The sequence below is a fragment of the Acinetobacter sp. G18 genome (assembly GCF_052660225.1).
Genome location: NZ_CP109658.1, coordinates 3,690,978 through 3,806,320, shown reverse-complemented (window position 1 = coordinate 3,806,320; position 115,343 = coordinate 3,690,978). Strand labels below are relative to the sequence as shown.

Here is a 115,343-nt window from a genome sequence, read left to right as displayed (position 1 = left end):
ATAATTTGCAAAAAAGAATACAAGAAAAGTCATATGATGTTGTTATAACTATGATGTCAGCTCACAATTTTTTACCATTATATGTCGGTTACTTACTTAAAGAAAGCAACATTAAGTGGGTGAACTATTGTGTTGATGCAGTTCCTGTGCCTAATGGATGGGGGGTATCGCAGTATTATTCTAATGGTTTGATTAGAATGATACGTAAATATATGGCTAAGGCCGATAAAATATATTTTTCTAATGAAGTTATGCTGAAATATCAACTTGATATATTAAATGGCTATTTTAAAGGCAATTCTGGTGTTTTATATACGTTACCAGATATTGAGTCATTAAATTTGCCAACTACTAAAAAAGATGAATTTACTTTACTGTACACTGGGGGGATTTATCAAGCTCGCAAAGTTGATCAACTCCTTATTGCAGTTGAAAAACTTATTTTATCTGGCCTGAATATAAAATTAAATTTTGTTGGGACTAATCCAAATTCAGTTGATTTAAATGTGGTCTCGCCAGAGACTAGATTACATATTAAATTTTTTGGTTACACGCGTGATTTAATTCCTTTTTATGAGGAGGCAGATTTATTGATAGATATTGATGCTGATATTGAAAATGACGTTTTTATTTCGAGTAAATTTTTTAATTACCTCATGATTAATCGTAAAATTCTTTGTATTACAGGGAAGAATAGTCCTGTGACTAAATTTGTTCGCGATATGAATATCTCTGATATATCAATTGTTTCTCATGAAAATGATGATATTTATATTAATATTAATAGAATTATTTTAAATGAAAGAAACATAATCAATAGAAATGTTAACTTTCTTTACTCAGGTAATATAAGTGTTTAAGGATGAATATTTTACCTGGTTACTAATTTTATTATATTTTTATACATTATGTGTAGTTCGGGGGGATTTGTTTTTATTGTCGATGATGATTTAGCAGAAAATTTTTTCTTCATGCGAGTGGATTATTTTTAGGTAAAGTTTGGTGGCGATTCTTGGTCTAACGTTTTTTTAAAATTTTGCATCATTATTTGAGTAGATATAAATTTGTGTATTCAATATCTGTAAATAGAAGGGAGTTGGGATAGTGATATTATATAGAAAGTATAGTCAGACTATTGAGAAAAGTGATCCTTTTTCTAGAGTCATTCGCCTATTTATTAAGTTCCTTTTGAATTTTTTAATTCCTATTGCTTATAAATATAAAGATCGTCCAGAAAATACAAAATCTGAATTAATTGTTTCAGTTACTACTTTTCCAAAGCGTATTGATAAAATATGGATTGTAGTTGAATCTATTTTGCGACAGACTTTACAGCCTAAGTTAGTCGTTTTAACCTTATCAAAATTGCAATTTTCTTCTAAAGAATTATTGCCAGCTAATTTATTAAGATTGGAAAAAGAGGGGGTGTTGGAAATTATTTGGACAGACGATGATCTTCGATCACATAAAAAATATTATTATGTAATGAAGAAATATCCCAATGATATTATTGTGACAGTTGATGATGATATTATTTATGATGATAATTTATTGAAGTACTTGTGGGAGTTTCATGTTCAATATCCTAAAAGTATTATAGCAAATAATGCATGTTTGAAAAAAACTAGAAATTATAACAACTGGGAAAATTTGAAATATGAGTTTCATTCTCCTTCTTATAATATCATGCCTATAGGATGTGGGGGAGTTTTATATCCTCCAAAATCTCTACCAATGACTGTTTTTGATAAAGTGGCTATAAAGGAATATTGCCCTCTAGCAGATGATATTTGGCTGAATGTTATGTCTGTATTAAATAAAACATTAGTAGTTAAAACTAATTATCCTATGCATTATATTCCTATTATGTATAAGGATAATGATGATTTGTATAAATTAAACGTTTATCAAAATAAAAATAATGATCAAATAAAGGCGTTAGAGTGCAAATATGGATCACTTTTCTTTGAAAAAAAAGATTCACGCAGTCAAAAACTGGATGATAATTGAAGTATGAAACTAAATAAAAGTGATTTATTACCTATAGTTGTACTGGGTGGTGTTAATTTTTTAACATTAATATTATACCTTGTTTCTCCTTTTAATTATGTCTACGGTAATTTTGCTTTATCATTTATTTATGTTTTTATAAATATTTTCTTTTTGTTTTTTGGTTATATCTTAGCTTTATTTATTTTTCAATCTAATTCTTATAAAAGAAGCTATTTATATGATTTTGGTGATGAGATAAAAATATTTAAAATATTGTTATTTATTTTTTCGTCTACATTTCTAATTCGCTATGCTTATTTATTGCATTATCAATTTTATGATATTTCAGGCATGTTAGAAGAGGTTACTATTGGTGTTTTAGATCCCAAAGCAGGTTATCTCTCAACTGTTAATAATACCCGACCATTTACTATTCCTTGGTCAATCTATGCTTTTATTACTATTTTTCATTCACTGTTTTTTGTTACAGGTGCTATAGTTTGGAAGCGGATTAATTTATTTTATAAGTCAGCTTTTTTATTTTTTGTAATTCTTGAAATAATATTTTGGTATAGTCGAGGTACCAACTTTGGTATCATTTCTTTAATTATATTATTCTTTCTTGCTTATTTATTAAGAGTAAAAAAAATCAACTTTAGATTTGTCTTAAATATTTCTATGGTTTTATTTTTTGTCTTATTTATTTTTTCACTTATTATGAGTGTGCGTATGGATGGCGTAGTTGATTTGTCATCTTATGAAATATATTTAACTACTGTGAATTATGATAGTTTTGTTTTAAATCTTTTTCCAGATTACTTAAAACCATCTGTACTGTCGATTTTCTCTTATCTTACTCAAGGATATTATTTTCTATCCTTTGGTTTTGATCAAAGTTTTAATTTTACTTATTTTTTTGGTTCAAATGCTTCATTGATTAATATTGCAAATTTGATTGGTGTAGATGTTGAAAGAAGCACATATGTTTTTAGATTATCTGAATATGGTATTGATCCTACAGTTCAATGGCACTCTGCCTATTTGTGGTTAGCAAGTGATTTAACTTTTTATTTTGTGCCCTTTTATATTTTTGGGTTAGGTTTTGGATTGAGCTTTTCATGGATAATGGCTACTCGTTCAGATGATTATCTATGTAAGGTTTTATTTATTATTCTTGGTGGTTACGTTTTATTTTTATTTGCTAATACGAATTTTATAGCTTCTTATTTTTATATATTTGTATTTGTAATTGTTTTGATATTATTGAAACTTTTTTTAGTTTCTTTAAATAAATAGGAGTTTTTACTGTGTTTAAAGATAAGACTTTATTAATCACAGGTGGTACAGGATCTTTTGGTAATGCTGTTTTAAAGCGTTTTTTAGAAACAGATATTAAAGAAATCCGTATTTTTAGTCGCGATGAGAAAAAACAAGATGATATGCGTAAGAAATATCATTCATCAAAATTAAAATTTTATATTGGTGATGTACGTGACTATAACAGTATTTTAAATGCGACCCGTGGCGTTGATTATATTTATCATGCAGCTGCTTTAAAGCAAGTACCCTCTTGTGAATTCCACCCAATGGAAGCTGTCAAAACGAACGTAATGGGTACTGAAAATGTACTTGAAGCTGCAATTCAGAACCATGTTAAGCGTGTCGTGTGTTTAAGCACAGATAAAGCTGTTTATCCAATCAATGCCATGGGTATTTCTAAGGCTATGATGGAAAAAGTTATGGTTGCAAAATCACGTAACTTAGAAGGTCTAGATACAGTTATCTGTGGTACTCGTTATGGTAACGTAATGGCATCACGTGGTTCGGTAATTCCTTTATTTGTTGATCAAATTCGTCAGGGCAAACCTCTTACGATTACTGATCCTAATATGACTCGTTTCATGATGACTTTGGAAGATGCAGTAGATTTGGTTCTATACGCTTTTGAACACGGTGAAAATGGAGATATTTTTGTACAGAAAGCCCCAGCTGCAACAATCGCAGTCTTAGCTGAAGCTTTAAAAGAATTATTAAATGTTAAAGATCATCCGATTGCTATTATGGGAACTCGTCATGGCGAGAAGGCTTTCGAAGCATTATTAAGCCGAGAAGAAATGGTACATGCTTTTGATCAAGGCGACTATTTCCGTGTTCCAGCCGATCAACGTGATTTGAACTATGAAAAATATGTTGAAGATGGTGATTTAAAAATTACTGAGTTTGAAGATTACAACTCACATAATACTACTCGTTTGGATGTAGAGGGCATGAAACAATTATTGCTTAAACTTGATTTTGTTCGCGCGCTAACTAGAGGCGAATATATTTCACCAGAGGCTTAAGCATGAAAGTTTTAGTTACCGGTTCTAATGGTTTTATCGCAAAAAACCTTATTCAGTTTTTATTAGAAAAACCTGAAGTCGAGATTTTAAAAACTCATCGTGAAACAACAGATCAGGAGCTTGAGCAAGCAGTTCTCGCTTCGGATTGGATAGTGCATTTAGCGGGCGTGAATCGTCCTTTAAATGAAGAAGAGTTTGCTGAAGGTAATACCAGCTTAACTGAAAAAATCTGCCAGATTTTGCAGCAAGCAAATAAGAAAACTCCTGTTATTTTATCGTCTTCTATTCAGGTTGAACGTGATAATCCTTATGGTAAAAGTAAACTAGGTGGAGAGCAGGCTCTGGTAGCTCTCAATCAATCACAAGGTAATCCTGTTCATATTTGCCGTTTAGCTAATGTTTTTGGTAAGTGGTCACGTCCTAACTATAATTCAGCTGTTGCAACTTTTTGCTATAACGTTGCAAATGACTTACCGCTACAAATTCATGACGAAAATGCTGTGATTCGTCTGGTGTATGTCGACGATGTAGTTGAAACATTCTGGAATATTATAAATGGTCAGCAGGTTGAGCAAGTTTTCCAAGTTGAACCTGAATACCAAATTACAGTAGGTGATTTGGCTAACGTTTTAAATGGTTTTAAGGCATCTCGCGATACGCTTATCACAGATCGTGTAGGGACAGGTTTAACTCGCGCACTCTATTCAACATATTTAAGCTTTTTTAAGCCAGAGCAATTTGACTACAGTGTTCCAAAATATGGCGATGCTCGTGGCATATTTGTTGAAATGCTAAAAACACCAGATGCAGGCCAATTTTCTTACTTTACTGCTCATCCGGGTATTACTCGTGGTGGACACTATCACCATACGAAAACTGAAAAGTTTCTTGTTATTAAAGGTAAGGCACTATTTAAGTTTAAGCATGTTGTGACAGGTGAGTTTTATGAGCTTGAAACACATGGTGATGAACCACGAATTGTAGAAACAGTGCCAGGCTGGACACATGATATTACTAACATTGGTGATGAAGAGATGGTAGTAATGCTATGGGCAAATGAAATCTTTGATCGTAATAAGCCAGATACTTATGCGATGCCAATAACAAATTAAGAGTAAAGAGTAGTGAAAAAGTTAAAATTAATGACAGTGGTGGGTACACGTCCAGAAATTATCCGCTTATCTCGTGTAATGGCTGCGTGTGATGAATATTTTGATCACGTTATTGTTCATACTGGTCAAAACTATGACTATGAATTGAATGAAATTTTCTTTACTGATTTGGGCATCCGTAAACCTGACCATTTCTTAAATGCGGCTGGTGCGACAGGTGCAGAAACGATTGGTAATGTCATTATTGCAGTTGATAAGATTCTAGATGAAGTACAACCTGAAGCTTTACTTGTTTTAGGGGATACGAATAGCTGTATGGCAGTATTACCTGCAAAACGCCGCAAGATTCCAACTTTTCACATGGAAGCTGGAAATCGTTGTTTTGATATGCGCGTTCCTGAAGAAATTAATCGTCGAATCGTTGACCATACTGCTGATATTAACTTAACGTACAGTACGATTGCACGTGACTATTTGTTGGCTGAGGGATTACCTGCTGATTTAGTAATTAAAACAGGTAGCCCAATGTTTGAAGTACTTCATCACTACAAAGCAAAAATTGAAGCTTCTGATGTACTTGAACGCTTGAACTTAAAAGAGCATGAATATTTTATTGTGAGTGCTCATCGTGAAGAAAACATCAATTCAGATCAGAACTTCCTAGATTTGGTAGAAATGTTAAATGCAGTTGCGGAGAAGTATAAATATCCGGTAATTGTTTCTACACACCCTCGCACCCGTAAGCGTATCGAACAATTAAATGTTGAATTTCATCCTTTAATTCAACTATTAAAGCCACTTGGCTTTAGTGATTACAATAAGTTACAGCTTTCTGCAAAGGCTGCATTGTCTGATAGCGGAACGATTAATGAAGAATCATCAATTCTAAACTTCCCTGCACTTAACTTACGTCAAGCACATGAGCGTCCAGAAGGAATGGAAGAAGCTGCTGTAATGATGGTGGGCTTAAAAGCGGAACGTATTTTACAAGGTTTGGCAATTCTAGAAGGTCAGACTAGAGGTGAAGATCGTCTTTTACGTCTAGTTGAAGACTATAGTATGCCAAACGTAAGTGAAAAAGTTGTGCGTATCATTATGAGCTACACAGATTATGTAAATCGAGTAATCTGGAAACAATTTTAAGGTTATAAACTGTGAAAAAAGTGTTGGTTGTTTCAGAGTTTATTGATCCTGCTCAAAATTCTACAGGATATTTTTGGTATAAGATTATACAGAAACTTGCTCAATCCGATGGGGTTGAGCAGTTATCTGTTATAGCGCCTTATTCAGAAGATCGTGAAGAACTGCAGAAAAAATTCTGTAGTAATATCGACTTTTTATTATTTTTGCATGCTTCTTATGATAAAAATAATTTATTAAAGCGATTACTAGGACAATTACAGCAAACTTTTGGTTTTTTCAAAATTTTATTGAAAAACCTAGCTAAAGATAAAGTTGTTGTGTCTGGAACTAACCCACTTTTTTTATTGGTTTTATTAGCTTTTCTCAGAGTATTTATTCCATTTAAATGGTATTTACTGGTTCATGATGTTTTTCCAGAAAATTTGGTACCTGCAGGAATTTTAAAGAAAAATTCTTTCTTATTTAAAATAATGAATTTCGTTTTTAATCGTGTCTATTCTAGGGCTGATCATCTTATTGTGATTGGACGTGATATGAAAAATTTAATGAAACAAAAAACAAATAGCGACAATATTACAGTGATTCCGAACTGGGTAGATTTTATTGAAATAGAGGTTAGATCAAAGCAGCAATCCTCAATTATCGGTTCACTTGGCTGGAACGAAAATATAGTTTTTCAATTCTTTGGAAATATGGGGCGTGTTCAAGGTATCTCTAATTTATTAGCTGCAATTAATTTAAGTAATGACCCATCCGCCAGATTTTTATTTATCGGTGGTGGAAATGATGCTGGGTTAGTAAAAGAGTTTGCTGAAGAAGAGAACAATAAAAATAAAGTTGCTTATATTGGAGAGTTAGCTGCTCAACAGCGAAGTTTAGGTTTGAGCTCATGTGATATAGCGATTGTTACTTTAGCAGAAGGCATGCTTGGCCTCGGTGTTCCTAGTAAGGCCTATTTTACGATGGCTGCTGATAGGCCAATTTTAGCTATTATGGAAGAAGATGCAGAAGTAGCTAATATGGTTAAAGAGCATAATATTGGCTGGGTCTGTGAGCCAAATGATCCAGTTAAATTAGCATCATTAATTGATGAAATTTGCAAAACTAAGCTAAACGCGTTGTCTAATTCACCACGTCAAATTTTACAAGATCATTATCATCAGGATAAGTTACTGCAAAATTTTGCTGACATTGTGGAATCGTAATATGAAAAATATTTTAGTTACAGGTTCATCTGGTTTTGTCGGTAAGTCTTTGATCCGCTCACTCATTCTGAGTAATAAATACCAAAAGATATATGCTTTAAATAGACAATATTCGCATACTCTGCCTGAGACAGTAGAGCAGTTGGTCGCAACTTCTGAATCTGTTTTTTCGACTACTATCCCTTCTGATATTGATGTAATCATACATTTAGCAGGAAGAGCACATATATTAAATGATAATGTGCAAAATCCTTTAGAACAGTTTAGAGCGGTAAATGTTGAGGGTACACTACAACTCGCTCGACAAGCCTTAGAAAATAATGTTCAGCGGTTTATTTTTATTAGTTCAATTGGTGTAAATGGTGCCGTAACAAATAAAAAAGCTTTTGATGAGCTAGATCCACCGCAACCTCATGCCGATTATGCAATTTCTAAGCTGGAAGCGGAGCAAGCATTAAAAGAATTATTTCAGAATACAAATACTGAGCTTGTCATAATTAGACCGCCATTAGTATATGCTGCCGATGCTCCTGGCAACTTTGCTCGATTACTTAAACTTGCTTCAACGAATCTACCTTTACCTTTTGCGTCTCTTAATAATAAACGCTCTTTTGTTGCATTAGAAAATCTTGTTTCATTTATTGAAACTTGTATTGAGCACCCTCAAGCAAAAAATGAATTATTTTTAATTTCAGATAATGAGGTTCTTTCAACTCAGCAACTTGTGACTTTGTTAAGAAAAGGGATGGGGCGAAATAAAAACCTAATCTATATTCCTCAAATTTTTATGAAGATAGGGGCTATTTGTATAGGTAAAAGTAAATTGTACGAGCAATTATTTTTATCTTTAGAGGTCGATGCTTCGAAAGCGCGTAATTTATTAAATTGGGTTCCTCCAGTTAATGGAAATGATGCTCTAGAAAAAACAGGAAAAATATATCTTGAGAAAAGTGAGTGACTTATGCTGATGATTTGGGTCGTATTAGCGAGTTTTTTATTTTCATTCTTGCTGACAGGCTACATGCGCCATTATGCATTAAAGAAAAATATTATTGATAATCCAAATGAAAGAAGTTCACATACAATTCCGACTCCTCGTGGTGGGGGAGTGTCGATTGTTATTACTTTCTTAATGGTTTTAGTGGCATTAATAGTTAGTCATCAAATAGAACCAAATACGGGCTTAATTCTAGTTGGTGCTGGTCTAGGGGTTGCGGTTTTAGGTTTTCTCGATGATCATGGCCATATCAATTCAATGCTTCGACTGGCTATTCATTTTGTTATTGCAATAAGTGCCGTTTTTTTTCTAGGTGGTTTCTCTGACGTTAAATTATTTAATGGCAGCTTAGAGTTAGGTTGGTCTGCGAATATTATTGCAGTGCTTTTCCTTGTATGGTTACTCAATTTATATAATTTCATGGATGGAATTAACGGAATTGCCAGTGTTGAAGCAATTACTACGGTGCTCAGTCTGGCTTTGATTTATTTGTTACTAGATACACATTTATCTAGCGAATTATTATTTATTTTAGCAGCAAGTGTATTTGGCTTTGTGCTATGGAATTTCCCTAAGGCTCGTATATTTATGGGAGATGCAGGGAGTGGTTTTCTAGGATTAATTTTAGGTATTTTGGCTTTAATTTCTTTAAAAGCAGACCCTGCTTTGTTTTGTGCATGGATTATATGTTTAGGTATATTTGTCGTAGATGCCACTTTTACCTTAATTCGTCGTGTTATTAATGGTCATAAGATGTATGATGCGCATCGAACTCATGCCTATCAATATGCCTCACGTAAATATAATAGCCATACGACAGTAACTTTGGGTGTTCTGTTGATTAATATATTTTGGCTTTTACCGATTGCTTATCTTGCATCGCAAAAAGTACTTATGCCTGAGCTATTATTATTGGTTGCTTATATTCCACTGATTTTACTTGCATTATTTTTTGGCGCCGGAAAAACTGAAAATGCTTAAGAAGAAGGTCTTACTCGTTTTAGGTGCCGGTGGGCATGGTAAATCTGTTGCCGAAGCCGCACTTTTATCGGGCAAATGGGAAAAAGTAGTATTTGCAGATGATAGCTGGCCCCAAAAAACAGATATTGCTGGTTTTTCAATTATTACTAACATAGATAAAATTCATCATGTGTTATCTGATATTTCTGCGGCAATTCCTGCTGTAGGAAATAATCAGCTCAGACAAAAGTGGTTTCATCTATTAGAAAATTTATCGATTCCGATAGCTACAGTTGTACATCCATCTGCAATTGTCAGCTCAAGTGCGGAAATAGGTGATGGAGTAACGATTATGGCTGGTTGTGTAGTGGGATTTGATGTGAAAATAAAAGATGGCGCAATCATAAATATGGCTTCATCAATTGATCATGATACATATATTGGTGAATTTGCTCATCTTAGTGTGGGAGTTAAAGTTGTAGGTGATAAGAAGATAGATTCTTTATCATTTCTACCTGCCGGAAGCGTTATTACTCATTTAATGTGATGATAAAGTTTTGTTTAGACTAAAAAAGATGTAGAAGAGTATAACTTTATAATTCCCCTGATTGATAAGGTTTTCTAAGGGGAGTATTGTGCTACAGATTAGTAATCATGGTTTAATATACATTATGTAACCAATGCGTAAAACTTGTTTCTAGTTATATAAGAAATGAGTATATATATCGCACGGTTACTAGAACGATTAGAAGAGTATTGTGAAAAAGATTATCTATCAATTCGCATCAGCCCCAAGACTTGCGAAACAATGTTTTTTGGTTCTTATAGACCTTTTTGCTGTCCCTGTTATTTTATGGTTATGTTATGCCATCCGTTTATTTGACTTAGGCGCAGAAGTAATTCCTGGTATCAATTATGGTGTAGCAATCGTTACAGTGATTGCTATTTTTAGCTTAATGATAACAGGGGTTTACCGATTTATTGTCCGTACTTTTAATGAAGCATTTATTGCAAAGCTAGCTATTGCTGTTGCAATCATGGTCGTATTTTTATACGGTATGAATGTTTTTTCACCAGCATTTATTCCGACCTCAATACCACTCATGTTTGGCTTTTTAATGTTTGGATGGGTTTGGTGTGGTCGTGCATTTATCCGTTTTATTGTTAAGGCTGCCTTACAAACAAGTGAAGAGCGTAAGCGAGTTGCAATTTATGGCGCAGGTGACGCTGGCCAACAAATTGCGGCAGTTCTGTATCGTTCTGGTGATCATTTACCTATTTTTTTTATTGATGATAATTCTTCTTTACAAGATCACATGGTAGGTGGTTTAAAAGTATTATCTTTAGAAAAAGCTTTACAACGTTTTAAAAAGTACAGAATAGATGAAATTTTATTGGCATTACCTTCAGTAGGTCGTGTACGTAAAAGTGAAATCATTCAGCAATTAGAACCTGCTCATCTTAAAATTACTGAGCTTCCAGGCCTAACTCAATTGGTTGATGGTGAGCTTAAAGTTGCAGACATTCGTGAAGTTGACATTATTGATTTATTAGGGCGTGATCCTGTACCCCCTGTAGATCATTTACTTGCAAAAAATATTCAGAATAAAGTTGTCATGGCAACGGGAGCTGGTGGTTCTATTGGTTCAGAGCTATGTCGCCAGATTATTAAAAATCAACCTAAAATGTTGATTATTTATGAAATTACTGAATTTGCTCTTTATAGTATAGAAAAAGAATTACGTCTAACAGCGCAATGTGAAATAGTTCCAATCTTAGGTACAGTTCAAGATCAACAGAAATTAGAACGTATTATTGAGCAATATAAAGTTCAGACTGTATATCATGCAGCGGCATATAAACATGTGCCTTTAGTTGAGTGTAATCCAATTGCAGGGTTAAAAAATAATGCGATTGGTACAGCAAATAGTCTAAATGCTGCTGTTAAGAAAGGAGTTGAGACATTCGTTTTAATTTCAACAGATAAAGCAGTACGTCCTACCAATGTCATGGGTGCTTCAAAACGTATGGCTGAGTTGTATTGTCAAGCAATGGCTGAAGCTCAACAACAAACTCAGATTAGTATTGTGCGTTTTGGTAATGTATTAGGTTCATCAGGTTCGGTTGTACCGTTATTTAAGCAACAAATTGCAAAAGGTGGCCCAATTACTGTGACTCATCCAGATGTAACACGTTACTTCATGACTATACCTGAAGCATCTCAGCTAGTTATTCAAGCTGGTGCGTTAGGTAAAGGGGGAGATGTGTTTTTACTTGATATGGGTGAACCTGTTCGTATCCAAGATTTGGCTCGACAAATGATTTCGTTAAGTGGGTTAACTGTGCGTGAACCCGGTGCAATGCAAGGGGATATCGAAATTCAGTATAGTGGATTACGCCCGGGCGAGAAGCTCTATGAAGAATTATTAATTGATCAAGAAAATACTGAATATACTGAGCATAGTAGAATTCTCCGATCATTTGAAAAATTTTATCCTCTTACGGAAATTCAAGAAGTCTTTAATCGAGTGAATAGTATGACAGCTGTCCCACAAGATATTGATTGGGCGTTATGCCAACTTGAACACTATGTTGATGGTTATAAACGTAGTAAAGATATTATGGTTAATTAGAGAGTAATTGTGTGATTAAAAAGGCAGTTTTACCTGTAGCTGGACTAGGTACACGTTTTTTACCGGCAAGTAAGTCAATTCCTAAAGAAATGGTAACAGTCGTTGATCGTCCTGCGATTGAATATGTAGTGCGTGAAGCTGTAGAGGCTGGAATTGAGCAAATTATTTTAGTAACCCATTCATCTAAAGCATCGATTGAAAACTATTTTGATAGAAACTTTGAACTTGAAACGACGTTAGAGCAAAAGAAAAAGTTTGATTTGCTTGATGAAATTACTCAGATCATCCCATCTCATGTGAGTGTAGTAAGTGTAAGACAGCCCCAACCTTTGGGCTTAGGGCATGCTGTTTTATGCGCAAAAAGTATTATAGGCCAAGATGACTTTGCCGTGTTATTACCAGATGTATTGGTTAAAGATGGTTCAGGAAAAAATGATCTATCGCGTATGATTTCTCGTTATGAGGTGAGTGCTGCTGCTCAAATCATGGTTGAAGCAGTGCCAGATCATTTAGTAGATCAATATGGAATTGTTGACGTTCAGCAGAGTCCAAATGAAGGTGAAAGTATTGTCATGCAAGGTATTGTCGAAAAGCCTGCTGTCGGCTTTGCACCTTCTAATTTATCTGTAGTCGGACGTTATATTTTACCAGCTAAAATTATGCAGCTTTTAGAAAATACACCGAAAGGTGCTGGTAATGAAATTCAATTAACTGATGCTATTGCGATGCTTCAAGATACGGATACAGTTGAAGCCTATCGTATGCAAGGTCAAACATTTGACTGTGGCAGTAAACTTGGCTATTTGAAAGCTGTATTACACTATGGTGTTAAACACCCTAAATTAGGGGATGACTTTAAACAGTTAATTCAGGAACTTAAACTATAAAGTTTTGTAGCTCTGCTTAAGTATTTGTAAAAATTACTTAATACGATAGCAGAGCAGTATATTCTCTTCTGGTAAAAGGAAGAGAAATCTATAAAATCAGGTGTGCAATGAAAATCGCAATATTTGGAACAACGTTACATGCCGGTGTTATGGCAGCATTATTAGCTGAATATGGTAACCAAATTTATTGGTGTACCTGTGTAAGTTGTGAAGAAGATATTTCTGTACTTTCGTATCAAGATCAAGAAGTAAATAATTATTTAAATAAACAGAGAAAAGCAGGATTTTTAAAAGAGAGCCGTTTTTCTGAGATTCCTTTAGATATTGAAGTTTATTTATTTTGTTTTAGTCCAACACAAATTGAACTTGCTTTAAAGACAGTAGAAAAATTAAGTGAGCGATCAATTGTTCATCCAAAATTAATGATCAATGGTTCTACTTTTGGTTTACATGGAACTGATCACTTAAAACAATATTTACCAAAAGATGAATGGGTTTATTTTCCTGATGTAATTCAAGAAGGAAATGCGATTAATAGTGTGCTGAACGTAAAGCATGTGATTGTGGGCGTTGAGTCCAACAATGCACGAGATACAATGCAAGAGTTGTTGCGCCCATTTTTCCGTTTTAGTTATCAATATTTATTTATGCCTATTTTAGATGCGGAGTTTACCAAACTCAGTATCTCGGGCATGTTGGCTACCCGTATTAGTTATATGAATGACTTGGCTATGGTTGCCGAGAAGTTAGGTATCGATATCGCCAATGTAAAGCATGGTATTGCTGCTGATACGCGTATTGGTGCTGCTTATTTATCGCCAGGTGTGGGATTTGGTGGTGAGAATTTTTCGCACGACATTTTAACACTTTCAAGTACAGTATCTGAAACTGGAACAAAAAGCCGTCTCTTAGAACAGGTTTGGGCGATTAACGAGCAGCAGAAAGAGATTTTATTCCGTAAGTTATGGAATTATTATCACTGTAGTCTAAATGGTAAAACGGTTGCGATTTGGGGAGCTTCTTTTAAAGAGAATACCTCAAATATACATAATTCACCGATTCATATTTTATTAGCTGCGCTATGGGCACAAGGTGTAATAGTACGTTTACATGATCCTCAGGCTTTAGATGAAATAGCTGCAACTTATGGGTCTCGTGAAGATTTAATTTTATGCACTGATCAATATGAAGCAGCGCAAGGTGCTCATGCATTGTGTCTAGTCACGGCATGGAAGCAATATTGGAGTCCTGACTTTAAGCAACTACAACAATTAATGAAACATCCTTTAATTTTAGATGGTCGTAATATTTATGATCCAGCATATGTCAAAGCTAGAGGTTTTGCTTATGAAGGAGTAGGTCGCTTATGAGTAAATCAATTGAACAATTTCCAAAGGAATTAGTCTCGCCTCTAGCTCATCTTCAAACTTTAGCTGAAGAAAACTCAAAATTACATATCAAAGAGTTATTTGCTTTAGAACCAGATCGATTTCAAAATTATTCTGTAAAATTTGATCAGTTATTCTTCGATTATAGTAAGCACCGCGTAACCAAAGATATTCTGGGACACCTAGTAGCTCTTGCGAAGAGTAAAAATTTAACTGGATGGGTTAATCGCCTTTTTTCACAAGATAAAATTAACTGTACTGAACAACGTGAGGCAATGCACTGGGCATTGCGTTTACCAACTGATTATTCAAAGTTTCCAGATTTAACAGAACAAGTTCATAGCCAGTTAGAACGTATGTATGCCTTGGTGGAAAAAATCCATGCTGGACAATATCGTGGTGCTACTGGCGAAGTCATTCAAGATGTTGTCAATATTGGAGTGGGGGGATCTGATTTAGGACCTCAAATGGTGACTCATGCTTTGTCTGATTTTAAGGTAAAAACAGCCAAGCCACTCAATGTTCATTTTGTATCGACTATGGATGGCAGTCAGTTATCAGAATTACTTCATCAACTACGTCCGGAAACGACTTTATTTATTATTTCTTCCAAGTCTTTTGGAACGATTGATACCTTATCTAATGCTCAAACAGTGCGCCAGTGGCTAGAAAAAGCATTAGGGAAACATGGTCGTGTATTAAAAAGTCATTTTATTGGTGTGTCCACAAAAGCTGACAAAATGACTGAATGGGGAATTGCCCCTGAAAATCAATTATTGCTATGGGATTGGGTGGGTGGTCGTTATTCACTTTGGTCTTGTATTGGTTTACCTATTGCTTTGACGGTCGGTATTGATGGATTTCAGCAACTTTTAGCGGGTGCTCATACCGTCGATGAGCATTTTCAACATATGAGTTTTGATCAAAATATTCCAGTTTTGATGGCACTCTTAGGAATTTGGAACAATAATTTCTTAAATATTCAGACCCATGCAGTCTTACCTTATGATGGGCGTTTAAAATATTTTGCAGCCTATTTACAACAGTTAGAAATGGAATCTAACGGTAAATCTATACAACGTGGTGGACAAAAAGTCGAATTAGATACCTGCCCAATTGTATGGGGGGAAGTCGGACCAAATGCCCAGCATGCATTCTATCAATTGCTACATCAAGGCTCCCAAGCAGTCAGCTGTGATTTTATTGCACCGATCCAACGTTATAATGCAGACCATTTTACTTATGCTGAAAATGCTGAAGCGTTAATTGAACAGCACCATCTAGCGCTTTCAAATTGTTTAGCACAGTCACGGTTATTGGCTTTTGGTAATGAAGCATTAGATTCGAAAGAATTAGAGAACTTGCCTATTTATAAGCAATATGAAGGTAATCAACCTAGCTCTACCTTATTATTAAAAGAACTTAATCCTTATAGTTTAGGAATGTTGATTGCGTTATATGAACATAAAGTATTTGTGCAGTCAGTAATTTGGAATATTAATCCATTTGATCAATGGGGTGTTGAAAAAGGTAAGCAGATTGCTGATCAATTACTTCCAATTTTAAATGGTGCTCAAAATGATCTTTCATCACTTGATGCTTCAACGCGTGGTTTGATTAAAGTTTTATTAGGAAAAGTAGATGGCTAAAATTCTAGTTACTGGTGGTGCAGGTTATATTGGTTCACACACGTGTGTAGAACTTTTAAATGCAGGCCATGAAGTCATTGTTTTTGATAATCTTTCGAATAGTTCAGTAGAGTCTTTAAATCGAGTTAAAGAACTCACTCAAAAAAGTTTAACTTTTCTAAGGGGTGATATTCGGAACGCGAATGAATTAGATAGCGTATTCCGAGAATATGCAGTTGATGCAGTTATTCACTTCGCTGGTTTAAAAGCAGTTGGTGAAAGTCAGGAAAAACCGCTTATTTATTTTGATAATAATATTGCGGGTAGTATTCAACTTGTGAAATCAATGGAAAAGGCAGGTGTGTATTGCTTGGTCTTTAGCTCGTCTGCGACTGTATACGGTGAGTTTAACCCATCGCCTTATCAGGAAGATATGCCTCTTACTATGCCCAATAATAATTATGGCTATACTAAATTAGTGATTGAGCAGATGTTGCAGAAATTGGCAGAGGCTAATCCGCGCTGGTCTATTGCGCTACTACGTTATTTTAATCCAGTAGGTGCACATAAAAGCGGGCGTATTGGTGAAGACCCTCAAGGAATTCCAAATAATTTAATGCCTTATGTAACACAGGTCGCTGTAGGACGTCGTGATAAGCTTTCTATTTTTGGTAAAGATTATCCAACTCAAGATGGTACCTGTGAAAGAGACTTCATTCATGTAGTGGATTTAGCTAAAGCACATGAATTAGCTGTGCTGAATCGTCTGAATAATACAGGATGCAGAGCTTGGAATATTGGGACGGGAGAACCGATTTCTGTACTTCAAATTAAAGAAACTTTTGAACAAGTTAACCATGTTGAGATTGTAACAGAGTTTGCAGATCGTAGAGCTGGGGACTTGCCTAGTTTCTATGCTGATGCTTCTCGAGCTAAAGTCGAACTTGGATGGATGCCCTACTATAGTTTGGAAGATATGCTTGCTGATAGCTGGAATTGGCAGAAGCAAAATCCTAATGGTTATAACTAAATAACAAGAAAAAAGGAGCAATTCGCTCCTTTTTCTTTTTTGATTAGCTCTGAATCAACCCAGTCAATTCATCTACATAATGCTGCATTGGCTGAGCTTGGCGGTCTGCACGGCTTTCAATGTTGAGACGTAATAACGGTTCAGTATTTGAAGCACGGACGTTAAAACGCCATGCACCAAAGTCAAGGCTTACACCATCGGTACGGTCAATTTCTGGGTTTTGTTCGGCATAGAAATCAAAAATCTTTTGAATAGTGATTTGTGTATCAGCTACTTTAAAGTTGATTTCACCACTACAAGGAAATTTGGTAATCATATTTTCAACGAGGGTTGAAAGTGATTGTCCTGTTTCAGAAAGTAGCGCAACAGTAAGTAACCACGGAATCATGCCGCTGTCGCAGTAAGCAAAGTCACGGAAATAGTGATGAGCACTCATTTCACCGCCATATACCGCATTGTGTTCACGCATAACGTCTTTAATGAACGCGTGACCAGATTTTGACTGTACAGCAACACCTTTATATTCATCTACGATATCAAATGTGTTCCACACTAAACGTGGGTCATGCACAATTTTCTCACCTGATTGTTTAATCAAGAAAGCTTGAGCCAGTAGACCAACAATATAGTAGCCTTCAATGAATTGACCTTTTTCATCGAACAAGAAACAGCGGTCAAAGTCGCCGTCCCAAGCAATTCCCATATCCGCTTTATGCTCAAGAACAGCATTTCGAGTACTGTCACGGTTTTCAATTAAAATTGGGTTAGGAATACCATTTGGGAAAGTGCCATCTGCTTCATGGTGAATTTTAATAAATTCAACTGGTACGTTAAGCGCCTTAAATTTTTCTTCAATAGCATCAATCACGTGACCAGCTGCACCATTACCCGCGTTTACCACTAACTTTAATGGACGGATTTTTGCAGGTTCAATATAAGTCATTAAGTGATCAACGAACTCAGGCAAAATATTATAACTTTGAGTTGCACCTTTTTGACTAACTTCTTCAAAGTGATTAGTTTCTGCTAAAGCCTGAATTTCTTTTAAACCAGTATCGGCACTAATTGGACGAGCATTTTCTCGAACCAATTTCATACCGTTATAGTCCATTGGGTTATGGCTCGCAGTAACTTCGATACCACCTTGTACATCTAAATGGAAAGCGGCGAAGTAAACTTCTTCAGTACCCGTCATGCCTAAATCAAGAACGTCCACACCCGCATCATTTAACCCGCGAATGGTCGCTTGTTTTAAAGACTCACTGCTTAGACGAATATCACAACCTACAACCACGGTCTTTGGTTTATAGATTTGTCCGTATGCGCGGCCGATTTTATAGGCAATTTCTTCATTCAATTCGGTGCCGAGTTTGCCTCGGATATCATAGGCTTTAAAACAAGTTAAAGTAGTCATTATTCAATTCAATACATGTGGTTTGAGTTGTGTGCACATTATACATTTATCAATGAATGATTATATTTATAGTTTTTATATTCAAATTTTTCACTTCATTTCTGTAGTTCATATCTAAATTTATAACAAAGATTTTTGCGACTTTAGTCTAATAAATAAATTTATAAATTAGAAATAGCTTTATTTTTCTTAGTTGTATTGGTCATACCAATTGTGGTGTTAATTTAATTATTGATCTTGCTAATATCTGTGTTTATGATGTGATCTGTGGTTTAAGGAACAATATTTGCACTTAAATTTTAATTGGTAATACCAATTGTGCTAATGTTTAAACTTTTAAGGTACAAAAAATTTCGCCTCGGCATTTCAAGGAGATGACAATGCTCAATATGTGGCAACAACTTTATGACCCTTTAAATAATATTTGGCTGTCTAGTGCGGTTGCATTAATCCCGATTATTTTCTTCTTTTTGGCATTGGCTGTTTTTCGTTTAAAAGGCAGTATCGCAGGTACAGGCACAGTCATTATTGCACTATTGATTGCGCTCTTTTTCTATCAAATGCCGGGTCAAATGGCCTTTGCGTCAATCATTTACGGTTTCTTCTATGGTCTATGGCCAATTTCATGGATCATTATTGGGGCAGTTTTTCTATACAAAATTTCAGTAAAAACAGGCCAGTTTGAGGTTATTCGCTCAAGCATTTTGTCAATTACCGAAGACCAACGTCTACAAATGTTATTGGTTGGTTTTGCATTTGGTACTTTCCTTGAAGGAGCAGCGGGTTTTGGTGCTCCTGTAGCAATTACCGCTGCACTGCTTGTTGGTTTAGGCTTTAAACCACTCTACGCTGCTGGTTTATGCTTGATTGTAAATACAGCGCCAGTGGCATTTGGTGCGATGGGTATTCCAATTATTGTGGCAGGGCAGGTTTCTGGTGTAGACACCATGGAAATTAGCCAGATGGTAGGTCGTCAGTTGCCGTTTTTAACGCTGATTGTGCTGTTCTGGATTATGGCGATTATGGATGGCTGGCGTGGTGTTAAAGAAACTTGGCCTGCGGTAGTCGTTGGTGGTGGTTCGTTTGCGATAGCCCAATATCTTACATCTAACTTCATTGGTCCTGAGTTACCAGACATTACCGCTGCAATTGCGTCATTAGTGAGCTTGACTGTGTTGTTCCGTTTCTGGAAACCAAAACATATTTTCCGTTTTGAACCTGAAGCTGGTCAAACTTTGACTCAGCAACCTACTACGGTTCAACGTTACAGTATTGGGAAAATTGCTAAGGCGTGGTCTCCATTTGCTATTTTAACGGTCATGGTGACGATCTGGAGCATTAAGCCATTTAAAGCATTATTTGCAAAAGATGGTGCTCTTGAACACTGGATTTTTAAACTTGAAGTGCCGTATTTGCACAAATTGGTCGAAAAAATGCCGCCAATTGTGGCAGAGATGAAGCCATACGAAGCGATTTATAAGTTTGACTGGTTCTCTGCAACAGGTACTGCAATTTTTATTGCTGCAATCATCACTGCTATTTTCTTAAAAATGAAAGCAAGTGAGGCAGTAACAACCTTTGGTGAAACACTTAATGAGTTGAAAACACCGATTTATTCAATTGGTATGGTGTTGGCGTTTGCTTTTATTGCGAACTATTCAGGTTTATCTGCTACTTTGGCTTTAGCTCTATCGCATACGGGTCATGCGTTTACTTTCTTCTCGCCATTTTTGGGCTGGCTTGGTGTGTTCCTTACGGGTTCAGATACCTCTTCAAACGCTTTGTTTTCGGCATTACAGGCGACTACAGCGCAGCAAATTGGTATTCCAGAAGTGTTATTGGTTGCTGCGAATACCAGTGGCGGCGTGACAGGTAAGATGATTTCTCCACAGTCGATTGCGATTGCGTGTGCAGCGGTAGGCTTAGTTGGAAAAGAGTCTGACTTGTTCCGTTTCACGGTAAAACATAGCATCATATTCACTGTCTTTGTTGGCATCATTATTACGGTTCAGGCTTATCTGGTGCCGTGGATGATTCCATAACTCCAGTGAAGGAAACGCGATGAGAATCTCCGATCAAGTGGTCATGAAATTGCAGGCATTAATTGAAGAGCGTCACATGAAAAAAGGTGACCGCTTGCCTGCCGAACGCCAGCTTGCAACTAGCTTAGGAGTTTCTCGTCCGTCTTTGCGTGAAGCAATTCAACAGCTCAATAGTCAAGGGGTGCTCAGTAGCCGCCGTGGCGATGGGACTTATATTCAGCAGTTACCTGAACAGTGGCCACAGCAACTGATTGTGAACCCGATTAGCAACCTGATTGAAGAAGATCCGTTATACCGTTTCGATGTGCAAGAGGCGCGGTTATTACTTGAAGGTGGCACGGCATGGTATGCCGCATTGCGCTCAACGCCTGAAGATCGCGCCAAAATTCATCATTATTTTAATGAAATTAGTCGCCACCAAAATGCAGGTGACTCAGCACAGGCTGCTGTGGCTGATGCTGAATTTCACTTAGCAATTGCTGAAGCATCTCACAATGTGGTGCTGATTCAAATGATGCGTAGCCTGTTTGATTTGTTGCAATACAACGTCTTGCTAGGACGTAAGAAAGTTTATAACGACCCCATAAATGGTGACTTGCTAAGCGAGCAGCATTTTCAGGTGATGGATGCTATTGATCGTAAAGATCCCGAGGCCGCACGCCAAGCTGTCTGCGGTCATATTGAATTTGTGATTAATCATGTGCGTTCTCTGGATGAAGACGAAGCTCGCCAGAAACGTGCAAATCGTTTAAGTAGAGTTGATTCAAAATGATTATTTCTTCTGGCAATGATTACCGTGCTGCTGCACAACGTCGCTTACCTCCATTTTTATTTCATTACATTGATGGTGGAGCGTATTCGGAATATACCTTAAAGCGTAACGTACAAGATTTGTCAGAAATTGCATTGCGTCAACGTGTGTTGAATGACATGTCAGCGTTAAGTTTAGAGACAAAACTGTTTAACGAAACGCTGTCGATGCCGGTTGCATTGGCACCAGTTGGTTTAACGGGGATGTATGCACGCCGTGGTGAGGTGCAAGCCGCGATGGCAGCCGACAAAAAAGGTATTCCATTTACGCTTTCAACGGTTTCGGTATGTCCGATTGAAGAAGTTGCACCTGCAATTAACCGCCCGATGTGGTTCCAGCTTTATGTATTACGCGACCGTGGTTTTATGCGTAATGCTTTAGAACGTGCAAAAGCGGCAGGCTGCTCAACACTGGTATTTACCGTCGATATGCCTGTACCGGGTGCACGTTATCGTGATGCACATTCGGGTATGAGTGGGCCAAATGCCGCAATGCGTCGTTATATGCAGTCGATGTTTCATCCGCACTGGTCATGGAATGTTGGCTTAATGGGCCGTCCGCACGACTTGGGTAATATCTCTAAATATTTAGGCAAACCGACTGGCCTTGAAGACTATATTGGCTGGTTAGGCTCGAACTTCGACCCATCTATTTCATGGAAAGACCTTGAGTGGATTCGTGAGTTTTGGGATGGCCCAATGGTGATTAAGGGTATTTTAGATCCTGAAGATGCCAAAGATGCTGTGCGTTTTGGTGCTGACGGGATTGTGGTGTCGAATCATGGCGGTCGTCAGTTAGATGGCGTGATGTCGTCTGCTCGTGCATTGCCTGCAATTGCTGATGCAGTGAAAGGTGATTTAGCAATTTTGGCTGACTCTGGTATTCGTAATGGTTTAGATGTGGTGCGTATGTTAGCTCTTGGTGCCGATACAGTGTTACTTGGCCGTGCTTTTGTGTATGCCTTGGCAGCAGCAGGTGGACAAGGTGTGTCGAACTTGCTTGATTTGATTGATAAAGAGATGCGTGTTGCGATGACGCTCACGGGTGCTAAGTCGATTTCGGATATTAATGCGGATTGTTTAGTACAGGCAATGAAGCAAGGTTTTTAAGAAATAACTTTTTTAAGTGAAGCAGTAAGCACAGCCTTAAAATTTGGTGATTTGCTAATGTTTTGCGTATAGGCATTTGTCACTTTTGAAAGGTCAAAAGTAACCAAAAACCTTTTGTTGAGCAAACAGTACTTCCTTGTACGGTTGCTCAACAGGCGGCATCCCTGCCGCCAACGCGTAGCCAATTTGAATTAAATCTAACACCTAGAGATTAGCTGCTAGTGTTAAGCGTCACTTACAGCCTGCGTGGTATGAGCAAAGTTTTGTTTTTGCAATGTAAATTGAAAAATGGATACAGCGAATAGGTTCTGTAAGTGACAATGGTTTTGATCTTGCGTAGCTTTAGTCGCTACTCATGCCAAAACAAAAGTAATGGAATTAGCTACTTTAAATATTAGTTCTAAATGGAAAAACTCCCTTGAGCTTTTCTGATTTTTAAAAAACTATGTGGTAGGGATGACCAAAGGGAAACCATCATGCAAACATTTTCTCCTCAAGCAGTGATCGAACGTTTACAAAATATTGTAGGGCGTTCGCATGTGTTGATCGATGATCAAAGCACGCGTCAGTACCGCCAAGGTCGTCGTTTTGGTGAGGGGAAAGTGCTTGCTGTAGTGGTGCCAGGAACCTTGCTAGAGCAATGGCAGGTACTTCAAGCTGCTATTGAGGCAGACTGTATTGTCATTATGCAGGCGGCCAATACAGGGCTTACTGGTGGTTCAACCCCATATGGCGATGATTATGACCGTCCTGTTTTAGTGATGAGTACCCGCCGTTTAAAGGGCATTCAAGTTATTCATGACGGTAAGCAAGTGATTTGTTTACCGGGTGCGACCTTAGATAATTTAGAGCAAATTTTAAAAGGTTATGACCGTGAACCGCATTCAGTAATTGGTTCATCGTGTATTGGAGCATCGGTACTGGGTGGGGTGTGTAATAACTCTGGTGGTGCGTTGGTACGTCGTGGTCCTGCGTATACTGAACTGGCGTTATATGCTCAGGTGAATGCTGCTGGTCAATTAGAACTAGTGAACCATTTAGGGGTGAATTTAGGTTCGACTCCCGAAGAGATTTTGACGCGTTTAGAGAAGCAGCAATATCAAGCCGTAGATATTTTAGATGATAGCGAAAAGCAGGCATCGGACCATCGCTATGCGCACGATGTAACCCAAGTTGATGAAGATACGCCTGCCCGTTTTAATGCAGATCCGTCACGTTTGTTTGAGGCATCGGGTTCGGCAGGTAAAGTCTGTGTGTTTGCTGTACGCCTTGATACTTATGAAAAAGTAGAAAGTAATGTCTTTTATATTGGTACTAATGATGCTGATGATTTAACAGCGATTCGCCGTTATTTACTGACTTCACTGCCAAGTCTACCGATTGCAGGTGAGTATATTCACCGCGATGCTTATTTAATTGGTGAAAAGTACGGGAAAGACACGTTCTTATTTATTGAAAAATTTGGTACAGCCAATGTTCCAAAAGCTTTTGCGATGAAAGACAAAGTCGATGGCTTTTTAGAACGATTTAAAATTAAAGGCTTAACGGATCATATTTTACAGGCCATTACCTTTTTTTTACCGAATCATTTGCCTAAGCGTATGACTGAATATCGAGATCGTTATGAGCACCATTTAGTTTTACGTGTTGAAAATAATTCAAAAGCTCAGACCGAGCAGTTTTTAAAAGAATATTTTGCAGTGCATCCGTCAGGTCACTATTTCGTATGTAGTGAAGAGGAAGGACGAAAGGCGTTCTTACACCGTTTTGCGATTGCAGGAGCTGCAATTCGTTATCGTGATACGCACCGTAGTGAAGTTGAAGATATTGTGGCGCTTGATATTGCCTTACGTCGTAATGATCGTGAATGGGTAGAGCAACTACCTGCTGAAATGGAAAATAAAATTCTCCATAAGCTCTATTATGGGCATTTCTTTTGCCATGTGTTCCATCAGGACTATATTCTTAAAAAGGGCAATGACCCGTTAGAAATGGAACATCAAATGTGGAAGTTGTTAGACGCGCGCCGTGCTGAATATCCAGCAGAGCATAATGTTGGGCATCTTTACATTGCCAAACCTGCATTAGCGAACTTCTATCAAAAACTCGACCCAACCAATAGCTTTAATGTGGGGATTGGGCATACCTCAAAACTGAAATATTGGGGCAAAGCTAAATCTTAATATCGAGACATAAAAAAAGGCGCCGAAGCGCCTTTTTTTATAGATGTCTTATGCAGCTTCTACTGATTTAGCAAGTACTTCAGCCATCGCTTTAGCAACAGTATAAACATTGTTCATGTTTAAGCCTGCTACACAAATACGACCACTACGTACTAAGTAGATTGCATATTCTTCACGCAAGATATCAACTTGTTCAGCAGTTAAACCAGTGTAGCTGAACATACCTTTTTGGTTTACAAGGTAGCTAAAGTCACGGTCTGGTAATGCTTTAGTAAGTTCGTCTTTCAAGATGCTACGCATTTTAATAATACGCTCACGCATCTCTTTCACTTCACCTTGCCATTGTTGGTTAAGTTCAGCGTCATTTAACACTTCATCAACTAACCAAGCGCCTGTAGTAGGAGGGCTAGAGTAAATACGGCGTACAGTCGCTTTTAACTGACCAAATGTGCACTGAGCAGCTTCTGCATCATCACATACGAAAGTTAAGCCGCCAACGCGCTCGCCATATAAAGAGAAGATTTTAGAGAACGAGTTGCTCACAATGAAGTTTAGACCCGCTTGGTCTAAAGCACGGATTGCATACGCATCTTCTTCCATACCGTCACCAAAACCTTGGTAAGCGATGTCTAGGAATGGAATAAGGTTACGGTCTTTTAATACTGCAATCACTTGATCCCACTGTGCTGGGTTTAAGTCAGCACCCGTTGGGTTGTGGCAGCATGGGTGCAACAACACAATGCTTTGCTCAGGCAAAGTTTTAAGTGTAGAAAGCATACCGTCAAAATCTACACCACGTGTTTCGTTATCGAAATATGGGTAGAAATGAGTTTTGATGCCAGCGCCATTGAAAATCGCAACGTGGTTATCCCAAGTTGGTTGGCTTACCCAAACGTCAGAATTTGGGAAATAAGTTTTTAAGAAATCTGCACCAACTTTCAATGCACCTGAACCACCAAGCGTTTGGATGGTTACAGCACGACCAGCTTTAACTGCTGGGCTGTTTGCACCAAATAAAAGTGCTTGAATTGCTTCACGGTAAGGTTTGAAGCCTTCCATTGGCAAATAAAGTTTGGTTTTACCGTTTTTAGGCTCAATACGCTTTTGCGCCTCAATAATGGTCTCTAACTGAGGAACAATACTGTCTTCGTTATAATAAAGACCAATACTCAAGTTTACTTTTTCAGAACGAGTATCAGCATTGAACTGTTCCATTAAAGAGAGAATTGGATCGCCTGCGTATGGGGGGATATGTTGAAACATCAAAAAAGTCCTTTCATTCAACAATATGCATAGTGCTGGTTTTTTCTGTCTCGAAAAATACGCCACAACTATGTCGATGTTCAATAATGTATCAATAAAGCTACCGTGAAGCACCTGATAATTTCACTAATATCGATATTTTCTGGCTGAAAATAATAAAAAGTTTTAAAAGAAATTACGGTAAATAGATACTAATTTATAACTCATGCTTTCATTCAAGCAGATTGTCTACAATCTTGCTGTAATACATTGGTTGTAGACTAAAGTTTGAAACAAAAGTTTATTGACTAAAAAGCAAGCTATAAATAGTCATAAAACTATAGATAAATTGAAGCTAAATTATTGTTTTATAAATATTAAATTGAAGTTGGTGTAATGCTTTAAATATAAGGTGAAATGTCAGCCCTAACGATAAAAATTGACCTGATGCGTTCTATAAAGTGTCAACAATCACCTTGATTTTTTTCATTCATACCGCTATAAAAGCCATAATTGATTAAAAATTGTCGACAATATGCAAGATTTGACCTTCGCACCAGAGCCACTACAAAGTCAGGGAAGAACACTGACCGAGAATGTATTTAAACAAATACAGACGGCTATTGTTTTGGGTCAAATTCCGGCAGGTAGCAAAATTTCTGAACCTGAGCTGGCACGGACTTATGGCATTAGCCGTGGGCCTTTGCGTGAAGCAATTCATCGCCTTGAAGGTCAACGTTTGGTTGAGCGTACTGCACATGTGGGAGCGCGCGTGGTTTCGCTCTCACTGCAACAGTTCAAAGAGCTTTACCAAATTCGAGCTTCTTTAGAGGGGTTGGCTTGCAAACTTGCTGCACAGCATATTGATAAAAAGCAAATTTTGGCGCTACGTGATGTTTTGCGTATGCATGCTGAAGATGAAAACTTTAAAGCAGGTAAAGGATATTACTTGCAAGAAGGGCAGGACGATTTTCACTATTGCATTATCAAAAGTAGTGGCAATAAAACCCTAGAAAAAATGCTATGTGATGAGCTTTATCACCTCATCCGTATGTACCGAATTCAGTTTTCAAACACACCCGATCGACCGAGCAAAGCTTGGGACGAACATATCCGTATTTTAGATGCAATTGCAGAAGGCGATGGTGAACTTGCCGAGCTGCTCATGCATCGACATATCAATGCTTCTTACAAAATTATTGAGCAAACACTGCTACAAGCACAAGGAGAACATAACAATGGCTAAACAATCCGCAGGTCAGCTATTTCGCGATGCAGTAGCCCAAGAAAAGCCATTACAAGTGGTTGGAACCATTAACGCCAATCATGCACTTTTGGCAAAACGTGCAGGTTATAAAGCGATTTACTTATCAGGTGGTGGTGTAGCCGCTGGTTCTTTAGGTTTACCTGATTTGGGAATTAGTAACCTTGATGATGTGTTGACAGACGTACGCCGTATTACTGATGTATGTGATCTTCCATTATTGGTTGATGCAGACACAGGTTTTGGTGCTTCTGCATTTAACATTGCTCGTACTACAAAAGCACTGATCAAGTTTGGTGCCGCTGCAATGCACATTGAAGACCAAGTGGGCGCAAAACGTTGTGGTCACCGTCCGAACAAAGCCATTGTGACTCAAGAAGAAATGGTTGACCGTATTAAAGCAGCAGTCGATGCACGTGGTGATGACAGCTTCGTGATTATGGCGCGTACCGATGCATTGGCTGTAGATGGCTTACAAGCTGCAATTGACCGTGCGGGTGCCTACATTGAAGCGGGTGCAGACATGTTGTTCCCTGAAGCAATTACCGAGCTTGATATGTACAAGCAATTTGCTCAGAAGACTGGCGCACCAATTTTGGCAAACATCACAGAGTTTGGTTCTACACCACTGTTTACTACTGAAGAGTTAGCATCTGCCGATGTAAGCCTTGCGCTTTATCCGCTTTCTGCTTTCCGTGCCATGAACAAAGCAGCCGAAACTGTGTATGAAACCTTGCGTAAAGAAGGTACTCAAAAGAACGTGGTTGATATTATGCAAACGCGTAAAGAGCTATATGAACGCATTAATTACTATGCGTTTGAAGACTACTTAGACAACGCATTTGCTAAAAAGAAGTAATAAATTAAAAAGTTGATTAATTGGAATCTGATACTCGGAGGCGTCATCTGCAACTGTTTGAGGCAGGACTACATTTTTTAAAATTGATTCTGCGATAGATAGGATATTCGATGGTTGTGGACGAGTTTTGCAGATGACAATGGTTTTGCCTACTTTTCCCGAAATGAGAAACATCGTTTCGTAAGGTAGGTCGAACCGAAGGTTAATCCTGAAATAAGAAGTGAAAATGGTACGACTCCGTCGTGCTTAATAAATAAATTCAGATAGATAGGAAAGGACAATCTTATGAGCTCAAATGAAACAACAACAGGCTTCAAACCAAAAAAATCAGTTGCACTTAGTGGACAAGTTGCAGGCAACACAGCACTTTGTACCGTAGGACGTAGCGGTAACGACTTGCACTATCGTGGCTATGACATTCTTGACCTTGCAGCGGGTAGCCAGTTTGAAGAAGTTGCTCACTTGCTCGTACATGGCAAATTACCAAACAAAGCTGAACTCAAAGCGTATAAAGCAAAATTAAAAGCACTTCGTGGTTTACCTGCAGCACTTAAAACAGCACTTGAACAACTTCCTCCATCTGCACACCCTATGGATGTGATGCGTACTGGTGTTTCAGTGCTAGGTTGCTTAACGCCAGAACACGAAGACCATAACGAAGCGGGCGCAAAAGACATTGCTGATAAATTAATGGCAAGCCTAGGCTCAATGCTGCTTTATTGGTACCACTTCAGCAACAACGGTCGCCGTATTGAAACTGAAACAGATGACGACTCAATTGCAGCGCATTTCTTACATTTACTTCATGGCGAAAAACCATCTGAAGAATGGATTCAAGCAATGCATACTTCACTTATTTTGTATGCTGAGCATGAGTTTAACGCATCTACATTTACGTCACGTGTGGTTGCAGGTACAGGTTCTGACATGTACTCGGCAATTACAGGTGGTATTGGTGCACTTCGTGGACCTAAGCACGGTGGTGCAAACGAAGTTGCATTCGTGATTCAACAACGTTATGACAACGCTGATGAAGCAGAAGCTGACATCCGTAAACGTGTTGAAAATAAAGAAGTTGTGATCGGTTTCGGTCACCCTGTATATACAGTTTCTGACCCACGTAACGAAGTTATCAAGAAAGTTGCGCATGACTTAGCAGAAGCACAAGAGAACACCAAAATGTACCTCATCGCTGAACGTTTAGAAGCAGTGATGAAAGAAGTGAAAAACATGTTCCCGAACCTCGACTGGTTCAGTGCGGTGAGCTATCACTTAATGGGTGTTCCAACTGCTATGTTCACACCATTGTTCGTAATTGCACGTACAGCAGGTTGGTCAGCGCACGTGATTGAACAACGCCAAGACGGCAAAATCATTCGTCCAAGCGCGAACTACACAGGCCCTGAAAACCTCAAATTCAAACCATTGGCGGAGCGTGGTTAATGAACACAAAATACCGTAAACCGCTGGCAGGCACCCAGCTTGAATATTACGACGTGCGTCAAGCCGTTGAAGATATTCAGCCAGGCGCATACGAAAAACTGCCTTACACCTCTAAAGTACTCGCAGAGCAATTGGTACGCCGTGCCGATGCCGAGAACTTAACTGCTTATTTAACGCAGTTAATTGAACGCCGTCAGGACTTGGACTTTCCTTGGTATCCTGCGCGCGTGGTGTGTCATGATATCTTGGGTCAAACTGCATTGGTTGACCTTGCAGGTTTGCGTGATGCGATTGCTGACAAAGGCGGTGACCCATCTAAAGTTAACCCAGTTGTGCCGACTCAGCTTATTGTCGACCACTCTTTAGCGGTGGAATATGGTGGTGCTGACCCAGACGCTTTTGCAAAAAACCGTGCTGTTGAAGACCGTCGTAACGAAGACCGTTTCCACTTTATTGAGTGGACCAAAACTGCATTTAAAAATGTCGATGTGATCCCTGCGGGGAACGGCATTATGCACCAGATTAACCTAGAGAAAATGTCTCCGGTCATTCAGGCGCGTGATGGCGTGGCATTCCCAGACACATGTGTAGGTACAGACTCACACACGCCACATACAGATGCTTTGGGCGTAATTTCTGTGGGCGTGGGTGGCTTAGAAGCTGAAAACGTAATGTTAGGCCGTGCATCTTGGATGCGTCTGCCAGACATTATTGGTGTTGAGTTTGTAGGTCAGCGTCAAGCAGGCATTACTGCAACAGATATCGTACTTGCTTTAACAGAGTTCTTGCGTAAAGAGCGCGTAGTGGGTGCTTACCTTGAGTTCTTTGGTGAAGGTGCTGACAGCATGTCTGTAGGCGACCGTGCAACCATTTCGAACATGACACCAGAGTATGGCGCTACTGCTGCGATGTTCTACATCGACCAAAACACAATCGACTACTTACGCCTCACAGGTCGTGAAGATACTCAAGTGGCATTGGTTGAACAGTACGCAAAAGAAATCGGCCTTTGGGCATCTGACATGTCCAAAGCAGAGTACCCACGTGTACTACGTTTTGACCTATCAAAAGTAACACGTAACATTGCTGGTCCATCAAACCCACATGCACGTGTTTCAACTGCGGACTTAAAAGAAAAAGGTATTGCGGGTGTTGTTGAAAACCGTTCTGATGGCTTAATGCCAGATGGCGCAATCATTATTGCTGCAATTACTTCATGTACCAATACGTCTAACCCGCGTAACACTGTGGCGGCAGGTTTGCTGGCACGTAAGGCAAATGAGCTTGGTTTGGTTCGTAAACCTTGGGTGAAATCATCATTTGCACCGGGTTCAAAAGCGGCTGCACTTTACCTTGAAGAAGCAGGCGTTCTAAAAGACTTAGAGCAACTTGGTTTTGGTATTGTGGCTTACGCTTGTACGACATGTAACGGTATGTCTGGTGCGTTAGATCCAGTTATCCAACAAGAAATTATTGACCGTGACCTGTACGCAACAGCAGTACTGTCTGGTAACCGTAACTTCGATGGCCGTATCCATCCATATGCAAAACAAGCATTCTTGGCATCTCCACCGCTTGTTGTGGCGTATGCAATTGCGGGTACCATTCGTTTTGACATCGAAAAAGATGCGTTAGGTCATGACAAAGAAGGTAACCCGATTTACCTCAAAGACATCTGGCCATCTGACGCTGAAATTGATGCATTAGTAAAAGAAGCCGTGAAGCCTGAACAGTTCCGTAAAGTCTACATTCCAATGTTTGACTTGGGCGAAGTTGAACAAGCGAAGAGCCCGCTTTACGACTGGCGTCCACAAAGTACTTACATCCGCCGTCCGCCATATTGGGAAGGGGCGTTGGCTGCACCACGTACTTTGGCGAACATGCGTCCGCTTGCGATTTTGGGTGACAACATCACTACTGACCACTTGTCGCCTTCAAATGCGATTTTGATGGACTCGGCTGCGGGTGAATACCTTCATAAAATGGGCGTACCAGAAGAAGATTTCAACTCATACGCAACGCACCGTGGTGACCATTTGACTGCACAACGTGCAACATTTGCTAACCCGAAACTTTATAACGAAATGGTGGTTCGCTCAGACGGTACCATTAAGCAAGGTTCAAAAGCGCGTGTAGAGCCAGAAGGCGAAGTGATGCGTATGTGGGAAGCGATTGAAACCTACATGAACCGTAAGCAACCGTTAATCATTATCGCGGGTGCTGACTACGGTCAGGGTTCAAGCCGTGACTGGGCTGCGAAAGGTGTACGTCTTGCAGGTGTTGAAGCGATTGTGGCAGAAGGTTTTGAGCGTATTCACCGTACCAACTTGGTGGGTATGGGCGTGTTGCCACTTGAGTTTAAACCGGGTGTAAACCGCAAGACTTTAAAACTAGATGGTACAGAGCTTTATAGCGTGATTGGTAATATCGCGCCGCGTTCAACTTTAACTTTAGTGATTGAACGTGCTACAGCGGATGGTAAAGAAGAGATTCTTGAAGTGCCTGTGACTTGCCGTTTAGATACAGAAGAAGAAGTTTCTGTATATGAAGCGGGTGGTGTATTACAGCGTTTTGCACAAGACTTTTTAGAAGGTCAAGTGGCTTAGCCATTAAAATAACTAAATAAGCCCCATAATAGTGGGGCTTATTTGTTGAAAAAATAAACTTAATATAATATAAATCAAACTTATATTTAGTACTTAATAATTAAGATGAATGAGATTAATAAATTAAAAGGATTAGGTGGTTGGTTAACTTTAGTTGGGATAGCCTTAATTATTTCTCCTATTAGGCTGATTGTAACTGGTTACCAGACTTACTATCCTATGTTTTCAGAAGGGGTGTTTAATTTATTAACTTCAGTTGACTCTCCATACTATCATCCACTTTGGAAATATTATCTTTCTTGGGAAATAGTAGCTAATATACTTTTAGTCTTAATTTCCTTTATTTTGCTATACTTATTCTTTAGAAAACATTCTCTTTTTCCAAAATTATTTATATCATTTTGCGTTTTAATTATAATTCTTATTCTTGTGGATGCATTATTAATAAAATTAATATTACCTAATGAAGAGGTTTTTGATAACGATACTTCAAAGGAGCTTATGAGAAGTATCTTTTATGGAATGATTTGGATTCCATATATGCTGTTTTCTAAAAGAGTAAAAGCAACTTTTGTAGAGAAATAAATATTTTTTAAATCCACTCTAATTGAAATAATTTTATATTTTAATTTGGTTTTAAAATCATAATTGTTTTAAATAAAAAAAGCCCGACATCCTGTCGGGCTTTTTCGTATTTGGTTGCTAGATATGACTCCTGTCGTATCTCACGATCCTGATGCATGAACCTATTATTGTTGTTTTATGTTCCGGAACATCCTGTTCCTGTATGAGTTCATATTAGAAAAAAAGCAGAGGGTAGCCAATCCGCTAAATCCCTAAATCTGTGTAAGATAAATCGTACAAATAACATTTTTTGCATTTATGCCATCATCATCGGGCGAAATGGACAATTGACATTCACTTTAAGTGGGTTATATTCCTGTTTAATATATATACGATTATAGGAATGTAATCATGGTAACAGCTGGCGAAAAACCCGGAACAGGCTTCTATTTCTGTGCTCAGTGCGGTCATAGAGTGTTTTTAGAAATTAATACCGACCCTTTACCACCTTGCACCAAATGCTACTGCACGCAATTTAAACGTTAAGAATGAAATAATATTTGCGTTTGCATTTAACAAAAAGCCCTGTCACCTGATGGGGCTTTTTGTTAATTTAAAAATAAGACTTACATAACAAGACCCGTGATGGGCATGAAAAGGAAACCGTTATGGAAACAATATTGGGTTTATGTATTGGCGTGGGCCTGAGCGCTGCCTGCGGTTTTCGCGTGTTTGTACCGCTATTGGTCATGAGCATCGCCACCATGATGGGATGGTTTGAGCCATCAAAAGGCTTTGAGTGGTTAGCTTTGCCATCGGTGTGTTTGGCTTTAGGCGTGGCAACGGTATGTGAAATTGCAGCCTACTATATTCCGTGGGTCGATAATGCTTTAGACACAGTTGCAACTCCTGCGGCGATGATTGCAGGTACGCTTACCACAATGGCTGTGAGTAGTGGGGAAATGTCTCAGTTTGCTACTTGGGCAGCAGCGATTATTGTGGGCGGTGGTACGGCAGGTGTTGTGCAAATGAGTACCGTCGCTGCACGCGGTGTTTCGACTGCAACCACAGGTGGTTTAGGGAACTTTGTTGTGGCGACAGGGGAGTGGATTGGAGCAATCTTACTTTCGGTTTCAGCAATGTTAGTGCCTGCGCTTGTGGCAATAGTGGTGCTGATTGCGGTTATTTGGGTGGTGCGTTGGATTCGCCATAAAAAGCAAGAACAGGCGCATAGTCCTTTGTAATTAAGGAAATATATTAAATTCAGAGAATATCAGTACATTTGCAAAAGAATAATCAAAATGACTTTAAAAACACATATTGAATTTCGTTCAGATCATTTCCCCCGTGTTCCTAATGAAATTGGTCAAGAAGAACATATTTGGGGATACAGACTAGCTCAGTATTTATCAAATAGATTAATTGATTCTGGCTTTGATGTATCAGATTTTATAAAAGAAGACTGGGGATATTTGATCCCTTTAAAGAATGATGAATTTAAAGATATTTGGATTGGATGTAACCATTACGCGGAGTTTGATAATGGATTTTTAGTGTTTATAAATCCTTTTAATCCTATTGTTCGGAAAGGATTTTTTAAGAAAATAGATATATCCGATAAAATAAACCAAATTAGTCAGGCACTTGAGATGATCTTAATGAATGACCCTTTAATTTATGCTCAGCGTTGGTGGTTAGACGAAGATATGAAACTAATTACCAAATAAATTTTAGACCATAAAAAAAGCCCGACATCCTGTTGGGCTTTTTCGTATTTGGTGATTAGATATGACTCCTGTCGTATCTCACGCTCCTGGTGCTAGAACCTATTATTGTTGTTTTATGTTCCGGAACATCCTGTTCCTGTATGACTTCATATTAGGAAAAAAGAAGGGTGTCGCCAATCCGCAAAATCCCTAAAAGTTTGTAGGTTAAAACTTACATTAGAAATGTGGTGTGGGGTATTTTGTAGTTACAGAGGGGGCTTACTTTTATAACTAACCATTTAGAGTCGAGAGAAGAATAAGAGTTGTTATTGATAACAATATGTTATGTTTAAGTTTGATTGTAAAAAGAACAATTTTTTGGGAGAAATAAATAAATGACCGTTATGTTGGTAAAACCTCATTTAAAGTTTAAAGAAAGTTATAACAACTATATTAATGAATTAGCAGATGAAGATCGCCACCCTTTGACCACAGAGTTTGACCATACAGATTTTGAAAGTTTTTTGAATAAACTGAGAGATTATGAAAAAGGGGAGTCCCTAGAAGAAGGGCATGTTCCTAACATTACATATTGGTTAGTAGAAGATAATGAAGTTATTGGTGCATCTAACTTGCGCCTTAAACTCAATGAACAGATTGAATATTGTGGTGGGCATATTGGTTTAGGTATTCGTCCCTCTAAACGTGGACAGAATTTTGGCTCGAAATTGTTGGAACTTACAATTGAGGAGGCGTGGAGGTTAGGTCTAACAGAGTTACATATACATTGCTATAAATCTAATTTAGCTTCTGCAAAAACCATTCAAGCAAACAATGGCCGCCTTCATTCTGAAATTACTCTTGATCAAGTGGTTCAAAGATATGTGGTGTATAAAACTCTATAAGAATTTTCTTTTAAATTATTTTTAACGTAAATAGAAAAAGCCCGACATCCTGTCGGGCTTTCTTGTATTTGGTGATTAGATATGACTCCTGTCGTATCTCACGCTCCTGGTACTTGAACGTATTATTGTTGTTTTATGTTCCGGAACATCCTGTTCCTGTATGAGTTCATATTAGGAAAAAAGCAGAGTGTCGCCAATCCGCAAAATCCTTAAAAGTTTGTAGGAAAAAACGTACATAGCGAAATGATTTAACTTTTCAAAGTGAATATGAATAATAGCCATCTTGTTGCTTTAAGAAAAAATCGAATGCGTATTAGAAAATCTTCAAGACTATTGGTTATTAATGAAAATCATCAAATCCTATTATTTCAATTCACTCATACAAATGATGCCTTAGCTGGACAATCCCATTGGGCAACCGTAGGTGGAGGACTGGAAGAAGGGGAAACCTTCGAGCAAGCAGCTTGCCGCGAACTTTATGAAGAGTTAGGTGTCGTTAGGCAAAATGTAGGCACTCATGTTGCAACACGCAATTTTAAAATGATGCTACCAAGTGCGGAAGTTGTGACTGCTGATGAAAGACTCTTTATTGTTTTTATTAAGAATGAAGAAGTGAACACATCGAACTGGACTGAACAAGAAAAGCTTGTGATTAATAAAAGTCGGTGGTGGATGCTTGATGAACTAAGACAAACTGACGAAATTGTTTATCCAAACAACATTCCTAGTATTCTTATAGATAGTCGGCCAGAAATTTTTAAACCCTAAATATTCAGATATAAAAAAAGCCCAACATCCTGTTGGGCTTTTTCGTATTTGGGTACTAGATATGACTCCTGTCGTATCTCACGCTCCTGGTGCTTGAACGTATTATTGTTGTTTTATGTTCCGGAACATCCTGTTCCTGTATGACTTCATATTAAGAAAAAAGAGGGGTGTCGCCAATCCGCAAAAACCTTAAAAGTTTGTAGGATAAAACGTACAAGCTACTATTCGTCTTGAGGTAAAGGCCAAAGAATATCTTTGTTTTGCTTGAATTTTTTGTACCAATATTGGCTTATCAGCGCTTTGTCATCTCTATCGAAATGATAAACGAATATATCTAAAGCTTCATTTAGGTCGAAGTCATAGCGAAACTTGGCAGTAGCTAAATGATCTTGTATTTCAAATAACTGATTAAATATAGGTAAAGTTTCTTCATAAGCTAACAATTGAATTTGTTGAAGAAGTTCTTTTATTTGAAGTTCATAAGCATCTAAAACTCTTGCCAGATCAATCCTTACATCTCTATAGGTGATAAGTCTTTGCTCAAATTCATCCCATGTGTGGTTCATTCTAATAAATGTTCAAAAGTTGAATGTAAGCACAGCATAACTGGATTGGTTATAAAGTTGATGTGATTTTTAAAAATGCTCGTTCGGCAAATCAAACAACTTAGGCCTCTGTGTCACAACAGACTTTAATTTTTTGCGCTGATTTAAAGTACAACACCATTGCGACACAGAGATAAAGAGCTAAGCCAATGCTTAGCCCAGACTACTTTTGTCACACCGCTGCATGGTGCTTAAAAAAGTAGGGGCAAAGTCCTGTGGGAGAACAGGACTTTGCAAACTGACATGTTCTAGACCTTGCATCAGCTTGGGGGTGTAGACTTGCTCAAGTCGCTGGTAAATACAGTCACAGCTCGACTCGCTATGCCCACCTGACAGGCAAATTTTTTCAAACTCCTGATGAGTCTTTGGGTCGTAAATCGAAACACCGTAGCTGCCTAGAATGAAACTTAAAGCCAAAAGCGGTTTATAAATTTTCATATTATTCTCATGATTATTTATGCGTATAACTAAAATAAAAATATAATGACTTTGAGATTTAAAATAATTTTATAAATAAAAGTTAATCCTCCTATAAATACAGGAAAATAAAATAATTAAAATTTTAAAATAAAAATAGTTTATAAATTTAAAAAAATAAGGCGTAAAAACCTAAATTTTAAATCAATAAAATAGTTAAAAAACAGAGAAAACGAGATTAAAAAACGTCATGGTCAACTCCTTAAAATTATGGAGTTCTACCACCAAATCACCGCGAATTAATTTGGGTGGTAGAACGGAAAGGGGTTGACAGACTGGCCTCGTAGAACCAGCACGCGCGGGGCGTCCCCCTCCCGTCCTACCGCAAAGAAAGGGGACGCAAGGGTCTAACGATTTATAGATTGTACTATAAACCGCTACGAGGTTACGGTCTGTCAAAACCGTCTGGCAATGTAGGCCAGCAACGAGATAATAATCGGTGATTTTAAATACGTCAATTTAATATTTAAAATATTTTTGATTTAATAATAAAATTAAATAGATTTTAAAATAAAAATATTATTATTAACTTTTTATTTATATTCGATGAGAAAAAATAATAAATATAGAAATATTTTGCCAGTTCCAAAAAAGAACTTGATTGTTAAGATCTATTTTTGTCGTTTTTATAGAGATAAGAATGGAACGAGTTGTCATCACAGGTATGGGAATTAATTCTTGTATTGGAAATACATTAGAGACAGTAACCGAGTCCTTAAAAGCAGGCCGCTCTGGCATTCGCTATAACGATGTCTATGCAAAACTAAACTTTCGAAGTCATGTGAGTGCCAATGCCGAAATGAATTTTGAAAATATTAATCCAGAACTAAAAAAACACATGGGCGTTTGCGCCATGTATGCTTACAACTCGGCACTCGATGCGCTACAACATGCCGATCTTAATGTAAATGACATTGCCAACAACTCAAAATATGGCGTGATTGGAGGCACAGGTGGCAGTTCGACAGCGTCTATCATCGACATGCTGCATAGCTTAAAAGAAAAAGGCGCAAACGAAGTATCACCTTATTTAGCATCACGCTATCTTACAAATACGGTTAGTTCTAACTTAGCAAATGCTTTCAACCTAAAAGGTATATCTCAATCCGTTGCGAGTGCCTGTGCGACTTCAGCCGATGCAATTGGCTATGCATATCACCTTATTGCCGCTGGTAAACAAGACCTCATGCTCGCTGGCGGCGGCGAAGAAGACCATTGGTCGCAAACCGCAATATTCGATGCGATGGGCGCCTTATGCTCTAAATATAACGATGCACCAGAAACGGCTTCACGCCCATATTCAAAAGATAACGATGGCTTTGTGATCGCTGGCGGCGGTGGCATGGTGGTTTTGGAGTCTTTAAGTCATGCCCAAAAACGCGGAGCAAAAATTTTGGCAGAAGTGGTTGGCTATGCTGCCAATAGTGACGGTGTCGATATGGTGGCTCCGAGCGGTGAAGGCGCGACGCGCTGCATTAAACTGGCACTCGCAGAAGCCAAACAAAACGGCTCTGACACCATCGACTATATCAACACGCATGGGACTTCAACGCCGGCAGGTGACATTCCCGAACTATTGGCTATAGAAAGAGCTTTTGGTGGCGAAAAAGTACCGCCACTCAGTTCGACCAAGTCCATGACGGGGCATAGTTTGGGTGCAGCAGGCGTACACGAAGCTATTTATTCTATTTTAATGCTGCAAAATAACTTTATTGCGCCGAGTATTAATATTACCGAACTGCGCGAAGAAGCTAAAAAGTTCGATATTGTTCAAACAAGCCGAGAAACTGAACTCAAAACAGTCATGAGTAATAGCTTTGGTTTTGGTGGGGTAAATACATGTCTGGTTTTTAGAAAATGGGAAGGGTAATTTAAATACGAAATATATATGGGCTTTAGAAAAAGAATAAAAAGTGGCCCCTACAGTTTTATAAGTAATCGAAATTTATGGTTAAATTGGTTTATATTTACTGTCTTTAAATTAAAAATTAATAGAAAGATGAAAAAAATTTTAGTATTAGTCATGGTCATCTTAAGTTCACAAGTTTCTTGTGCTCAAAAAAGTGAGAATAAAACCGAAATGAGTATTAAAAATTCTAATTCTATTGTCATTCAACAATTAGAACAGTTTAAAACACAAGATCATTTTACTGGAGATGGACAGCTATATACGGGTGTTCAAGAGCCTGCATTAGCTATAAGTTTAAATCGCAAAGTTGCTGATACTGCGCAAGCTTTTATTACTCTCTATCAACAAAAGAATGAGCCAACCAAGGCCGAACTTTTACATGTCCTTGCTCATGGAATCAGTCAAATCGATCCTGATACGCTTGATACAGAAGATCGAGAACAAGTGGCAACAACATTTGAAAGTTTTCTCGATATTGTAGGCCTAGAAAGTTCCGAAGGAATTTTAAATAAATGGGTATACGGTGAAGCAATAGGTAAGTTATTAGAGCAGGATCAACATTAAGTTTTGACAACTGTAATTATGCGGACTGAGATACTATTTATAGTTCAGATAAAATGAATTCAGAACAGCTAATACAAGTATTTCAAACTAAAGTTGCTCGTAGTCAAAAATCACGTAAAAAGCTGAAAAAAAGAGTTTTTACATAGATAAAAACTGTATAAATCTAAGTATTTGACCTTATATTCAATCAAATATAAAGAAGCGTATTTTATACGCTTCTCCTATGCCTAATTTGCTTTTCATCAGCTATTAAATTCTTGCTACTAGCCAGATTAAAGTAGTCATTTCTATTCAATCATAAGACATAGTTTAAGCAGCTTGAATGGCTTCACCACACAGAGAAACCGTTTCTTGTTTATGCTGGTGTAAGTACCAGAACTGATCTGCAACTGTTTCTGGATGTACCGCGTAGGTTTTATCCTTCGCTTCAGGTGTTCCATCTACGAAACCGTTTACAATCACTTGGCTCACATAAACATTTGAGTCAGCAAGACTATGAGCAAGTAAGTTGGTGGCCTTGTATTGAGCGGCAGCGGTGGTTGCTAACGATGAATATTCTTTGGCAACCAAGTCGATGCCCACTGCATCGAAAGCAAAAATTCCATTTGTCGATAAAATACTACCGTGGTTCTTTTCTAAATCACGTAAGCAAGCTTGTACCGTCGCAATATAGCTCGAAACACGAATATGAAAACTTTTAGTAAGCTCTAATGGAGGGGTTTTTAAGATATTGCCTTCAATATCATGGAAAGCATTCCAATGAATATTTTTAATCTCTCCTAATTGATCTTTAATACGTTTAATAAGGTTTGGTATATCTTCAAGAACCGCTAAATCACATGTAAAAGCGTAAGCTTCAATACCTTGTGTTTTAAGTTCTAAAATGGCTTTTTCGAGTTTTTCAGCATTACGTGCCACTAAACCGATTTTATAGCCTTCTTTACCAAACTTATGTGCTACGGCTTTGGAAATACCTGTTCCATAACCAAAAATTATAATATTGTTGTTCATTATAAAGTTCCAAAAAACCAATTATTTGGTTAGAAATAGTTTATAATATGTTTTTATAATGTATTCAAGCGAAAAAATTAAATCTAAAAATAATGCAGAAAGAACAAGTCAAAAATATGAAAAACACTCATCAATCAGTTTGGTTTGAATAGTCCGGATGGCATAGCTTTTATTAAATATTTTTAATTTTATAAAAAATATAGAGTCGTCATTTTCAAATTGCAGAAATGTTTACCTATCAAATAATTTTTTAGTTTGACTTCTTTATTAGTCTATTTTAAATTAATTGGAACGATCGTTCCTGTTAAGTGTGTTTATGCGAACCAAAGAATTTGAAACTGATGAAATTGCTGATGCTGCAATGCAGGTTTTTTGGCGTCGTGGTTATGCTGCAACTTCAGTTCAAGACTTGGTTGATGGTACGGGGCTATCTAGAAGTAGCCTTTACAGTACCTTTCAAAACAAACAGGGTCTTTATCAAAAAGCGTTACAGCGTTATGAACTTTTAACCACGCTTAACAATGTGAAGCTGTTGTCTGGTTCAGGTTCACCAAAAGCACTGATTCGGCAATTATTGATAAATGTGGTTGAAGATGAGCTGAATGATTCAGAACACAAAGGCTGTCTTGTAGCAAATGCTTGTTTAGAACTGGCTGGGCATGATGAAGATGTCTCTCAATTCGTTGCAAGTAACCTACAGAAACTTCAACATGCTTTAGAGAGTTTATTAATTAAAGCTCAACAATCTGGTGAAATTACTTCTACCCAAAACCCGCGTGCATTAGCAAGTTTCTTTCTAAACACTATGCAAGGTTTACGTGTTTTAGGGAAAGGCAGTCCAGTTGAACAAAGAAAGCAATGTTTAATGGATGTAGTCGAGGTTGCTTTAAACGTTTTATAAAACTCATTTAAACCTTAACTATGATTGAGCTGAATAGTTAAGGTTTTTATTTAACTTAAATTGGAATGATCATTCCAAAATAATGATTTTAGTTCACATGGAGAACAAATGTCTTCCCAACCTAACCTGATAAAACAAACATATAGCGATGCAGAGCAGAGTAAGTACGCTTTAAAAGAATTTGAGAGAAAAGCTTTATGAATACTAAGAGTAATGAAACATCTCATCAGTTAACTGATGAATTCTCTACTCAATTACCAATTTGGAAACTGTTGGCTTTTACAGTTGCAGGCTTTCTGACCATTATGACAGAAACCATGCCAGCAGGGCTTTTGCCTCAAATCAGTCAAGGCTTACATATTTCAGAAGCTTATGCAGGGCAGCTTATAGCAGTGTATGCTTTAGGTTCTGTTTTAGCGGCAATACCGCTAATTAGCCTTACGCGTAGTTGGAATCGGAGACCCTTATTACTCAGTGCTATTGCAGGGTTACTTGTATTTAACGCGATTACTGCCTTATCAAATGACTATACTCTGACTTTGATTGCTCGTTTTATTGCAGGGATGGCAGCGGGTGTTATTTGGGGGCTTTTAGCGGGTTATGTAAGACGCATGGTCTCTGCATCGTATCAGGGACGAGCTTTAGCAATCGCTGGAGTTGGGCAACCCATTGCTTTATCAATAGGGGTGCCTTTGGGTGCATGGTTGGGAACATTGTTTGAGTGGCGTGGCGTGTTTTGGATCATGTCTTTATTGGCATTGATTTTATTTATCTGGATTCGTTTTAGTATTCCTGATTTTGCAGGGCATTCAGCGCAAAAAAGATTACCCATTTTAAAAGTTCTTTTAATGCCGGGCATTAGAGCTGTTTTAGCAGTCGTCTTCCTTTGGATATTGGCGCATAGCATTCTCTATACTTATATTTCATCATTTCTGGCCTCGACAGGGCAGACATATAACGTTGAGACTATCCTGTTTATATTCGGTATTTCCTCAATTGTCGGGATTCTCATTACAGGCATGTTTATCGATCGTTCATTAAGAAAAATAACGCTTTTAAGCTTATTTATCTTTGCTATCGCAACAGCGCTGTTAGGTGTTTATAGTTCTTCAAGCTTTGTCGTGCTGGTGGGTGTTGTGTTATGGGGAGTTACTTTTGGTGGGGCTCCGACATTATTACAAACAGCCTTGGCAAATACTGCGGGTCACGAAGCAGATGTAGCGCAGTCTATGTTGGTCACTGTATTTAACCTTGCTATCGCATTTGGTGGAATGATTGGCGGAGGATTGCTTGAAAGTTTTGGGGCAGCTTCTTTTCCGTGGTTTATGCTGGCTTTTGCCGTGATCGGGTTATTTACTGTTTACCATGCTCGTAAACATGGTTTTATTTCTTCATAAAAGACTTTTGCCCTTCATGACTAAAAAATGAAGGGTAATTTACTTTTTATAGGCTGGTGCCTAATTGCTCAAAACAGTTAATGCTTTGGTAAAATAAACCGAAAAATACAAATAAAATGGAATTTAAATATAACTAGTTATTAGTAAATGGGAATAAATTCTTTTAAATTTGTCTAATGGCGTAAAAATTCCCAAAAATATTAAAAATTAGCTTTTCTTAGAAAAACAATCCCGCAGGGTGCTGGCTAAACTATATCTCAAGGGTGTGATAGGGATCGAAAAGAGTAGCATGCACCAAAACGTATAACGTTAGTGTGTACTCACCCAAAAGGTCTCGATTCGGCTTAGGACGCTATAGATCAAAAGTTTATAGGCATAAGGTTCTAACTTACAAAGTTATAATTGTTGAAGTAAACCATAGATGTTTTCCCTTGACACCCTAAAAAATTCTCTATAATAAAAACGATACTTTACAAGAATATAATTTATGAATAAGCCTTATCTTTCTGCTTTACCTAGCGACAGTAAAATCTCATCTCAATTGAACAATGCTTACTTCCACGACTCGTGGAGTATTGTGCTGGGTCAGCCCGACCTGAATGTATTTGGGCAGCTTATTAAGCTATTTCAACACACTCCAGCGTGGATAGAGTGGAGCATGAATATGCGTAATAAAATTACTTCAATAATTGGGCTTAAAGACTTAGGAAGTTTTAAGCAAATAGATACGAATAAAAAAGAAAATGAGTATGTCGCAGGTGACCGAATTGGAATTTTCACCTTACGACAACGTACCGAAAATGAATTAGTGATTGGAGACGATGACAAGCACTTAAATGTGACTTTATCTGTTTATAAGAATGAAAAGACTCAAGTACTCACCATAACTACAGTGGTGCATATTAAAAATTGGCTTGGAAGACTCTACATGGTTCCTGTGATTCCTGCACATCGAAAAATAGTGCCAGCAACTTTACAAATATTGGGTTAAAGCATTATTTTTATTTACGATGTTGTCGCCTGAAATCACCTATATAATATCCTTATGATCATAATTGCGAGCTGTATAAAATGGAGAATAAAAACCAGTGTCGCCAATGCGCCGTATGCGGAAAGAATTTCCCGTTAAAAGATCTGGTTTCAGGCGAAGTTATTCGGAATGTGATTAGTGAGGAAATTATTCAAGATCATCCGGATTGGTCTTTCTCAAGCTTTATTTGCCGAGCAGATCTGGCAGATTATCGAATTAAATACGTTCAATCACTATTACGCTCCGAAAAAGGCGAGTTAACTAATTTAGAAAACGAAGTGATTGGCAGCATGCAACGCCATGAGCTGATTAGCCGAGATACCGAATCCGACTTTGATCAAAAATGGACGTTTGGGGAAAAACTGGCAGATAAGATCGCGACATTTGGTGGTAGTTGGGCTTTCCTGATTTGCTTTGCTATCTTTTTAATAGGCTGGATTATTCTAAATACGGTCGTGATGGTGGTACGTCCTGTCGACCCTTATCCATTTATTTTGCTTAATCTGGTTTTGTCTTGTTTAGCGGCAATTCAAGCACCTATTATTATGATGAGTCAGAACCGTCAAGAAGCCAAAGACCGTTTGCGTTCTCAACATGACTATCAAATTAATTTAAAAGCCGAGCTTGAGATTCGCCATTTGCATGAAAAAATGGACCATCTTTTATCGCATCAGTGGGAAAGGCTTGCACATATTCAAGAAATTCAGCTCGATCTTTTAGCTGAAATGAATAAAAAGCGATAAAGATTTTTCGAGTTTCACGTGGAACATGATGAAAGCTTATAGATTGTTTTGCGGTAGGTCTGAAATTTCTTTATGATTTGCCGCCATGCTCCATTGCTGTTTCTACGACCATGCCTTTGAACGACAATTTTGTTTACGCTCCACCACAAGATCCGCTTTCAATTTTATTTGAAGACGACGATTTGATTGTAGTTGATAAACCTGCGGGATTGTTGTCTGTGATGGGTCGCTTACCTGAGCATCATGACAGTGCTTATTTAAGGGTGCTAGAAAAGTTCCCTTTGGCTAAAGTGACGCATCGTTTAGATATGGCGACGTCTGGCTTACTGATGTTTGCCAAGCACCGTGATGCAGAAGTTGCGGTAAGTAAAATGTTTCAGGCCAGAACAGTCAAAAAACATTATATTGCGTTGGTGCAAGGCCAAGTCACAGAAGAGGGCAGTGTTGAAGTTCCTCTCATTACTGACTGGGAAAATCGCCCAAGACAAATTGTACATTTTGAACTAGGCAAACATGCTAAAACGTTGTTTCAGCCTCTCACCTATGATGAAAAAACAGATCAAACGCGAGTGTTACTTGAACCAGTCACAGGCCGTTCGCACCAGCTACGTGTGCACATGATGCACATTGGACATCCGATTATGGGTGACAAGTTGTATCACCCTGAACCTAAACGTTTTCATTTAAGCCGTATGGCTTTACATGCTGCCTATCTGGCTTTTCAGCATCCATTGAAAGGCACAGATGTAGTCATTCAATCCCAAGTGCCTTTTTAAAATTTACATACAATTAAAAATTCAATTTGATGCAATTGGGAACGGAATATATACCCAAACTGCAATAAAAGTCGGGTATTCTAAGTCCGAATAATATTAATACTGCGACAACAACAAGGATCACTTTATGACTCGTGACTACGAACAATTTCCAGATGACGATAACGGCAATGTACTTTGGCAAATGGCTGAAGATGGGGATGATTTAACCGAGCTGCATGAAATTGAATTTTCAATTGCATTTCAAGATCAAAAAAATGCAGAGCAATGTGCACTCTATTTACTTTACCAAGAACAAAAAGTTTCACTTTTCCAAGATGACTCTGTTGAACCAAACGAGTGGGTAATTACCATCTTCGTGAATATGGAACCTGAGTATTCAGACATTGTTGACTTAGAGCAATGGTTTGCCAGCATCGCTGAAAAATTTCAGGGCGAATATGACGGATGGGGCTGTATGGCCTATGTCTTTGAGGAAGAAAGTGAAGAAGACGACCTCTTACAATAAGGTCTAAAAAGAGTAGGAGATACTCATGAACTTATCTCAAAAACAAATTGCGGTACGGTTTTTAGAACTTGCCGCAGCAGGCGAAGTTGATGAAGCCTACAGCAATTACACTGCGCCTAACTTCAAGCATCACAACCCTTATTATGCGGGTGATGCGACTTCGTTGAAGGAAGGAATGCGTGAAAGTGCGGCTGCAAATCCCAACAAAGTCTTTGATGTTCAGCATGTCATTGAAGATGGGACTTTAGTCGCTGTGCATTCGAAACTTGAAATGCAAATGAACGACAAAGCCACCATTTTGGCTGTGGTTCATATTTGTCGTTTTGAAAATGGAAAAATTGCTGAGCTTTGGGATATCGGGCAAATGCAGCCTGAACCGCTTGTGAATGAAAATGGCATGTTCTAATAAAAAGCCCGAAATAATTCGGGCTTTTTATTTTATAGATGAATTAAAACTTCCACTGTGCGGAGATTGAAGCATTCAGTGGCTCACCCGGTTGAACCCACAAATCGCTATAGCTTGAAACATAGTAAGTTTTATCAAATAAATTGTTTACGTTCAGTTGATAGCGTAAGCGGTCAGATGGGGCATAGTAAGCATTTAAGTTCACGAGGGTATAGCTTGGTAAATTAAAGCCATTATCAAGGTTATGTCCGCTACGTTCGCCCACATAAGTAAGGTTGGTACCTACACCTGCTTTTGTTGAGCCTTCTTGTAGAAACTCATAATTGGTACTTACAGCACCTTGGTGTTTTGGCACATTGCTCAGACGGGCACCTTTTGGCAAGTCTTGGTCTTTTTCAATTTGAGCATCGGTATAGCTATAGTTGGCATTGACGAACCAGCGGTCAGTGATTTGGCTATTTAAGTCAAACTCAATTCCTTTACTACTCACTTCGCCTGCTGCAGTTTGAAGGTCTTTGTCGATTGGATCGGTTGTCAGCACATTCTGTTTTTTCATTTTAAACAAAGCGAGACTCAGCACACTTTGGTCATTCACTTTATATTTGGTGCCGACCTCGTAGCTTTCGCCTTTTTCAGGGGCAAAAGTCTGTCCATTTCGATTCATACCACTATTCATGGCAAATGAGCGGCCATAGTTGGTATAAAACGCCCATTGCTCAGAGGCTTTAAAATTTACTCCGAAACGCGGACTATTTTGATGAAGTGTCTGATTGCTTTCAGTCTGCGTCAGATGATTTTTAAAGTCTTGCTCGACCTGATCAAAACGGTTACCAAATAGCACACTCCATTGATCATTAAAGAAGATCTGGTCTTGTACATTCAGTGCAAAATAGCGTTGGCGCTCTTTAGTGTTGGTAAACGGTGCTAGGTTTGGTAAATATTTGCCATATTCAGGTTGGTAAATATCAATAGTATTCACTGTAGTGGCAGAGTTTGAATCATGGTTGCGACGCAGTTGATATTGTTTATAGTCGAGTTGACCAAGCTCGGTTGAAAGCAAAATTTCATGGCGCGCCCACGAAGTATCAACCTTGCCAAGTAACTCTGTCTGAGCCAGAACATCTTGACTTGTATAATCACGATAGCGACGTTGACGCTCTAAAGTACGGCCATCGGCTTGCATACGACGAGGTTCGGTTGCAAAGCCGACCATTTTGGCGTCTTTATAACTGACAGCACTATTTAGTTTCCAGTCAGGGTTAAATTCATGACTCAGACGTAATTGGTAAAAGTAATCTTTTATTTTCAAATCACCATCGTCAGGTTCACCTGTAAAGGTTTTCGGGTCCATCACAAACTGATGATTGACGGTGCTTACACCACGGTCAAAGGTTCCTTTGTGCTCAGTAAATTCACTATCAAAGTCGAGTTGCGTTTGGTCTGAAATTTTCCATGTGAGCTGCGGTGAAAAGAACCAGCGTTCACTACTGACATGATCACGGAAGCTTTGATTATCTTCATGAGCCACGGCTACACGATAGGCCAGTTCATCGTTAATAGGCGCCGTGTGTTCTAGACTAATTCGATATTGTTCTTGGGTATTGGCACGTAGGTTAACTTCACTTTCGCTTTCCCACTGCGGTTTTTTACTGTTGAGGTTAAGCAAACCACCAGTTTCGCCGCGACCATATAAAGCCGCCATTGGCCCTTTTAAAAACTCTAAAGATTCAATATTTACGACATCTTTTGGAGCGCTAATCCCTCGGTTGACACTCAAACCGTTACGGATCATGGAAGCACCTAAATTGGGATCGGTACTAAAACCACGGAAAGAGTAGTTATCCCAAAAGCCGCCACCAAAACTGTTTTGATGAAAAACCCCACTCACTAAGCTTAATGCGTCATCAATCCGTTGAACGTCTTGTTGTTCCATCATTTGTTTAGAAACATAAGCACGGTTAAAAGGGACATCTAAAACATCGTGAGTAAATTTAGTCGCCGAGCTATTTTGGCTCACACCTTCTTGGGTACTTTCAGCCTGAACGCGTATGGTCTCAAGTACTGTTGAGGTTTCATCTCCCCAAGAGAATGTTGATATAAAAGATAACCCTAACGAAGACAACAATCCTAATTTGTGTTGCATAAATAATCAGCCATGAAAGACAAAAGAACTATAATGTAATAGTATAACGTTACATTATTTTATTGATTACTGCTATGTCTTTAGAAAAGAATATTGAACGTTTACAGTCGATTGATGCATTGCGTGGTTTGGTGATCATCATTATGTTGCTCGACCATGTAAGAGAAACTTTCTATTTACATAAACAGGTTACCGATCCAATGGACGTAACAGTAACAGAACCAGCATTATTTGGCAGTCGATTATTGGCACATATTTGTGCTCCGGTTTTTGTACTTTTAACGGGTATTTCTGCATTTTTATTTCAGTCCAAAAAACAGGACTTACAACAAACGCGTGCCTTTCTGTTAAAACGCGGCTTATTTTTAATTGTGTTAGAGCTTACCCTTGTGAATTTTGCATGGACAGCGACTTTTCCACCCGAAGTCATTTACTTACAGGTGATTTGGGCGATCGGTATTAGTATGGTGGTGCTGGCTTGCTGTGTAAGTTTGCCTTTGCCAGTGCTTGCTGGTGTAGCGTTAGTCATTATTTTTGGACACAACTTGCTAGATTCTGTGCACTTCTCACAAGGCATCCTACAGAATATATGGTTCGTTTTACATGAACGTGGCTGGCTTGAGTTTGCGGGTATTAAGCTTCGTACAAGTTACCCTGTTTTACCTTGGATAGGGGTAATTTTATTGGGCTACGTTTTAGGTCAGTTCTTTAGTTCAAAATATACAGCAAAGCAAAGAGGCCGTGCTTTACTCAGTCTTGGTTTAGCAAGTATTGGGCTATTTGTTTTATTGCGTTTTATCAACGTCTATGGTGACCAACCGTGGCAGCATTTTGAGTCATTACAACTGAGCCTTATGAGCTTTTTTAATCTCACCAAGTATCCGCCGTCTTTACTGTTTATTTTGCTGAATGTTGGAATTGGTTTGCTTGTACTGACTGCTTTTGAACGTATGCAGCAATATTCATTTCTAAAACCATTGGTCGTGTTTGGTTCGGTGCCGATGTTCTTTTATTTATTGCACTTATATGTGTTGAAACTCATGTATGTGTTGGCACTCAGTGTGTGGGGAGCTAACTACGGAAACTATTTGTCGGTCAGCCATGTATGGATGCTGTGGCTAATCACGATTGTACTGTCTTTTGCACTCTATCCAGCGGTTAAGTGGTTCTCGAAGTTCAAACATCAAAACAAGCATATTTCGATTTTAAAATATTTCTAATTTCTAAAATGTGAGTAAAGCGAGTTCAAGAATGCTCGCTTTACTTGCTTACATCTAAATACAGAGTTTCTTTCACTTCTTCCATGACCACATAACTGTGTGACGATGCCGATGCAGGGAGTTTCTTTAATAGATCACCCAATAAGCGGCGGTATGCGCTCATTTCTTTTAAACGGGCTTTTACAAGGTAGTCAAATTCGCCTGAAATAAGGTGACATTCAAGCACTTCAGGAATCTCAACGAGGTCTCTGGCCACTTGGTCAAATACATCACCAGATTTGGCAGATAACTTAATTTCTAAAAAAACGAGCAGGTTACGGTCAACGTAGGCTGGGTTTAGCCGCGCGTAATAACCCATGATAATGCCATCGCGTTCTAGGCGTTTTACACGCTCTGAACAAGGGGTGGTAGAGAGGTTGACTCTCGATGCCAATTCACTAATCGCAATTCGTCCTTCACGCTGCAAAATGTCCAGAATCATGCGATCTATACGATCTAAGGGGCGCATAGATATTTCCTCTTTTTTTAAAATTCTCGCGAGAAAAACATAAATTTACCTAGATTATACCCTGAAAAACAGTGAAATAAACTATTGAAGCAGAAATATACTAGTGAAATAAACTGGTGTGCGTGAGGGAATGGAAATGCGCGTAATTGTATTAGGTAGCGGCGTTATTGGAGTGGCAAGTGCCTATTATCTAGCTCAACAAGGAGCTGAGGTCACTGTTCTTGATCGCCAGTCAGGTCCTGCTGAAGAGACAAGTTTTGGTAACGCAGGTCAAATTTCGCCTGGGTATTCAACCCCTTGGGCAGCACCAGGAATCCCTTTTAAAGCTGTGAAATGGATGTTCCAACACCATGCACCGCTTGCGATTAATTTAGATGGCAGCATGTGGCAGTTACAGTGGATGGCGCAAATGCTAAAAAACTGTAATCCACAAAGCTATGCTGTAAACAAAGAACGTATGATGCGCGTGGCTGAATACAGCCGTGACTGCTTACGTGAACTTAGAAAAGACACTGGCATTAATTACGAAAACCGTGCTAAAGGTACGTTGCAGTTATTCCGTAAAGAAGCACAAATGGAAGCGGTTCAACGCGATATTAGCGTGCTACAAGAGTGCGGCGTAAGCTACGAATTATTAAATGGTAACGAACTTGGTCGTGTAGAACCAGCGTTGGCAAATGCACAAGATAAACTTGTTGGTGGTTTACATTTACCAAATGACGAAACAGGTGACTGTTATTTATTTACCAATGCCTTAGCTCAAATTGCTAAAGAGTTGGGTGTTAACTTCCAGTTTAATCAGAACGTAGAAAAATTGATTGTTGAAGGCGATCAAATTAAGGGCGTTCAGGTCAGTGGTAAGGTCTTAACCGCAGATCGTTATGTACTAGCGTTTGGTAGTTATTCACGTGATTTCTTGAAACCACTTGATCTACAGTTGCCTGTATATCCTGTGAAAGGTTACTCGTTGACGATTCCTATTGTTGACCCTGCTTTTGCTCCGCAATCTACAGTGCTTGATGAAACCTACAAAATTGCGATTACCCGTTTTGACCAACGTATTCGCGTAGGTGGAATGGCAGAGTTAAGTGGTTTCAATTTAGGTCTAAACGAAGACCGCCGTGCAACCTTGCAAATGGTGACTCAGGACTTGTTCCCGGGTGGTGATATGGCACAGGCGTCTTTCTGGACGGGCTTACGTCCAATGACTCCAGACAGTACCCCAATTATTGGTGCGACTCGCTTTAAAAATCTGTTCTTGAATACAGGTCACGGTACTTTAGGTTGGACCATGGCATGTGGTTCAGGAAAATTAATCAGTGACATCGTATTGAATCATAAGACTGAAATCAGTACAGATGGTCTTTCAATTCAGCGTTATTCACACGCGCATGCTGCATAACGGACGTTAGGAAAGTAATCATGCCTCGTCCTATTACCGCAGTCATCCACCGTCAGGCCTTACAAAATAACTTGGCGGTGGTACGTAAGGCCATGCCAAACAGTAAGGTCTTTGCCGTTGTAAAAGCCAATGCTTATGGACACGGCATTGAACGTGTTTATGAAGCATTTAAAGCAGCAGATGGCTTTGCCTTACTTGATCTTGATGAGGCAAAACGAATTCGTGCTCTAGGTTGGACAGGTCCAATTTTATTGCTCGAAGGAATTTTTTCTCCTCAAGATTTATTTGATTGTGTGCACTATCAACTCAGTTTCACCATTCATAGTGAAGCGCAAATCGAGTGGGTAGAAAAGCATCCTTATCCTGCTCAGTTTGATGTTTGCCTAAAAATGAACAGTGGTATGAACCGTCTTGGTTTTAAACCACAACACTATGTTCAGGCTTGGGAGCGTTTAAACAACTTGACGAACGTATCCAAGATTACGCACATGATGCATTTTTCAGATGCAGATGGCGATCGTTTCGGCCAGCAGGGTATTGATTATCAAATTACTGCCTTTGAAGAAATTGTAAAAGATTTACCGGGCGAAAGGTCGGTAAGTAATAGTGCGGCAATTTTGCGTTATCAAGATCAGCTCAAATCAGATTATGCCCGTAGCGGCATCATGCTTTATGGCAGCTCACCAGATTACCCGACCCATAGTATTGCGGATTGGGGCTTACAACCGACCATGAGCTTACGCACTGAAATTATTTCTGTTCAGCATTTAGAACCGAATGAAAGCGTCGGTTATGGCTCAAACTTTGTGGCAGAGCAACCCATGACGATTGGGATTGTCGCTTGCGGCTATGCCGATGGTTATCAGCGTATTTCACCAACAGGTACGCCTGTTTTAGTGGATTCTGTCCGCACTCGCACAATTGGCCGTGTCAGCATGGATATGTTGGCAGTTGATTTAACAGGCATTGAGAGCGCCAAAGTCGGCAGTGAAGTTGTACTTTGGGGCCAATCAAGTACAGGCGTCGTTTTACCTATTGATGATGTTGCAGTTTCATCCGGTACGGTGGGTTATGAACTGATGTGTGCTGTTACTGCCCGTGTTCAATTTATTAATCAGGTATAAGGAAATCCGAATGTCTAATTCAGATATACAAAAGATTAACACTAACGAAGTCATGAGCGCCGTGACTGTTTTTAACAAAGTGGTTTATTTGTCAGGTCAGGTACCTAAAAATACCGAGCAAGACGTGGCAGGCCAAACTCGTGAAATTCTTGCCACGATTGATGAACTTTTGGCACTTGCTGATACCGATAAATCTCGTTTGCTTTCTGCGCAGCTCTATTTAAAAAATCTTTCTGACTTTTCAACCGTAAATGCAATTTGGGTTGACTGGTTAAAAGGGTGTGTTGCGCCATCGCGTGCCACAATTCAGGCCGATTTGGTCAATCCAAATTGGTTAATTGAAATTGCCGTGACGGCAGCACAAAAGTAATTCGTTTTTACTCCAAAAATGATGATGTATCTAACAGAAGGAAGATAGATACGGTTTATCCAGTCATTTTTTGGTGAACAGATTCAGTGACCTATGGTATACGGTTCAATTTTAGCCATAGGTTGCTGATCTTAACAAAGGAATTCAAAAAGGAATTTTAATATGACAACGGCTCGTCATTCAGATACGGAAAATTCTCCTGATCATCTGCAACGAAAACTGTCTAACCGTCATTTACAACTGATTGCTATTGGCGGTGCAATTGGAACCGGCCTATTTATGGGTTCGGGCAAAACTATCTCCCTCGCAGGTCCTTCAATCCTTTTGATCTATATGATTATTGGAGGCATGTTCTTTTTCTTAATGCGTGCAATGGGTGAGTTACTCCTTGCAAATCTGCATTACAAATCGTTTGTTGATATGGCTCATGACCTGATTGGTCCTTGGGCGGGTTACTATTTGGGTTGGACTTATTGGTTGGGTTGGGTGCTGGTCGGTATTGCGGATCTTTCAGCAGTCATTAACTATTTGAGCTTCTGGTTGCCCGATGGAGCAAGCTTCTCTCCAACACAACAAGCCATGATCAGTGCAGGCTGCGTATTGTTTGTGATGGGGCTTAACCTCTTAACAGTACGCCTATTTGGTGAAATTGAATTCTGGTTTGCACTCATTAAGATTCTGGCGATTATTGGCCTGATTGGAGTGGGCGGCTACATGATTTTCAGCCATTTCCAAGCTCCTCAAGGTACTGTTGCAAGCATTAGTAATGTCTGGTCACATGGCGGTTTATTCCCGAAAGGCACGGAAGGCTTCTTGGCAGGATTCCAGATTGCTGTATTTGCTTTTGTCGGGGTAGAACTGGTAGGTACAACGGCTGCCGAAACCAAAGATCCACAGAAAAACTTGCCTAAAGCAATTAATGCGATTCCTGTACGTATTATTTTGTTCTATGTGTTGGCACTATTTATTGTGATGTCAGTAACACCTTGGGATCACATTCGTGCAGATAAAAGCCCGTTTGTTGAGTTGTTCTTAAATGCGGGTATTCCTGTTTCAGCCATTATCATGAACTTGGTGGTACTGTCTTCAGTGATGTCTTCAATGAACAGCGGTGTGTTTTCAACCAGCCGTATGCTTTTTGGTCTATCAAAAGACGGTCAGGCACCGGGTGCATTTGGGCGTTTATCAAAACGTGCAGTACCTTCAAATGGTTTGATTTTCTCATGTATTTTCATTATGGGTGGGGCAGTGCTTCAGTACTTTGTTCCAAACACGATGGAAGCATTTACTTTAGCAAGTTCACTGTGTGTGATTCTATTCATTAGTGTGTGGAGTCTCATTATGGTGTGCTATTTACGCTATCGTAAATTACGTCCTGAATTACATGAAAAATCGACTTTCAAAATGCCGGGTGGCGTTTGGATGAGTTATGTGGTTTTGGCATTTATGCTTTTTACTTTGGTTATCTTGGCGCTAGAGCCAGATACTTTAAAAGCTCTGTATGTCAGTCCAGTATGGCTAGTCATTTTAGGTGTTACCTATCATATGTTGTACAAACCACGTATGAAAAAGCTAGGACGTGAACTCATTAACGATCATTAAGTTTTATTAAAAAGCCAATCAATCATGATTGGCTTTTTTTATTTTCATCAGTTTTTTTATCGGAATAATGTTGTTTATTTTTGAATCAATAGCACAGTTTAGAGGGGGGTAGAAAAGCGACATTTTGTATTACCGCATGCTACACTCCGGCTAATCTGGAGAATCCAGATATGTTAATTAAAATTGCCGTGAAGGCAGTACATAAATAATGTGACTTAAAAAAACAGGACAAACGATTTATCAATTAAGGAAAAAATATACTTGAACATCTTGTCCTGAGGTATAGACTCAGCAACCCACGATATACGGTTCGTTTTTCTCCCTATAGGTTGCTGATTTTAAGTTAAGCAAAATATAAAAAGGACTTCTAATATGACAATGGTTCATCATCCCGATGAGGCAAGCTCCCCTGATCATTTACAACGGAAATTAAATAATCGCCACTTACAAATGATTGCAATTGGCGGTGCAATTGGAACCGGCCTATTCATGGGCTCGGGCAAAACCATCTCCCTCGCAGGTCCTTCAATCCTCGTGATTTACATGATAATTGGTGGCATGTTCTTTTTTCTGATGCGTGCATTAGGTGAACTACTGCTTGCCAACTTACATTACAAATCATTTGTCGATATGGCATATGATTTGATTGGGCCATGGGCTGGCTATTATATAGGCTGGACTTATTGGTTAGGCTGGGTACTGGTCGGTATTGCTGACTTGTCTGCGGTCATTAACTATTTAAGTTTCTGGCTGCCTGAAGGCGCCAGTTTCTCACCCATGCAACAAGCAATGATTAGTACAGGCTGTGTACTATTCATTTTAGGGCTTAACCTTCTTACGGTGAAGTTGTTTGGTGAAGTTGAATTTTGGTTCGCACTCATTAAGATTTTGGCCATTATTGGCCTGATTGGAGTCGGTGGCTACATGCTCCTTACTCATTTTCAAGCTCCGCATGGTGAGGTTGTGAGTGTAAGTAATGTGTGGTCGCATGGTGGCATATTTCCAAAAGGTGTAAGCGGATTTTTGGCAGGTTTCCAGATTGCTGTGTTTGCCTTTATTGGTGTTGAACTGATTGGTACAACAGCTGCTGAAACGAAGGATCCAGAGAAAAATCTACCGAAGGCAATTAACGCGATTCCTGTACGTATTATTCTATTCTATGTGTTGGCACTCTTTGTGGTGATGTCAGTAACACCTTGGGATCACATTCGTGCAGATAAAAGTCCATTTGTTGAGTTGTTCTTAAATGCGGGTATTCCTGTTTCAGCCATCATCATGAACTTGGTGGTGCTGTCTTCAGTGATGTCTTCAATGAACAGTGGTGTGTTTTCAACCAGTCGTATGCTGTTCGGTTTATCGAAAGATGGTCAGGCGCCAAGTGCATTGGGACGTTTATCAAAACGTGCCGTACCTTCCAATGGTTTAATCTTCTCATGTATTTTTATTATGGGTGGGGCAGTGCTTCAGTACTTTGTTCCAAACACGATGGAAGCATTTACTTTGGCAAGTTCACTCTGTGTGATTCTATTCATTAGTGTATGGCTTCTGATCATGGCATGCTATTTACGTTACCGTAAGTTGAGTCCTGAGCTTCACGCAGCATCAACCTTTAAAATGCCAGGTGGGGTGTTGATGGCGTATGTTGTCATTGCATTCTTCTTGTTTACTTTAGTGATTTTGGCACTAGAGCCAGATACATTAAAAGCACTCTACGTTAGCCCGGTATGGTTGGTGGTTTTGGGCATTACCTATTATGCATTCTATAAACCGCGTATGAAAAAACTAGGCCGAGAAGTCTTTTAATAATCATTTCTCGATTTACCCAAAAAGCCAATCATGATTGATTGGCTTTTTTATTGAGATGTCTAATCAACCAGTAAGTGCTGATATTTATCGGCTTGTTTACGCAAATAATCCCAGACCAGTTTAATGCGTGGTTCGTGCTGTAAATCAACAAAGGTTAGCATCCAGAAGGTATGCGTGAAACGAACTTGCTGCTCTAACACCTCTTCGAGCTCAGGTTTATCGTCTGCTAGAAACTTGGGCAAAATCGCAAGCCCTGCACCAGCACTCACTGCAATTTGTTGGGCCAAAATGCTGCTACTGCGAAAGTTAGCATTCAGCTTTAATGGGAGCCGTTCTAAACAATACAGCTCTGGGCTATACACCAGATCATCAATATAATTTACAAAGCGATGCTGAGTTAAATCTTCCAAACCGCGAATGGGTGGGTTTTGCGCTAGATAGTTTTGGCTGCCATAAATTTTTAAGCAGTAGTCTGACAAGCGGGTAATGATATAAGGGCCCGAGGTTGGGCGCTCAATTGACACGACAATGTCTGCCTCACGGTGGGAGAGTTTAATCATTTTTGGCACTGGAATCAGATCGATGGTCAGCAGTGGGTATTGAATAGAGAACTCAGCCAGTAAACGTGCTAAAAATGCAGTTCCAAAACCTTCAGGTGTGCCAATTCGCACACGACCTTGCAATGGTTGATGTGGTTTTTCAATTTGTAAGAAGGCTTGTTCCATTTGCTCAACTCGAGGCACAAGTGCCATGCCTTCGAGAGTTAACTCATAGCCTGTTGCTTCACGTTTAAACAACGTTGTACCCAAAGCAAGTTCTAGAGCCTGAATTCGTCTAGCCACCGTACTATGCTCGACACCAATAATACGTGCAGCATTGGTTAAGGTTTTAGTGCGAGCCAAAACCAGAAAAAACTGTAGATGATCCCAATCCACTTTCATTTTTGTTATTGTCCCTGTGCATATTTGCACAACAATCGTGCATGAATTTGCGTTGGTGGTCAAAGCTTTCTTTGTTAGTCTCAAATGAAACCTGAATAAAGAAAATACATAGATCAGTATTTTCTAATAACTGAACACAATAAAAATATGGCCTACGGAGAGGTTATGAACACAATCCAAAAAATCGAATTGGAAACCGCTAAGTTACTCATTAACGGACAGTTTATCGAATCTAAAACACAGGAATGGCAAGATATTATTAACCCTGCCACTCAGGAAGTGATTGGTCGCGTACCATTTGCTACAGTTCAAGAAGTTGACGCTGCTATTCAAGCCGCACAAGATGCTTTTGCTTCTTGGCGTCAAACGCCAATTCAGGCACGTATGCGCATTATGCTTAAGTTACAAGACTTAATTCGTGCCAACATGAAGGAAATTGCACAAGTCTTGACTGCTGAACAAGGCAAAACCTTGGCAGATGCCGAAGGTGATATTCAACGTGGTTTAGAAGTAGTTGAGCATGCTTGTTCGATCGGCACTTTGCAAATGGGTGAATATGTCGAAGGCGTAGCGCGTGGGGTAGACACGTATACCTTGCAACAACCTTTGGGTGTCTGTGCGGGTATTACGCCGTTTAATTTCCCAGCCATGATTCCACTTTGGATGTTCCCAATGGCAATTGTGTGTGGCAATACCTTCGTTTTAAAACCATCAGAACAAGACCCGTTATCAACCATGATGTTGGTTGAACTTGCGATTCAAGCAGGTATTCCAGCAGGGGTACTAAACGTTGTGCATGGCGGCAAAGAAGTGGTTGACCGTTTGTGTACTCATAAAGACATTAAAGCGATTTCATTTGTAGGTTCAACTGCGGTTGGAACACATGTTTATAACCTTGCAGGGCAACATGGCAAACGCGTGCAATCAATGATGGGTGCAAAAAACCATGTGGTTGTCATGCCAGATGCCAATAAAGAACAAACGCTAAATGCCTTGGTGGGTGCAGCATTTGGTGCTGCTGGGCAACGCTGTATGGCATTGTCTGTTGCAGTCATGGTTGGAGATAGCAAACAATGGATTCAAGAGTTAGTCGAAAAGGCGAAAACCTTAAAAGTAAACGCAGGCCATGAGCCAAATACTGACATTGGCCCAGTCATTTCAAAACGTGCTAAAGCGCGTGTGCTTGATTTAATTAATAGCGGTGTTGAGCAAGGGGCAGAACTTCTGCTTGATGGTCGTAATGTTCAAGTTCAAGGCTATGAATCGGGTAATTTTGTTGGTGCGACGATTTTTAGTGGCGTAAAGACCGACATGCGTATTTATAAAGAAGAAATCTTTGGTCCTGTACTTTCGATTATTTGTGTAGATACACTCGATGAAGCGATTGCTCTTATCAATGCTAATCCATTTGGAAACGGTGTAGGTCTATTTACCCAAAGTGGTGCCATTGCACGTACTTTCCAAAACTTAATTGATATTGGTCAAGTCGGTATCAACATTCCAATTCCTGTACCTGTGCCGTTCTTTAGTTTTACAGGTTCAAGAGGCTCAAAACTGGGTGATTTGGGACCATACGGCAAACAGGCTGTCCAGTTCTATACCCAGACCAAAACCATTACCAGCCGTTGGTTTGAAGATAGCCATGAAGTTGGCGGTGTAAACACAACCATTAGTTTACGTTAAGGGGATCACGGATGAATATCGCCTTTATCGGTCTAGGAAATATGGGTGGCAAAATGGCCCATAACCTACTAAAAGCCGGAATCAAAGTTTATGGTTATGACCTCAGTGAAGTTGCTATTCAGCACTTCGCCGAGGCAGGTGGCATAGTCTGCGACAGCCCTCAGGCAGCAGCTAAACAAGCTGATGTAGTCATTACCATGTTGCCTGCAGCAAAGCATGTTAAAGACGTTTACTTGGGTGAAAATGGTGTTTTGGAGGTGCTAAAAGCAGGTAGCTTATGCATTGATAGCAGTACCATTGACCCACAAACCATCAAAGATATTTCGGCTGTTGCGCATAGCAAAAATATTAAAATCTGTGATGCACCAGTCTCTGGTGGAACCATTGGTGCTCAAGCGGGAACTTTAACCTTTATGGTGGGTGCCGATGATCAAACCTTTAACGAAGTAAAACCTGTACTTAGCCACATGGGTAAAAATATTGTTCATTGTGGTGATGTGGGTGCAGGACAAATTGCCAAAATTTGCAATAACCTGATTTTAGGGATTTCAATGGCGGCGGTAGCCGAAGGTATGGCGCTCGGTGTGAAGTTAGGTATCGACCCACAAGCATTGGCAGGCGTCATTAACACTTCAAGTGGCCGTTGTTGGAGTTCGGATGTATGTAACCCATGGCCGCATATTAATGAAAATGCGCCTGCGTCTCGAGGTTACCAAGACGGCTTTGCGACTCAGCTGATGCTAAAAGATTTAGGACTCGCTGTAGAGGCCGCGGGCCAAGTCAAACAGCCCGTTGTATTAGGTGGTATGGTGCAACAGCTTTATCAGCAAATGTGTATGCGTGGTAATGCCAATCTCGATTTTTCGAGCATTATTCAGCAATACCTGCCACAAGAGGCATAACGGTAAAGCCAAAGGATGGCTTTAAACCAATAAATCAAACCCTGTCGTGAATAACAACAAATCCGGACTGAGGGAAAAGATATGATGGATTATCAAAATGCTGTACAGGCTTTCGATTTGGAAAGCACTGCTAAACAGATGTTGTCAGGTTCACTCGATGCACTGAACGCTTGTTATGAATGCTGTGATCGACATGCAGATGGCGACAAAATCGCGCTGTACTGGCAAGGAAAAGACGGACGAAAAGAGCAATATACCTTCCGTGAATTAAAAGAATGGTCGAGTCAATTTGCCAACTTTTTAAAAGCACAAGGTGTGAAAACGGGTGACCGTATTTCAGGTCTATTACCAAGAACACCTGAACTGATCGTGACGATTTTTGCAGCTTGGCGAATTGGTGCAGTCTATCAACCGTTATTTACTGCATTTGGCCCAAAAGCGATTGAGCACCGTATTCAGCTTGCACAAAGTAAGCTAGTAGTGACCGATATGGGTAACCGTAGCAAGCTTGATGAAATTGAAAATTGCCCTGCAATTGTGACGGTGGCCGACGCACAAGGTACTCCGCTTAAAGCAGGCGATTTTAATTTCTGGAATGAGGTGAAGCAGCAGTCCGATCAATGTGATCTGGTGATGCGTAACATTCAAGATCCTTTCTTGCTCATGTTTACTTCAGGTACTACAGGGCCTGCAAAACCATTGGAAGTGCCTTTAAAAGCACTGATTGCCTTTGGGCGATATATGCAAGATGCCATTGGTTTAACCGAAGAAGACTCGTTTTGGAATATTGCCGATCCGGGTTGGGCGTATGGGCTCTACTACGCGATTACTGGGCCGTTATTCTTAGGCCACGCTACTTTGTTCTATGAAGGTGGGTTCAGTACAGATAGCCTATGCCAAATTGTGAAAGATTATAAAGTTAACAACTTGGCAGGTGCACCAACGGCTTACCGCATGATGATGGCAGCAGATCCAGCGCAAATGGCGCCGTTAAAGGGGCAGTTCCGTGTCGTGAGCAGTGCCGGTGAGCCGCTGAATCCAGAAGTGATTCGCTGGTTTAAACAAGTTCTTGATGCTCCAATTTATGACCACTATGGGCAAACTGAAGTCGGCATGGTGGTGTGTAATCATCATGGTTTAAAACATGAAATTCATGCTGGTTCAGCAGGTTTCCCAAGTCCGGGCTATCGTGTTGCAATTGTTAATGAACAAGGTGAAGAACTTCCGCCAGACACATCAGGAATTTTAGCAGTCGATATTAGCCAGTCTCCAATGATGTGGTTTGGTGGCTATAAAGAAAGCCGTAAATCGCCATTTGTTGGTCATTACTACTTAACGGGCGATACGGCCGAGTTACATGCCGATGGCAGCATGAGCTTTGTAGGTCGTAGTGATGATGTAATCACCACATCGGGTTACCGCATTGGTCCATTCGATGTAGAAAGTGCTTTGCTTGAACATGATGCTGTGATTGAAGCAGCAGTGATTGGTGTGCCTGACCCAGACCGTACCGAAGTGGTTAAGGCATTCGTGATTTTATCCGCGACTACTCAACCATCAGAAACACTTGCTGAAGAACTTAGTCAGTTTGTTAAAAGACGACTTTCTGCTCATGCTTACCCACGATTAGTTGAATTTGTGAGTGAATTACCTAAAACTCCAAGTGGCAAAATTCAGCGCTTTTTATTGCGTAATCAAGAAATTGCTAAACAACAAGCTAAAGCAGGGTAAAGGAAATAATAATGCAATTTACCGAAGAACAATTACTTATCCGTGACATGGCGAAAAGTTTCGCCCAAGAACAAATTAAGCCTCATGCCAGCGATTGGGACCGAGACGGAACTTTCCCAAAAGAGACTCTGGCTCAAATGGGGCAACTCGGTTTTATGGGTATGCTTGTTTCAGAGCAATGGGGCGGTTCAGACACGGGTAACTTAGCCTATGTACTGGCACTCGAAGAAGTTGCGGCGGCAGATGGTGCAACCTCGACCATCATGAGTGTACATAACTCGGTTGGCTGTGTACCTATTTTAAAGTTTGGTACCGACGAGCAAAAAGAACGCTTTTTAAAACCTTTAGCACAAGGTGAAATGATCGGCGCTTTTGCCTTAACCGAACCGCATACAGGTTCAGATGCGGGAGCCATTAAAACCCGAGCTGTCAAAGATGGCGATGATTACATCTTAAATGGTGCCAAGCAGTTTATTACCTCGGGTAATAATGCCGGCGTCATTATTGTGTTTGCAGTGACTGATCCGAGCGCGGGTAAAAAGGGCATTAGTGCATTTTTAGTCCCACGTGAAACGCCAGGTTATGAAGTAATTCGTGTAGAAGAAAAGCTCGGTCTGCATGCATCAGATACCTGCCAGATTGCCCTGACAGATGTGCGCATCCATAAAAGCCTGATGCTGGGTAAAGAAGGTGAGGGCTTGAAAATCGCTCTTGCCAATTTAGAAGGTGGACGTATTGGTATTGCTGCACAAGCAGTCGGTTTAGCACGTGCGGCGCTCGAAGAGGCGACTCGTTATGCCAAAGAGCGTATTACTTTTGGAAAACCAATTTTTGAGCATCAAACCATCGCATTTCGCCTTGCCAGCATGGCAACTGAAATTGAAGCAGCGAGACAACTGGTTCACTACGCTGCGCGTTTAAAAGAAGCAGGTCAACCGTGTCTCAACGAAGCTTCAATGGCTAAGTTATTTGCTTCAGAAATGACTGAGCGTGTGTGCTCGAGCGCACTACAAGTGTTTGGTGGCTATGGTTACCTCAGAGATTTCCCTATTGAACGTATTTATCGTGATGCGCGTATTTGTCAAATTTACGAAGGCACCAGTGATATCCAACGTTTAGTGATTGCACGTAGTCTATAAAATCAGAACAAGGAATAAATAATGCAGTGGCAAAGTATTTTATTAGAAAAGCGTAATGGGGTTGGACTGATTACATTAAATCGCCCTCAAGCGCTCAATGCTTTAAACAGTGAATTAATTAGTGAAATTAATCAGGCATTAGATCAGCTCGAAAAAGACCGTGAAATTGGTTGCATCGTATTGGCAGGTTCTGAAAAAGCTTTTGCCGCAGGTGCAGACATTAAAGAAATGGCTGATTTAGCATTTCCAGATATTTATTTTGATGACTTTTTCCATCTTGCAGATCGTATTGCACAGCGCCGTAAACCTCTAATTGCAGCGGTGAGTGGCTATGCATTAGGTGGTGGCTGTGAATTGGCGCTCATGTGTGACTTTATCTATTGTGCTGATAACGCCAAGTTTGGCTTACCCGAAGTCACCTTAGGAGTAATTCCGGGTATTGGTGGTACACAACGCTTAACTCATGCTATTGGTAAAGCCAAAGCAATGGAAATGTGTTTTACCGCTCGTCAAATGGGTGCTGTAGAAGCAGAGCAAAGTGGTTTAGTCGCACGTGTGTTTAGCAAAGAAGAATTACTTGAACAAACCTTGCAAGCAGCTGAAAAAATTGCGGCACGATCTTTAACTGCAAATATGATGCTCAAAGAAACCATCAACCGAGCTTTTGAAGTGAATCTGACTGAAGGCTTGCGTTTTGAAAGACGTATGTTCCATTCAATATTTGCAACATTTGACCAAAAAGAAGGAATGCAGGCGTTCGTTGAAAAACGAAAACCAAATTTTAAAAATCAGTAAGAGATCAATAAAATGAATACAGAAAATCACTTAATGATTGAGCAACAAGGTAAGTTGGGCATTATTACCTTAGACCGTGTGACTCATCTCAATGCATTGTCGCTAGACATGATTAAAAGTATTGGTGCCCAATTGGAACTGTGGCGAAATGATGCTGCTGTTCAGGCAGTATTAATTAAGTCAAATAGCCCAAAAGCCTTCTGTGCAGGTGGAGATATTCGCTATCTCTACGACAGTTATAAAAATGGCACGGCCGACTACAAAGGGTACTTTAGTGCCGAATATAAAATGCTAGATATACTGCGTGAATATGCAAAGCCAGTCATCGTCTTGCTTGATGGCTATGTTTTAGGTGGCGGTTTTGGCTTGGCTCAGGCTTGTCACATTGTGGTAAGCAGCGAAAAGTCTAGATTTGCCATGCCTGAAACAGCGATTGGCTTTTTCCCAGACGTTGGCGCAACGCATTTCCTGTCTCGCCTTGATGATATTGGCGTTTATATGGCAATTACGGGCGAGCAGATCAGCAGTAGCGATGCGCTTTATCTTGATTTAATTGACTACCATGTGCCAAGCGAGCAGTTACAAGCTTTGCAAGATGCTCTGGTTGAAGCGCCAAGTTTAAGCAAAGAGGGAATTGAACGCATCATTACCCGATTTATTACTCGCCCTGCTGAAAGTGAACTCAAACAATTGGCTGAAGGTATTCGTAAACACTTCGGATATCAGCATTTAGATGAAATTGAGCAAAGTCTTGAAAATGAACAAGATGAAAGCTTAAAGACTTGGGCAAGTAAGATGCTCAGTATTTTGCAGCAGCGCTCATTTATTGCCAAACAAACCAGTTTGAAACTGCAACATTTAGGCCGTGGGCTTTCTTTACCGCAGTGTATGCAGCTTGAACGTGATTTACAGGACATTTGGTTTGAGCATGGTGACTTTATTGAAGGTGTCCGTGCTCTCATTGTCGATAAAGACAAACAACCACAGTGGCAAGAACGTAATTCGAAATTTGAGCCAATTTTAGAAAAATTGAGCTAAGCCTTATTACGCAACTCTAAAAAGCTTAAGGAGATAAAGCGAGACCTGAAAATGCTTATGGTCAGGGCTGGTCATAAGCATAAAAAAGATAAAACAAGAAAATCTAAAAAGGATATTATGATGCAATCAATACATGGAAACGGTTCACATCCTAAAAAGTCGTCACATCGATTAGCAGGCATCTCTAGCATGGTCGGCACTACTATTGAGTGGTATGACTTTTTTATCTATGGTGCGGCGGCAGCGCTGATTTTTAACAAGCTATTTTTTCCTAACTTAGACCCACTTACAGGTGTACTTGCGGCATTCGCTACCTATGCCGTTGGTTTTATTGGCCGTCCACTTGGTGGTTTAGTCTTTGGTCATTTTGGTGACAAGATTGGCCGTAAATCGATGTTGCTACTGACTCTGATGCTCATGGGTATTCCAACCGTACTGATTGGCTTATTACCGACTTACGAATCAATTGGTTACTGGGCTGCAATTTGTTTGGTTGTCTTACGATTCATTCAAGGTATGGCTATGGGTGGTGAATGGGGCGGTGCGGTGCTTATGGCCGTTGAACATGCTCCCGAAGGCGGTAAGGGTTTTTGGGGAAGTTTGCCACAAGCCAGTACGGGTGGTGGTTTAATGCTAGCCTCAATTGCATTAGGACTGGTATCGTTATTACCTGAGCAAGCATTGTTTAGCTGGGGCTGGCGTTTACCATTTCTTGCCAGCATTATTTTACTTGCAGTGGGTTGGTACATTCGGGTAAAAGTACCAGAGTCACCAGATTTTGAAAAAGTAAAACAGCAGTCCGAAGAAGTCAAAGTTCCTGCCTTGCAAGTTTTTAAAAACCATCCAAAGCAACTCATCACCATTATTTTAGCGCGTGCTGCCGAGAACGCATGGTTTTATATTGCTTCAACTTTTACATTGGCTTATACCACTGCGCAACTTGGAATCGCACGCCAAGACATTTTATTTGCCACCATTTGCGGTGCAATAGTCATTCTATTTATGACGCCATTGTGTGGACATTTGTCTGATAAGGTTGGCCAACGCAATATGTTTATGTTTGGTCTATGCATACTGGCGCTTTACAGCTATCCATTTTTTACCATGCTCAACACCAAAGATCCGGTATTAGTTTGGACAGCCATTGTTTTAGCAATTGGAGTTGTATTCCCAATTATGTATGCGCCGCAAGCTCAGCTTTTTGCACGTCAATTTCCAGCAGAAATTCGTTATAGCGGAATTTCAATTTCGGTACAGTTAGCTGGGGTGCTTGGTGGTGGTTTAGCACCGTTAATTGCGACCAAACTTTTAAGTATCGGGCAGGGTAATCCATATTTAATTATGATTTATATTGGATCTATGGCTATCGTTGCGATTATATCGACTTCATTTATGCCACGTGATTGGCAGACTAAAACTGATGAGGCTTACCATAAAAAATCAGAATTAAATTTGAAAAACAAAATTACTGAGCAGTCTTGATATTAAGTTTGAGTCTTTCAAATTTCAAAAGCCCTAATCTTTTGACTAGGGCTTTTGAAATTTGGCGAGTTAAACGAGATTGCCGCTTAAGACCTTCATCTTTGCAATGTCACCAATATTCTTAGACTTTGATTTAACCAATCACACTTCAATCAAGCATGCAAACATAGCATATCCATCAATCGTCATTGGTGGGCCTGCACGATGGGCACGAAACCCAGCAGCACGTAGTAACCGCTCTACCCCAAGAGGTGAGGTGGTAATAAGTTGTTTGGCACCTTGTTCTCTTGCAAAGTTAATTGCTTCTTGCAGAATGGCAATCGAAACAGGTGATGATACTGCTTGAGTCGCTGTGGTAGGTGGATTCGAGAAATCTACGGCAGAAAACCTTGAGAGTTCCCAAATTTCTGGTGAGCAGGGAATAGGCATTCCATTCATTAATTGAGGAAATATTTCACCCAGTAAATACGGTTGAGTTGTAGGTAGTAATCTGGCACAACCAATAATATTGGACTCTCTGTCTTGAGCGACGACGTAAGCTGTATCGACTTTATCAAATTGATCTAATTCTTCATTATGTGGACAGTTTAACTCCCATCCCAAATGTTCAACAAACACCTTGTAGCGGTAACTTTTAAATTTGGTATATAAGCCTTCTGAAAAATTGTTTTGAAATCCAGCAATAATATTCATTACAAGTGCTTCCACTTATTTTTGATGTGACTTTACTGAACAGCTAAGAAGGCGGTAACTGTAAAAATTTACAGGTTGCTAGGAGAAATTAGGGCTCAATTTAGACTTTGTTAATCTTGTATTGATTTGGGCATAAATGAACTGTTCCCAGAACAGGCTGTCGATTTTCTTCTCGATTAATGATCCAGTCACATCAAATCCAATATCTGTACCAGATACATCAACGATCATGATATTGCTTCTCGGCAGGCCAATTCGTTTTAAGCTAGCGGACCCATTTTGCTCAATGAATACCCAGTCCCATCCAGTACTTAAAGCAGGGGTCTTTAGTGTTGCCCATTCAGTAAAACCGTAATAGAAAATTTGTGAATCTTCGATTTGTATTGATTCAACAATGGATAAGATGTGTCGGAGAGGGTGGTTCATAAGCTGGTTTTCATTCATCCGAATAAAACCATCTGCTGAGATTGGAAAGTGAGTGGGTATGCTGACCATGCTACTTGTTTAAGTAACCTAAAATGGAATTCTACTGATAAATAACATAAATTATTGCCAATGAAATACTGTCATATTTAACAGGTTAAAGATAATTCCATGGCCTATATCGTTAAGCTGACCTTATTAGAGGGGTACTTGGATATTAAGATTTACTTATATGAGAATAGAGTAACTTTAGTTATTTAGTCGAAAATAACTTGTTGAAATTTACGAAATCATACGACCGATGATGAACTTTATATGGATTATCTATTCTCATTATTGAAAGGATAATCATAAGCAATACAGATTATGGTGTAATTATTTGATTTTTTAAATTATTGTAGATGCTTTTAGTTTCTATATATAATAAATGGTGAAATTTCATAATTTTAGGTATTGTTGGAAGTTATTATTAAATTAAATTAATAAAAATATCTCGTTGATAATAAGTAGTGGAGTCTTAGTATTTATTTAAAAATAATTATTTTTTGGAATAAAATGCATCCTATAAAAAAATTTTTTCAAGCATAATCTGCACCTGAAATATAACAACCTTAAAAGCTTTTAGAAATTTAGTTTATCTGAAGAATTTGCACCCATTTAGGCTTAAAAGTGTTGTTAATTGAATGATGAATTCAAAATCTGTAATTGAGAAATCAATAAAAGAGGAATAGGTGTTCAAATATTTTAGTACCTAAAAATCTTTTAGATTCTCGCAGCGCTTTATTGGAATAAGGGTAAAAGATAAGGCCTATACTTCAATTTGATTGCTTGGATTCATAAGATGAAACTGAACAAAAAATGATTTTTGGCCGGAGTCTAATGAGAGCAAATGGAAAGTTGGCAAGAGGATTTATTATCAGCATTTTTGATCGTGCAAGATGAATACCAGTTATTTGAAGTCGTCAAATCGACAGCATCAAAGCTTGGATTTGATTATTGTGCTTATGGTATGCAGTCACCATTATCTATTGCTGAACCAAAAACAATTATGCTGAATAATTATCCTCAAGCATGGCAGCAACGCTATGTGGAACAGCAGTATGTTAAGGTCGACCCAACTGTTCAGCACTGTATGGTTTCACTGAAACCTCTTGTCTGGTCAAGTCAATACACTCATACACAAGCAGAGAAAGACTTCTGGGAGGAAGCGCGTTCTTATGGTTTAAATGTCGGTTGGGCACAGTCAAGTCGTGATTTCATTGGGACACGTGGAATGCTAACTTTGGCAAGATCCAGCGATCAATTATCTGAAAAAGAACAAAAAGCACAATATACAAATATGTATTGGCTAACTCAAACTGTGCATTCCAGCATTGCTAAAATTGTAAATGATGTTGAGTTCTCTCAGTTTAATCTATATTTAACGAACCGAGAAAAAGAGGTTCTACGTTGGACGGCTGAGGGTAAAACGTCAGCTGAGATTGCACAGATTCTTGGAGTAAGTGAAAGAACCATAAATTTCCATCTGAGTAATTCAATGCAAAAATTAAATGTGAATAATAAAATTTCAGCAGCAATTCGTGCTGTAATGTTAGGACTATTGTAAAACTAACTTTATAATAAAAATAATATTAAATTTAAATAGTTGTGATGTGTATTTTAAATTACATTTAAAAAATTATTTATTTTAATAAAGATAAATAATTTAATTATTTTTTTAAATGTAATTTTTGTTTGAAATATAATAATTATCAAAATTAAAATGTTCTTTTTAATATATTTAATTCTAATTTAACTTTTATTTTTTATGGTCAGAAAGTAAGATAAATTTCACAACCTATGTATATATTTAGTTTTAAGTATTTAATCATAGCTTAAGCATAATTAAATTAAGGTTTTTATTGGAAATAAAAGTTGTGGAGTTAAATATAATTTTTAGTTAGATTACATGTAACCAATAAAATCATAAATTTTATCTAAAATAAAAACCTAAAGTTAAGAAAAATGAAAATTCGAACTCAGTATGCTTTGTGGTTTAGATAAACTTAATAATATTGGCTTAACATTTCCTAAATCGAGGTTATTAGGGTAGCTTTTTAAGTTTAATTAATTACAAGAATTTGTAATCTTTAACTGAATAAAAATGATTATAAAAGATAACTAAGCTCTTAATTTTAAATAAAAGTTGCCTAACCTGTTAACACTTACAGGTGTAATAAAAAACACCCGCACATAAAATATAATGTGAATTTATATTTTAAACAAAAAGTATATTCATTTTTATTAAAACCCCCAGCTAGAAGTTGAATTTCTGAAACAACAGGTTTCTTTGAAGGGTTAATTATAATTAATCGGAGTAAGTTATGGCTGTAATGTGTACGGATAATATCATTGCAACTTTGGAATCCCACGCGAAATTAAATGGAGCTAAGACCGCTTTCGAGTATTTGGGACGCCAATCGGGTGGTATTCAAGCCTTGACGTATGCAGATCTGAACGAGCGAGTTCAATATCAAGCTCAGATATTACTAAACCTTGTAAATAGTGGCGATCGTGCAGTATTGCTATTTGAACCTGGTCTAGACTTTATCGTTTCGTTCTTTGCTTGTCTAAAAGCTAAAATCATCGCAGTACCAGTCAGCTTACCGTTTAATCGTAATGGTTTTTCTAATATTTTGAATATTATGAATGACTGTGAGCCAAAGATAGTACTCACAACAAAAAAAATTCTTGAGCTATCAGGTCTGATCACATTAAAGGCTCAAAATGAAAGCTTAATATTACATGCCGTTGATGCCCAATTGCAGCGTGATGTAGTGGAAAAAGATTTTCCGCTTATTGATGAAGATGATGTTTGTTTCCTTCAGTACACTTCAGGATCAACAGGTTGGCCTAAAGGGGTGATCGTTACCCATAAAAATATTATGGCAAATGAGGTCATGATTGCCGAAGCCTTTTGTACGCAGCCGGATGATATTGGCCTGACATGGTTGCCTGTTTATCACGACATGGGATTAATTGGCTCAGTTTTACAGACCGTTTATGTAGGACTGACCTGTTATGTTATGTCGCCGCTGGACTTCATTCGAAAACCGTTGAAATGGCTACAATTCATTAGCGAAAAAGGCGTCACGATCAGTGGTGGGCCAAACTTTGCTTATGAGTTGTGCTTGCATCGTATCTCTGATGAGGACGCTGCAGCGCTTGATCTGAGTCGCGTTCGTGTAATGTTTAATGGTGCTGAGCCAATCAAAGCTCACGTTATGCAGCGCTTCATGGAGAAGTTTAATACTCAGTCGAAATTGAAGCTGGATACTTTCTTGCCATGTTATGGCTTGGCAGAAGTCACGCTTTTAGTCAGTGGTGTAACCGGTCCTCTGAATGCCATTTCACTTGATCGTGATAAATTAAATGCCCATTTGGTAGAAATCAGTCAAGACCAGAATGCTGTACAAGTGGTGAGCTGTGGCAAGATCTCTGCACACATCGATTGCCGTATCGTCAATCCGCATACCCATCAAGAAGTAGCTGCTCATGAAGTCGGTGAAATCTGGTTGGCAGGTGAGAGTGTCACTGCGGGTTACTGGCAGAAGCCAGAGGTCAATCAGGAAACTTTTGCCGCGACTATTGTCGATGAAGCGGGTCAGCCTAGCCAATTGCATTACTTAAGAACGGGGGATATGGGCTTTGTCAAAGATGGAGACCTATATGTGACTGGTCGTCTTAAGGATGTGATTATCATTCGTGGCAAGAACTATTATCCACAAGATATCGAGTGCTCTGTTGAAATGGCGCATCCTGCTGTTCGTAAAGGCTGTGTTGCAGCAGTGAATGTTGCTGATTCTGACGGTGTTACGGTTGTACTTGAAATCAAGAAGAAGTCACTAGACAAGACTCTCAATTTTGAAGCCATTAGAACTCAGGTCAAGGAACAAGTGACAGCTGAGATTGGCTTGCCTGTAGAAGGTGTCTTTTTACTACATCAAGGCCGAATAAATAAGACCACGAGCGGCAAAATTAGAAGAAGAAAAATTAAAGAGCAGATCGAACGCGGTCAATTGGTCTGTTTAACCCATCCAAACCGTAGAACGGTAATTGCTCGAAACTATGTCAAGAACGGTTTAGAAGTCATCCGTGATCGTGAGCAGCGGGGGCAGCTGATTCGTTATAGCTCCAATCTACTCAACTCAATGATCAAGGAACGTGAAGTGCGCAAGCTGATTTTTAATCGTCTGAAAAGTGCTTTGTTTTAAACCCTTACCCTTTAATCATTTGAGTGAAAATTCATGTCACTTACGTCCAATTTGCGGCAGTTTCAATCTGCTGCTCGTCTGGAGCAAATTTTAGGCTCCGTACATGATACTAACAACGACTTTTCTTGGTCCGCTGCCATCGAACGTGATGAGAAAGAACAGTACCCTCAGCGTGCTGTTGATTTTCTGAATGCGGTAGGTATGAACCGTTTCTATGTACCTTCAGAGCTTGGAGGTCGTATGGAAATTGGTGAAGAATTGTTATATCTACATCGCGTGCTGGCACGACGTGATTTAACTATCAACTCGACCTATAGCACGAATGCTTGGTCTGTGATTGTCTGGATCGGCGGTAATGCGAATCAATGCCAAAACATTGCTAGTCGAATTTTGAGTGGTGCTGCTCCAGCGCTGGCTTATAGCGAGAAAGCCCATGGCGCCGACCTGCTATCGAGTGAAGTGACAGCGCAATCTACCGAGAGTAAATATGTTTTAAATGGCGAAAAATGGTCAATTAACCGTGCCACTTTAGGAGACTCTTTAAGTCTAATCGCTAAAACATCGGACGATCGTGGACCACGTAGCCTAAGCGCATTCTGGCTCGATAAGCGTCATATGGCCTCAAAAGGAACATATAGCCTGAATCGACTACCAACAGTGGGTATGCGTGGTCTAGATATCAGCGGTATTGGTTTTAACAACGCTGAAATTCACAAAGATTCCCTGATCGGTGAAGAAGGCCAAGGCCTAGAGCTTGGGCTTAAGACGCTACAGGTAACACGTGCATATTGCAGTAGCTTCTCTCTAGGTGCCGGCGATACGATGCTACGTATCGCGACCGAGTTTGCTATTGAACGCGAGTTATATAACAAAAAAGTAATCAGTATTCCGTTGGTACGTGAGCAACTCGCGACAGCCTATGCCTACATTTTAGCGGCTGAGGTGTTATCACTTGTTGGTGCGCGTGGTTTGCACGTATGTATCAATCAGTTCAGTACATGGTCACCAATCGTCAAGGTGCTGGTACCTGAGTATGTAGAATCGCTTGCCAAGATCACTTCTTCAGTGCTTGGGTCACGCTTTTTCTTAAGAAATGCGTATGCGGATGGAATGTATCAGAAAGCATTCAGAGACCATCTGATTGTTAGTGTGTTTGACGGTAGTAGCACCGTTTGCCTAGACAGTCTGAGTTTTCAGCTCAAATCTGCCAATAAAGGTCGTAGCAAAAAAGCCGACCATCTCAATCAATCAGAAGCTAAAGCACGCTATCGCCAGTTGTATGACTTGCAGGTAGAGACAGGCGCTATTGATTTCCGCGAGCTTGAGATTTTCAACCGAGATGGTGATTTGGTGATGGAATCACTCGAAACAATCATCGAAATGCTCAACGATGCCGATGTCACAACAGGATTGTCTGCTGAGACACTTACTACGCTACGTGAACAAGCAGGCCAACTTCTGGTTGAACAACGTTCTTTGGATCAAAAAATTCAGGATTACTTCTCAAATTCTGAGCAGAGCAAAGAGTTTGAAACGTTGCGCTTTAATCTTGCTCGTAGCTACGCCGAGTTATTTGCTCGTATTGCCGTGTTGGGTTTCTGGGTTTTTAACCGTAAGGCCCTAAGACCAGCTTTACAGGATGGTGCATGGCTGATCATTTTCTTAAATGCCGCTGAAGGACAGACAGCTCCTCCTATGACGTCATTGCGTGAAAGTACATTGGCAGATTTGCTAGACCGAATTTCAACTAACCATATGTTATCCGTCATCGATTTTGCACTGGCACCACGTGATGCCAAACCGGTTAAAGAGGAGATTACCCCATGAATAAAGATAAAGCTTACTGGAGCGCAATTATTCGTACGCTAGTAGCCAAAGAAATGCGCGTAGAGCCTGAGACGATTGATCCGGATCAAAAATTTACCAGTTATGGTCTTGATTCGATCGTTGCTTTGTCTGTATCTGGGGACTTAGAAGATCTGACAAAACTGGAGCTTGAACCGACCCTCTTATGGGATTACCCAACAATCAATGCGTTGGCCGAATATCTTGTTTCTGAGTTGCAACAGGGAGTTGCTTCATGAACAACCTTGCACGACTAGAACCGGAAGTTCTGTCGCGTCATGCGATTTCTGCGGAACAGCTTGGTATTTGGTACATCCAGCGTCTTGAGCCAACTTGCAGTGCCTACAATATGGTGGTGGCCTTTGATGTGAAGGTCAATCAATCATTAGGCAACAAGCCGATGGAGATTCTGGAAGCGGTCATGCATGATTATCCGCTGTTGCGTGTCAGCATGCCTGCCAATGATCAGGGAATTGAGCAACTCATCTGGGATCGCGTCTATCCGAATATCATCTTTTCTGATGCTCGTCATATTGAAGCTTCTGATTTGACGCAATTGGTTGAGCAAGATACCAAGCAGCCATTTGACCTGACTCAGCCACCATTGTGGCGTGTTCATTGTTATGAGCGTGGACAAAATCACTATGTGATTGCCGTTGTGATTCATCATGCGCTCATGGATTTTTGGTCAATTGGTCTATTGCTGCGAGACATTAGTAAACGTTTTGGACTCGTTGCAGAATCGGATACAGTGAACGGAATTGAGTTTGCACAGTATGCCGATAAGCAGCAGAGCAGCGTAATCGATGATACTGATGAAAGTTTACTTTTCTGGAAAAATGCACTGAAGCATGCACCACATGTGCATAGCATTCCGCTTGATTATCCTCGTCCAGCTGTACAGCAGCATAAGGGTAGCTCACTGGCTTTCCGTGTACCTGAATCAGTGTCATCTGGTCTTGTAAACTTGGCGAAAGATTATGAGATCACATTGTTCGGACTTGTGCTATCGGGGTTCTATATCCTGCTGCACAAACTATCTAATGAAAATAATCTAGTTATTGCCACACCTGTAGCTGGTCGACTTGAACGCTCTTTGCGTAATGCATTGGGGCAGTTCGTCAACACAATAGCTATCCAGATGGACATCGATGCTGATTTGACTTTACGTCAATTTACCCAGCAAGTTCAGGAACAATTAAGACAGAGCCTTAAGCATCAAAAAGTTGCTTTTTCTAGAGTAGTTGAGGCTGTTTCACCAAAGCGTGATGGCAGTATTAACCCATTGGCTCAGGTAGGAATGTTCTGGGAACGTCTAGGCGGTATGGATGAGTTTAAAGAACTACTACTGCCAATCCAGACCCCAGCTACTTTGGTTGGTCAAGATTTAACTTTAGGAAGTTTTCCAGTTCGTCAGCAAGAAGGACAGTTGGATATTACGCTAGAAATGGGCGGTGAATATCAGGGTGAACTTGTTGGTGTATTGAAATATAACACTGAGTTATTTTCTGCGCAGTCTGCTGAGAATATGGTGCAACTGCTGCAAGCTGTACTATCTGAGATGGTGGCTCATCCAGAAAGTAAGATCGTTGAGTTAAATATCGCACCTGATTATAAAGATGGCATTCAGTTCGAGGCCCTCCGTGGAAAGGCGACTGATTATGCTCAGCATGATCTATTCGCAATGATTTTAAAGCAGATTGATGAGCGCGGTGATCATTATGCTTTGACCTCGAACGATCATGCGGTTAGCTACCGTGAGTTAGGTCAACATATTGCTGGTATTGCTGAATATTTGCGTGCACACGGTATTACACGTGGCGATCGTGTAGGTCTCATGTTAGACCGCACAGCGTTATTGCCAGCAGGAATCCTTGGAATCTGGGCGGCAGGGGCAGCTTATGTGCCACTGGATCCTAACTTCCCAACTGAACGTCTACAAAACATCATTGAAGATGCCGAACCTAAAGTTATCTTGACTCAAACCGAGTTAATGGATGCTCTTAACGTTTCTGTTCCTCGCTTAGATATCAATCAAGCTGGTGTTGTAGCACTTGAGAAAGTGCGCGAGACGCTTGCCTTTGGTGACATAGCTTATGTGATGTACACATCAGGTTCGACAGGTAAGCCTAAAGGTGTTCGTATTGGGCATCCTTCAATTATCAATTTCTTGCTATCTATGAATGATAGATTGCAAGTAACGACTGAAACTCAGTTGTTAGCAATCACCACGTATGCATTTGATATTTCAATTCTTGAATTACTCATTCCGCTTATGTACGGCGGTGTGGTGCATGTATGCCCACGTGAAGTATCACAAGATGGTAATCAGCTCGTAGATTATCTAAATGCTAAGTCTATCAATGTGTTACAGGCTACACCGGCTTCTTGGAAAATGCTCTTAGATAGCGAGTGGAGCGGCAATGCAGGGTTGACTGCACTCTGTGGAGGTGAAGCGCTAGATACTATTCTTGCAGAAAAACTGCTGGATAAAGTTGGTTGTCTATGGAATGTCTATGGCCCGACTGAAACTACAGTGTGGTCTAGTGCAGCTCGTATCACCGATGCAAAGTATATTGATTTAGGTGAACCACTGGCGAATACCCAGCTTTATGTCCTTGATGAGCAGCAGCGTTTGGTTCCACCAGGCGTTATGGGTGAGCTTTGGATTGGTGGTGATGGTCTGGCAGTTGATTACTGGCATCGACCTGAACTCACAGATGCACAATTTAGAACATTGCCATCTCTACCAAATGCTGGTCGACTCTACCGAACAGGGGATAAAGTCTGCCTGCGTACAGATGGACGTTTGACTCATCATGGACGTCTAGATTTCCAAGTTAAAATCCGTGGATTCCGTATTGAACTAGGTGAAATCGAGAATGTTCTCAAACAGATCGACGGTATCACAGATGCAGTAGTGCTGGTTAAGACCACAGCTGACAGCGACCAGAAACTGGTGGCGTATGTAACTGGACAAGAGCTTGATATTGCTGGTTTAAAAAAGATCCTGCAAATCCATCTTCCAGCTTATATGGTGCCAAGTGCGTTTATCCGATTGGATGAATTTCCAATGACGGCCAACAATAAGTTGGATCGTAAGGCATTTCCTGAGCCGATCTTTGAGCAGAGCAATGATTATGTTGCACCGCGTGATCCGATCGAAATCGAATTGTGTACTACCTTTGAACAGATCTTGTCAGTCAAGCGAGTTGGTATACATGATGATTTCTTCGAACTAGGTGGGCATTCTTTATTAGCTGTGAAGCTTGTCAACCATCTCAAAAAGGCTTTCGGTACCGAACTGTCAGTTGCTTTGTTGGCTCAATATTCCACTGTGGCGAGTCTGAGTGAGATCATTCGCGAAAATAAAGAAATTAAGCCATCTATCGTAATTGAACTACGCCGTGGAACTTATGAACAACCGCTGTGGCTGTTCCATCCAATTGGTGGCAGTACCTTCTGTTATATGGAGCTTTCGCGTCACCTCAACCCGAATCGTACCTTACGTGCTATTCAATCTCCTGGACTGATTGAAGCCGATGCTGCGGAAGTGGCGATTGAAGAAATGGCGACGCTCTATATTGCTGAAATGCAAAAGATGCAGCCTCAAGGCCCTTATTTCCTCGGTGGCTGGTGTTTCGGTGGGGCGATTGCGTATGAGATCAGTCGTCAGTTGCGTCAAATGGGGCAACAGGTCACAGGTATTGTCATGATCGATACTCGTGCTCCAATTCCAGAAAATGTGCCTGAAGATGCCGACGATGCCATGCTTTTGTCTTGGTTCGCCCGTGATTTAGCTGCACCTTATGGCAAAAAGTTAACGATCCCAGCGCAATACTTGCGTGAATTGAGTCCAGATCAAATGTTTGATCATGTACTTAAAGAAGCTAAGGCCATCAATGTTCTACCGTTAGATGCTGATCCATCAGATTTCCGACTTTACTTTGATACCTATTTGGCGAATGGCATCGCACTCCAGACCTATTTCCCAGATCCTGAAGATTTTCCAATTCTACTGGTCAAGGCCAAAGATGAGCAGGAGGACTTCGGAGAAAGTCTAGGTTGGGATCAACTGGTCAAAGAAACGTTTACACAAGTGGATTTGCCTGGTGACCATTCATCAATTATGTACGCTGAGAATGTCGTGGCTGTAGCCCAGACCATTGATCAGATGTACCCAATTCCTGCATAAGAAATACAAGAAGGTAGAACCACTATGGTGACCATAGAACATGCTTTCCTCATACCGGCCGAGATTGACAAGGTTTTCAACTACCTTGCAAACCCGGCCAATGATGCAGGTTGGCAATTGTCATGTAAGCATTCTGAACTGCTAGACAGTACTCCGCGTGTGGGCAGTAAGTACGAGATTGGTTTTAGCTTTATTGGTCGTGAAATGTCCTTTAAAGGTGAAATTACACATCTGGTACCGAACGAATTGTATGCGTTTAAAGTAGTGGAAGGACCCTTTCACTACACTGGTACTTACCGTTTCAAACCACATGCAGAAGGTACGTGGATTGAATGGGTGTTTGAGGCAGAGCCGGGTAGCTTTTTTGGTGTATTGCCGCCAGCGCTGCTAAAAAAGATGGTACTCGCTCAGTTCAAGAAAGATGTCGATAATCTTCAAGCATTGGCTCAAAAGGGTGAAGCCTATGAGTCGGTTGGCAATGAAAATAAACCAACTATCGAGACCAGTAAACCACCTCGTAAGACTCAACAAATGATGGAGAAATACGCACGTTGGATTCTTAGCCATCGTCGTATTGTGTTGACTGTGGTGATGCTCTTAACACTTGCTCTAGCGTATCTGGCATCTGGTGTAAAAATTATTATTGACCCAGATGCACTTGCGCCTAAAGGGCATCCGTACATCACCTCGACCAAGCTGATTGAAAAGAAATTCGGCTCCAAATATATGGTCGTGATCGGTATTACTCCAAAGCAGGGTGATATTTATCAGCCGCAAGTGTTGGAGAAAGTCAAACGCATTACCGAAGAAGTGGATAATGCACCTGGTGTAGTTCGCTCAACTATGATGAGTCTGGCTGCACGTCAGGCAAAAGGTATCGAGGCGAATGCAGAAGGGTTCGATGCCAAGAAACTATTGCCGAGTAGTTCAGTCACTCAAGAAGATATCGATCACCTGAAAAAACTACTGGCACTGAATCCAACCTATATGAATTCAGTGGTATCTAAAGATCAACGAACTGCTGCGATTTTGCTTGAGCTTGAGGAAAGTCCAGAGGGCTTCCAAAAGATGATGGGCCCAATCAACAAAATCGTAGAGAGCGAACAATCTAAAGATATGACCATCAGTGTCGGTGGTAATCCTGTGTATCTGGATAAAGCTGAAGATTACTCTAAACGTATCAACATCTTGTTCCCGATTGCTGTATTGGTGATTGGTTTATTGCACTTTGAAGCATTCCGCAGCAAGCAAGGTTTGATTCTGCCACTCGTTACAGCTTTGTTGGCTGTGGCATGGGGTATGGGCATGATGGGCTTATTCAAACAGCCAATGGATATCTTTAACTCGCCTACGCCGATTCTGATTTTAGCTATTGCGGCAGGGCACGCTGTGCAGTTGCTCAAGCGCTACTATGAAGATTTTGATCGCCTGATTGCTCAAGGGATGGAACCTAAAGCTGCCAATAGCGAAGCTGTAGTGCAGTCTTTGGTTCGTGTGGGTCCAGTTATGATATTGGCTGGTGGTATTGCAGCGGCTGGTTTCTTCTCATTGTTGACTTTCAATATTCCAACGATTCGTTCATTCGGTATTTTTACAGGAATCGGGATCATCAGTACGCTGGTGATTGAGATGACTTTTATTCCGGCACTTCGCTCAATGTTGCCACCGCCTTCGGTTGTGAAGGTCAAACGCAAAGGCTTGCCGATCTGGGATTGGATTCCAAACCGTATTGGTGATGTCATTTTATCAGTTCGTCCACGAATGATGTTAATGACTGCGATTGCGGCAATGGGCGTCTTTCTTGCTATTGGCACGAGCCGTATTGTGGTAGACAACGATAGCCGTAATTTCTTCGCTCGCGACTTACCAATGCAGCAAGACGACAGATTCTTGAATCAGTCTCTTGGTGGCACAAACAGCCTTTATATTATGGTTGATACGAAGGTTCGTGATGGTATTGAAAACCCTGAAATCCTAAAAGCGATTGATAATACAGAAAAGTTCGCAAACTCAATTCCAGAGGTCGGTAAAACCATCTCTATCGTGGACTATATCAAACGAATGAATCAGGCAATGAATGCTGATCAGCCACAGGCATTTCAGGTTCCTGCAACCAAAGATGTCGTTGCTCAGTATCTGCTGTTGTATTCAATGTCTGGTGAGCCGACTGATTTTGATTCATACATTGATACCACTCAGCGTTATGCCAAGATCACTGTTCTTCTGAAAACAGGCAGTAATCATCGCATTAAAGAAATCCTTGAGTCGCTAAAAACCTATATAGCGGGTCAATTGGGTGATAAGGCTGTAGTAAGTTTTGGTGGTGATGTGACGCAGACCATTGCCTTAACTGAAACAATGGTTCACGGCAAGCTCATGAACATTCTACAAATTTCATTTGCCGTATTCTTTATTTCAGCATTGGTTTTCCGTTCGATTTCAGCGGGACTGATTGTTCTTACACCGCTTCTGTTCTCAATTCTTGCGATCTTTGGCGTGATGGGCTGGCTCGACATTCCGCTCAATATTCCGAACTCACTCATCTCGGCCATGGCTGTAGGTATTGGTGCGGATTATGCCATCTACTTCCTCTATCGCTTGCGTGAAATCTTGCGCGAAGAAGGAGGGGATATCAAAGACGCTATTCGTAAAACTTTAAGTACTGCTGGTAAGGCATCTCTTTTTGTCGCGACTGCGGTTGCCGGTGGGTATGGCGTATTGTCCTTATCACAAGGCTTCCACGTTCATCAATGGCTCGCAATGTTTATTGTGATTGCGATGCTGTTCAGTGTATTTGCAACCTTAATTATGGTACCTACAATGATTCTGATGTTGAAACCTCGTTTTATCTTTTCTTCAAATAAGAAGAGCATTCCTGTTGCACAAACAGTTGTGACAAGCCTGTTGTTAGGTACAGCACTCACTTTTTCATTACCTAAAACATCTCATGCAGATGAAGTTCAAGACATTGTTAATCGCAGTGATGATGCCTCTAAGTTCTTGTCTTCAACCGCTAGCGCCAAATTTATTTTGACTTCTAAAAATGGCGAGCAACGTGTACGTTTAACTAAAAATATGACCAAGCTTGCTGGAAATACTCAGAACAATATGCGTTTGACTGAGTTTATCTCGCCAGCAGATGTTCAAGGAACCACGACGCTGTTAATTGAAAATGCAAAAGGCAGCGATAGTATGTTTGTCTATTTGCCAGCATTGAAAAAAGTACGCCGTCTTGCATCAGCGAATAAAGGTGATGCTTTTATTGGTACGGACTTTAGTTATGGTGATGTGCTTGGTTATAAGCTCAGTGACTGGAAGTATACGAAACTGGCAGATGGCAAATTTAATGGTAAAGATTGCTACATGATTGAAGCAACGCCAATTAACAATACTGTGAAGAGTGACTTTGGTTATAGCAAACGTCGTATGTGCATACTCAAAGATAACTTTGTTACAGCAACCATCGACATTTGGGATACAGCAGGTAAGCCTTTAAAACACATTGAGTTCACCGATATCCGTCCTTACGGCAAAGTGAAACCAAGATGGCAGGCCATGAAATCTATGGCGAAAAATCTGCAAACTCAACATATGACGCAAGTGATCGTCAATGATTTTGTGGCAGAAAAAACTTTATCCGATAAGCTTTTCTCACCGCAGAGCCTTGAAAAATGACGCAAGGTGCCTATTGGGTGTTTGCATGCTGCAGTAGCTTTATGCTACTGCAGCATGCTTATGCAGATGACAGTGAAATTAGTTTTATGAGCCAGAACTCAGCCAGACTCGATGTATGGTCATCAGATCGTGATTTAAGTTCATTAAAAAATATTGGACAGGCAAGTTTCTGGTCCAATGGTACGCTCAAGTTTAACCCTGCATTTAAGCTGCATTACGACATCGTGGTTGGAGACGAAACGGACCATACTGTGAACCCAGATCAAGTGAGTAAGGTAAACCGTAACTTACGTGAGTTATATGCCTCTTATAACTGGGATCAGACAGTTTATGCTGATGTTGGTCGTCAGATTGTCATCTGGGGAAGGGCTGATGGCATTAACCCAACGGATAATCTCTCGCCTCGTGACTATACGCGTCTAGTACCAGATGAGACAGATCAACGTCTTGGAAATGATGCACTCAAATTGACGTATATTCCTGAATCTGGAACCAATAAATGGACCGCATTGTGGTATCCGCGTAGTCGTTCAGATGTGATTCCATTGCGTCAGATTGCTGGTGTTCAGTATGACATAGACCGTAAGAGTCGTCCTATGTTTGCAGTGCGTTGGGATTATTCTGTAGATGGTCTAGATGTCGGGGCATCGTATTTTTCAGGTTTGGATCACATGCCTGATTTGTCACTACAGTCGTTATCTCCAGCAGGGGCAACATTACAGCTGAAAAATAATCCTATGTCTGTCTATGGAGTAGATTTCAGTTATAACCATAACGATATCGTATGGAGAGGTGAAGCTGCTTATACAAAGACTGACTCGGATGGCAGTGAAGATCTTATACACAAAAAAAATAATTTAACTGTGGTCGTGGGTCCAGAATTATCATTAAAAAATTCCACGCTGAGTTTAATGGGCGTGTACAAACATACGGAGGATGTAAGGTCTGCCGATAGCTTAACAGATCCATTATTGAGAGAAGTTTATCGTTATCAGCAAACCATCAGTGACCAGTATCAACAGAATCAGTATGGGGCTATGCTGCGTTATGCACTTAACCTAATGAATGACAACCTAAAGCTAGAGTTTACAGGGTTTTATTTTGCACCAGAGCCGAATGAGTTATTGAGAGTGCGTATTAACTACAACCTCAATGATCACTGGCAGTTGAATGCAGGTGGAGATCGCTTCTGGGGCAAAAATGATACGGTGTTAGGACAATTTAGAGATAACAGTCTGGTGTATGCCCAGATCCGATATAACTTTTAAGATAATTCGCTCCAAAACAATGCTGGATTGCCCAGCCCTAATAAGGTGACTTATGGATAATTTAAAGAACGCAAAAAAAGATAATTTTTCACGGAAGACCATATTAGTAACAGGTGCAGCAGGTTTTATTGGCAGCAGACTAATCGTTGATCTTTTGCGTGAGGGTCATCAGGTCATTGCTGCACTACGTAATGCTGCAACTAAGAAAGATAAGCTGCTAGGTTTTATTGCAACAGAAGGGCTTGCTGATCCATCTATTTCATTTGTTGAATATGATTTGAGCCGTGATTTTAAGCTGGACTCTCTGCTAGCGGATGCTCAGGCAAAGATCCATGTAATTTATCATCTTGCAGCGTCATTTAATTGGGGTATTAGCAAAGCTGAAGCTGAGCGTACAAATGTTAAGTCAGGACTCGCCTTGATTGAATGGGCCGCAACATTGAAGCAGCTTGAGCGATTTATCTGGATTGGTGGATATCGTGTGGCTGCTCCGCCGCAAGAGTCGGCTGATGAGTTGTATTGCAAACATGGTGGCTATGAAGCTTCAAAAATTTTGGGTTATCAGGCTTTTATTGAGGCCTGTAAGCGTTTAAATGTGCCATGGACTGCAATAAATCCGGCCACAGTCATTGATGGTTTTTATAAGTATGGCGATATGCAATATATCGGTATTGCTGACATGATTGATAAGCTCTATCAGGGACGTCTGCTGGCACTGCCTGGTGGTCGTGACACATTCCTGCCACTATGCAATATGCAGTATATCGTGAGCTTTTTGATTCGAACGATGTCTTATCCTGAGACGATTGCTCAGGAGTATATGCTGCTTGATCCTAAGACACCGAAATTTCATCGCCTAGTTCACCTCGCTGCCGAGCATTTAGGGGTTAGCTCACCACATTTACAGCTACCTAAAGGTCTATTAGAAAAACTACCTGAAGTATTACTTGACGGTTCTAAAGAACAACTCTCTTTCATTTCTACTGAGCACTATCATGTTGATGGGGCAGAGGCGATGGCAGTGAAGATGGGCATCGCGCACTTGATCAATGTCACTCCTTATTTTTCTCGTTGGATTGATCGTCTGGTGCTTACACGCTTTGGTCGTATGCAAGTTTCAACACCTAATTCTTTTAGTTATCAAAACCGATATTGGACAGAAATCTATACTAAACAGTCAGTTGGTTCGGAAAAATCTTCTGCATTATTTTTACACGGTATTCCATTTGATAGCGCATGTTGGTCTCCAATTATCAATAAAATTACATACGATCAGGTTGCTATGATGGACTTACCCGGACTTGGGCGTTCGGGTAGTTATGAGGTGATTGAAGATAACAATCATCAGTTTATTGATACTGCTGCAAAGCTTTTAGCGCCAAATAGTGTTGTGGTTGCCCACTCGCTAGGATGTCTCTTTGCATTGAACCTTGCAAAGAAATACCCAGATAAAGTTGCACGTCTTATTCTCATATCGCCTTATTTTGTTCAGGCACAGGCTGCTAAAATGTTTCAGATACAAGCGGTATCTAATCTGATTTTCCGTTTTGTGCCGAAAGATGTGATTGCTAAAGACTTACATCCAGAGGGGCAAAAAAATCCATCTGTTGGTTATGCGATGGATTCATTACGCCGGGTGTCGGTAGCCAAGCATATTAGTGAGTATATGCACCGTATTAGTTTGCCTCAGCAGCGAGCATCTCAAACAGCTTTGTTAAACGAGCTTAGCTCTAAAGTTGAAATCATTGTTGGAGAGAAGGACCCACTTGTTACTACAATCAGTCCTAATATTCCTGTACATAGCATTGCTGGTGCAGGTCATAATCCGCATGTGACCCATGTAGAAGCAGTTTATGATTATCTCACGCCAGTTCTAACTAAATACATCAGTACTACAGCACAGCTTAGTGATGTCTAATATAGCCCAAGTAAAAGTTTTTGTTTGCCCAGTTTCACGGGTACCACAAGATCATGTGATATTGAGTCATTATCTCAGCTTTCTCAACACAGCAGAAAAGTTGAGATATGATCAATATCTTCCTCAAGCAGCACGTCTTTTCTTGATTTCTCGTGTCTTAACGAAGTCTGTTTTAGCAGATAAGCTGGGTATTTCACCCCATCAAGTCAATATTCAATTACAACCGAACGGCAAACCTTTTGTACAAGGCGGTAAGATTATTTATTTTAATCTTAGTCACTCAGGAGACGTTATTGTTCTTGCTGTGACTGAAGAAGGGGAAATAGGCGTCGATGTTGAACGAGTGAATCGAGAGTTCGAATGGAAGCGGGTTGATAGTGTGTTAGCGCTGAGTGAAATAGACTGGATTCAGGAAAATGAAAGTACTGATCAATTCAGCGTATATCAGCGGTTTTTTCAAATATGGACCTTAAAGGAATCCTATATTAAATGTACTGGTCATGGAATGAGCAGCCATTTAAAGAAGCTTAATTTCCATGTCTTTTCTGAACATATACAGTTTTTTGATGCAACTCATGATGCTCAAAACACAGAACAATATCATTTTCAAAGCTATATCTATGATTGCAATTTTATCTTTTCCATATGTTTACAGCAGAGCCACAATATAGAACGCTTTAATATGGAATGTTTCCAATCATTGCCGCTTATATCTACGCACCAAATTACTCCATTGCTTTGCAAATAAATATAACTAGATTTAATCGTTATAACTGACGATTTAAAAATATGAATCTGGTAGGAAGTAGAAAGTCTTTCTTTGGAATTGAATTGAGTTCTTCTCAGTAAGTTATGCTGTGAATCGATTGAGTACAAAAATAAGAATCGATAAAAAGAAAAAAGCCCCAGTCTTTCGACTAGGGCCTTTTAAATTTGGAGCGGGAAACGAGACTCGAACTCGCGACCCCAACCTTGGCAAGGTTATGCTCTACCAACTGAGCTATTCCCGCATATATGAGCAGTTTTTACTAAAACTTTCTCAAAAAAAACCAATTTGGAGCGGGAAACGAGACTCGAACTCGCGACCCCAACCTTGGCAAGGTTATGCTCTACCAACTGAGCTATTCCCGCGTGCCGCTTATAATACATTAAGCAAAACAAGGGTCAACAACTTTATGCAAATAATTATGCTGATTGCATAAAATAAAAACAGAAATGAGCATTTAGAGCTATTTTTATCGATAAGTTGCCGAATAAATAGACATTTTGTTTGAAGTCAAAGCATACAAGAGCAACTTTTGTTTGTACGTAGACAGGGTATACTAGGTTTAAATATATGAATAATCCTAAAAGGAAAAGCTATGAGCCTTGAACAACAGTTGATTGAACGGTTAAAAACTCTTGCACCTAGCCATTTGGAAGTTATTAACGAGTCTGCTGGCCACGGTGGTTATTTCCCAGGTAAAGAATCACATTTTAAAGTGATTGTGGTAAGTGAAGAGTTTAACGGCTTGCGTTTGGTTCAACGTCATCAAAAAGTGTATGCGTTGGCTTCTGATTTAATGAATCCAGGTCAAATCCATGCTTTAGCAATTCATGCTTATTTGCCAAGTGAGTGGCAAGGTCAAGCGCCAGCGAGCCCAGAATGTGCACATGCACCTAAAAGCTAAGGGTTAACTTTCATGGATGCACATTTAATCACTAAGATTATTCATATGACTGCGGTGGCTGCCGCACTTATGGTGTTTGTTTTACGCGCTTCTACACTATTTATTGGTGTTCAGGGGCAACAACCTAACCCAGCAGGGCGTAAAGCATTAGTTGCTTTGCAGCATTTATCCTTTACTGTGGTTTTTATTACTGGTGCAATTTTACTGGTGATGAAGAACTTTCAGGTTCAGCCATGGTTTTACGCGAAAATTATCTTATTTTTAGTGCTGTTATCATCACTAATGAAGGCTTTTAAAAAGGATGACACTATTTTATTGGCACAGCGCCGTGCAGGTTTAGCTATTAGTGCAGTCGCATTTATTGCCATTATTATTTTGGTCATTGTGAAACCAGTTTTTGCTTAATTGTTCTACATTCTTTGCCTTTTTGCTTAAGCTCTAGGTTAAACTGCATACAATAAAAAATATGCAGAGGGAAACATGTTAACTCGTGTGGTATTTAACCAAAAAGGCGGTGTAGGGAAATCAAGTATTACTGTAAATTTGGCTGCGATTAGTGCCAAACATGGCTTTAGGACCTTGGTTATCGATCTGGATCCTCAAGCCAACTCTAGCCAATACCTTTTAGGCGAAGAAGCAACATACGCTGCTGATAAAGCCGTTTTAGAACCAAATATTGAAAACTTCTTTGAAGATGTACTGGGGAACAATCAACAAAAAGGTCTAATTGGTAATGCATTAGGCTCAATTTTAAAAGCCCCTCGTAACAAAGACCTCGACAGTTTTGTGCACTCGACATCCTTTGATAAATTAGATGTACTTCCAGCAAGTCCTACGCTTGGTGCACTTGAGCACGCACTTGAAAGCAAGCATAAAATTTATAAACTGCGTGATTCTATTCAAAGCTTAATTGGGCGCTATGACCGTATTTATATCGATACACCACCGGCTTTTAACTTTTTCACGTTGTCCGCCTTAATTGCAGCAGATAAAGTCCTGATTCCTTTCGACTGTGATGTCTTTTCAAAGCGTGCGTTACAAACATTGATTGAAAATGTTCTCGAAACGCAAGATGATCATAATGATCGCTTGGAAATTGAAGGAATTGTGGTGAACCAGTTCCAATCCCAAGCAAAATTACCTCGGGAAGTGGTCCAGCAGTTGAAAGATGAAGGGTTGCCTGTATTAAATAGCATGTTACCGCCTTCAATTTTAATGAAAGAATCGCATCAGAAAAATTTACCTTTGGCCCATTTGGCACCAGAACATAAATTGACTCAGGCTTATGAGACATTATTTGGTGAGATTGAGCCAAAACGATAAGAGAAAAATGATGAAAGGCTTATATATTGCGCCTTTGGTGGCAGCCACGTTATTTCTTGGCGCTTGTGCTACAACGGTAAAACCGACTTATGTGTCTCCGACACAGTATCAATCTTTGAGTTGCCAACAACTGCAAAGTGAATATAACCGTATTCAACAATATATCGACAATGGCGTACAAACTCCAAAAAGTACAGGTATGGGCGTTGGGCTTGGACTTGGTGGTGGCTGGGGACGAGGCGGTTGGGGATTCGGTCCATCCATCTCTGTTAATATGGGGCAATCTTCTTCAACCAAGAACACCGAACTTTCACGTGTTTTAGGCCAACAAGAAGCAATTGTTCAGGCAGCTCAGTTTAAAAATTGTCCAATTATTGTTCGCAAAAAGGCGAATTAATAATCAAATTTGCATCACAATATGCTAGTCAAAGCATATTGTGATGATTAAAGTTTAGCAAAATGTTTCATAGTAAAATAAATATAAATCAGCATTTTAATTGAAAATAGTTACAATGATACTTGTATTTTTTCTCGCCAAGTTATGCTCTTAACTTGCTATATTTTGTCTATTTCGTTTAAGGTGGCCCCATCTTTACCAATGTGGAAACTTTATGATTGAAAGCTGGTTTTTTGTATTAGCAATGTTGGCTGTTTTGCTTATTCCTGGGCCGACAAATGCACTACTTGCAACCGCCGCTCATTCACAAGGTTTATCTAAAACATTCTGGCTTATTCCAATGCAATGGTTAGGTTATGCCTATGGGATTAGCTTTTGGGCTGTCTTTATTCATTTAGCAGCTCCAGTTTGGCCTGCGCTACTGCTCATTTTGCATATTACCAGTGTGTTATATGTGTTCTGGATGGCATTTCGTTTATGGAAAACTACGCATTTACAGCAGTTTAGTCAGAACCATCGTAATATTCGCCCACGTCAGTTATTCTTCTCTACTTTAAAGAATCCTAAGTCCTTACTGTTTGCAGCTGGTATTTTTCCTGCCGAAACATGGAATTCGCCTGAAAATTTTCTTATGGTCTTTGCGGCTTTTACATTGACGCTTATTCCTGCGGCGAGTTTCTGGATGATTTTTGGTCGTGCTTTATTGACAGGTTCAATGCAAAAAATAAAAGCCGATCATTTATATAAAGGATCGGCCATGTTACTCATTTTATGTATGCTTCCGGTGGTATTCCGTTTCTTCTAAATGAAGCTTTAAACGTTGGCTTTACGGTTTTTTAACTTCTCACGTATAAACCCGATAATACCCGGTAAAACACTAATAATAATGATGCCGAAAATAAGGTGGGTGAAGTTATCTTTAACGATTGGCATATTTCCAAATAGATAACCTAAGGTTACAAAAGAAGCTACCCAACAGAATGCTCCAATTAAGTTATATGTCAGGAAAAACTTATAATTCATGCTACCAGCACCTGCCACAAAAGGAGCAAAGGTACGGGCAAATGGAATGAATCGAGCAAAAATAATCGTTTTACCACCATGGCGGGCAAAGAATTCTTGAGTTTTGGTTAAGTGCTGCTTATTAATGAATCTAGAGTTCATTTCAAACACACGTGGACCGATAAAACGTCCAATATGATAGTTCACTGTGTCACCTAGAACTGCTGCAATAAAGAGCAGAGTACCTAGCAACCATGGATCCATCTTACCTGTAGATGCAGCTAATGCCCCTGCTGCAAATAATAAACTATCGCCCGGTAAGAACGGCATGACCACTAAACCGGTTTCGACAAAAATAATTAAAAATAATATGCCATAAATCCAGACTCCGTAATTTGTAATAAATTCGGCGAGATGCTGGTCAACGTGTAGAATAAAATCAAGAAGTTCCATGAGATAGCTAAGTGGTAAACCGTGCTCAAATCCTAGCAGTGAGCCTATAGAAAGTCAGTATAGAACATCAAAAAGATACAAATTAATCATCCTATTTGTGCAACGATATATATGGATTTTGAGTATTTAATTATCAATGTCCCAAACCTAGAATGAGTTCATCAACAAATAAGCATTTAAATAAAGGTGGCTGTATGTTTAATCCAAATGTGGTGGTCAAAAATATCGTAACGCAAACAGGTGCGGATAGTTTTATTAGTCTGGTTGCTCGTGTACTTATTGCATATATCTTCCTTGTTGCTGGCTGGGGAAAAATCACCGGTTACGCAGCAACAGCAGGTTATATGGAAGCTATGGGGGTTCCTGGTGGAATTCTACCATTAGTCATTTTGGTTGAGTTTGGTGGTGGTTTAGCTTTGTTATTTGGTTTCCAAGCACGTTTTGCAGCTTTTGGTCTTGGAATCTTTAGTATTTTGACTGCGTTCTTGTTCCACCAAGGTGGGGCTGATGCAGCAGCGCAATATAATAATAGCATCCACTTTATGAAAAATTTTGCAATGGCAGGGGGATTGTTCTTCCTAATGCTTCACGGTGCTGGACGTATTAGCCTAGACCATGCAATTGAAAAATAATATTCAAGATAAAATAAAAAACCGGATGAGCAATTCATCCGGTTTTTTTATATTTAAAAATTAGAGCATGAACTGGATTTGTAATTCCCCAACAACAAAACCAAGTACGGCGCCTACTGCAATGAGTGCCCACTCATCTTCTTTGAACGCTGGACGCAACATCCCTTCAAATTCGGATGGTGTTAATTTTTGCATACGTTCAATTAAAGTGCTGCGAATATTCATAGCATCTTCTGCATAAGACTCAACATATTTCATGGTCTCTGGCAGCTGTTGCATAATACGTTCTGCAACTTGTGTTTTCATATTCTGGTATTTTTCTCCACCAATTGCGTATACAACAAGTGGACGAATGACACCTGCTTGCATATCAATTTCCTGTTTAACATGGCGGTTCACCAAATCAATCACGCGTGCAGAGTGAGTGCCGGAAAATAGCTCTTCCATCATATGACGTGAAGTTAAAAGCTGTTTGGAAATCAAGGCTGCATAGTCAGCTGCTACTTCATTCTGACGTTTAATAAACAGACCTTGCCATGTATAGCCCAATATCTTTTTAGGATAGAGCGGTCTAAACATCATTTGTAGCGCAATCCAGTCACTGAAAAATCCTACAAATCCGCCAAACATCGGCAACATCCAAGGATATTTACCTTGCGTGATAATCCAGCACAGCATCTGAATCACACCAATACCAAAACCGAATACAAAGCCAACGTTACTGAAAAATTTAAATTCTTGTTTGCCTACACGTTTAAAAATATTGTTGAGTAAACGCTTATCTTTAAGCAAATTACTAATCACCAAATGCTTAATATCAAAATATCGATTTACGTCACGTTGCACTTCACTCATGATGTGCTCGACAATTTCAGGCGCTTTGGATTGCACTCTACGGATCAGTCTTTGACGGGCAAACTCAGGCATGCCTTCCCATAAACCGGGTTGATACTCTTGCGCAACTTCACGCGTAATATCTTCTGCTGCTGCCATTAATGGTTTTTCAATTTCTTTGGCAATACGCTTTGGGTCAAGACGAGCAAAAATTTCTTCGGGTTTAATCAGCTTGGCTGTCATGAGTTCAACAGCAATGGTTGCCATTTTTTCAGCTTTACGAGGTACGATACCTTGCCAGCCAAAAAACGGTTTAATACCTTTAAATTCAAGTGGTGAGAACATCATTTGAATGGCAATCACTTTAGTGACATAGCCAATTAAACCACTCATGAAAGGAATAGAGACATACAACCAAAAATGTTGCTGGAAATCTGCAATCATAGTTTGAAGCATTGTTGTTCCTTAGATTTCTATTGATTTTGATATGGGGCAACAAGCCATAAAAAACGGATCACTGTTTAAGGACAGACAAATATCGCTTAATGGTATTTACCTTTCCATGGTAATGCCTGTTTTATCGGGTCATCTTAACATCAAATTCATGAGGATGTTGCATAGAATGTGATGAATTTATCAATGTGTATGAAGATTTTAAGAGGTATACAGTACATTGATAAATATCAATAAATTTATATTTATATCAATCAATCTAAATATCAAAATGATTATGATATGAAAAAAACAAGATATATGATGATTTGCGGTGCGCCGAAGCGTGAAAAATGTTAAAATGGCGCGCTTAATTCTTTTGCCATTTAGTGGTTTGTCATGACTACCAATACTCAAATTACTGAAGATCGTATCCTGATTCTGGATTTCGGCTCTCAATATAGTCAGCTCATTGCACGTCGTGTACGTGAAGCTGGTGTTTACTCTGAAATGTATGCCTTTGATATGTCTGAAGAAGACATTCGTGCTTTTAACCCAAACGGTATTATTTTGTCAGGTGGACCTGAGAGTGTGCATGAAGAGGGTAGCCCACGAGCACCACAGGTGGTGTTTGAGTTAGGCGTTCCAGTATTGGGTATTTGCTATGGTTTACAAACCATGTCTGAACAGTTAGGCGGTAAAGTTGAGCCGGGTACTGTACATGAGTTTGGTTATGCCGAAGTTGATATCGTTAAACGTGACCAACTTATTGGTAACTTACAAGACCGTGAAAACCAACTTCATGTTTGGATGAGCCACGGCGATAAAGTGAGCCAGATTCCAGAAGGTTTTACGATTACTGCAAGCACACCAAGCTGTCCAGTTGCTGCTGTAAGTGATGAAGCGCGTCGTTTCTATGGCGTGCAGTTCCACCCAGAAGTAACGCACACGGCAAAAGGTGAAGAGTTACTTGCAAACTTCGTTCATAAAATTTGTGGATGTGGTGGCCTTTGGACACCTGAACACATTATCGATTTACGTGTAGAACAATTACGTCAGCAAATCGGTGATGAAAAAGTTCTTTTAGGTCTTTCTGGTGGTGTTGACTCATCTGTTGTTGCTGCGCTTTTACACAAAGCAATTGGCGACCAGTTAACATGTGTATTTGTTGATAATGGCTTACTTCGTTTAAACGAAGGTGACCAAGTAATGCAAATGTTTGCTGAAAACATGGGTATCCGTGTGATTCGTGCAGATGCTGAACAACGTTTCTTAACTGCATTGGCTGGTGAAGTTGATCCAGAGAAAAAACGTAAAATCATTGGTCGTGAATTCATCGAAGTATTTGCTGAAGAAGCACGTAAACTTGATGGCGTGAAATTCTTAGCACAAGGTACGATTTACCCAGACGTAATCGAATCTGCTGCAAGCAAACAAGGTAAAGCACACGTTATTAAATCTCACCACAACGTGGGTGGTTTACCTGACGATTTAGAGTTTGAATTGGTTGAACCTTTACGTGACTTGTTTAAAGATGAAGTACGTAAGTTAGGTACTACACTTGGCTTGCCACACAGCATGATTTACCGTCATCCATTCCCGGGCCCTGGTTTAGGTGTTCGTATTTTGGGTGAAGTTAAAAAAGAATATGCAGATATTCTTCGTCTTGCTGATGACATCTTTATGCAAGAGCTTCGCGACAGCGGTTGGTACGACAAAACTGCTCAAGCATTTGCTGTATTCCAACCAGTTAAGTCAGTTGGTGTAGTAGGTGATGGTCGTCGTTATGCATGGGTAATCGCACTTCGTGCAGTTGAAACGGTTGACTTTATGACAGCTCGTTTTGCGCATTTACCATATGAATTAGTTGATAAAATCTCAACGCGTATTATGAATGAAATTAAAGATGTATCACGTGTGGTATACGACGTGTCATCTAAACCACCAGCAACGATTGAGTGGGAATAAGCAAATGAAAAGGCAGGATTTAATCCTGCCTTTTTTATGTCTATTGATAAAAGCATTATTTATGTTTATCGATATACTGGTGACTAGTAATAAAAAAAATACTTTGATTTGAACCAAAACGTTCTACTGATTTCTCAAAAACCATTCCAACACGTTCTAGTAATTTGATTGATGCTTTGTTCTGTGTTTGAGTCTCAGCTATTACTTTCTTAAGATTTAACTCATTAAATGAATAATTTAAAACAAATTCAAGTGCTTGAGTTGCATATCCATATCCCATATATTCCGGCAGCAATTCATATGATACTTCGATATCTGAGCCGTCATGATGAGTATCCAGAGATATAATTCCTAGAAAATTATGATCAGTAGAAGATCGAATTGCCCAAATAGGTAATTTACTTGGAGTATTAATATCAGTATGTGCTCGCGTTTGAGCTAGAGATACTTCCAAGGGTCCACCTAAATACTTTCTAGTCGTATCATTTGTATAAAGTCTAACTAAATTAGACGCATCTGCTAATGTTAAATCGCTTACATAACACAAGTGCATATTATTTATGATTAAAGAGAAAAATTAACGTATTACATTTTATAAGAAATTCATCATAAATATTCTTTTCTTTCGTCAGCTTAAATTTCTTCTCAGGAAACTACCTAGTAAGGTGCTTAAGCACTCTTTTTTATTGCTTAACTTTTAAAGATAAAAATTAATCTTAATAACTATCAATACAATAGATCATATATTATTACTTATACTTGATAAAAGATATATTAAGATATATCTTAATATGCATAAATTAAACATATTAGAGAATCTTCAAAGATGAAACAACAATCAGAACATCATCATACTGAGCACAATGAACATCACCACGGCCATCACCGTTCGGGGCGTCGTGGAAGACTTTTTGAAGCTGGACGAATGAAACTTTTAGTCCTTCACCTTATTCAGCAAAGTCCTAAGCATGGTTATGAAATTATTAAAGAAATAAGTGATTTAGTCGGTGATGGCTATACGCCTAGTGCAGGAACAATTTATCCGACTTTAACCAGTCTTGAAGAAATGAATTTAATTAACTTAGTGGATGTAGAGCGTAAGCAATATCAAATTACGGAGTTTGGTGAGGCTTATTTAACTGAACAAAAAGATAAGTTAAGTGCACTGTTAGAAAAATTACGCTTAAGACGTGAAATTCACAGTAATGATCAATTAATTGAAATTCACCGCGCCATGGAAAATTTAAAAACAGCCTTACGTTTGAAATTGAATACTACTGACTTGAAGCAAGAGCAGATCTATCAAATTGCCGAAAAAATTGATCAGGCTGCGGTTGCAATCGGGCGTCTATAAGTTGAGATACAACATGTTAGAGCTACAGCAAAAAATCAAAGAAGCGGGCCTAAAAGTCACTCATCCAAGACTTGCTGTTTTGTCTTTAATTCAACAGCAAGCAGAAGATCTAACGGTTAAACAGATTTATCAAAAGCTATATACCCAAAAACAGAAGTTGAGTTTGGCAACAGTTTATCGGGTGGTCAGTGATTTGGTAGGAGCACGCCTAATTTCAAATACTCATTTCCAACGAGGTGAAGCCAAATTTAACTTATCAGACTTAGCCAATAATCAACTGCTACAGATTCAATGTGCAGAACTGACAGAAGCCAAACAAGAACAATTTCTAGCGAGTTTGCAATCGGTATTTAATCAATTTCAAGTTGACTTAAAGCAGATTGAAATTATCCAAAACCATTAATTTTTGATAGAGAATTTATATATGAAACAGCATCAATATCACGTTACTGTACAACATTTAAAAGATGCCAAAGGCGAAGTTTCTACTTATACGGAAAGACTTGAGTTCTATACTGGTAATCATGACGATATTTTTGAGATTGTTGAAAAGTTAAAGAATGCAGAATTTTTCGATGATCAAACCACAAAATCTTTTGCTGTTGGTCTAAAGTTATTTAGTGAAGTCATGCTGGAAAATCGAGATCATGCATTGTTTCAAGAGTTCTTTCCGCAGTTCGGACAATTTATGAAAAATCTAAAACAGCTCGTTAAAACTCAGTCATCTTAAGCTGCTGAATGCAGCTTTATTTATTTTTATAACTAAAAAAAGGATTGTCTCATTCATAACACCCTGTGTATTACTAAAAGACTATATTGAATAATGAGTGTATTGTTAAGATCAGTATAACAACTCATTGCAAAAGCATAGGTAAAAGAGAGTAATATCATGAGCAATAATAATGATTACGATATTTCTGATTCAAAAGATTGTGAGAAATTTGCCAATCAATTTATTCAGGAATTTCCAATTCGCTCTGCTGAAATTGGACAGGGGACAGTCATTAAGCGGGCTTTACCTAGCCGTCAAAAGCGAATGATTGGTGCGTGGTGTTTCCTAGATCATGCAGGCCCAGTAACTTTTCCAGCGGGTGATGGTCTAGATGTTGGTCCTCATCCTCACATTGGTTTGCAAACTTTCACGTGGATGATTGAAGGCACCATGATGCATACTGATAGTTTAGGTTCAAAGCAATTGATCCGTCCTAAACAAGTAAACCTGATGACAGCAGGTCATGGTATCTCTCATACAGAAGTTGCCCCTGATACAGAAACTCAAATGCATGCTGCCCAGCTTTGGATCGCATTGCCTGACCATAAGCGCAATATGGATCCTAAATTTGAACACTACCCAGAACTACCTGTTGTTGAAAAGGATGGTTTAGAGTTTACCGTCCTTGTGGGTGAATACTTGGCAACTACTTCCCCAGTTGCAGTGCATACGCCGTTAGTAGGTGTTGATTTAATTGCTACCGAAGATACTAAAACACGTATTCCACTAAATCCTGAGTTTGAATATGGTTTTATGGCATTAGATGGGGTTGCCCATGTGAATGGCCATGAACTCACTGCCGACAACATGGTTGTATTAGATACGGGTTTAAGTGAAATTGAAATTGAAGTAAAGAAAGGGAACCGTGTGCTGTTAGTAGGCGGTGAACCGTTTGAAACTCCAATTTTACTATGGTGGAACTTTGTTGCACGTACAATGGATGATTTAAAAGAAGCGCGGGAGCAGTGGATTAATCATGATGTGCGTTTTGGTGAAATTCCAGACTACGTGGGTGCGCGTTTAGAAGCGCCAGTTCTTCCGGATCAAATGAGAGCATCAAAATGACAGCAGTAATCGCAAGCAGTAAAGCAAAGCCTCTTGCTGAGCAGTGGAAGGGCGAAATCACCAGTGGTCGTCATCAATATTTTTGTGATGAACCAGAGAAGTTGGAAGGGCATGACCAAGGTCCAGCTCCTTATGATTTACTTACGGGAAGTCTGGCAGCTTGTACACTTATTACTTTAAGAATGTATGCAAAGCATAAAGATTATGACTTTGGTGAGTTCTCAGTTGAAATTGATTTTCATACCAATCGTGAGCATGAAGAACATATTGAACGTCGTATTGTTTTTAAACAGTTACCAAGCGAAGAACTACAGCAAAAAATATTAACAGTGTGTAGTAAAACGCCTGTTACTAAAACTTTGTTACGTAGTTTAGACATTCATACTGTGCTTGTTACAGTGTAAAAATGCTATTTTGTTGTGGTGGATGATTTTATATCCATCCCACAAATGGAATAAAACAGCATGTTCACATGCTGTTTTTTATGTAAAAAAGAAAAATAAAAGTAGGAAATAGCATGATTAGTGTACACCACCTGGAATGTTCGCGATCGTTTCGGATTTTATGGGCTTTAGAAGAATTAGGCTTAGATTATGATATTCATTATTATCAACGTCTTCCCAACTATTCTGCGCCAGAAACACTGAAATGTATTCATCCCCTCGGCAAAGCCCCAATTTTGACAGACGATGAGCAAGTCATCGCAGAATCTGCTGTGATTTTGGAGTATTTACAGCAGCGTTACGATCAAAATCAGCAATTTAAACCTAAGCAATCTCAGGATTTACAGCAATATATTTACTGGATGCATTATGCTGAAGGTTCACTTATGCCTTTATTGGTCATGACTTTAGTTATGAATAGTGTAAACAAACACGTGCCATGGTTAATCCAACCTGTAGCAAAAAAAATCACAGAAGGGGTTAAGGCAAGTTTTGTTCGTCCACGTATGAAAGATCATATTAGTTTTTTAGAAAACTACTTATCTGAACATGAATATTTTGCAGGGGATTTTTCATTTGCTGATATTCAAATGAGCTTTCCACTAGAAGCTCTTCAGTCGCGTTTACAAGGTAAATATCCGCATATTCAAGCCTTTTTACATCGTATTCAGCAACGGCCAGCTTTTCAAAAGGCAAAACAAAAGAGTTTGGGTTCAAACGAAAGAAATTGTGCTGACATATAAAAGAAAAGGAACAAATATTTGTTCCTTTTTTATCACTCTTGCTTTATTTGCGTTTAATTACGATAGAGTCAATACCACTATGTTGTAATGTTTGCTGGGCTGCAAGCGCAGCATCTTGAGTATCATATGGACCAGAAATAACACGGTACCAAGTCTTACCATTTTCAGAACTTTTGACTACATCGGCAGATAAGCCATTTAAAATAATTTCTGCACGACGAGCATCTGCTTGATCGGGATCTGTATAGCTACGGACTTGTAAAATGTAATTTGGTTGTTGAGGGGCCGCAGCTGTAGAGTCATCGCTATCAGTAGTAGCAACAGACTCAGATGTAGCAGGTTGTGCTGTACTAGGCGCCTCTACAATCATTGCTGTACCCTGATTTTTACTTTCAGGGATTGCTTGTTCCGGAATAGGGGTTACTTGTTGCTGAGGCAATAGATCATAAAAGCGATAGTCTTTATTGGTCTCTTCTTCTTTATAGTGATCAGACGTAATCTGATTTTTTGAAGAAACAGGTTGCCACGGTTTCCACAGCATGAGCATTACCGCAATGCATAAGACGACTAAAATAGCGACAAGTGTCCCTAGCCATTTAGGGATTAAAGGCTTTTTAGGCTTATTAGGTCTTTCAGATACACCGCGTTGCGTTTTGCCAAACACGTGGATTATTCCTCTGTCTTTTGATTGTTTTCTTTCGAGTTTACTTTAAAACATCGCTCTGTAAGGTTTATATCATCACAAAGCGATGTCTTTTACAGCATGGCTGAATATGTAGTTCTACCAAATATCCAGCATTTATTTACATGGCTTCAGGTGCAGAAACACCAAGTAATTCTAAGCCATTACGCAATACTTGTTGTACATTGATTGAAAGTAATAAGCGTGCTTGTGTAAGTTCAGCATCATCACTTAAAACTTTGTGTTCATTGTACCAACCGTGGAATAGCGCAGCTAATTCCTTTAAGTAGTTACCTACTTGGTGCGGTTCATACGCATTAGCAGCACGTAACACAACGTCTGGATATGCAGCCAGTTTAGCAAGAATTTCAGTTTCTGCATCAAGTGATAAACGTGCAGTATGTGAACGAGCTGCACTTACTTCAAATTGTAAGCCAGTGCTTGCTGCTTTTTCTAACATACGGCAAATACGTGCATGAGCGTATTGAATATAATACACCGCATTATCTTTGCTTTGTGATACAGCAAGATCTAAGTCAAAGTCAATGTGTTGTTCGCTTTTACGCATTACATAGTAAAAACGAGCAGCATCGTTCCCAACTTCTTTACGTAAGTCGCGTAAAGTCACGAATTGACCTGAACGAGATGACATTTGAACCATCTCACCACCGCGCCACAAACTTACGAACTGAACTAAAAGAACAGTCAATTTTTTCGAGTCATAACCCATCGCATCAATAGCAGCTTTTACGCGAGAGATATAGCCGTGGTGGTCAGAACCCCAAATATCAACAAGGTCAGTATAACCACGTTGTAATTTATTTAAGTGGTAAGCAATGTCAGAGGCAAAGTAAGTCGTTTGACCATTACGGCGCTTAACAACACGGTCTTTTTCATCGCCAAACTCAGTCGATTTAAACCAGATGTTGCCATCTTTTTCATAAAGGAAGCCACGTTGATCAAGTGTTTCTAAAGCTTCATCAATTTTTGCGCTAAGAGATGCTTCACTGAACCATTGATTGAAAGTTACGCCAAAGTCGGCAAGGTCATCTTTAATGTCATCTAAAATCGCATGAAGAGCTGCTTGATGGAAAACACGGTAGCCTTCACCTAATAATTGTTGTGAGTTGGCAATAAGACCATCAATGTGTTTTTCTTTGTCACCAGACAATACAACTTTATTGCCTTCGCTATCGAGTTCATCTGCATATTGCACGTCTTCTGGCACGTCTTTATAGACGTCTGCTACATCACGAACATATGCATTGTTATCTTTGTCGATAATGCTTTGAGCAATCTCTTTAACGTAGTCGCCTTGATAAGCATTTTTTGGAAATACAAGGTCTTGGCCCAATAATTCTAAATAACGTAAATAGGTAGAAGTCGCCAAAATATCCATTTGACGGCCAGCATCATTTACATAGTATTCGCGATCAACTTTAGCACCTGTTGCTTCAAGCAAGTTTGCAACAGTCATACCATAAGCAGCACCACGGCCATGCCCTACGTGTAGGCTAGATGTCGGGTTTGCAGAAACGAATTCAACTTGAATCTTTTTCGCTGCATTTGATTGGCTACGGCCAAAGATTTCTTTTTGAGCTTGAATTTGATCAAGAATCGCAAAACGCTGGTCTGCATTTAAGAAGAAATTGATAAAACCAGGACCTGCGATTTCAGCTTTACTGATATCTGCAACTTCTGGTAGAGCCGCAAGAATTTTTTCAGCTAAATCACGTGGTTTCATACCAGCAGCTTTAGAGCCGATCATGGCAATATTAGAAGCAAAGTCGCCATGGCTTCGGTCTTTGGTGCGCGTTAAATTGCTTGAATTATTCCAATCCGAAGGAAGCACGCCTTCTTGCTGAAGGGTTTGCACTGCATGGTCGAGAGCTGCTTGTATTGCCGTATTCATATCAATCGAAAATAGATGTCGCAGAAAAACGTCAAATATAGCAAATTTCCTATGAGTTGGGGGAGTGCATTTAACGCTTTCACTGAATTTCTTTCTTTTCGTTCCCTACAACTATTTTTTTTGTAAATATTGAAAAATAAGCCTAAGTAAATTCTAAAAGCACGTAAATATAGGCTTTTTAGACAATATTTTCTAAATTATAAGCTAGTAAAACACTTGGTATTTTTTATAAAAATGTAATAGGCTGAAAAATTATAGGATTGTAAGCCCAGTATAGTGTTAATAGAGAATGATTTTAAAAAACTAGTAAATCATAAGTAATTAATTTTTAATATTTATTTTATATTATATATTTACTAAATAGTCTTCAATTTTAATATCACGGTTTAAAATACCTATTTCGTCTCAAATAGTCTTAAGCTTACGCATACAACGAGCTTTAGAGAGTGCTGAAACTGTACTTTTCGGAGTTCTAAGCTGGAAAATGAGACAGGCAATGATATCAGGACACCCAAGTAAACACCCACTTTATATCCCTTATGCAGGCTATACACTTTTAGAGTTACCCCTTTTAAATAAAGGATCTGCTTTCACTCAAGAAGAAAGAAGTAACTTTAACTTACACGGGTTACTTCCACATATTATTGAAACTATTGAAGAGCAAAGCCAACGCTCTTATCAGCAATATTGCGCTTTTAATGATGATATAAATAAGCACATCTATTTACGCAATATCCAAGATACCAACGAAACTCTTTTTTATCACTTAATCGAAAATCATCTTGAAGAAATGATGCCGATTATTTACACCCCAACAGTGGGTGAGGCTTGCCAACGTTTTTCTGATATCTATCGCCGTCATCGTGGTATTTTTATTTCATATCCAGATCGTGATGTGATTGATGATATTTTACAAAACGTTAATAAAAACAATGTCAAAGTCATCGTGATTACTGATGGTGAGCGTATCTTGGGTCTTGGTGACCAAGGTATTGGTGGTATGGGTATTCCAATTGGGAAACTCTCACTTTATACCGCATGTGGTGGTATTAGTCCTGCTTACACATTGCCAATCACAATTGATGTAGGGACGAATAACCCTCAATTATTAAATGACCCGATTTATATGGGATGGCGTCAACCACGTATTAGTGGTGATGAATACTATGACTTTGTAGATATGGTGATTGAGGCCGTAAAACGTCGTTGGCCAAAAGCACTCATTCAATTTGAAGATTTCGCACAAAAAAATGCGATGCCATTATTAGAAAAATATCGCGACAAGATTTGTTGTTTTAACGATGATATTCAAGGAACAGCGGCGGTATCTGTCGGTAGTTTGATTGCTGCAAGCCGTGCAGCAGGTAAACAGTTAAAAGACCAAACAATTGCTTTCTTAGGTGCAGGTTCCGCTGGCTGTGGTATTGCAGAGCAAATCGTTGCACAAATGATTGCAGAAGGTTTAACCGATGCTGAAGCGCGTGCTCGCGTGTACATGGTAGACCGCTTTGGTTTGATCACTGAAAATCAGCCAAACCTATTAGACTTCCAACGTAAGTTAGCTCAAAAAGCTGAAGTGGTAGACCAATGGGGCAACATTGAAGAAGTGATTTCACTGCTTGATGTTGTCAAGAATGCTAAACCTACAGTTTTAATCGGTGTTTCTGGCCAACCAGGTCTATTCACTGAAGAAATTATTAAGACTATGGCTGCTAATTGTGAGCGACCAATTGTGATGCCGTTGTCTAACCCTACTTCACGTGTTGAAGCTGTACCGGCTGATATTGTGGAATGGACTGAAGGTAAAGCATTAATTGCAACGGGTAGTCCGTTTGCACCTGTAAATCATCATGGCAAACTTTACAATATTTCGCAGTGTAACAACTCATACATCTTCCCTGGTATTGGTTTGGGTGTAGTGGCATCAGGTGCTAAACGTGTTACAGAAAACATGCTTATGGCTTCAAGTAGTGCATTAGCAGACTGTTCACCATTGTTGAAAGATCCACAAGCTGACTTATTGCCACCTTTGGGCGAAATTCAACAAGTGTCTAAAGTGATTGCATTTGAAGTAGCAAAAGCTGCAATGGCAGATGGTGTGGCTGTAACCATTAGCGATGATTTACTTAAACAGAAGATTGAACAATCATTCTGGAAACCTGAATACCGTAAATATAAGCGTATTCCTTTCTAAAATATTAGACGTGTAAAAAAGGGAGTAAAGTACTCCCTTTTTTATTAACTTAATTTGGCTACAGAAGTTTTTAAAATCTTCTAAAAATAAAATAGATGATTCACTTTTAGAAAATATTACTAATCTAAAATCATAAGTTATTTGTAATTTTTGCTTTAGTTAATATTAGATATACTTGCTAGGTAATGGATTTAATTAAGATCAGTTTTTAAATAACACATAATTATGAGTACTTTTTCATGAAAAATATTTATATTTTAATTTTTATAGGCGCTTTAATGGCTTGTAGCGATAAAAGTCCAGATAAAGCTCAACATGATGCTAGTCATAAGTCAGATGTGGTGCGGGCGGATAAAAATCAATCAGGCTCTGCTGTAAGTGAAAAGAAAGAGAGTGTGGGTAAAGCAGTTAAAACAGCTGATCAAGTAGGGGAAATCTCTTGTTCAAATCCAAATATTGCGCGATGGTATGGTTTTAATGACAATATTATTGAGTCTAAATGTGAAGTCGTAAAAAACTTTCAACTGTCAGCTTATAAATGTGATATTTCTAAAAATGCCTTTGGTGAAAATAAAGATGCCATTTTTCTAGAAAATCAAGATAAACGAATTTTTGTTTATTCAACTTCTAAAGACTGTAATGAAGTGGTTGAAATAAGAAATGCGAATGGGCCTTAAGTTTATATTTAAGAGTGATTTTTATTAATTTATAAAGGTAAAGATAATATCTTTGTAAAATATCAAAGTCCTTGTTTTTTGGTTTTAAATAAAAAAGTAGCTACCGTGGTGATAGCTACTTTTTAAAAAACTTAATCCTCTAAAACTTCTTCTAATAATTCTTCACTTGGTGCAAAGTAGTATGCGCCGTCTAGTGGCGTTACAAAATGCAATAGGCGGTCATGAATGCCATCGCCACTTGTGCCAAACATACGCTTTAACATAGCATCAATAATGTTCAGGTCTTTAGTATAAGCAATGAAGAATAAGCCTTGATCACCTTTACCATCGCCATAAGGTAAGCTATGGCGTAAAATTTCCATTTCTTCGCCTTCATCATCTTCAACGACAGTACGAGCAACGTGAGCATTGTCTGGTTTAACGTCATCATCTAATTCAATAGATTCAAGTTTGGTACGTCCCATGACATTTTCTTGCGCATCGACTTTAAGTTTTTTCCATTTTTCCAAGTCATGTGCATAGCGCTGTGCAAATATGAAACTACCATCTGCAAATACTCCAGCACTTTCTGGAAGCAGAGCGGTTTCTGCGCGGTCGTCTGGAAATTGAGGATTTTCGGTACCATCTATAAAGCCAGTAATATCGCGACCATCGAAATAACGGAAGCAAACACGTTCATCCAGAACTTCAACTTTATCTTTAATACCTTCAAAAAATGCTTGGCTTAATGCAAAACAAATATCTGAACGCATACTGGCAATGTGAATAAGCACATCAGCTGGTACGACAGGCATATTGAATGCACCATTTTCTGGTTCAAGTTGTTTAAAGCCAGCAGGAGATTGACTGTAAAGCTGTTTCCAGAGTTCTGGACCAAAAGCGACTGCTGTTTTGATTTGCGCGTCTGAATGCTGAGTAATGAGACGGTCACGTGTTTCGAATAAAGCTTCGAGTTGTTCTTTTAATTCAGCAATTGTTAGATCTTTTAAGCGAAGAACAATAAAACGGGCATGATCAGATGGTAATGGCAAAATGACAGATTGAGCAGTCATTGGAAGGTATCTCCTCAATTATAATTTAGTATGAGCTTCAATTATTGTGCCTGATGCGAAGAGCTGTTAGTAGTCTATTTATTGATTTTATTGTTTGAATTATCGCCACGATAGTTTTATAAAACGGTATAATTCCACTTTTATTGTTTATTTCATTATGTCTTTGCAAATTTGGTTTGCTTATATGCTGGCCTGTTGGGTTATTAGTATTTCTCCTGGAGCGGGCGCGATTGCTTCTATGTCGAGTGGTCTAAACTATGGTTTTAGACATGGTTACTGGAATGCGATTGGTTTGCAAATTGCTTTGTTAATTCAAATCATGATTGTAGCGGCGGGCGTAGGCGTTTTATTCGCGACGACGCCGTTGGCTTTTCAGATGGTTAAATGGTTTGGGGTAGCTTATTTATTGTATTTAGCCTATTTGCAGTGGACTGCGCCTATAAAAGACATTGAAATTCAGCATGAAAAAAAGAATAAATCTATTTCAGCGCTGCTATTGAATGGCTTTGTGGTCAATATCAGTAACCCAAAAGCGATTGTATTTTTATTGGCGGTTTTGCCTCAGTTCTTAGATTTAAGCAAACCTCAATGGATACAATATCTGATTATGGCAGCTACTATGATTACCATTGATTTAATTGTAATGGCTGGATATACAGGGCTGGCATCAAAGGTTTTAAGATTACTTCGTTCACCTAAACAACAAAAATATTTAAATCGTGGTTTTGCTGTCATGTTTAGTTGCGCGGCGTTATTACTCAGTACAGTTCATCAAGCAGCCTGATTTAGGCTGCTTGAGTTTGGTTTTTGATTTTTTGAACCATGAAAATAAGAGCAAAACTCAAAGCCATACATAAAACAATACTGAGGCCAGTCGAGATATTTAGCGCTGCGCTTGACCATAGGCCGACACTGACACCAAGTTGAGCTAAAACAAAAGCCCAAATAACCATTTGCTTTGGTGAATGAGCGAGTAGTCGAGCGCTCAATGCTGGAATAACCAGTAAGGCACCCATTAAAAGTGAACCTACTGCTCGTAAAGCTAATACTGTAAATAAGGCTAGCAGTAACATAAAAATGAGACGCTGCCATTTTGCATTTACGCCTTCACTAATCGCAATGTCTGGATCAATGGCAATTTGAATTTGAGGTTGCCAAAAACGATAAAGAATTGCCAGTGATACGGCAATAATTAATGTGAAAACAGGTAAATCGTGCCAGTCGATACTGAGTAAATCACCGAATAAATAACTTAAAAGCTCTGGTCTTAAACTTGGAACATGTTGAATAAATAGAAGACCACTACATAGTAATGTTGCGGAGCATAAAGCTAGTAGAGCATCGTTTGGCAAACGATTGTCATGCAGTGCCCATAAAATAGCGACTAATAAAATGGCAGTACCTGCCACGCCAAGCCACAAAGGAAGGCTTAAAGCACCAGCAATTGCTACCCCAAGTAAGGTTCCATGTGCCATGGTGTCTGCAAAAAAAGACATACGTCTCCATAGCATGAGACAACCAAGTGGTGCGGTCAAAAAGACCAATAGGGTTCCCATAATCCATGCGGGCAACAATAATTGTAACCATTCCATCATGGCTTAAGCTTCCGGTTCTGGGTGAATGTGAGGTCGACTATTGTGAGGGCAGGGGTGTGCTGCATCACCATGCGCACAGTGGTCATGATGGTGTTGATAAAAAACTCGCTGGGTACCAAATATTGCCTGATACTCAGGATGCTGTTGAATATTTTCAGGTAAACCGCTGCAGCATATATGTTTATTTAAACAAACAACTCTATGCGTCCCTTGCATAACCCACTGTAAATCGTGGGAAACAATTAAAATGGCACATCCATAACGCTCCGGCAGACTACGCACATACTCATAAAGCTCAGCTTCAGATTGAATATCTAGACCTTGCATCGGTTCATCAAGAACGAGGATATCTGGCTTTCTAAGTAAAGCACGTGCAAGCAGCACACGTTGGCGCTCTCCACCAGAAAGCTGCTGTACTTTTGATTGTTGTAGCTTTGCAATGCCAGTGTCTTGAATAATTTCTTGGCGAAGGGCAGGGCTACATTTTTCAAGATCTAATAAATCTTGAACACGTAAAGGAAGACTATGAGAAGGGTTAAACTTTTGAGGGACATAAGCCATTTTTAGTTTTTTGTCGCTTATGACACGTCCGCTACTTGGTTTTAAAATTCCAAGTAGAACTTTAATTAAAGTCGACTTACCCGCACCATTTGGACCAATTAAGGTCACAATTTCATTTTGATGCAGATCAAAATCGACTTTTTTTAATATATCCCGATCATCACGGTGAACAGAAACCTGTTCAAGTTGAATCAATACAGGATTTAGCGAGCTGTGCGGCACTGCTGGCATTTCCCCGAAATTTCAATAATGCTGTGTTGTGCTGTGAAATCATCTAAAGCTGCAAGTTGGTCGAGTTGTTGAGTCAGACCTTGTGAAGATGCTTCTTTAACAGTGTGACATTCGGTGCAAATTAAGAATGCAGCTTGATGTCCTTCGCGTGGATGACAGCATGGAATATAAGCATTAATAGATGTTAAGCGATGAATTAGACCTTTTTCTAATAAGAAGTCTAAAGTTCTATAAACAGTAGGAGGAGCGGCAGGACGATCAGTTTGACTTTTAATACGTGCTAATAAGTCATACGCACCCATTGGACCTGAAGCATTTAAAATGAGTTCAAGAACTTCTTTACGTAAAGGCGTAAGACGTGCACCAACCGCAGAACATAAAGTTTCTGCTTCAGCTAAACGACTTGCGACATTATGGTGATCATGCACACCATGCAAAGAATCATGATGTTCATGCTTGCAAGAACTCATAGACATAACCTCAAATTTTTAATGGAATATTAGCATGAAGCGATGCTTCATTCGATTAATCTTAGGTATTTTTGTAACTTTGTTATATTATAACATGCTTCGAGCTATTACTAATTGATGGTCTGTCATGTTCCGCGTTTTTGTTTTCAGTATGTTCTCTCTAATGAGTACGCTAGGTTGGAGTCAGGGTTTGGTTGTCTCTACACATCCAATCTATTTGATTGCAAAAGAAATTACTAAAGGCGTTGAAGAGCCTCAGTTATTGCTACAAGGGCAAAGTGGGCATGACGTACAACTCACCCCAGCACATCGTAAAGCAATCAATGATGCTTCTTTGGTGATTTGGTTAGGAAAAGCTCATGAAGCTCCTTTAAACAAATTGCTGAGTAACAATAAGAAAGCAATTTCTTTATTAGACAGTGGTATTCTTACTATTTTGCCACAGCGTAATACGCGTGGCGTGGCGTTACCAAATACTGTAGATACACATGTCTGGTTAGAACCAAACAATGCAGTACGGATTGGCTTTTTTATTGCGGCTTTGCGTTCGCAGCAGCATCCTGAAAGTAAAGCGAAATATTGGAATAATGCTAATGCATTTGCTCGGAATATGTTGCAGGCAGCTCAAGCTTACGATAGCTCAAGTAATGGTAAACCTTATTGGTCTTATCATGATGCTTATCAGTATTTGGAACGCTCGCTTAATTTAAAGTTTGCCGGTGCTTTAACGGATGACCCGCATGTTGCGCCTACAGCGGCTCAAATTAAGTATCTTAATGATAATCGACCAAAACCTCAGATGTGTTTACTTGCAGAAAGTTTCACAACAAAAGGTCAATATCAGAAACTGGGCAGTATTACCTTCCAACCCGTTGATGAAAGTATGAATAATGAGGACGATTTTGTAACAGCATGGAAGAAACTGGCTATAAAAACCGATAAATGCGTATTAAATACGCAAAAGTAAGATAAAAAGTAAACAAAGGCTGACTGTAGCGTCAGCACCACCTGTCACGAAAAACCCCGACTAAAGTCGGGAAAAGATTGCATGTTCAGGGGTGTAACTCTATAATGCCTGCGATTAAAAGCGATCATCAGCTAAACTTGTCAAGCATTTATGCTGTGAGTGGATAAATAATGAGCCAAACTAGTCGCTTGATTGACCGACGATTAGCAAAAGCTTTGGTCTTCTTACAAGCATGCATGATCCCTGTTTCCGCACTTGTGGCGTGGAGCATAAAAGACATGACAGCAGCATTAAGTGCGGCACTTGGTGCATTGGTCTGCTGGCTTGCTACCAGTTATTTTGCGTGGCAATCCTTCAGAACAGCAGGTGCGAGAGCATCGAAACAAGTGCTGTCTAACATGTATAGGGGCATGTTAGGCAAATTTGCAATCATGATCGTTGGATTTATTTTGATTTTGAGCAATGTTAAACCTTTATCACCGTTAGCATTGCTGTTTGGTTTTATCCTCGTTCAAATGATGTCGTGGGTTGCTCCTTTTTGGGTTTCACGTCTACAAAAACGAGTATAGAAACAAGAAGAATTGAAGATTTTTTGGAGGGTGGCGAGATATCGACAGTACGCCGATGTTCGTTTCCCTTCTTTTTAGTAATTGACATTGACCAGGTGTGATTTATGGCTGCTGAAGAACATGCCCTCACTTCGACAGAGTATATCAAGCATCACTTGACCAATATGACCTATGGCAAAATGCCAGATGGTACATGGAAATTGGCTGAGACTGCTGAAGAAGCTCATTCGATGGGGTTCACTGCAATTCACTTGGATTCAATGGGTTGGTCAATTGGCCTTGGTGTGATTTTCTGTTTGTTATTTTGGATGGTTGCGAAAACTGCGAAAGCTGGTGTTCCAACAAAATTCCAATCTGCAATTGAAATGATCATTGAGTTTGTTGACTCAAGTGTCCGTGATACTTTTCATGGCAAATCACGTTTAATCGCTCCACTTGCACTCACTATTTTCGTGTGGATTTTCCTCATGAACTTAATGGACTTGATCCCAGTTGACTGGATTCCTCAAGTAGCTGCATTTATTGGTGCTAACGTATTTGGTATGAACCCTCACCACGTTTACTTCAAGATCGTTCCATCTACAGATCCAAACATTACCCTTGGTATGTCTTTATCTGTATTTGTACTTATCTTGTTCTACAGCATCCGCGAGAAGGGTGTTGGCGGTTTCGTAGGCGAGTTGGCACTTAACCCATTTAACCCAAGTAATCCAGTTGCAAAAGCGTTGCTTATTCCAGTGAACTTGATTTTGGAATTGGTAACATTCCTTGCTCGTCCTATTTCATTGGCTCTCCGACTGTTCGGTAACATGTATGCCGGTGAGTTAATCTTTATCCTGATTGCATTATTGCCGTTTTGGATTCAATGGGCGTTATCTGTGCCTTGGGCGATCTTCCACATTCTTGTAATCACGTTGCAGGCATTCATCTTTATGATGCTTACCATCGTTTACTTGAGCATGGCAAGCGAAAAACATTAATGGTATTGCCTAACTATCAAATGATGGTTGGGCTGAATTTTTTTAATTTAATTTGGTAATAACCTAACCTCTGAGGAATTTTTCATGGAACTCACTTTAGGTCTAGTTGCAATTGCATCTGCTATCTTGATCGCTTTCGGTGCTTTGGGTACTGCGATTGGTTTTGGTCTTTTGGGTGGTCGCTTTTTAGAAGCTGTAGCTCGTCAACCAGAATTAGCTCCACAACTTCAAACTCGTATGTTCTTAATCGCGGGTCTTCTTGATGCTGTGCCTATGATCGGTGTTGGTATTGGCTTGTTCTTCATCTTCGCTAATCCATTTGTAGGTTAATCAGCTTAATTCCTAAATCCACTATTTGAGGAATTGCAATGAATATCAACCTCACATTGATTGGTCAAGCGATTGCGTTTGCGTTTTTTGTCGCATTCTGCATGAAGTTTGTTTGGCCACCACTAATCAATGCGATTAGTGAGCGTCAGCGTAAAATCGCTGATGGCTTAAATGCAGCAGAAAAAGCGAAAGCTGACCTTGCCGATGCACAAGCGCAAGTGAAGCAAGAACTTGATGCAGCTAAAGCACAAGCGGCTCAATTGATCGAACAAGCGAACCGTCGTGCAGCGCAATTGATCGAAGAAGCTCGTACTCAAGCTGCGGCTGAAGGTGAGCGTATTCGTCAACAAGCTAAAGAAGTTGTTGATCAAGAGATCAATTCTGCTCGCGAAGAATTACGTCAACAAGTAGCTGCCTTGGCAGTAACTGGTGCAGAAAAGATCCTGAACCAACAAGTTGATGCAGAAGCTCATAACGCCATGCTGTCTCAGCTGGCTGCTAAACTTTAAGCGAGGCGAATTATGGCTGAACTCTTGACGTTGGCACGTCCGTATGCCAAAGCAGCATTTGCTTATGCTTCTGAGCAAGGTGCAACAGACAATTGGTCGAATGCGTTACAAGTGCTCAGTGCTGCGGTGCAAGACGAAGCATTTTCCGCTTATTTAAATCGCCCTGAACTTACTCCTGCGGAGCAAGTGAAGCTTTTTGCTAAAGTTTTAGGTGAAGATCAATCTCAAGCAGTGTCTAACTTTTTGACACTTCTTGCAGATAACGATCGATTAGTGTTGTTACCTGAAATTGCAGCAGAATATGAACAGCTTAAATCACAGAATAACAATACGGTTGATGTCGTGATTGAATCGGCGTTTCCGTTAACTTCTGTTCAGGAACAATTGCTTGCACATGCGTTAGAAAAACGTTTCAAGGCAGCAGTTAATGTTTCTGTAGAAGTTAATCCTGCTTTGATTGCAGGTGTGGTTATTCGTGCAGGCGATCAAGTGATAGATGATTCTGCGCTTAACAAGCTTGAAAAAATGCGTACTCGTCTTCTTGCATAATGCAAATGATGAAGACTGAACTAATAAAAGATTGAGGAATAGCGCAATGCAACAACTGAATCCATCCGAGATCAGTGCGCTCATTAAACAGCGTATCGGAGATCTGGACACCAGCGCGACCGCTAAAAACGAAGGTACCATTGTTATGGTATCCGACGGTATCGTGCGTATTCACGGTCTTGCTGATGCAATGTACGGTGAAATGATCGAATTCGACGGCGGCTTATTTGGTATGGCACTGAACCTAGAACAGGATTCAGTGGGTGCCGTTGTTTTAGGTAACTACCTAAGCCTTCAAGAAGGTCAAAAAGCTCGTTGTACAGGTCGTGTTTTAGAAGTTCCAGTTGGTCCTGAACTTCTTGGCCGTGTAGTAGATGCTTTGGGTAACCCGATTGATGGTAAAGGCCCAATTGATGCAAAATTAACTGATGCTGTTGAAAAAGTAGCACCAGGCGTAATTTGGCGTCAATCTGTAGACGAGCCTGTTCAAACTGGTTATAAATCAGTTGATACCATGATTCCTGTGGGTCGTGGTCAGCGTGAGTTGATTATTGGTGACCGTCAAACTGGTAAAACAGCAATGGCGATCGATGCGATCATCGCTCAGAAAAACTCTGGCATTAAATGTGTATACGTTGCGATTGGTCAAAAACAATCAACAATTGCAAACGTTGTACGTAAGCTAGAAGAAACTGGCGCTATGGCGTATACAACTGTTGTCGCTGCTGCGGCTGCTGATCCTGCTGCAATGCAGTATTTAGCTCCGTACTCTGGCTGTACAATGGGTGAATACTTCCGTGACCGCGGTGAAGACGCTCTTATCATTTATGATGATTTGTCTAAGCAAGCTGTTGCTTACCGTCAAATTTCATTGCTTTTACGTCGTCCACCAGGTCGTGAAGCGTATCCGGGTGACGTATTCTATCTTCACTCACGTCTTCTTGAACGTGCTTCACGTGTATCTGCTGACTACGTTGAGAAATTCACTAATGGCGCAGTAACTGGTCAAACTGGTTCTTTAACTGCATTGCCAATTATTGAAACTCAAGCGGGTGACGTATCTGCATTCGTACCAACGAACGTAATTTCGATTACTGACGGTCAGATCTTCTTAGAAACATCATTATTCAACGCAGGTATCCGTCCTGCTGTGAACGCGGGTATCTCTGTATCTCGTGTTGGTGGTTCTGCTCAAACTAAGATCATCAAAAAATTGTCTGGTGGTATCCGTACCGCTTTAGCACAATACCGTGAATTGGCTGCGTTTGCTCAGTTCGCTTCTGACCTTGATGAAGCAACTCGTAAGCAACTTGAACATGGTCAACGTGTAACTGAGTTAATGAAGCAAAAACAATATGCTCCTTACTCAATTGCTGACCAAGCTGTTTCTGTTTATGCATCTAACGAAGGCTATATGGCTGACGTAGAAGTTAAGAAAATCGTAGACTTTGATGCTGCGTTAATTGCTTACTTCCGTTCTGAATATGCTCCGTTGATGAAACAAATCGATGAAACTGGTGATTACAACAAAGACATCGAAGCAGCAATCAAAGCAGGTATTGAAAGCTTTAAAGCGACTCAAACTTACTAAGTTCAGTTTTAGTTAAGTTTGGTTCACGGATCAACCTTCGGAAGCTCGAAAGGGCTTTCGAATACTAGGTTAAGCGTATGGCAAATTTAAAAGAAATTCGCGCCAAAGTAGCTAGTATCAAGAGCACGCAAAAGATTACTCGCGCGATGCAAATGGTAGCTGCTTCTAAAATGCGTCGTGCGCAAGAGCGCATGGCTCAGGGCCGTCCGTATGCCGATAATATGCGCCGTGTAATTGCTCACTTGGTACAAGCAAACCCTGAATACAAACACCGTTATATGGTTGACCGCCCAGTTAAGCGTGTTGGCTATATCGTAGTGTCTTCAGATCGTGGTTTGGCAGGTGGCTTGAACATTAACTTGTTCAAGAAAGTTGTGCAGCATGTCAAAGCACAACAACAGCAGTCAATTGAAGTTGAATTTGCTTTAATTGGTCAAAAAGCGGTTTCGTTTTTTAAGAATTACGGCGGTAAAGTGCTTGGTGCAACTACCCAACTTGGCGATGCGCCGAGTTTGGAACAGTTAACTGGCTCAGTGCAGGTTATGCTTGATGCATTTGATAAAGGCGAATTAGATCGTATCTACCTCGTATCAAATGGCTTCGTTAATGCAATGACTCAGCAGCCTAAAGTAGAACAACTTGTTCCTTTAGCACCAGCAGAAGAAGGCGATGATCTCAACCGTACTTATGGTTGGGACTATATCTACGAACCAGAAGCAGAAGAATTGTTAAATGGTTTGTTGGTTCGCTATATCGAGTCTATGGTTTATCAAGGTGTGATTGAGAACGTTGCATGTGAGCAGTCAGCTCGTATGGTCGCGATGAAAGCAGCGACAGACAACGCAGGACAACTGATTAAAGACCTACAACTCATTTACAACAAGCTGCGTCAAGCCGCGATTACTCAGGAAATTTCCGAGATCGTTGGCGGTGCCGCTGCCGTTTAACATTATTAAGTTTGAATTGAGGAGACAGCAATGAGTAGCGGTCGTATCATTCAGATCATCGGCGCGGTTATCGACGTCGAGTTTGAGCGCACAAGCGTTCCTAAGATCTATGACGCTCTCCAAGTTGACGGTACTGAAACTACTTTAGAAGTTCAGCAACAACTTGGTGATGGTGTTGTTCGTACCATCGCAATGGGTTCTACAGAAGGTCTTAAACGTGGCCTTAATGTAACTAGCACAAACGCACCGATCTCTGTTCCAGTGGGTCCAGCTACGCTTGGCCGTATCATGGACGTTTTGGGTCGTCCTATCGATGAAGCAGGTCCTGTTGCGACTGAAGAACGTTTGCCGATTCACCGTCAAGCACCTTCTTATGCTGAACAAGCAGCTTCTACTGACCTTTTAGAAACTGGTATTAAAGTAATTGACTTACTTTGCCCGTTTGCAAAAGGTGGTAAAGTTGGTTTATTCGGTGGTGCGGGTGTTGGTAAAACCGTTAACATGATGGAATTGATCAACAACATCGCAAAAGCACACTCAGGTTTATCTGTGTTTGCTGGTGTTGGTGAGCGTACTCGTGAAGGTAACGACTTCTATCACGAAATGAAAGATTCTAACGTTCTTGACAAAGTAGCAATGGTCTACGGTCAGATGAACGAGCCACCAGGTAACCGTTTACGCGTAGCGTTAACTGGTTTGACTATGGCTGAATACTTCCGTGATCAAAAAGACGAAAATGGTAAAGGTCGTGACGTATTATTATTCGTCGACAACATCTACCGTTATACACTTGCGGGTACTGAAGTATCAGCATTGTTAGGTCGTATGCCATCTGCGGTAGGTTACCAACCTACACTTGCAGAAGAAATGGGTGTTCTTCAAGAGCGTATTACATCTACTAAATCTGGTTCGATCACATCGATCCAAGCAGTATATGTACCTGCCGATGACTTAACAGACCCATCGCCTGCAACTACATTTGCTCACTTAGATGCAACAGTAGTATTGAGCCGTGACATCGCATCTTCTGGTATTTACCCAGCGATCGATCCACTTGACTCAACTTCACGTCAGTTAGACCCATTAGTTGTTGGTCAAGAGCACTATGAAATTGCGCGCGCAGTACAAAACGTATTGCAACGCTATAAAGAGCTTAAAGACATCATTGCAATCTTGGGTATGGATGAATTGGCAGAAGAAGATAAATTGGTTGTTTACCGTGCGCGTAAAATCCAACGTTTCTTCTCTCAACCATTCCACGTAGCTGAAGTATTTACTGGTGCTCCTGGTAAATTAGTACCACTTAAAGAAACGATTCGTGGCTTTAAAGGTCTATTAGCTGGTGAATACGATCACATCCCAGAACAAGCGTTCTATATGGTTGGTGGTATTGACGAAGTGATTGCTAAAGCTGAGAAACTCTAATTTAAGGAGATCATCTCATGGCGACTATGCAATGTGATATCGTAAGTGTTAAAGAGTCTATTTACTCTGGCGCAGTATCGATGTTAATCGCGAAAGGTGCAGGTGGTGAGCTTGGTATTTTGCCAGGACACGCTCCACTTGTTACTTTGCTTCAACCGGGCCCGATTCGTGTTCAGTTGGAAAATGGTACAGAAGAAATCGTCTATGTATCTGGCGGTGTTTTAGAAGTTCAACCTCATGTTGTAACGGTTCTTGCAGATACTGCTATCCGTGCTGACAATTTGGATGAAGCAGCAAT

At 39.6% G+C, this 115,343-nt stretch carries 105 protein-coding genes and 2 tRNA genes (2 of these 107 cut by a window edge); 86 read left to right on the top strand and 21 right to left on the bottom strand.

All coding sequences use genetic code 11. The features are described 5' to 3' along the window. The 15 genes from NE363_RS18000 to galE all read left to right on the top strand — a co-directional run. Positions 1-860: the 3' portion of a hypothetical protein gene (locus tag NE363_RS18000; RefSeq protein WP_445535567.1), read on the top strand. 280 nt of this gene lie to the left of the window's left edge; only the last 860 of its 1,140 coding nucleotides appear in the window; its start codon lies beyond the left edge, outside the window; it ends in the stop codon at positions 858-860. Between the two features lie 244 nt (positions 861-1,104). Continuing rightward, positions 1,105-2,010 carry a glycosyltransferase gene (locus NE363_RS17995; protein ID WP_342063454.1) on the top strand — a complete coding sequence of 302 codons (906 nt, stop codon included), beginning with the start codon at positions 1,105-1,107 and terminating at the stop codon, positions 2,008-2,010. Positions 2,011-2,013: 3 nt separating this feature from the next. After that, positions 2,014-3,288, top strand: a complete 1,275-nt coding sequence (locus tag NE363_RS17990; RefSeq protein ID WP_445535566.1) for an O-antigen polymerase — start codon at positions 2,014-2,016, stop codon at positions 3,286-3,288. 11 nt (positions 3,289-3,299) lie between these two features. Further along, positions 3,300-4,334 (top strand): polysaccharide biosynthesis protein, encoded by a 1,035-nt coding sequence (locus NE363_RS17985; RefSeq protein ID WP_032069325.1) that lies wholly within the window; start codon positions 3,300-3,302, stop codon positions 4,332-4,334. A 2-nt stretch (positions 4,335-4,336) separates the two neighbouring features. Further along, entirely contained in the window at positions 4,337-5,446 is a 1,110-nt protein-coding gene (gene wbjC / locus NE363_RS17980) for a UDP-2-acetamido-2,6-beta-L-arabino-hexul-4-ose reductase (protein ID WP_134263426.1), read from the top strand. Between the two features lie 12 nt (positions 5,447-5,458). Next, complete coding sequence (gene wecB / locus NE363_RS17975; protein WP_068935337.1) at positions 5,459-6,589, top strand: non-hydrolyzing UDP-N-acetylglucosamine 2-epimerase; 1,131 nt, start codon at positions 5,459-5,461, stop codon at positions 6,587-6,589. Positions 6,590-6,600: 11 nt separating this feature from the next. After that, positions 6,601-7,794, top strand: a complete 1,194-nt coding sequence (locus NE363_RS17970; protein ID WP_445535565.1) for a glycosyltransferase family 4 protein — start codon at positions 6,601-6,603, stop codon at positions 7,792-7,794. Position 7,795: 1 nt separating this feature from the next. Beyond that, positions 7,796-8,752: an NAD-dependent epimerase/dehydratase family protein gene (locus NE363_RS17965; RefSeq protein WP_445535564.1), complete on the top strand. Its 957-nt coding sequence runs from the start codon at positions 7,796-7,798 to the stop codon at positions 8,750-8,752. Between the two features lie 3 nt (positions 8,753-8,755). Beyond that, entirely contained in the window at positions 8,756-9,772 is a 1,017-nt protein-coding gene (locus NE363_RS17960) for an MraY family glycosyltransferase (RefSeq protein ID WP_068935343.1), read from the top strand. Beyond that, the gene (locus NE363_RS17955) at positions 9,765-10,298 is read left to right on the top strand and encodes an acetyltransferase (RefSeq protein WP_068935345.1); all 534 of its coding nucleotides are present in this window, start codon (positions 9,765-9,767) and stop codon (positions 10,296-10,298) included. The genes NE363_RS17960 and NE363_RS17955 overlap by 8 nt, the downstream gene beginning before the upstream one ends. A gap of 211 nt (positions 10,299-10,509) precedes the next feature. After that, positions 10,510-12,384, top strand: coding sequence for a polysaccharide biosynthesis protein (locus NE363_RS17950; protein ID WP_445535563.1), 1,875 nt, complete (start codon positions 10,510-10,512; stop codon positions 12,382-12,384). Between the two features lie 11 nt (positions 12,385-12,395). Beyond that, positions 12,396-13,271 carry a UTP--glucose-1-phosphate uridylyltransferase GalU gene (gene galU, locus NE363_RS17945; RefSeq protein ID WP_134263420.1) on the top strand — a complete coding sequence of 292 codons (876 nt, stop codon included), beginning with the start codon at positions 12,396-12,398 and terminating at the stop codon, positions 13,269-13,271. A 107-nt stretch (positions 13,272-13,378) separates the two neighbouring features. Next, positions 13,379-14,641: a nucleotide sugar dehydrogenase gene (locus tag NE363_RS17940; protein WP_445535562.1), complete on the top strand. Its 1,263-nt coding sequence runs from the start codon at positions 13,379-13,381 to the stop codon at positions 14,639-14,641. Further along, positions 14,638-16,308, top strand: a complete 1,671-nt coding sequence (gene pgi / locus NE363_RS17935; protein WP_191000889.1) for a glucose-6-phosphate isomerase — start codon at positions 14,638-14,640, stop codon at positions 16,306-16,308. Before NE363_RS17940 ends, pgi begins: the two co-directional genes overlap by 4 nt. Further along, the gene (galE, locus tag NE363_RS17930; protein WP_445535561.1) at positions 16,301-17,317 is read left to right on the top strand and encodes a UDP-glucose 4-epimerase GalE; all 1,017 of its coding nucleotides are present in this window, start codon (positions 16,301-16,303) and stop codon (positions 17,315-17,317) included. Before pgi ends, galE begins: the two co-directional genes overlap by 8 nt. 43 nt (positions 17,318-17,360) lie before the next feature. On the opposite strand, the gene NE363_RS17925 is transcribed toward galE, so the two are convergent. After that, entirely contained in the window at positions 17,361-18,731 is a 1,371-nt protein-coding gene (locus tag NE363_RS17925; protein WP_445535560.1) for a phosphomannomutase CpsG, read from the bottom strand. A gap of 374 nt (positions 18,732-19,105) precedes the next feature. On the opposite strand from NE363_RS17925, the gene lldP reads away from it, so the two are divergent. The 4 genes from lldP (at position 19,106) to dld (ending at position 24,876) form a co-directional block, all read left to right on the top strand. After that, positions 19,106-20,773 carry an L-lactate permease gene (lldP, locus tag NE363_RS17920; protein WP_191016104.1) on the top strand — a complete coding sequence of 556 codons (1,668 nt, stop codon included), beginning with the start codon at positions 19,106-19,108 and terminating at the stop codon, positions 20,771-20,773. Between the two features lie 37 nt (positions 20,774-20,810). Continuing rightward, positions 20,811-21,545, top strand: coding sequence for a transcriptional regulator LldR (gene lldR / locus NE363_RS17915; protein WP_445536399.1), 735 nt, complete (start codon positions 20,811-20,813; stop codon positions 21,543-21,545). Beyond that, a complete protein-coding gene (gene lldD, locus NE363_RS17910) occupies positions 21,542-22,693 on the top strand; it encodes an FMN-dependent L-lactate dehydrogenase LldD (RefSeq protein WP_004706043.1) in 1,152 nt (383 codons plus the stop codon). The genes lldR and lldD overlap by 4 nt, the downstream gene beginning before the upstream one ends. A 476-nt stretch (positions 22,694-23,169) precedes the next feature. Then, on the top strand, positions 23,170-24,876 hold the full coding sequence (gene dld / locus NE363_RS17905) for a D-lactate dehydrogenase (RefSeq protein ID WP_445535559.1): 1,707 nt from the start codon (positions 23,170-23,172) through the stop codon (positions 24,874-24,876). A 48-nt stretch (positions 24,877-24,924) separates the two neighbouring features. On the opposite strand, the gene NE363_RS17900 is transcribed toward dld, so the two are convergent. Beyond that, positions 24,925-26,139, bottom strand: a complete 1,215-nt coding sequence (locus NE363_RS17900; protein ID WP_004706039.1) for an amino acid aminotransferase — start codon at positions 26,137-26,139, stop codon at positions 24,925-24,927. Between the two features lie 514 nt (positions 26,140-26,653). On the opposite strand from NE363_RS17900, the gene NE363_RS17895 reads away from it, so the two are divergent. The 10 genes from NE363_RS17895 (at position 26,654) to NE363_RS17850 (ending at position 36,233) form a co-directional block, all read left to right on the top strand. Continuing rightward, on the top strand, positions 26,654-27,364 hold the full coding sequence (locus NE363_RS17895; protein WP_001153627.1) for a GntR family transcriptional regulator: 711 nt from the start codon (positions 26,654-26,656) through the stop codon (positions 27,362-27,364). Further along, entirely contained in the window at positions 27,357-28,241 is an 885-nt protein-coding gene (gene prpB / locus NE363_RS17890) for a methylisocitrate lyase (RefSeq protein ID WP_004706036.1), read from the top strand. The genes NE363_RS17895 and prpB overlap by 8 nt, the downstream gene beginning before the upstream one ends. Before the next feature lie 285 nt (positions 28,242-28,526). Next, positions 28,527-29,684, top strand: coding sequence for a bifunctional 2-methylcitrate synthase/citrate synthase (gene prpC, locus NE363_RS17885; RefSeq protein ID WP_077169730.1), 1,158 nt, complete (start codon positions 28,527-28,529; stop codon positions 29,682-29,684). After that, positions 29,684-32,290 (top strand): Fe/S-dependent 2-methylisocitrate dehydratase AcnD, encoded by a 2,607-nt coding sequence (gene acnD, locus NE363_RS17880; protein WP_445535558.1) that lies wholly within the window; start codon positions 29,684-29,686, stop codon positions 32,288-32,290. Before prpC ends, acnD begins: the two co-directional genes overlap by 1 nt. Positions 32,291-32,395: 105 nt before the next feature. Then, complete coding sequence (locus NE363_RS17875; protein ID WP_133223994.1) at positions 32,396-32,875, top strand: DUF2569 domain-containing protein; 480 nt, start codon at positions 32,396-32,398, stop codon at positions 32,873-32,875. 390 nt (positions 32,876-33,265) lie between these two features. Further along, on the top strand, positions 33,266-33,400 hold the full coding sequence (locus NE363_RS17870; protein ID WP_001983336.1) for a zinc ribbon-containing protein: 135 nt from the start codon (positions 33,266-33,268) through the stop codon (positions 33,398-33,400). A 122-nt stretch (positions 33,401-33,522) separates the two neighbouring features. Beyond that, entirely contained in the window at positions 33,523-34,098 is a 576-nt protein-coding gene (locus NE363_RS17865; protein ID WP_031952078.1) for a DUF4126 domain-containing protein, read from the top strand. 57 nt (positions 34,099-34,155) lie between these two features. Next, complete coding sequence (locus NE363_RS17860; RefSeq protein WP_445535557.1) at positions 34,156-34,581, top strand: hypothetical protein; 426 nt, start codon at positions 34,156-34,158, stop codon at positions 34,579-34,581. A gap of 374 nt (positions 34,582-34,955) precedes the next feature. Next, positions 34,956-35,465 carry a GNAT family N-acetyltransferase gene (locus tag NE363_RS17855; protein WP_343569941.1) on the top strand — a complete coding sequence of 170 codons (510 nt, stop codon included), beginning with the start codon at positions 34,956-34,958 and terminating at the stop codon, positions 35,463-35,465. A 267-nt stretch (positions 35,466-35,732) separates the two neighbouring features. Further along, positions 35,733-36,233, top strand: a complete 501-nt coding sequence (locus tag NE363_RS17850; protein WP_445535556.1) for an NUDIX hydrolase — start codon at positions 35,733-35,735, stop codon at positions 36,231-36,233. A gap of 221 nt (positions 36,234-36,454) precedes the next feature. Here NE363_RS17850 and NE363_RS17845 read toward each other — a convergent pair whose 3' ends face one another. Together NE363_RS17845 and NE363_RS17840 are read right to left on the bottom strand one after the other, a co-directional pair. Then, positions 36,455-36,799: a hypothetical protein gene (locus tag NE363_RS17845; RefSeq protein WP_445535555.1), complete on the bottom strand. Its 345-nt coding sequence runs from the start codon at positions 36,797-36,799 to the stop codon at positions 36,455-36,457. A gap of 192 nt (positions 36,800-36,991) precedes the next feature. Continuing rightward, positions 36,992-37,276: a hypothetical protein gene (locus tag NE363_RS17840; RefSeq protein ID WP_046127467.1), complete on the bottom strand. Its 285-nt coding sequence runs from the start codon at positions 37,274-37,276 to the stop codon at positions 36,992-36,994. 679 nt (positions 37,277-37,955) lie between these two features. On the opposite strand from NE363_RS17840, the gene NE363_RS17835 reads away from it, so the two are divergent. Continuing rightward, positions 37,956-39,185, top strand: coding sequence for a beta-ketoacyl synthase N-terminal-like domain-containing protein (locus tag NE363_RS17835; protein ID WP_445535554.1), 1,230 nt, complete (start codon positions 37,956-37,958; stop codon positions 39,183-39,185). 129 nt (positions 39,186-39,314) lie between these two features. Next, positions 39,315-39,788, top strand: a complete 474-nt coding sequence (locus NE363_RS17830; protein WP_445536398.1) for a DUF4844 domain-containing protein — start codon at positions 39,315-39,317, stop codon at positions 39,786-39,788. A gap of 309 nt (positions 39,789-40,097) precedes the next feature. On the opposite strand, the gene NE363_RS17825 is transcribed toward NE363_RS17830, so the two are convergent. Continuing rightward, a complete protein-coding gene (locus NE363_RS17825) occupies positions 40,098-40,799 on the bottom strand; it encodes an SDR family NAD(P)-dependent oxidoreductase (protein ID WP_019457949.1) in 702 nt (233 codons plus the stop codon). Between the two features lie 316 nt (positions 40,800-41,115). Here NE363_RS17825 and NE363_RS17820 point away from each other — a divergent pair, with 316 nt between their 5' ends. From NE363_RS17820 to NE363_RS17790, 7 genes are all read left to right on the top strand, one after another. Continuing rightward, positions 41,116-41,700 (top strand): TetR/AcrR family transcriptional regulator, encoded by a 585-nt coding sequence (locus NE363_RS17820; protein ID WP_174725104.1) that lies wholly within the window; start codon positions 41,116-41,118, stop codon positions 41,698-41,700. A 197-nt stretch (positions 41,701-41,897) separates the two neighbouring features. Next, on the top strand, positions 41,898-43,097 hold the full coding sequence (locus tag NE363_RS17815) for an MFS transporter (RefSeq protein WP_445535553.1): 1,200 nt from the start codon (positions 41,898-41,900) through the stop codon (positions 43,095-43,097). A gap of 487 nt (positions 43,098-43,584) precedes the next feature. Continuing rightward, entirely contained in the window at positions 43,585-44,088 is a 504-nt protein-coding gene (locus NE363_RS17810) for a DUF2867 domain-containing protein (protein ID WP_445535552.1), read from the top strand. A gap of 80 nt (positions 44,089-44,168) precedes the next feature. Next, positions 44,169-44,870, top strand: a complete 702-nt coding sequence (locus tag NE363_RS17805) for a DUF1003 domain-containing protein (RefSeq protein WP_004706012.1) — start codon at positions 44,169-44,171, stop codon at positions 44,868-44,870. 110 nt (positions 44,871-44,980) lie between these two features. After that, a complete protein-coding gene (locus tag NE363_RS17800) occupies positions 44,981-45,646 on the top strand; it encodes an RluA family pseudouridine synthase (RefSeq protein ID WP_049064652.1) in 666 nt (221 codons plus the stop codon). 127 nt (positions 45,647-45,773) lie between these two features. Next, entirely contained in the window at positions 45,774-46,154 is a 381-nt protein-coding gene (locus tag NE363_RS17795) for a ribonuclease E inhibitor RraB (RefSeq protein WP_004706008.1), read from the top strand. A gap of 25 nt (positions 46,155-46,179) precedes the next feature. Continuing rightward, a complete protein-coding gene (locus tag NE363_RS17790) occupies positions 46,180-46,560 on the top strand; it encodes a nuclear transport factor 2 family protein (RefSeq protein WP_445535551.1) in 381 nt (126 codons plus the stop codon). Positions 46,561-46,603: 43 nt separating this feature from the next. Here the strand turns inward: NE363_RS17790 and NE363_RS17785 are convergent, their stop codons facing one another. Continuing rightward, the gene (locus NE363_RS17785) at positions 46,604-48,703 is read right to left on the bottom strand and encodes a TonB-dependent receptor (RefSeq protein WP_445535550.1); all 2,100 of its coding nucleotides are present in this window, start codon (positions 48,701-48,703) and stop codon (positions 46,604-46,606) included. A gap of 74 nt (positions 48,704-48,777) precedes the next feature. On the opposite strand from NE363_RS17785, the gene NE363_RS17780 reads away from it, so the two are divergent. Then, positions 48,778-49,923, top strand: a complete 1,146-nt coding sequence (locus tag NE363_RS17780; protein ID WP_445535549.1) for a DUF1624 domain-containing protein — start codon at positions 48,778-48,780, stop codon at positions 49,921-49,923. Between the two features lie 40 nt (positions 49,924-49,963). On the opposite strand, the gene NE363_RS17775 is transcribed toward NE363_RS17780, so the two are convergent. Further along, on the bottom strand, positions 49,964-50,431 hold the full coding sequence (locus NE363_RS17775; protein ID WP_001247568.1) for an Lrp/AsnC ligand binding domain-containing protein: 468 nt from the start codon (positions 50,429-50,431) through the stop codon (positions 49,964-49,966). 136 nt (positions 50,432-50,567) lie between these two features. Between NE363_RS17775 and NE363_RS17770 the strand changes: the two genes are divergently transcribed. From NE363_RS17770 to NE363_RS17750, 5 genes are all read left to right on the top strand, one after another. After that, positions 50,568-51,833 carry a D-amino acid dehydrogenase gene (locus NE363_RS17770; protein ID WP_445535548.1) on the top strand — a complete coding sequence of 422 codons (1,266 nt, stop codon included), beginning with the start codon at positions 50,568-50,570 and terminating at the stop codon, positions 51,831-51,833. Between the two features lie 20 nt (positions 51,834-51,853). Then, positions 51,854-52,957: an alanine racemase gene (alr, locus tag NE363_RS17765; RefSeq protein ID WP_445535547.1), complete on the top strand. Its 1,104-nt coding sequence runs from the start codon at positions 51,854-51,856 to the stop codon at positions 52,955-52,957. 10 nt (positions 52,958-52,967) lie between these two features. Then, positions 52,968-53,327 carry a RidA family protein gene (locus NE363_RS17760; RefSeq protein ID WP_049064657.1) on the top strand — a complete coding sequence of 120 codons (360 nt, stop codon included), beginning with the start codon at positions 52,968-52,970 and terminating at the stop codon, positions 53,325-53,327. A 162-nt stretch (positions 53,328-53,489) separates the two neighbouring features. Then, a complete protein-coding gene (locus tag NE363_RS17755; RefSeq protein WP_445535546.1) occupies positions 53,490-54,929 on the top strand; it encodes an amino acid permease in 1,440 nt (479 codons plus the stop codon). 378 nt (positions 54,930-55,307) lie between these two features. Continuing rightward, positions 55,308-56,732, top strand: a complete 1,425-nt coding sequence (locus NE363_RS17750; RefSeq protein ID WP_081400358.1) for an amino acid permease — start codon at positions 55,308-55,310, stop codon at positions 56,730-56,732. Between the two features lie 62 nt (positions 56,733-56,794). On the opposite strand, the gene NE363_RS17745 is transcribed toward NE363_RS17750, so the two are convergent. Then, the gene (locus NE363_RS17745; RefSeq protein ID WP_032010330.1) at positions 56,795-57,676 is read right to left on the bottom strand and encodes a LysR family transcriptional regulator; all 882 of its coding nucleotides are present in this window, start codon (positions 57,674-57,676) and stop codon (positions 56,795-56,797) included. Positions 57,677-57,841: 165 nt separating this feature from the next. On the opposite strand from NE363_RS17745, the gene NE363_RS17740 reads away from it, so the two are divergent. From NE363_RS17740 to NE363_RS17710, 7 genes are all read left to right on the top strand, one after another. Beyond that, the gene (locus tag NE363_RS17740; RefSeq protein ID WP_191012432.1) at positions 57,842-59,359 is read left to right on the top strand and encodes a CoA-acylating methylmalonate-semialdehyde dehydrogenase; all 1,518 of its coding nucleotides are present in this window, start codon (positions 57,842-57,844) and stop codon (positions 59,357-59,359) included. 11 nt (positions 59,360-59,370) lie between these two features. Further along, a complete protein-coding gene (gene mmsB, locus NE363_RS17735) occupies positions 59,371-60,261 on the top strand; it encodes a 3-hydroxyisobutyrate dehydrogenase (RefSeq protein ID WP_049065474.1) in 891 nt (296 codons plus the stop codon). Positions 60,262-60,342: 81 nt separating this feature from the next. Next, positions 60,343-61,992 (top strand): AMP-binding protein, encoded by a 1,650-nt coding sequence (locus tag NE363_RS17730; RefSeq protein WP_445535545.1) that lies wholly within the window; start codon positions 60,343-60,345, stop codon positions 61,990-61,992. A gap of 11 nt (positions 61,993-62,003) precedes the next feature. Continuing rightward, positions 62,004-63,131 carry an acyl-CoA dehydrogenase family protein gene (locus NE363_RS17725; protein ID WP_004705988.1) on the top strand — a complete coding sequence of 376 codons (1,128 nt, stop codon included), beginning with the start codon at positions 62,004-62,006 and terminating at the stop codon, positions 63,129-63,131. Between the two features lie 21 nt (positions 63,132-63,152). Beyond that, positions 63,153-63,926: an enoyl-CoA hydratase gene (locus NE363_RS17720; RefSeq protein ID WP_005309095.1), complete on the top strand. Its 774-nt coding sequence runs from the start codon at positions 63,153-63,155 to the stop codon at positions 63,924-63,926. Positions 63,927-63,938: 12 nt separating this feature from the next. After that, on the top strand, positions 63,939-64,964 hold the full coding sequence (locus NE363_RS17715) for an enoyl-CoA hydratase/isomerase family protein (protein ID WP_077165067.1): 1,026 nt from the start codon (positions 63,939-63,941) through the stop codon (positions 64,962-64,964). 120 nt (positions 64,965-65,084) lie between these two features. Beyond that, complete coding sequence (locus NE363_RS17710; protein WP_049065479.1) at positions 65,085-66,446, top strand: MFS transporter; 1,362 nt, start codon at positions 65,085-65,087, stop codon at positions 66,444-66,446. A gap of 141 nt (positions 66,447-66,587) precedes the next feature. On the opposite strand, the gene abaI is transcribed toward NE363_RS17710, so the two are convergent. Together abaI and NE363_RS17700 are read right to left on the bottom strand one after the other, a co-directional pair. Then, positions 66,588-67,154, bottom strand: coding sequence for an acyl-homoserine-lactone synthase AbaI (gene abaI / locus NE363_RS17705; RefSeq protein WP_081401429.1), 567 nt, complete (start codon positions 67,152-67,154; stop codon positions 66,588-66,590). A 63-nt stretch (positions 67,155-67,217) separates the two neighbouring features. Further along, a complete protein-coding gene (locus NE363_RS17700; RefSeq protein WP_004705983.1) occupies positions 67,218-67,634 on the bottom strand; it encodes a DUF4902 domain-containing protein in 417 nt (138 codons plus the stop codon). 817 nt (positions 67,635-68,451) lie between these two features. Between NE363_RS17700 and abaR the strand changes: the two genes are divergently transcribed. From abaR to NE363_RS17655, 9 genes are all read left to right on the top strand, one after another. After that, positions 68,452-69,168 (top strand): LuxR family transcriptional regulator AbaR, encoded by a 717-nt coding sequence (gene abaR / locus NE363_RS17695; protein WP_004705982.1) that lies wholly within the window; start codon positions 68,452-68,454, stop codon positions 69,166-69,168. Positions 69,169-69,925: 757 nt separating this feature from the next. After that, complete coding sequence (locus NE363_RS17690) at positions 69,926-71,815, top strand: fatty acyl-AMP ligase (protein ID WP_039252862.1); 1,890 nt, start codon at positions 69,926-69,928, stop codon at positions 71,813-71,815. Between the two features lie 51 nt (positions 71,816-71,866). Further along, positions 71,867-73,642: an acyl-CoA dehydrogenase gene (locus NE363_RS17685; protein ID WP_445536397.1), complete on the top strand. Its 1,776-nt coding sequence runs from the start codon at positions 71,867-71,869 to the stop codon at positions 73,640-73,642. Next, positions 73,639-73,899 (top strand): acyl carrier protein, encoded by a 261-nt coding sequence (locus NE363_RS17680; RefSeq protein WP_001030690.1) that lies wholly within the window; start codon positions 73,639-73,641, stop codon positions 73,897-73,899. Before NE363_RS17685 ends, NE363_RS17680 begins: the two co-directional genes overlap by 4 nt. Next, positions 73,896-77,855, top strand: coding sequence for a non-ribosomal peptide synthetase (locus NE363_RS17675; protein ID WP_445535544.1), 3,960 nt, complete (start codon positions 73,896-73,898; stop codon positions 77,853-77,855). The genes NE363_RS17680 and NE363_RS17675 overlap by 4 nt, the downstream gene beginning before the upstream one ends. A gap of 24 nt (positions 77,856-77,879) precedes the next feature. Then, positions 77,880-81,530, top strand: a complete 3,651-nt coding sequence (locus NE363_RS17670) for an outer membrane lipoprotein-sorting protein (RefSeq protein WP_445535543.1) — start codon at positions 77,880-77,882, stop codon at positions 81,528-81,530. After that, positions 81,527-82,798 (top strand): porin, encoded by a 1,272-nt coding sequence (locus tag NE363_RS17665; protein ID WP_445535542.1) that lies wholly within the window; start codon positions 81,527-81,529, stop codon positions 82,796-82,798. Before NE363_RS17670 ends, NE363_RS17665 begins: the two co-directional genes overlap by 4 nt. Positions 82,799-82,850: 52 nt before the next feature. Further along, positions 82,851-84,716: an alpha/beta fold hydrolase gene (locus NE363_RS17660; protein ID WP_445535541.1), complete on the top strand. Its 1,866-nt coding sequence runs from the start codon at positions 82,851-82,853 to the stop codon at positions 84,714-84,716. Beyond that, positions 84,709-85,464 (top strand): 4'-phosphopantetheinyl transferase family protein, encoded by a 756-nt coding sequence (locus tag NE363_RS17655; RefSeq protein ID WP_445535540.1) that lies wholly within the window; start codon positions 84,709-84,711, stop codon positions 85,462-85,464. The genes NE363_RS17660 and NE363_RS17655 overlap by 8 nt, the downstream gene beginning before the upstream one ends. A gap of 186 nt (positions 85,465-85,650) precedes the next feature. Here NE363_RS17655 and NE363_RS17650 read toward each other — a convergent pair. After that, a tRNA-Gly gene (locus NE363_RS17650) sits at positions 85,651-85,726 on the bottom strand. A gap of 45 nt (positions 85,727-85,771) precedes the next feature. Next, positions 85,772-85,847, bottom strand: a tRNA-Gly gene (locus tag NE363_RS17645). A 230-nt stretch (positions 85,848-86,077) separates the two neighbouring features. Here NE363_RS17645 and NE363_RS17640 point away from each other — a divergent pair. From NE363_RS17640 to NE363_RS17620, 5 genes are all read left to right on the top strand, one after another. Continuing rightward, positions 86,078-86,386, top strand: coding sequence for a BolA family protein (locus NE363_RS17640; RefSeq protein WP_019457981.1), 309 nt, complete (start codon positions 86,078-86,080; stop codon positions 86,384-86,386). A gap of 12 nt (positions 86,387-86,398) precedes the next feature. Further along, entirely contained in the window at positions 86,399-86,791 is a 393-nt protein-coding gene (locus NE363_RS17635) for a SirB2 family protein (protein ID WP_151685095.1), read from the top strand. 75 nt (positions 86,792-86,866) lie between these two features. After that, complete coding sequence (locus tag NE363_RS17630) at positions 86,867-87,709, top strand: ParA family protein (protein ID WP_019457983.1); 843 nt, start codon at positions 86,867-86,869, stop codon at positions 87,707-87,709. 10 nt (positions 87,710-87,719) lie between these two features. Next, positions 87,720-88,106, top strand: a complete 387-nt coding sequence (locus NE363_RS17625; RefSeq protein ID WP_004705962.1) for a hypothetical protein — start codon at positions 87,720-87,722, stop codon at positions 88,104-88,106. Between the two features lie 214 nt (positions 88,107-88,320). Next, positions 88,321-88,911 carry a LysE family translocator gene (locus tag NE363_RS17620; RefSeq protein ID WP_004883927.1) on the top strand — a complete coding sequence of 197 codons (591 nt, stop codon included), beginning with the start codon at positions 88,321-88,323 and terminating at the stop codon, positions 88,909-88,911. A gap of 8 nt (positions 88,912-88,919) precedes the next feature. Here NE363_RS17620 and NE363_RS17615 read toward each other — a convergent pair whose 3' ends face one another. Then, on the bottom strand, positions 88,920-89,561 hold the full coding sequence (locus tag NE363_RS17615; protein WP_025465185.1) for a DedA family protein: 642 nt from the start codon (positions 89,559-89,561) through the stop codon (positions 88,920-88,922). Between the two features lie 194 nt (positions 89,562-89,755). Between NE363_RS17615 and NE363_RS17610 the strand changes: the two genes are divergently transcribed. Continuing rightward, positions 89,756-90,193, top strand: coding sequence for a DoxX family protein (locus NE363_RS17610; RefSeq protein WP_004705959.1), 438 nt, complete (start codon positions 89,756-89,758; stop codon positions 90,191-90,193). 60 nt (positions 90,194-90,253) lie between these two features. Here NE363_RS17610 and NE363_RS17605 read toward each other — a convergent pair whose 3' ends face one another. Further along, positions 90,254-91,471 (bottom strand): DUF445 domain-containing protein, encoded by a 1,218-nt coding sequence (locus NE363_RS17605; RefSeq protein ID WP_171057791.1) that lies wholly within the window; start codon positions 91,469-91,471, stop codon positions 90,254-90,256. A gap of 387 nt (positions 91,472-91,858) precedes the next feature. Here NE363_RS17605 and guaA point away from each other — a divergent pair, with 387 nt between their 5' ends. Beyond that, positions 91,859-93,427: a glutamine-hydrolyzing GMP synthase gene (gene guaA, locus NE363_RS17600; protein ID WP_004705956.1), complete on the top strand. Its 1,569-nt coding sequence runs from the start codon at positions 91,859-91,861 to the stop codon at positions 93,425-93,427. 55 nt (positions 93,428-93,482) lie between these two features. Here guaA and NE363_RS17595 read toward each other — a convergent pair whose 3' ends face one another. Then, on the bottom strand, positions 93,483-93,980 hold the full coding sequence (locus tag NE363_RS17595; RefSeq protein ID WP_151749755.1) for a GNAT family N-acetyltransferase: 498 nt from the start codon (positions 93,978-93,980) through the stop codon (positions 93,483-93,485). 273 nt (positions 93,981-94,253) lie between these two features. Here NE363_RS17595 and NE363_RS17590 point away from each other — a divergent pair, with 273 nt between their 5' ends. The 6 genes from NE363_RS17590 to NE363_RS17565 all read left to right on the top strand — a co-directional run bounded on the left by NE363_RS17590 (position 94,254) and on the right by NE363_RS17565 (position 97,804). Beyond that, positions 94,254-94,781 carry a PadR family transcriptional regulator gene (locus NE363_RS17590; RefSeq protein ID WP_445535539.1) on the top strand — a complete coding sequence of 176 codons (528 nt, stop codon included), beginning with the start codon at positions 94,254-94,256 and terminating at the stop codon, positions 94,779-94,781. Between the two features lie 13 nt (positions 94,782-94,794). After that, positions 94,795-95,184 (top strand): Fur family transcriptional regulator, encoded by a 390-nt coding sequence (locus NE363_RS17585; protein WP_191000854.1) that lies wholly within the window; start codon positions 94,795-94,797, stop codon positions 95,182-95,184. A gap of 21 nt (positions 95,185-95,205) precedes the next feature. Beyond that, positions 95,206-95,511, top strand: a complete 306-nt coding sequence (locus NE363_RS17580) for a DUF3861 domain-containing protein (RefSeq protein ID WP_004705953.1) — start codon at positions 95,206-95,208, stop codon at positions 95,509-95,511. A gap of 159 nt (positions 95,512-95,670) precedes the next feature. Further along, positions 95,671-96,618 (top strand): pirin family protein, encoded by a 948-nt coding sequence (locus tag NE363_RS17575; protein ID WP_004705952.1) that lies wholly within the window; start codon positions 95,671-95,673, stop codon positions 96,616-96,618. After that, positions 96,615-97,022: an OsmC family protein gene (locus NE363_RS17570; protein ID WP_019457989.1), complete on the top strand. Its 408-nt coding sequence runs from the start codon at positions 96,615-96,617 to the stop codon at positions 97,020-97,022. Before NE363_RS17575 ends, NE363_RS17570 begins: the two co-directional genes overlap by 4 nt. Before the next feature lie 113 nt (positions 97,023-97,135). After that, positions 97,136-97,804 (top strand): glutathione S-transferase, encoded by a 669-nt coding sequence (locus NE363_RS17565; protein WP_039252904.1) that lies wholly within the window; start codon positions 97,136-97,138, stop codon positions 97,802-97,804. Between the two features lie 43 nt (positions 97,805-97,847). Here the strand turns inward: NE363_RS17565 and NE363_RS17560 are convergent, their stop codons facing one another. Together NE363_RS17560 and argS are read right to left on the bottom strand one after the other, a co-directional pair. Beyond that, on the bottom strand, positions 97,848-98,468 hold the full coding sequence (locus NE363_RS17560) for an SPOR domain-containing protein (protein ID WP_445535538.1): 621 nt from the start codon (positions 98,466-98,468) through the stop codon (positions 97,848-97,850). Between the two features lie 139 nt (positions 98,469-98,607). Beyond that, complete coding sequence (gene argS / locus NE363_RS17555; RefSeq protein ID WP_445535537.1) at positions 98,608-100,398, bottom strand: arginine--tRNA ligase; 1,791 nt, start codon at positions 100,396-100,398, stop codon at positions 98,608-98,610. 496 nt (positions 100,399-100,894) lie between these two features. Between argS and NE363_RS17550 the strand changes: the two genes are divergently transcribed. Together NE363_RS17550 and NE363_RS17545 are read left to right on the top strand one after the other, a co-directional pair. After that, positions 100,895-102,592, top strand: a complete 1,698-nt coding sequence (locus NE363_RS17550) for an NAD-dependent malic enzyme (RefSeq protein ID WP_086496021.1) — start codon at positions 100,895-100,897, stop codon at positions 102,590-102,592. Positions 102,593-102,831: 239 nt separating this feature from the next. Beyond that, positions 102,832-103,269 (top strand): hypothetical protein, encoded by a 438-nt coding sequence (locus NE363_RS17545; protein WP_240288404.1) that lies wholly within the window; start codon positions 102,832-102,834, stop codon positions 103,267-103,269. A 131-nt stretch (positions 103,270-103,400) separates the two neighbouring features. Here NE363_RS17545 and NE363_RS17540 read toward each other — a convergent pair whose 3' ends face one another. Continuing rightward, entirely contained in the window at positions 103,401-104,321 is a 921-nt protein-coding gene (locus NE363_RS17540) for a Dyp-type peroxidase (protein WP_039252912.1), read from the bottom strand. A gap of 157 nt (positions 104,322-104,478) precedes the next feature. On the opposite strand from NE363_RS17540, the gene NE363_RS17535 reads away from it, so the two are divergent. Next, the gene (locus NE363_RS17535; RefSeq protein ID WP_004705944.1) at positions 104,479-105,105 is read left to right on the top strand and encodes a LysE family transporter; all 627 of its coding nucleotides are present in this window, start codon (positions 104,479-104,481) and stop codon (positions 105,103-105,105) included. A gap of 1 nt (position 105,106) precedes the next feature. Here NE363_RS17535 and znuB read toward each other — a convergent pair whose 3' ends face one another. The 3 genes from znuB to NE363_RS17520 are packed head-to-tail and all read right to left on the bottom strand — an operon-like array spanning position 105,107 to position 107,178. Continuing rightward, positions 105,107-105,916, bottom strand: a complete 810-nt coding sequence (znuB, locus tag NE363_RS17530; protein ID WP_151685300.1) for a zinc ABC transporter permease subunit ZnuB — start codon at positions 105,914-105,916, stop codon at positions 105,107-105,109. A 3-nt stretch (positions 105,917-105,919) separates the two neighbouring features. Beyond that, positions 105,920-106,708: a zinc ABC transporter ATP-binding protein ZnuC gene (gene znuC / locus NE363_RS17525; protein WP_004705942.1), complete on the bottom strand. Its 789-nt coding sequence runs from the start codon at positions 106,706-106,708 to the stop codon at positions 105,920-105,922. After that, complete coding sequence (locus tag NE363_RS17520) at positions 106,681-107,178, bottom strand: transcriptional repressor (protein ID WP_348884915.1); 498 nt, start codon at positions 107,176-107,178, stop codon at positions 106,681-106,683. The genes znuC and NE363_RS17520 overlap by 28 nt, the downstream gene beginning before the upstream one ends. 127 nt (positions 107,179-107,305) lie before the next feature. On the opposite strand from NE363_RS17520, the gene NE363_RS17515 reads away from it, so the two are divergent. The 10 genes from NE363_RS17515 to NE363_RS17470 all read left to right on the top strand — a co-directional run. Further along, the gene (locus tag NE363_RS17515; protein ID WP_288421777.1) at positions 107,306-108,145 is read left to right on the top strand and encodes a metal ABC transporter solute-binding protein, Zn/Mn family; all 840 of its coding nucleotides are present in this window, start codon (positions 107,306-107,308) and stop codon (positions 108,143-108,145) included. Between the two features lie 170 nt (positions 108,146-108,315). Further along, complete coding sequence (locus NE363_RS17510) at positions 108,316-108,714, top strand: ATP synthase subunit I (protein ID WP_004705940.1); 399 nt, start codon at positions 108,316-108,318, stop codon at positions 108,712-108,714. 104 nt (positions 108,715-108,818) lie between these two features. Continuing rightward, entirely contained in the window at positions 108,819-109,694 is an 876-nt protein-coding gene (atpB, locus tag NE363_RS17505; RefSeq protein ID WP_004705939.1) for a F0F1 ATP synthase subunit A, read from the top strand. 84 nt (positions 109,695-109,778) lie between these two features. Then, complete coding sequence (atpE, locus tag NE363_RS17500) at positions 109,779-110,024, top strand: F0F1 ATP synthase subunit C (RefSeq protein ID WP_000424060.1); 246 nt, start codon at positions 109,779-109,781, stop codon at positions 110,022-110,024. A 38-nt stretch (positions 110,025-110,062) separates the two neighbouring features. Then, complete coding sequence (locus NE363_RS17495) at positions 110,063-110,533, top strand: F0F1 ATP synthase subunit B (RefSeq protein ID WP_002054137.1); 471 nt, start codon at positions 110,063-110,065, stop codon at positions 110,531-110,533. 12 nt (positions 110,534-110,545) lie between these two features. Further along, positions 110,546-111,082: a F0F1 ATP synthase subunit delta gene (locus NE363_RS17490; protein ID WP_004705938.1), complete on the top strand. Its 537-nt coding sequence runs from the start codon at positions 110,546-110,548 to the stop codon at positions 111,080-111,082. 46 nt (positions 111,083-111,128) lie between these two features. After that, positions 111,129-112,673 carry a F0F1 ATP synthase subunit alpha gene (gene atpA / locus NE363_RS17485; RefSeq protein ID WP_004705937.1) on the top strand — a complete coding sequence of 515 codons (1,545 nt, stop codon included), beginning with the start codon at positions 111,129-111,131 and terminating at the stop codon, positions 112,671-112,673. A gap of 77 nt (positions 112,674-112,750) precedes the next feature. Beyond that, positions 112,751-113,620: a F0F1 ATP synthase subunit gamma gene (gene atpG / locus NE363_RS17480; RefSeq protein ID WP_002114131.1), complete on the top strand. Its 870-nt coding sequence runs from the start codon at positions 112,751-112,753 to the stop codon at positions 113,618-113,620. Between the two features lie 30 nt (positions 113,621-113,650). Further along, positions 113,651-115,045, top strand: a complete 1,395-nt coding sequence (gene atpD, locus NE363_RS17475; protein WP_004705936.1) for a F0F1 ATP synthase subunit beta — start codon at positions 113,651-113,653, stop codon at positions 115,043-115,045. Positions 115,046-115,062: 17 nt separating this feature from the next. Beyond that, positions 115,063-115,343, top strand: the 5' portion of a protein-coding gene (locus tag NE363_RS17470; RefSeq protein WP_004705935.1) for a F0F1 ATP synthase subunit epsilon. The gene runs 139 nt beyond the window's last position; only the first 281 of its 420 coding nucleotides appear in the window; the start codon lies at positions 115,063-115,065; its stop codon lies off the right edge, out of view.

Bases quoted from the DNA above. Each gene is read 5' to 3' on its own strand.
- NE363_RS17990 (WP_445535566.1), top strand. From the start codon at position 2,014: ATGAAACTAAATAAAAGTGATTTATTACCTATAGTTGTACTGGGTGGT.
- wbjC (WP_134263426.1), top strand. From the start codon at position 4,337: ATGAAAGTTTTAGTTACCGGTTCTAATGGTTTTATCGCAAAAAACCTT.
- NE363_RS17965 (WP_445535564.1), top strand. From the start codon at position 7,796: ATGAAAAATATTTTAGTTACAGGTTCATCTGGTTTTGTCGGTAAGTCT.
- NE363_RS17960 (WP_068935343.1), top strand. From the start codon at position 8,756: ATGCTGATGATTTGGGTCGTATTAGCGAGTTTTTTATTTTCATTCTTG.
- NE363_RS17955 (WP_068935345.1), top strand. From the start codon at position 9,765: ATGCTTAAGAAGAAGGTCTTACTCGTTTTAGGTGCCGGTGGGCATGGT.
- NE363_RS17940 (WP_445535562.1), top strand. From the start codon at position 13,379: ATGAAAATCGCAATATTTGGAACAACGTTACATGCCGGTGTTATGGCA.
- pgi (WP_191000889.1), top strand. From the start codon at position 14,638: ATGAGTAAATCAATTGAACAATTTCCAAAGGAATTAGTCTCGCCTCTA.
- galE (WP_445535561.1), top strand. From the start codon at position 16,301: ATGGCTAAAATTCTAGTTACTGGTGGTGCAGGTTATATTGGTTCACAC.
- NE363_RS17925 (WP_445535560.1), bottom strand. From the start codon at position 18,731: ATGACTACTTTAACTTGTTTTAAAGCCTATGATATCCGAGGCAAACTC.
- lldP (WP_191016104.1), top strand. From the start codon at position 19,106: ATGACAATGCTCAATATGTGGCAACAACTTTATGACCCTTTAAATAAT.
- lldD (WP_004706043.1), top strand. From the start codon at position 21,542: ATGATTATTTCTTCTGGCAATGATTACCGTGCTGCTGCACAACGTCGC.
- dld (WP_445535559.1), top strand. From the start codon at position 23,170: ATGCAAACATTTTCTCCTCAAGCAGTGATCGAACGTTTACAAAATATT.
- NE363_RS17900 (WP_004706039.1), bottom strand. From the start codon at position 26,139: ATGTTTCAACATATCCCCCCATACGCAGGCGATCCAATTCTCTCTTTA.
- NE363_RS17895 (WP_001153627.1), top strand. From the start codon at position 26,654: ATGCAAGATTTGACCTTCGCACCAGAGCCACTACAAAGTCAGGGAAGA.
- prpB (WP_004706036.1), top strand. From the start codon at position 27,357: ATGGCTAAACAATCCGCAGGTCAGCTATTTCGCGATGCAGTAGCCCAA.
- prpC (WP_077169730.1), top strand. From the start codon at position 28,527: ATGAGCTCAAATGAAACAACAACAGGCTTCAAACCAAAAAAATCAGTT.
- acnD (WP_445535558.1), top strand. From the start codon at position 29,684: ATGAACACAAAATACCGTAAACCGCTGGCAGGCACCCAGCTTGAATAT.
- NE363_RS17875 (WP_133223994.1), top strand. From the start codon at position 32,396: ATGAATGAGATTAATAAATTAAAAGGATTAGGTGGTTGGTTAACTTTA.
- NE363_RS17870 (WP_001983336.1), top strand. From the start codon at position 33,266: ATGGTAACAGCTGGCGAAAAACCCGGAACAGGCTTCTATTTCTGTGCT.
- NE363_RS17865 (WP_031952078.1), top strand. From the start codon at position 33,523: ATGGAAACAATATTGGGTTTATGTATTGGCGTGGGCCTGAGCGCTGCC.
- NE363_RS17860 (WP_445535557.1), top strand. From the start codon at position 34,156: ATGACTTTAAAAACACATATTGAATTTCGTTCAGATCATTTCCCCCGT.
- NE363_RS17855 (WP_343569941.1), top strand. From the start codon at position 34,956: ATGACCGTTATGTTGGTAAAACCTCATTTAAAGTTTAAAGAAAGTTAT.
- NE363_RS17850 (WP_445535556.1), top strand. From the start codon at position 35,733: ATGAATAATAGCCATCTTGTTGCTTTAAGAAAAAATCGAATGCGTATT.
- NE363_RS17845 (WP_445535555.1), bottom strand. From the start codon at position 36,799: ATGAACCACACATGGGATGAATTTGAGCAAAGACTTATCACCTATAGA.
- NE363_RS17840 (WP_046127467.1), bottom strand. From the start codon at position 37,276: ATGAAAATTTATAAACCGCTTTTGGCTTTAAGTTTCATTCTAGGCAGC.
- NE363_RS17835 (WP_445535554.1), top strand. From the start codon at position 37,956: ATGGAACGAGTTGTCATCACAGGTATGGGAATTAATTCTTGTATTGGA.
- NE363_RS17830 (WP_445536398.1), top strand. From the start codon at position 39,315: ATGAAAAAAATTTTAGTATTAGTCATGGTCATCTTAAGTTCACAAGTT.
- NE363_RS17825 (WP_019457949.1), bottom strand. From the start codon at position 40,799: ATGAACAACAATATTATAATTTTTGGTTATGGAACAGGTATTTCCAAA.
- NE363_RS17820 (WP_174725104.1), top strand. From the start codon at position 41,116: ATGCGAACCAAAGAATTTGAAACTGATGAAATTGCTGATGCTGCAATG.
- NE363_RS17815 (WP_445535553.1), top strand. From the start codon at position 41,898: ATGAATACTAAGAGTAATGAAACATCTCATCAGTTAACTGATGAATTC.
- NE363_RS17810 (WP_445535552.1), top strand. From the start codon at position 43,585: ATGAATAAGCCTTATCTTTCTGCTTTACCTAGCGACAGTAAAATCTCA.
- NE363_RS17805 (WP_004706012.1), top strand. From the start codon at position 44,169: ATGGAGAATAAAAACCAGTGTCGCCAATGCGCCGTATGCGGAAAGAAT.
- NE363_RS17800 (WP_049064652.1), top strand. From the start codon at position 44,981: ATGCCTTTGAACGACAATTTTGTTTACGCTCCACCACAAGATCCGCTT.
- NE363_RS17795 (WP_004706008.1), top strand. From the start codon at position 45,774: ATGACTCGTGACTACGAACAATTTCCAGATGACGATAACGGCAATGTA.
- NE363_RS17790 (WP_445535551.1), top strand. From the start codon at position 46,180: ATGAACTTATCTCAAAAACAAATTGCGGTACGGTTTTTAGAACTTGCC.
- NE363_RS17785 (WP_445535550.1), bottom strand. From the start codon at position 48,703: ATGCAACACAAATTAGGATTGTTGTCTTCGTTAGGGTTATCTTTTATA.
- NE363_RS17780 (WP_445535549.1), top strand. From the start codon at position 48,778: ATGTCTTTAGAAAAGAATATTGAACGTTTACAGTCGATTGATGCATTG.
- NE363_RS17775 (WP_001247568.1), bottom strand. From the start codon at position 50,431: ATGCGCCCCTTAGATCGTATAGATCGCATGATTCTGGACATTTTGCAG.
- NE363_RS17770 (WP_445535548.1), top strand. From the start codon at position 50,568: ATGCGCGTAATTGTATTAGGTAGCGGCGTTATTGGAGTGGCAAGTGCC.
- alr (WP_445535547.1), top strand. From the start codon at position 51,854: ATGCCTCGTCCTATTACCGCAGTCATCCACCGTCAGGCCTTACAAAAT.
- NE363_RS17760 (WP_049064657.1), top strand. From the start codon at position 52,968: ATGTCTAATTCAGATATACAAAAGATTAACACTAACGAAGTCATGAGC.
- NE363_RS17755 (WP_445535546.1), top strand. From the start codon at position 53,490: ATGACAACGGCTCGTCATTCAGATACGGAAAATTCTCCTGATCATCTG.
- NE363_RS17750 (WP_081400358.1), top strand. From the start codon at position 55,308: ATGGTTCATCATCCCGATGAGGCAAGCTCCCCTGATCATTTACAACGG.
- NE363_RS17745 (WP_032010330.1), bottom strand. From the start codon at position 57,676: ATGAAAGTGGATTGGGATCATCTACAGTTTTTTCTGGTTTTGGCTCGC.
- NE363_RS17740 (WP_191012432.1), top strand. From the start codon at position 57,842: ATGAACACAATCCAAAAAATCGAATTGGAAACCGCTAAGTTACTCATT.
- mmsB (WP_049065474.1), top strand. From the start codon at position 59,371: ATGAATATCGCCTTTATCGGTCTAGGAAATATGGGTGGCAAAATGGCC.
- NE363_RS17730 (WP_445535545.1), top strand. From the start codon at position 60,343: ATGATGGATTATCAAAATGCTGTACAGGCTTTCGATTTGGAAAGCACT.
- NE363_RS17725 (WP_004705988.1), top strand. From the start codon at position 62,004: ATGCAATTTACCGAAGAACAATTACTTATCCGTGACATGGCGAAAAGT.
- NE363_RS17720 (WP_005309095.1), top strand. From the start codon at position 63,153: ATGCAGTGGCAAAGTATTTTATTAGAAAAGCGTAATGGGGTTGGACTG.
- NE363_RS17715 (WP_077165067.1), top strand. From the start codon at position 63,939: ATGAATACAGAAAATCACTTAATGATTGAGCAACAAGGTAAGTTGGGC.
- NE363_RS17710 (WP_049065479.1), top strand. From the start codon at position 65,085: ATGCAATCAATACATGGAAACGGTTCACATCCTAAAAAGTCGTCACAT.
- NE363_RS17700 (WP_004705983.1), bottom strand. From the start codon at position 67,634: ATGGTCAGCATACCCACTCACTTTCCAATCTCAGCAGATGGTTTTATT.
- abaR (WP_004705982.1), top strand. From the start codon at position 68,452: ATGGAAAGTTGGCAAGAGGATTTATTATCAGCATTTTTGATCGTGCAA.
- NE363_RS17690 (WP_039252862.1), top strand. From the start codon at position 69,926: ATGGCTGTAATGTGTACGGATAATATCATTGCAACTTTGGAATCCCAC.
- NE363_RS17680 (WP_001030690.1), top strand. From the start codon at position 73,639: ATGAATAAAGATAAAGCTTACTGGAGCGCAATTATTCGTACGCTAGTA.
- NE363_RS17675 (WP_445535544.1), top strand. From the start codon at position 73,896: ATGAACAACCTTGCACGACTAGAACCGGAAGTTCTGTCGCGTCATGCG.
- NE363_RS17670 (WP_445535543.1), top strand. From the start codon at position 77,880: ATGGTGACCATAGAACATGCTTTCCTCATACCGGCCGAGATTGACAAG.
- NE363_RS17665 (WP_445535542.1), top strand. From the start codon at position 81,527: ATGACGCAAGGTGCCTATTGGGTGTTTGCATGCTGCAGTAGCTTTATG.
- NE363_RS17660 (WP_445535541.1), top strand. From the start codon at position 82,851: ATGGATAATTTAAAGAACGCAAAAAAAGATAATTTTTCACGGAAGACC.
- NE363_RS17655 (WP_445535540.1), top strand. From the start codon at position 84,709: ATGTCTAATATAGCCCAAGTAAAAGTTTTTGTTTGCCCAGTTTCACGG.
- NE363_RS17640 (WP_019457981.1), top strand. From the start codon at position 86,078: ATGAGCCTTGAACAACAGTTGATTGAACGGTTAAAAACTCTTGCACCT.
- NE363_RS17635 (WP_151685095.1), top strand. From the start codon at position 86,399: ATGGATGCACATTTAATCACTAAGATTATTCATATGACTGCGGTGGCT.
- NE363_RS17630 (WP_019457983.1), top strand. From the start codon at position 86,867: ATGTTAACTCGTGTGGTATTTAACCAAAAAGGCGGTGTAGGGAAATCA.
- NE363_RS17625 (WP_004705962.1), top strand. From the start codon at position 87,720: ATGAAAGGCTTATATATTGCGCCTTTGGTGGCAGCCACGTTATTTCTT.
- NE363_RS17620 (WP_004883927.1), top strand. From the start codon at position 88,321: ATGATTGAAAGCTGGTTTTTTGTATTAGCAATGTTGGCTGTTTTGCTT.
- NE363_RS17615 (WP_025465185.1), bottom strand. From the start codon at position 89,561: ATGGAACTTCTTGATTTTATTCTACACGTTGACCAGCATCTCGCCGAA.
- NE363_RS17610 (WP_004705959.1), top strand. From the start codon at position 89,756: ATGTTTAATCCAAATGTGGTGGTCAAAAATATCGTAACGCAAACAGGT.
- NE363_RS17605 (WP_171057791.1), bottom strand. From the start codon at position 91,471: ATGATTGCAGATTTCCAGCAACATTTTTGGTTGTATGTCTCTATTCCT.
- guaA (WP_004705956.1), top strand. From the start codon at position 91,859: ATGACTACCAATACTCAAATTACTGAAGATCGTATCCTGATTCTGGAT.
- NE363_RS17595 (WP_151749755.1), bottom strand. From the start codon at position 93,980: ATGCACTTGTGTTATGTAAGCGATTTAACATTAGCAGATGCGTCTAAT.
- NE363_RS17590 (WP_445535539.1), top strand. From the start codon at position 94,254: ATGAAACAACAATCAGAACATCATCATACTGAGCACAATGAACATCAC.
- NE363_RS17585 (WP_191000854.1), top strand. From the start codon at position 94,795: ATGTTAGAGCTACAGCAAAAAATCAAAGAAGCGGGCCTAAAAGTCACT.
- NE363_RS17580 (WP_004705953.1), top strand. From the start codon at position 95,206: ATGAAACAGCATCAATATCACGTTACTGTACAACATTTAAAAGATGCC.
- NE363_RS17575 (WP_004705952.1), top strand. From the start codon at position 95,671: ATGAGCAATAATAATGATTACGATATTTCTGATTCAAAAGATTGTGAG.
- NE363_RS17570 (WP_019457989.1), top strand. From the start codon at position 96,615: ATGACAGCAGTAATCGCAAGCAGTAAAGCAAAGCCTCTTGCTGAGCAG.
- NE363_RS17565 (WP_039252904.1), top strand. From the start codon at position 97,136: ATGATTAGTGTACACCACCTGGAATGTTCGCGATCGTTTCGGATTTTA.
- argS (WP_445535537.1), bottom strand. From the start codon at position 100,398: ATGAATACGGCAATACAAGCAGCTCTCGACCATGCAGTGCAAACCCTT.
- NE363_RS17550 (WP_086496021.1), top strand. From the start codon at position 100,895: ATGATATCAGGACACCCAAGTAAACACCCACTTTATATCCCTTATGCA.
- NE363_RS17545 (WP_240288404.1), top strand. From the start codon at position 102,832: ATGAAAAATATTTATATTTTAATTTTTATAGGCGCTTTAATGGCTTGT.
- NE363_RS17540 (WP_039252912.1), bottom strand. From the start codon at position 104,321: ATGACTGCTCAATCTGTCATTTTGCCATTACCATCTGATCATGCCCGT.
- NE363_RS17535 (WP_004705944.1), top strand. From the start codon at position 104,479: ATGTCTTTGCAAATTTGGTTTGCTTATATGCTGGCCTGTTGGGTTATT.
- znuB (WP_151685300.1), bottom strand. From the start codon at position 105,916: ATGATGGAATGGTTACAATTATTGTTGCCCGCATGGATTATGGGAACC.
- znuC (WP_004705942.1), bottom strand. From the start codon at position 106,708: ATGCCAGCAGTGCCGCACAGCTCGCTAAATCCTGTATTGATTCAACTT.
- NE363_RS17520 (WP_348884915.1), bottom strand. From the start codon at position 107,178: ATGAGTTCTTGCAAGCATGAACATCATGATTCTTTGCATGGTGTGCAT.
- NE363_RS17515 (WP_288421777.1), top strand. From the start codon at position 107,306: ATGTTCCGCGTTTTTGTTTTCAGTATGTTCTCTCTAATGAGTACGCTA.
- NE363_RS17510 (WP_004705940.1), top strand. From the start codon at position 108,316: ATGAGCCAAACTAGTCGCTTGATTGACCGACGATTAGCAAAAGCTTTG.
- atpB (WP_004705939.1), top strand. From the start codon at position 108,819: ATGGCTGCTGAAGAACATGCCCTCACTTCGACAGAGTATATCAAGCAT.
- atpE (WP_000424060.1), top strand. From the start codon at position 109,779: ATGGAACTCACTTTAGGTCTAGTTGCAATTGCATCTGCTATCTTGATC.
- NE363_RS17495 (WP_002054137.1), top strand. From the start codon at position 110,063: ATGAATATCAACCTCACATTGATTGGTCAAGCGATTGCGTTTGCGTTT.
- NE363_RS17490 (WP_004705938.1), top strand. From the start codon at position 110,546: ATGGCTGAACTCTTGACGTTGGCACGTCCGTATGCCAAAGCAGCATTT.
- atpA (WP_004705937.1), top strand. From the start codon at position 111,129: ATGCAACAACTGAATCCATCCGAGATCAGTGCGCTCATTAAACAGCGT.
- atpG (WP_002114131.1), top strand. From the start codon at position 112,751: ATGGCAAATTTAAAAGAAATTCGCGCCAAAGTAGCTAGTATCAAGAGC.
- atpD (WP_004705936.1), top strand. From the start codon at position 113,651: ATGAGTAGCGGTCGTATCATTCAGATCATCGGCGCGGTTATCGACGTC.